Source organism: Exiguobacterium sp. EA-TM-5 (assembly GCF_053878415.1).
Map to the genome: position 1 here is coordinate 1,020,712 of NZ_CM132670.1, position 115,343 is coordinate 1,136,054.

Annotated in this window: 110 protein-coding genes and 1 other annotated feature (2 of these 111 only partly in view); of the genes, 81 read left to right on the forward strand and 29 right to left on the reverse strand. The window is 46.7% G+C overall.

The window, feature by feature from the left end:
* Nucleotides 1-333 carry the beginning of a hypothetical protein gene (locus ACV3PA_RS05285; protein WP_053454263.1) on the reverse strand. It extends 507 nt beyond the left edge of the window, so 333 of the gene's 840 nt are visible here — the first part of the coding sequence; it begins with the start codon at nucleotides 331-333; the stop codon falls past the left edge of the window.
* 121 nt (nucleotides 334-454) lie between these two features.
* Here ACV3PA_RS05285 and ACV3PA_RS05290 point away from each other — a divergent pair, with 121 nt between their 5' ends.
* The 9 genes from ACV3PA_RS05290 (at nucleotide 455) to rlmD (ending at nucleotide 11,251) form a co-directional block, all read left to right on the forward strand.
* Nucleotides 455-742 carry a HesB/YadR/YfhF family protein gene (locus ACV3PA_RS05290; RefSeq protein ID WP_053454262.1) on the forward strand — a complete coding sequence of 96 codons (288 nt, stop codon included), beginning with the start codon at nucleotides 455-457 and terminating at the stop codon, nucleotides 740-742.
* Nucleotides 743-872: 130 nt separating this feature from the next.
* On the forward strand, nucleotides 873-2,417 hold the full coding sequence (gene pruA, locus ACV3PA_RS05295) for an L-glutamate gamma-semialdehyde dehydrogenase (RefSeq protein WP_053454261.1): 1,545 nt from the start codon (nucleotides 873-875) through the stop codon (nucleotides 2,415-2,417).
* A gap of 79 nt (nucleotides 2,418-2,496) precedes the next feature.
* Nucleotides 2,497-4,008 (forward strand): sodium/proline symporter PutP, encoded by a 1,512-nt coding sequence (gene putP / locus ACV3PA_RS05300; RefSeq protein ID WP_456125788.1) that lies wholly within the window; start codon nucleotides 2,497-2,499, stop codon nucleotides 4,006-4,008.
* A 74-nt stretch (nucleotides 4,009-4,082) separates the two neighbouring features.
* On the forward strand, nucleotides 4,083-5,360 hold the full coding sequence (locus tag ACV3PA_RS05305; protein ID WP_456125953.1) for an Nramp family divalent metal transporter: 1,278 nt from the start codon (nucleotides 4,083-4,085) through the stop codon (nucleotides 5,358-5,360).
* A 200-nt stretch (nucleotides 5,361-5,560) separates the two neighbouring features.
* The gene (gene gatC / locus ACV3PA_RS05310) at nucleotides 5,561-5,851 is read left to right on the forward strand and encodes an Asp-tRNA(Asn)/Glu-tRNA(Gln) amidotransferase subunit GatC (protein WP_023469336.1); all 291 of its coding nucleotides are present in this window, start codon (nucleotides 5,561-5,563) and stop codon (nucleotides 5,849-5,851) included.
* 15 nt (nucleotides 5,852-5,866) lie between these two features.
* Complete coding sequence (gatA, locus tag ACV3PA_RS05315) at nucleotides 5,867-7,309, forward strand: Asp-tRNA(Asn)/Glu-tRNA(Gln) amidotransferase subunit GatA (protein ID WP_456125789.1); 1,443 nt, start codon at nucleotides 5,867-5,869, stop codon at nucleotides 7,307-7,309.
* A gap of 14 nt (nucleotides 7,310-7,323) precedes the next feature.
* The gene (gatB, locus tag ACV3PA_RS05320) at nucleotides 7,324-8,757 is read left to right on the forward strand and encodes an Asp-tRNA(Asn)/Glu-tRNA(Gln) amidotransferase subunit GatB (protein WP_456125790.1); all 1,434 of its coding nucleotides are present in this window, start codon (nucleotides 7,324-7,326) and stop codon (nucleotides 8,755-8,757) included.
* Between the two features lie 147 nt (nucleotides 8,758-8,904).
* Entirely contained in the window at nucleotides 8,905-9,867 is a 963-nt protein-coding gene (locus ACV3PA_RS05325; RefSeq protein ID WP_053454256.1) for a diacylglycerol kinase, read from the forward strand.
* 25 nt (nucleotides 9,868-9,892) lie between these two features.
* Nucleotides 9,893-11,251, forward strand: coding sequence for a 23S rRNA (uracil(1939)-C(5))-methyltransferase RlmD (gene rlmD, locus ACV3PA_RS05330; RefSeq protein WP_456125791.1), 1,359 nt, complete (start codon nucleotides 9,893-9,895; stop codon nucleotides 11,249-11,251).
* A gap of 110 nt (nucleotides 11,252-11,361) precedes the next feature.
* Here rlmD and ACV3PA_RS05335 read toward each other — a convergent pair whose 3' ends face one another.
* From ACV3PA_RS05335 to ACV3PA_RS05345, 3 genes are all read right to left on the reverse strand, one after another.
* Nucleotides 11,362-13,503 carry a bifunctional glycosyltransferase/CDP-glycerol:glycerophosphate glycerophosphotransferase gene (locus ACV3PA_RS05335; protein WP_456125792.1) on the reverse strand — a complete coding sequence of 714 codons (2,142 nt, stop codon included), beginning with the start codon at nucleotides 13,501-13,503 and terminating at the stop codon, nucleotides 11,362-11,364.
* A 102-nt stretch (nucleotides 13,504-13,605) separates the two neighbouring features.
* Nucleotides 13,606-14,763 (reverse strand): helix-turn-helix domain-containing protein, encoded by a 1,158-nt coding sequence (locus tag ACV3PA_RS05340; RefSeq protein ID WP_053454254.1) that lies wholly within the window; start codon nucleotides 14,761-14,763, stop codon nucleotides 13,606-13,608.
* 118 nt (nucleotides 14,764-14,881) lie between these two features.
* A complete protein-coding gene (locus tag ACV3PA_RS05345) occupies nucleotides 14,882-17,158 on the reverse strand; it encodes a methyl-accepting chemotaxis protein (RefSeq protein WP_053454253.1) in 2,277 nt (758 codons plus the stop codon).
* Between the two features lie 172 nt (nucleotides 17,159-17,330).
* On the opposite strand from ACV3PA_RS05345, the gene ACV3PA_RS05350 reads away from it, so the two are divergent.
* Together ACV3PA_RS05350 and ACV3PA_RS05355 are read left to right on the forward strand one after the other, a co-directional pair.
* Entirely contained in the window at nucleotides 17,331-17,753 is a 423-nt protein-coding gene (locus tag ACV3PA_RS05350; RefSeq protein ID WP_023469329.1) for a CBS domain-containing protein, read from the forward strand.
* A 136-nt stretch (nucleotides 17,754-17,889) separates the two neighbouring features.
* Nucleotides 17,890-20,673 (forward strand): putative bifunctional diguanylate cyclase/phosphodiesterase, encoded by a 2,784-nt coding sequence (locus tag ACV3PA_RS05355; RefSeq protein WP_053454252.1) that lies wholly within the window; start codon nucleotides 17,890-17,892, stop codon nucleotides 20,671-20,673.
* Nucleotides 20,674-20,783: 110 nt separating this feature from the next.
* Here the strand turns inward: ACV3PA_RS05355 and ACV3PA_RS05360 are convergent, their stop codons facing one another.
* The gene (locus ACV3PA_RS05360) at nucleotides 20,784-22,490 is read right to left on the reverse strand and encodes a M3 family oligoendopeptidase (RefSeq protein WP_456125793.1); all 1,707 of its coding nucleotides are present in this window, start codon (nucleotides 22,488-22,490) and stop codon (nucleotides 20,784-20,786) included.
* A gap of 175 nt (nucleotides 22,491-22,665) precedes the next feature.
* Between ACV3PA_RS05360 and ACV3PA_RS05365 the strand changes: the two genes are divergently transcribed.
* The 8 genes from ACV3PA_RS05365 (at nucleotide 22,666) to ACV3PA_RS05400 (ending at nucleotide 31,074) form a co-directional block, all read left to right on the forward strand.
* Nucleotides 22,666-23,169 (forward strand): PTS sugar transporter subunit IIA, encoded by a 504-nt coding sequence (locus ACV3PA_RS05365; RefSeq protein ID WP_035396161.1) that lies wholly within the window; start codon nucleotides 22,666-22,668, stop codon nucleotides 23,167-23,169.
* A gap of 159 nt (nucleotides 23,170-23,328) precedes the next feature.
* Entirely contained in the window at nucleotides 23,329-24,090 is a 762-nt protein-coding gene (locus ACV3PA_RS05370; RefSeq protein WP_456125794.1) for an ABC transporter ATP-binding protein, read from the forward strand.
* On the forward strand, nucleotides 24,077-25,990 hold the full coding sequence (locus ACV3PA_RS05375) for an ABC transporter permease (RefSeq protein ID WP_456125795.1): 1,914 nt from the start codon (nucleotides 24,077-24,079) through the stop codon (nucleotides 25,988-25,990). The genes ACV3PA_RS05370 and ACV3PA_RS05375 overlap by 14 nt, the downstream gene beginning before the upstream one ends.
* Nucleotides 25,991-26,084: 94 nt before the next feature.
* Nucleotides 26,085-26,771: a response regulator transcription factor gene (locus ACV3PA_RS05380; protein ID WP_456125796.1), complete on the forward strand. Its 687-nt coding sequence runs from the start codon at nucleotides 26,085-26,087 to the stop codon at nucleotides 26,769-26,771.
* Nucleotides 26,768-27,760 (forward strand): sensor histidine kinase, encoded by a 993-nt coding sequence (locus ACV3PA_RS05385; RefSeq protein ID WP_456125797.1) that lies wholly within the window; start codon nucleotides 26,768-26,770, stop codon nucleotides 27,758-27,760. Before ACV3PA_RS05380 ends, ACV3PA_RS05385 begins: the two co-directional genes overlap by 4 nt.
* A complete protein-coding gene (locus ACV3PA_RS05390) occupies nucleotides 27,753-28,517 on the forward strand; it encodes an ABC transporter ATP-binding protein (RefSeq protein WP_053454245.1) in 765 nt (254 codons plus the stop codon). The genes ACV3PA_RS05385 and ACV3PA_RS05390 overlap by 8 nt, the downstream gene beginning before the upstream one ends.
* Nucleotides 28,483-30,414 (forward strand): ABC transporter permease, encoded by a 1,932-nt coding sequence (locus ACV3PA_RS05395; RefSeq protein WP_456125798.1) that lies wholly within the window; start codon nucleotides 28,483-28,485, stop codon nucleotides 30,412-30,414. Before ACV3PA_RS05390 ends, ACV3PA_RS05395 begins: the two co-directional genes overlap by 35 nt.
* A 30-nt stretch (nucleotides 30,415-30,444) precedes the next feature.
* On the forward strand, nucleotides 30,445-31,074 hold the full coding sequence (locus ACV3PA_RS05400) for a helix-turn-helix domain-containing protein (protein WP_053454243.1): 630 nt from the start codon (nucleotides 30,445-30,447) through the stop codon (nucleotides 31,072-31,074).
* A gap of 45 nt (nucleotides 31,075-31,119) precedes the next feature.
* Here the strand turns inward: ACV3PA_RS05400 and ACV3PA_RS05405 are convergent, their stop codons facing one another.
* The 3 genes from ACV3PA_RS05405 to ACV3PA_RS05415 all read right to left on the reverse strand — a co-directional run bounded on the left by ACV3PA_RS05405 (nucleotide 31,120) and on the right by ACV3PA_RS05415 (nucleotide 33,706).
* Nucleotides 31,120-31,557: a hypothetical protein gene (locus tag ACV3PA_RS05405; RefSeq protein WP_053454242.1), complete on the reverse strand. Its 438-nt coding sequence runs from the start codon at nucleotides 31,555-31,557 to the stop codon at nucleotides 31,120-31,122.
* Between the two features lie 66 nt (nucleotides 31,558-31,623).
* Nucleotides 31,624-32,823, reverse strand: a complete 1,200-nt coding sequence (locus ACV3PA_RS05410; RefSeq protein WP_456125799.1) for an ABC transporter permease — start codon at nucleotides 32,821-32,823, stop codon at nucleotides 31,624-31,626.
* Nucleotides 32,813-33,706, reverse strand: a complete 894-nt coding sequence (locus tag ACV3PA_RS05415) for an ABC transporter ATP-binding protein (protein WP_053454240.1) — start codon at nucleotides 33,704-33,706, stop codon at nucleotides 32,813-32,815. Before ACV3PA_RS05415 ends, ACV3PA_RS05410 begins: the two co-directional genes overlap by 11 nt.
* A gap of 179 nt (nucleotides 33,707-33,885) precedes the next feature.
* Between ACV3PA_RS05415 and ACV3PA_RS05420 the strand changes: the two genes are divergently transcribed.
* Both ACV3PA_RS05420 and ACV3PA_RS05425 read left to right on the forward strand, forming a co-directional pair.
* Nucleotides 33,886-34,824, forward strand: coding sequence for a VOC family protein (locus ACV3PA_RS05420; protein ID WP_456125800.1), 939 nt, complete (start codon nucleotides 33,886-33,888; stop codon nucleotides 34,822-34,824).
* Complete coding sequence (locus ACV3PA_RS05425; protein ID WP_053454238.1) at nucleotides 34,821-35,417, forward strand: alpha/beta hydrolase; 597 nt, start codon at nucleotides 34,821-34,823, stop codon at nucleotides 35,415-35,417. Before ACV3PA_RS05420 ends, ACV3PA_RS05425 begins: the two co-directional genes overlap by 4 nt.
* 59 nt (nucleotides 35,418-35,476) lie before the next feature.
* On the opposite strand, the gene ACV3PA_RS05430 is transcribed toward ACV3PA_RS05425, so the two are convergent.
* Together ACV3PA_RS05430 and ACV3PA_RS05435 are read right to left on the reverse strand one after the other, a co-directional pair.
* Nucleotides 35,477-35,944, reverse strand: coding sequence for a hypothetical protein (locus tag ACV3PA_RS05430; protein ID WP_053454237.1), 468 nt, complete (start codon nucleotides 35,942-35,944; stop codon nucleotides 35,477-35,479).
* A gap of 341 nt (nucleotides 35,945-36,285) precedes the next feature.
* The gene (locus ACV3PA_RS05435) at nucleotides 36,286-37,026 is read right to left on the reverse strand and encodes an SGNH/GDSL hydrolase family protein (protein WP_053454236.1); all 741 of its coding nucleotides are present in this window, start codon (nucleotides 37,024-37,026) and stop codon (nucleotides 36,286-36,288) included.
* A 42-nt stretch (nucleotides 37,027-37,068) separates the two neighbouring features.
* Between ACV3PA_RS05435 and ACV3PA_RS05440 the strand changes: the two genes are divergently transcribed.
* From ACV3PA_RS05440 to pgmB, 3 genes are all read left to right on the forward strand, one after another.
* On the forward strand, nucleotides 37,069-38,130 hold the full coding sequence (locus ACV3PA_RS05440; protein WP_053454235.1) for an acyltransferase family protein: 1,062 nt from the start codon (nucleotides 37,069-37,071) through the stop codon (nucleotides 38,128-38,130).
* A gap of 57 nt (nucleotides 38,131-38,187) precedes the next feature.
* Nucleotides 38,188-38,520: an Asp23/Gls24 family envelope stress response protein gene (locus ACV3PA_RS05445; RefSeq protein ID WP_235504910.1), complete on the forward strand. Its 333-nt coding sequence runs from the start codon at nucleotides 38,188-38,190 to the stop codon at nucleotides 38,518-38,520.
* 183 nt (nucleotides 38,521-38,703) lie between these two features.
* Nucleotides 38,704-39,366, forward strand: coding sequence for a beta-phosphoglucomutase (gene pgmB, locus ACV3PA_RS05450; protein ID WP_053454233.1), 663 nt, complete (start codon nucleotides 38,704-38,706; stop codon nucleotides 39,364-39,366).
* A gap of 152 nt (nucleotides 39,367-39,518) precedes the next feature.
* Here pgmB and ACV3PA_RS05455 read toward each other — a convergent pair whose 3' ends face one another.
* Nucleotides 39,519-41,045: an N-acetylmuramoyl-L-alanine amidase family protein gene (locus ACV3PA_RS05455; protein WP_456125801.1), complete on the reverse strand. Its 1,527-nt coding sequence runs from the start codon at nucleotides 41,043-41,045 to the stop codon at nucleotides 39,519-39,521.
* Between the two features lie 301 nt (nucleotides 41,046-41,346).
* Between ACV3PA_RS05455 and ACV3PA_RS05460 the strand changes: the two genes are divergently transcribed.
* The 6 genes from ACV3PA_RS05460 to chrA all read left to right on the forward strand — a co-directional run bounded on the left by ACV3PA_RS05460 (nucleotide 41,347) and on the right by chrA (nucleotide 48,632).
* A complete protein-coding gene (locus ACV3PA_RS05460; RefSeq protein ID WP_023469307.1) occupies nucleotides 41,347-41,748 on the forward strand; it encodes a Rok-like winged helix domain-containing protein in 402 nt (133 codons plus the stop codon).
* Between the two features lie 212 nt (nucleotides 41,749-41,960).
* Nucleotides 41,961-44,336, forward strand: coding sequence for an accessory Sec system translocase SecA2 (secA2, locus tag ACV3PA_RS05465; RefSeq protein WP_456125802.1), 2,376 nt, complete (start codon nucleotides 41,961-41,963; stop codon nucleotides 44,334-44,336).
* A complete protein-coding gene (locus ACV3PA_RS05470; protein WP_456125803.1) occupies nucleotides 44,329-45,138 on the forward strand; it encodes an SLAP domain-containing protein in 810 nt (269 codons plus the stop codon). The genes secA2 and ACV3PA_RS05470 overlap by 8 nt, the downstream gene beginning before the upstream one ends.
* Before the next feature lie 85 nt (nucleotides 45,139-45,223).
* On the forward strand, nucleotides 45,224-46,267 hold the full coding sequence (locus ACV3PA_RS05475) for a glycosyltransferase family 4 protein (protein WP_053454229.1): 1,044 nt from the start codon (nucleotides 45,224-45,226) through the stop codon (nucleotides 46,265-46,267).
* 54 nt (nucleotides 46,268-46,321) lie between these two features.
* The gene (locus ACV3PA_RS05480; RefSeq protein WP_456125804.1) at nucleotides 46,322-47,428 is read left to right on the forward strand and encodes a DUF418 domain-containing protein; all 1,107 of its coding nucleotides are present in this window, start codon (nucleotides 46,322-46,324) and stop codon (nucleotides 47,426-47,428) included.
* Between the two features lie 52 nt (nucleotides 47,429-47,480).
* Complete coding sequence (gene chrA / locus ACV3PA_RS05485) at nucleotides 47,481-48,632, forward strand: chromate efflux transporter (protein ID WP_456125805.1); 1,152 nt, start codon at nucleotides 47,481-47,483, stop codon at nucleotides 48,630-48,632.
* Nucleotides 48,633-48,692: 60 nt separating this feature from the next.
* Here chrA and ACV3PA_RS05490 read toward each other — a convergent pair whose 3' ends face one another.
* The 3 genes from ACV3PA_RS05490 to ACV3PA_RS05500 all read right to left on the reverse strand — a co-directional run bounded on the left by ACV3PA_RS05490 (nucleotide 48,693) and on the right by ACV3PA_RS05500 (nucleotide 50,824).
* Nucleotides 48,693-49,109, reverse strand: a complete 417-nt coding sequence (locus ACV3PA_RS05490) for a GNAT family N-acetyltransferase (RefSeq protein WP_456125806.1) — start codon at nucleotides 49,107-49,109, stop codon at nucleotides 48,693-48,695.
* Entirely contained in the window at nucleotides 49,084-50,115 is a 1,032-nt protein-coding gene (locus ACV3PA_RS05495; RefSeq protein WP_053454225.1) for an LCP family protein, read from the reverse strand. Before ACV3PA_RS05495 ends, ACV3PA_RS05490 begins: the two co-directional genes overlap by 26 nt.
* Nucleotides 50,116-50,182: 67 nt before the next feature.
* Complete coding sequence (locus ACV3PA_RS05500; protein WP_456125807.1) at nucleotides 50,183-50,824, reverse strand: YigZ family protein; 642 nt, start codon at nucleotides 50,822-50,824, stop codon at nucleotides 50,183-50,185.
* Between the two features lie 97 nt (nucleotides 50,825-50,921).
* Here ACV3PA_RS05500 and ACV3PA_RS05505 point away from each other — a divergent pair, with 97 nt between their 5' ends.
* From ACV3PA_RS05505 to ACV3PA_RS05570, 14 genes are all read left to right on the forward strand, one after another.
* On the forward strand, nucleotides 50,922-52,094 hold the full coding sequence (locus ACV3PA_RS05505; protein ID WP_053454223.1) for a sensor histidine kinase: 1,173 nt from the start codon (nucleotides 50,922-50,924) through the stop codon (nucleotides 52,092-52,094).
* Entirely contained in the window at nucleotides 52,091-52,786 is a 696-nt protein-coding gene (locus ACV3PA_RS05510) for a response regulator (protein ID WP_053454222.1), read from the forward strand. Before ACV3PA_RS05505 ends, ACV3PA_RS05510 begins: the two co-directional genes overlap by 4 nt.
* A 131-nt stretch (nucleotides 52,787-52,917) precedes the next feature.
* Nucleotides 52,918-53,760, forward strand: coding sequence for a DegV family protein (locus ACV3PA_RS05515; RefSeq protein WP_053454221.1), 843 nt, complete (start codon nucleotides 52,918-52,920; stop codon nucleotides 53,758-53,760).
* A gap of 183 nt (nucleotides 53,761-53,943) precedes the next feature.
* Complete coding sequence (locus ACV3PA_RS05520; protein ID WP_456125808.1) at nucleotides 53,944-55,155, forward strand: helicase-related protein; 1,212 nt, start codon at nucleotides 53,944-53,946, stop codon at nucleotides 55,153-55,155.
* Between the two features lie 302 nt (nucleotides 55,156-55,457).
* Nucleotides 55,458-55,790, forward strand: a complete 333-nt coding sequence (locus tag ACV3PA_RS05525) for a ComF family protein (protein WP_456125809.1) — start codon at nucleotides 55,458-55,460, stop codon at nucleotides 55,788-55,790.
* Between the two features lie 81 nt (nucleotides 55,791-55,871).
* Nucleotides 55,872-56,213 (forward strand): hypothetical protein, encoded by a 342-nt coding sequence (locus ACV3PA_RS05530; protein WP_152910984.1) that lies wholly within the window; start codon nucleotides 55,872-55,874, stop codon nucleotides 56,211-56,213.
* Between the two features lie 36 nt (nucleotides 56,214-56,249).
* Complete coding sequence (gene flgM / locus ACV3PA_RS05535) at nucleotides 56,250-56,498, forward strand: flagellar biosynthesis anti-sigma factor FlgM (RefSeq protein WP_023469293.1); 249 nt, start codon at nucleotides 56,250-56,252, stop codon at nucleotides 56,496-56,498.
* A 121-nt stretch (nucleotides 56,499-56,619) separates the two neighbouring features.
* Nucleotides 56,620-57,027, forward strand: a complete 408-nt coding sequence (locus ACV3PA_RS05540; RefSeq protein ID WP_053454217.1) for a flagellar protein FlgN — start codon at nucleotides 56,620-56,622, stop codon at nucleotides 57,025-57,027.
* Between the two features lie 12 nt (nucleotides 57,028-57,039).
* Nucleotides 57,040-58,596 carry a flagellar hook-associated protein FlgK gene (flgK, locus tag ACV3PA_RS05545; protein WP_053454216.1) on the forward strand — a complete coding sequence of 519 codons (1,557 nt, stop codon included), beginning with the start codon at nucleotides 57,040-57,042 and terminating at the stop codon, nucleotides 58,594-58,596.
* Between the two features lie 18 nt (nucleotides 58,597-58,614).
* On the forward strand, nucleotides 58,615-59,592 hold the full coding sequence (flgL, locus tag ACV3PA_RS05550; protein WP_053454215.1) for a flagellar hook-associated protein FlgL: 978 nt from the start codon (nucleotides 58,615-58,617) through the stop codon (nucleotides 59,590-59,592).
* Nucleotides 59,593-59,605: 13 nt separating this feature from the next.
* Nucleotides 59,606-60,184: a DUF6470 family protein gene (locus tag ACV3PA_RS05555; RefSeq protein WP_456125810.1), complete on the forward strand. Its 579-nt coding sequence runs from the start codon at nucleotides 59,606-59,608 to the stop codon at nucleotides 60,182-60,184.
* A gap of 4 nt (nucleotides 60,185-60,188) precedes the next feature.
* Nucleotides 60,189-60,629 carry a flagellar assembly protein FliW gene (fliW, locus tag ACV3PA_RS05560; protein ID WP_053454213.1) on the forward strand — a complete coding sequence of 147 codons (441 nt, stop codon included), beginning with the start codon at nucleotides 60,189-60,191 and terminating at the stop codon, nucleotides 60,627-60,629.
* Complete coding sequence (gene csrA / locus ACV3PA_RS05565; RefSeq protein WP_023469287.1) at nucleotides 60,629-60,853, forward strand: carbon storage regulator CsrA; 225 nt, start codon at nucleotides 60,629-60,631, stop codon at nucleotides 60,851-60,853. The genes fliW and csrA overlap by 1 nt, the downstream gene beginning before the upstream one ends.
* Nucleotides 60,854-61,048: 195 nt before the next feature.
* Nucleotides 61,049-61,873, forward strand: a complete 825-nt coding sequence (locus tag ACV3PA_RS05570) for a squalene/phytoene synthase family protein (RefSeq protein WP_053454212.1) — start codon at nucleotides 61,049-61,051, stop codon at nucleotides 61,871-61,873.
* A 60-nt stretch (nucleotides 61,874-61,933) separates the two neighbouring features.
* On the opposite strand, the gene ACV3PA_RS05575 is transcribed toward ACV3PA_RS05570, so the two are convergent.
* From ACV3PA_RS05575 to ACV3PA_RS05595, 5 genes are all read right to left on the reverse strand, one after another.
* A complete protein-coding gene (locus tag ACV3PA_RS05575) occupies nucleotides 61,934-62,101 on the reverse strand; it encodes a hypothetical protein (RefSeq protein ID WP_160315950.1) in 168 nt (55 codons plus the stop codon).
* Between the two features lie 14 nt (nucleotides 62,102-62,115).
* On the reverse strand, nucleotides 62,116-63,012 hold the full coding sequence (locus ACV3PA_RS05580; protein ID WP_053454211.1) for an alpha/beta hydrolase: 897 nt from the start codon (nucleotides 63,010-63,012) through the stop codon (nucleotides 62,116-62,118).
* A gap of 23 nt (nucleotides 63,013-63,035) precedes the next feature.
* Nucleotides 63,036-63,917 (reverse strand): YitT family protein, encoded by an 882-nt coding sequence (locus ACV3PA_RS05585; protein ID WP_456125811.1) that lies wholly within the window; start codon nucleotides 63,915-63,917, stop codon nucleotides 63,036-63,038.
* An 87-nt stretch (nucleotides 63,918-64,004) separates the two neighbouring features.
* Entirely contained in the window at nucleotides 64,005-66,827 is a 2,823-nt protein-coding gene (locus ACV3PA_RS05590) for a sensor domain-containing protein (RefSeq protein ID WP_053454209.1), read from the reverse strand.
* Between the two features lie 199 nt (nucleotides 66,828-67,026).
* Nucleotides 67,027-68,181, reverse strand: coding sequence for a hypothetical protein (locus ACV3PA_RS05595; RefSeq protein WP_053454208.1), 1,155 nt, complete (start codon nucleotides 68,179-68,181; stop codon nucleotides 67,027-67,029).
* Between the two features lie 130 nt (nucleotides 68,182-68,311).
* On the opposite strand from ACV3PA_RS05595, the gene ACV3PA_RS05600 reads away from it, so the two are divergent.
* Complete coding sequence (locus ACV3PA_RS05600; RefSeq protein ID WP_053454207.1) at nucleotides 68,312-68,968, forward strand: response regulator transcription factor; 657 nt, start codon at nucleotides 68,312-68,314, stop codon at nucleotides 68,966-68,968.
* Nucleotides 68,965-70,230, forward strand: a complete 1,266-nt coding sequence (locus ACV3PA_RS05605) for a HAMP domain-containing sensor histidine kinase (RefSeq protein WP_053454206.1) — start codon at nucleotides 68,965-68,967, stop codon at nucleotides 70,228-70,230. The genes ACV3PA_RS05600 and ACV3PA_RS05605 overlap by 4 nt, the downstream gene beginning before the upstream one ends.
* Before the next feature lie 78 nt (nucleotides 70,231-70,308).
* Here the strand turns inward: ACV3PA_RS05605 and ACV3PA_RS05610 are convergent, their stop codons facing one another.
* A complete protein-coding gene (locus ACV3PA_RS05610) occupies nucleotides 70,309-70,812 on the reverse strand; it encodes a hypothetical protein (protein ID WP_023469278.1) in 504 nt (167 codons plus the stop codon).
* 136 nt (nucleotides 70,813-70,948) lie between these two features.
* Between ACV3PA_RS05610 and ACV3PA_RS05615 the strand changes: the two genes are divergently transcribed.
* The 11 genes from ACV3PA_RS05615 to ACV3PA_RS05665 all read left to right on the forward strand — a co-directional run bounded on the left by ACV3PA_RS05615 (nucleotide 70,949) and on the right by ACV3PA_RS05665 (nucleotide 81,221).
* Nucleotides 70,949-71,431 (forward strand): hypothetical protein, encoded by a 483-nt coding sequence (locus ACV3PA_RS05615; protein ID WP_053454205.1) that lies wholly within the window; start codon nucleotides 70,949-70,951, stop codon nucleotides 71,429-71,431.
* A 64-nt stretch (nucleotides 71,432-71,495) separates the two neighbouring features.
* Nucleotides 71,496-72,326 carry a GNAT family N-acetyltransferase gene (locus ACV3PA_RS05620; RefSeq protein ID WP_053454204.1) on the forward strand — a complete coding sequence of 277 codons (831 nt, stop codon included), beginning with the start codon at nucleotides 71,496-71,498 and terminating at the stop codon, nucleotides 72,324-72,326.
* Between the two features lie 277 nt (nucleotides 72,327-72,603).
* Nucleotides 72,604-72,996: a hypothetical protein gene (locus ACV3PA_RS05625; protein WP_456125812.1), complete on the forward strand. Its 393-nt coding sequence runs from the start codon at nucleotides 72,604-72,606 to the stop codon at nucleotides 72,994-72,996.
* Between the two features lie 62 nt (nucleotides 72,997-73,058).
* Nucleotides 73,059-73,296: a binding site (T-box leader), on the forward strand.
* A 94-nt stretch (nucleotides 73,297-73,390) separates the two neighbouring features.
* Complete coding sequence (locus tag ACV3PA_RS05630; RefSeq protein WP_456125813.1) at nucleotides 73,391-74,899, forward strand: peptide ABC transporter substrate-binding protein; 1,509 nt, start codon at nucleotides 73,391-73,393, stop codon at nucleotides 74,897-74,899.
* A 164-nt stretch (nucleotides 74,900-75,063) separates the two neighbouring features.
* Nucleotides 75,064-76,347: a methyl-accepting chemotaxis protein gene (locus ACV3PA_RS05635; protein WP_035396232.1), complete on the forward strand. Its 1,284-nt coding sequence runs from the start codon at nucleotides 75,064-75,066 to the stop codon at nucleotides 76,345-76,347.
* A 217-nt stretch (nucleotides 76,348-76,564) separates the two neighbouring features.
* Nucleotides 76,565-78,196, forward strand: coding sequence for a flagellin N-terminal helical domain-containing protein (locus tag ACV3PA_RS05640; protein ID WP_053454201.1), 1,632 nt, complete (start codon nucleotides 76,565-76,567; stop codon nucleotides 78,194-78,196).
* Between the two features lie 152 nt (nucleotides 78,197-78,348).
* Complete coding sequence (locus tag ACV3PA_RS05645; protein ID WP_035396237.1) at nucleotides 78,349-78,705, forward strand: flagellar protein FlaG; 357 nt, start codon at nucleotides 78,349-78,351, stop codon at nucleotides 78,703-78,705.
* Nucleotides 78,706-78,725: 20 nt separating this feature from the next.
* Complete coding sequence (gene fliD, locus ACV3PA_RS05650) at nucleotides 78,726-80,279, forward strand: flagellar filament capping protein FliD (RefSeq protein WP_053454200.1); 1,554 nt, start codon at nucleotides 78,726-78,728, stop codon at nucleotides 80,277-80,279.
* Nucleotides 80,280-80,298: 19 nt separating this feature from the next.
* A complete protein-coding gene (gene fliS / locus ACV3PA_RS05655; protein WP_053454199.1) occupies nucleotides 80,299-80,667 on the forward strand; it encodes a flagellar export chaperone FliS in 369 nt (122 codons plus the stop codon).
* The gene (locus ACV3PA_RS05660) at nucleotides 80,631-81,017 is read left to right on the forward strand and encodes a hypothetical protein (RefSeq protein WP_394679119.1); all 387 of its coding nucleotides are present in this window, start codon (nucleotides 80,631-80,633) and stop codon (nucleotides 81,015-81,017) included. Before fliS ends, ACV3PA_RS05660 begins: the two co-directional genes overlap by 37 nt.
* Before the next feature lie 27 nt (nucleotides 81,018-81,044).
* On the forward strand, nucleotides 81,045-81,221 hold the full coding sequence (locus ACV3PA_RS05665; RefSeq protein ID WP_200904903.1) for a hypothetical protein: 177 nt from the start codon (nucleotides 81,045-81,047) through the stop codon (nucleotides 81,219-81,221).
* A 38-nt stretch (nucleotides 81,222-81,259) separates the two neighbouring features.
* Here the strand turns inward: ACV3PA_RS05665 and ACV3PA_RS05670 are convergent, their stop codons facing one another.
* The 8 genes from ACV3PA_RS05670 to ACV3PA_RS05705 form a co-directional block, all read right to left on the reverse strand.
* Nucleotides 81,260-82,993, reverse strand: a complete 1,734-nt coding sequence (locus ACV3PA_RS05670) for a diguanylate cyclase (protein WP_456125814.1) — start codon at nucleotides 82,991-82,993, stop codon at nucleotides 81,260-81,262.
* 29 nt (nucleotides 82,994-83,022) lie between these two features.
* Nucleotides 83,023-83,691: a DUF2225 domain-containing protein gene (locus ACV3PA_RS05675; RefSeq protein ID WP_053454196.1), complete on the reverse strand. Its 669-nt coding sequence runs from the start codon at nucleotides 83,689-83,691 to the stop codon at nucleotides 83,023-83,025.
* Nucleotides 83,692-83,715: 24 nt separating this feature from the next.
* Nucleotides 83,716-84,156, reverse strand: a complete 441-nt coding sequence (locus ACV3PA_RS05680) for a YaaR family protein (RefSeq protein ID WP_053454195.1) — start codon at nucleotides 84,154-84,156, stop codon at nucleotides 83,716-83,718.
* 16 nt (nucleotides 84,157-84,172) lie between these two features.
* Nucleotides 84,173-85,060 carry a flagellin N-terminal helical domain-containing protein gene (locus tag ACV3PA_RS05685; protein ID WP_053454194.1) on the reverse strand — a complete coding sequence of 296 codons (888 nt, stop codon included), beginning with the start codon at nucleotides 85,058-85,060 and terminating at the stop codon, nucleotides 84,173-84,175.
* Nucleotides 85,057-85,449, reverse strand: a complete 393-nt coding sequence (locus ACV3PA_RS05690; protein ID WP_456125815.1) for a flagellar export chaperone FliS — start codon at nucleotides 85,447-85,449, stop codon at nucleotides 85,057-85,059. Before ACV3PA_RS05690 ends, ACV3PA_RS05685 begins: the two co-directional genes overlap by 4 nt.
* A complete protein-coding gene (locus tag ACV3PA_RS05695; protein WP_053454192.1) occupies nucleotides 85,446-85,736 on the reverse strand; it encodes an EscU/YscU/HrcU family type III secretion system export apparatus switch protein in 291 nt (96 codons plus the stop codon). The genes ACV3PA_RS05690 and ACV3PA_RS05695 overlap by 4 nt, the downstream gene beginning before the upstream one ends.
* Before the next feature lie 11 nt (nucleotides 85,737-85,747).
* Entirely contained in the window at nucleotides 85,748-87,589 is a 1,842-nt protein-coding gene (locus tag ACV3PA_RS05700; protein ID WP_456125816.1) for a hypothetical protein, read from the reverse strand.
* A 94-nt stretch (nucleotides 87,590-87,683) separates the two neighbouring features.
* Nucleotides 87,684-88,190 carry a competence protein ComK gene (locus tag ACV3PA_RS05705; RefSeq protein WP_023469249.1) on the reverse strand — a complete coding sequence of 169 codons (507 nt, stop codon included), beginning with the start codon at nucleotides 88,188-88,190 and terminating at the stop codon, nucleotides 87,684-87,686.
* Nucleotides 88,191-88,442: 252 nt separating this feature from the next.
* Between ACV3PA_RS05705 and ACV3PA_RS05710 the strand changes: the two genes are divergently transcribed.
* The 16 genes from ACV3PA_RS05710 (at nucleotide 88,443) to ACV3PA_RS05785 (ending at nucleotide 108,314) form a co-directional block, all read left to right on the forward strand.
* The gene (locus ACV3PA_RS05710) at nucleotides 88,443-88,643 is read left to right on the forward strand and encodes a cold shock domain-containing protein (RefSeq protein ID WP_053454190.1); all 201 of its coding nucleotides are present in this window, start codon (nucleotides 88,443-88,445) and stop codon (nucleotides 88,641-88,643) included.
* A gap of 278 nt (nucleotides 88,644-88,921) precedes the next feature.
* The gene (gene hpf / locus ACV3PA_RS05715; RefSeq protein ID WP_035410035.1) at nucleotides 88,922-89,485 is read left to right on the forward strand and encodes a ribosome hibernation-promoting factor, HPF/YfiA family; all 564 of its coding nucleotides are present in this window, start codon (nucleotides 88,922-88,924) and stop codon (nucleotides 89,483-89,485) included.
* Between the two features lie 217 nt (nucleotides 89,486-89,702).
* Nucleotides 89,703-92,222, forward strand: a complete 2,520-nt coding sequence (gene secA / locus ACV3PA_RS05720) for a preprotein translocase subunit SecA (protein WP_053454189.1) — start codon at nucleotides 89,703-89,705, stop codon at nucleotides 92,220-92,222.
* A 68-nt stretch (nucleotides 92,223-92,290) separates the two neighbouring features.
* Entirely contained in the window at nucleotides 92,291-93,391 is a 1,101-nt protein-coding gene (gene prfB / locus ACV3PA_RS05725; protein ID WP_023469245.1) for a peptide chain release factor 2, read from the forward strand.
* Nucleotides 93,392-93,449: 58 nt separating this feature from the next.
* Complete coding sequence (locus tag ACV3PA_RS05730; RefSeq protein WP_053454188.1) at nucleotides 93,450-94,217, forward strand: class I SAM-dependent methyltransferase; 768 nt, start codon at nucleotides 93,450-93,452, stop codon at nucleotides 94,215-94,217.
* Nucleotides 94,217-94,720, forward strand: coding sequence for a GNAT family N-acetyltransferase (locus ACV3PA_RS05735; protein WP_456125817.1), 504 nt, complete (start codon nucleotides 94,217-94,219; stop codon nucleotides 94,718-94,720). Before ACV3PA_RS05730 ends, ACV3PA_RS05735 begins: the two co-directional genes overlap by 1 nt.
* A 97-nt stretch (nucleotides 94,721-94,817) precedes the next feature.
* Entirely contained in the window at nucleotides 94,818-95,687 is an 870-nt protein-coding gene (locus tag ACV3PA_RS05740) for a YitT family protein (protein ID WP_053454186.1), read from the forward strand.
* A gap of 115 nt (nucleotides 95,688-95,802) precedes the next feature.
* Nucleotides 95,803-96,177, forward strand: coding sequence for a cytochrome c551 (cccB, locus tag ACV3PA_RS05745; RefSeq protein WP_200904902.1), 375 nt, complete (start codon nucleotides 95,803-95,805; stop codon nucleotides 96,175-96,177).
* 194 nt (nucleotides 96,178-96,371) lie between these two features.
* Complete coding sequence (gene ftsE, locus ACV3PA_RS05750; protein WP_023469240.1) at nucleotides 96,372-97,058, forward strand: cell division ATP-binding protein FtsE; 687 nt, start codon at nucleotides 96,372-96,374, stop codon at nucleotides 97,056-97,058.
* Entirely contained in the window at nucleotides 97,048-97,947 is a 900-nt protein-coding gene (ftsX, locus tag ACV3PA_RS05755) for a permease-like cell division protein FtsX (RefSeq protein WP_456125818.1), read from the forward strand. Before ftsE ends, ftsX begins: the two co-directional genes overlap by 11 nt.
* A gap of 40 nt (nucleotides 97,948-97,987) precedes the next feature.
* Nucleotides 97,988-99,370, forward strand: coding sequence for a murein hydrolase activator EnvC family protein (locus ACV3PA_RS05760; RefSeq protein WP_053454184.1), 1,383 nt, complete (start codon nucleotides 97,988-97,990; stop codon nucleotides 99,368-99,370).
* Between the two features lie 94 nt (nucleotides 99,371-99,464).
* Entirely contained in the window at nucleotides 99,465-100,889 is a 1,425-nt protein-coding gene (locus tag ACV3PA_RS05765; RefSeq protein ID WP_456125819.1) for a S41 family peptidase, read from the forward strand.
* 22 nt (nucleotides 100,890-100,911) lie between these two features.
* A complete protein-coding gene (locus ACV3PA_RS05770; RefSeq protein WP_053454182.1) occupies nucleotides 100,912-102,075 on the forward strand; it encodes a PDZ domain-containing protein in 1,164 nt (387 codons plus the stop codon).
* Between the two features lie 204 nt (nucleotides 102,076-102,279).
* Nucleotides 102,280-104,247, forward strand: coding sequence for an excinuclease ABC subunit UvrB (gene uvrB, locus ACV3PA_RS05775; protein ID WP_053454181.1), 1,968 nt, complete (start codon nucleotides 102,280-102,282; stop codon nucleotides 104,245-104,247).
* A 1-nt stretch (nucleotide 104,248) separates the two neighbouring features.
* Nucleotides 104,249-107,104, forward strand: a complete 2,856-nt coding sequence (gene uvrA / locus ACV3PA_RS05780) for an excinuclease ABC subunit UvrA (protein ID WP_053454180.1) — start codon at nucleotides 104,249-104,251, stop codon at nucleotides 107,102-107,104.
* A 100-nt stretch (nucleotides 107,105-107,204) separates the two neighbouring features.
* Nucleotides 107,205-108,314 (forward strand): DUF4097 family beta strand repeat-containing protein, encoded by a 1,110-nt coding sequence (locus ACV3PA_RS05785; protein ID WP_053454179.1) that lies wholly within the window; start codon nucleotides 107,205-107,207, stop codon nucleotides 108,312-108,314.
* A 236-nt stretch (nucleotides 108,315-108,550) separates the two neighbouring features.
* On the opposite strand, the gene ACV3PA_RS05790 is transcribed toward ACV3PA_RS05785, so the two are convergent.
* Nucleotides 108,551-108,937 carry a hypothetical protein gene (locus ACV3PA_RS05790; protein ID WP_053454178.1) on the reverse strand — a complete coding sequence of 129 codons (387 nt, stop codon included), beginning with the start codon at nucleotides 108,935-108,937 and terminating at the stop codon, nucleotides 108,551-108,553.
* 123 nt (nucleotides 108,938-109,060) lie between these two features.
* Here ACV3PA_RS05790 and hprK point away from each other — a divergent pair, with 123 nt between their 5' ends.
* The 8 genes from hprK to rapZ all read left to right on the forward strand — a co-directional run.
* A complete protein-coding gene (gene hprK, locus ACV3PA_RS05795) occupies nucleotides 109,061-109,996 on the forward strand; it encodes an HPr(Ser) kinase/phosphatase (protein ID WP_023469231.1) in 936 nt (311 codons plus the stop codon).
* Nucleotides 109,996-110,829 carry a prolipoprotein diacylglyceryl transferase gene (gene lgt, locus ACV3PA_RS05800; RefSeq protein WP_053454177.1) on the forward strand — a complete coding sequence of 278 codons (834 nt, stop codon included), beginning with the start codon at nucleotides 109,996-109,998 and terminating at the stop codon, nucleotides 110,827-110,829. The genes hprK and lgt overlap by 1 nt, the downstream gene beginning before the upstream one ends.
* 3 nt (nucleotides 110,830-110,832) lie before the next feature.
* Complete coding sequence (gene ppaX, locus ACV3PA_RS05805) at nucleotides 110,833-111,489, forward strand: pyrophosphatase PpaX (protein ID WP_053454176.1); 657 nt, start codon at nucleotides 110,833-110,835, stop codon at nucleotides 111,487-111,489.
* Nucleotides 111,473-111,955 carry an acyltransferase gene (locus ACV3PA_RS05810; RefSeq protein ID WP_053454175.1) on the forward strand — a complete coding sequence of 161 codons (483 nt, stop codon included), beginning with the start codon at nucleotides 111,473-111,475 and terminating at the stop codon, nucleotides 111,953-111,955. Before ppaX ends, ACV3PA_RS05810 begins: the two co-directional genes overlap by 17 nt.
* Before the next feature lie 31 nt (nucleotides 111,956-111,986).
* A complete protein-coding gene (gene kapB, locus ACV3PA_RS05815; RefSeq protein ID WP_053454174.1) occupies nucleotides 111,987-112,367 on the forward strand; it encodes a sporulation phosphorelay system protein KapB in 381 nt (126 codons plus the stop codon).
* A gap of 96 nt (nucleotides 112,368-112,463) precedes the next feature.
* Nucleotides 112,464-113,948, forward strand: coding sequence for a tetratricopeptide repeat protein (locus ACV3PA_RS05820; protein ID WP_053454173.1), 1,485 nt, complete (start codon nucleotides 112,464-112,466; stop codon nucleotides 113,946-113,948).
* Nucleotides 113,949-114,009: 61 nt separating this feature from the next.
* Complete coding sequence (trxB, locus tag ACV3PA_RS05825; protein ID WP_023469225.1) at nucleotides 114,010-114,972, forward strand: thioredoxin-disulfide reductase; 963 nt, start codon at nucleotides 114,010-114,012, stop codon at nucleotides 114,970-114,972.
* A 112-nt stretch (nucleotides 114,973-115,084) separates the two neighbouring features.
* Nucleotides 115,085-115,343, forward strand: partial view of an RNase adapter RapZ gene (rapZ, locus tag ACV3PA_RS05830; protein ID WP_053454172.1) — the 5' end (the start) only. 611 nt of this gene lie beyond the right edge of the window; the window shows 259 of its 870 coding nt (coding positions 1-259); its start codon is at nucleotides 115,085-115,087; the stop codon falls past the right edge of the window.

A 115,343-nucleotide genomic window follows, 5' to 3' on the forward strand; every position in this document is an offset into this window, starting at 1 on the left:
TTCGTGGATGATATAAGCGACGTCGCCCTTTTGGAACGACTTGATGACCTTACCGGGAACGACGTTCAAATTCTTCGCACCAACGGCGAGTGGTTCGAGTTGTTTTGCGTCACCTGTATATTCAATCGATGCGAGATTTTTTGCATCTGCTCGTCCTGATTGACCGAGCGTTTTTTCATATGTTTGATAGACATCGAGAACGGCTTGTTCTGCCTTCTGTTGTTTCGTTTCCGTCGTCTTCGGGGATTTGGTATCTGTAGAAGACGGGGAATCGTTTCCGCAACCGACGAGTACGAGACTGGTCGCAAGCAAGACTACGAGCGATCGTTTCATTCGAATTCCTCCTAGATGAGTGTTTCATGGTGATTCCATAGCTAATCTTGTCTCTACCATACAGGAAATTCGCTTTTTTGAGTAGGATATCGGTACACTAAACGAAAGGAGAGTGATAGAAATGAAAATTCATATTACAGATGAGGCATTGCAATACTTTAAAGATGAGATGGAAGCAAAATCGGGCGATACGATTCGCTTCTTCGCAAAATATGGTGGATCAACGGATTTAACACAAGGTTTCTCGGTTGGCGTTCATATGGAAGAGGTCGAACGAGTGGCAGTCGAAGAGGTCGTCGACGGCATTCATTTCGTCGTCTCGGATCAAGATGACTGGTTATTCCAAGGTCAGGACGTCAAAGTCTCGATCGAACATGAAGAGATCGTCTTTTCACAAGCGAAGGAATAATAGAGAAACAAGGGGTGACCGAATCGGTCGCTCCTTTATTTTTTTGACTAGAATAATTGTAAGCGGACTCATGCTTCTGTACAATGGAGAATGTAAGCGATTTAAAGTAGAGATTAAAGGGGGAATAGAGATGATTCCGTACAAACACGAACCATTCACGGACTTCTCACAAGAAGCAAACAAGAAAGCGTTCGAAGAGGCACTTGCACTCGTCACGCAAGAACTCGGCAAAGATTATCCGCTCGTCATCGGTGGAAAACATGTGACGACGGAAGATAAAATCGTCTCCGTCAATCCGGCTAACAAAGAAGAGATCGTCGGACGTGTCTCAAAAGCGACACAAGAACATGCAGAAGAAGCGATGCAAGCAGCAGTCACAGCCTTCGAAACATGGAAATTCGTCAATCCGTCTGTACGTGCGGACGTCCTATTCAAAGCAGCGAACATCATCCGTAAGCGGAAGCATGAGTTCTCTGCCTACCTCGTTAAAGAAGCAGGGAAGCCTTGGAACGAAGCGGATGCGGATACAGCAGAAGCAATCGATTTCCTCGAATACTACGCACGTCAGATGCTCGTCTTAAAAGACGGCAAAAAAGTCGAGAGTCGTCCAGGCGAATATAACCGTTATGACTACATTCCACTTGGTGTCGGTGTCATCATCTCACCATGGAACTTCCCACTCGCGATCATGGCTGGAACAGCAGTCGCAGCAATCGTGGCAGGGAACCCGATCCTCTTGAAACCAGCATCGACGACACCGGTCGTCGCGGCGAAATTCGTCGAAGTAATGGAGCAAGCAGGTCTTCCTGCAGGTGTCTTGAACTTCGTACCAGGTTCAGGAGCAGAAGTCGGTGACTACCTCGTCGACCATCCGAAAACACGCTTCATCAGCTTCACAGGATCACGTGATGTTGGTCTTCGCATCAACGAGCGGGCATCGAAATTGAACGAAGGTCAAATCTGGCTCAAACGCGTCATCGCGGAAATGGGCGGAAAAGACACGATGGTCATCGATGAGTCAGCTGATCTCGATTACGCAGCAGACATGATCACAAAAGCAGCGTTCGGATTCTCCGGTCAAAAATGTTCAGCTTGTTCACGTGTCGTCGCACTCGACTCTGTCTATGACGAGTTGCTCGAAAAAGTTGTCGCGAACACGAACAAACTCAGCATCGGTAACCCAACGGATGTCGCAAACAATGTCGGACCGGTCATCGACGCGGCAGCGTTCAAGAAAATCACATCGTACTTCGACGTTGCAAAAGAAGAAGGGCGCATCGTCGCAGGTGGTACAGCGGATGATTCAACAGGATTCTTCGTCTCACCGACAGTCGTCGCTGACGTTCAACCAAAAGATCGTTTGATGCAAGAAGAGATCTTCGGACCAGTCGTTGCCTTTACGAAAGCGAAAGATTTCAAAGAAGCAATCGACATCGCGAACAACACGGAATACGGCTTGACAGGTGCTGTCATCACACAAGACCGGACGAATCAAGAGTACGCACGTGCGAACTTCCACGTCGGTAACCTCTACTTCAACCGTGGTTGCACAGGCGCTATCGTTGGTTACCAACCATTCGGTGGATTCAACATGTCAGGTACGGATTCAAAAGCAGGCGGACCAGATTACTTGACTTTGCATCTTCAAGCAAAAACAACTTCAGAAATGTTCTGAAATGGTGTTTAATAGATGAAACGGGTGTGCGACCTGCATGCCCGTTTTTCTTATATCACGAAAAAAAGGGGGAGCAAGGATGAACGGAATGTGGTTCGCGATTTTGCTGTATCTCGGACTGATGGTCGCACTAGGCGTCATTGCGTATTATCGGACGAAGAACATGAATGACTACATGCTTGGGGGACGTACGATTGGTCCCGTCGTCACGGCACTCTCTGCAGGAGCAAGTGACATGAGTGGCTGGCTGTTGATGGGATTACCGGGTGCGATGTATGCAACTGGTCTGTCCAGTGGATGGATCGTCATTGGATTACTACTTGGCGCTTATGCCAACTGGTTACTCGTCGCGCCGCGTCTGCGTGCGTATACGGCACATGCAGGGGATGCGATCACGATTCCCAATTACTTTGAAAAACGATTCCATGATAAAAGTGGTGTTTTGCGTACAGTTTCAGCTGGAGTTATCTTAATATTCTTTATAATGTACGCATCAAGCGGTTTTGTCGCCGGTGGTCGTTTGTTCGAAGCCGTCTTTGGTCTTGAATATACGACGGGTCTTTGGATTTTAGCGGGTGTCGTCATTGCTTACGTCTTCCTTGGTGGTTTCCTTGCTGTCAGTTGGACGGACGTCGTCCAAGGGATGATCATGGTTATCGCGCTACTGATCGTACCAGCTGTCGCCCTTACTTTAAGTGGCGGGATCAACGAGACGCTCGAGACGATCCGGTCGACGGATGGATCGAAACTGGAACTCTTCAAAGGAACGACGACGATTGGTATCATCTCGCTTCTCGCCTGGGGACTTGGTTACTTTGGTCAACCGCATATCATCGTTCGTTTCATGGCGATTCGTAACTTGCATGAGATGAAGTCAGCACGTCGCGTCGGCATGATTTGGATGACATTCTCGATCGTCGGAGCAATGGTGACGGGTTTAATCGGATATGCCTATTTCACACAACAAAGTGCTGGATTAAAAAATCCAGAGAACGTCTTCATTCAATTATCACGTGATCTCTTCCCGGGATTCATTACAGGGCTACTGCTAGCAGCCTTACTCGCTGCAATCATGTCGACGATCTCGACGCAGCTCCTCGTCTCTTCGAGTGCGGCAACGAATGATTTCTATCACCGTTTCTTTAAACGGAGTGCCTCAGACCGCGAATTGATGGTCATGGGTCGCGTCATGGTTCTAGTCGTTGCGGTTCTCGCGATTCTCTTATCGTTCGGCGCGCAGAAGTCGATTTTAACGCTTGTCGGATACGCGTGGGCTGGTTTTGGTTCAGCGTTCGGACCGGTCGTTCTTTTCAGTTTGCTCTGGCGCCGGATGAACAAGACGGGAGCACTGGCTTCAATGATTACGGGATCCGTCGTCGTCATCGCTTGGATCCTTATCAATCAGAACGTCGCCGGATTACCATCGTACATTTCAGAAATGTACGAGATGATTCCAGCTTTCATCGCTTCGACGATTGCGCTCGTCATCGGTAGTCTCGTGACGAAGGAACCAAGTCAAGCCATCTATGACGAGTTCGATCAAGTTCAAGCACAGCTAAAAGGTGCGGAACCTGAGCGAAAAATCGTCTAAATGAAAAAAGGTGTTTCCTATATTATAGGAGGCACCTTTTTTATTTACTTACTACTTTGTTATTTACCATAAACATATTTGTTGCGCATGCGCAAAATAAGCGTATAATAAAAACAAAAAGTGAGGTGAAGGAGATGGCGACACAGCCACTTACACAAGATTTACCAAGAAAACGGACATATCTCGGGCCAGCGTTCGTCGCTGCCGTCGCCTATCTTGATCCGGGGAATTTCGCGACGAACATGACGGCGGGTGCCCAGTATGGCTACTTGTTGCTCTGGGTCATTGTTGCCTCGAACTTGATGGCAGTCGTCATTCAGTTCCTATCAGCCAAACTCGGGATCGTCAGTAATCTCAGTTTGGCAGAAGTCATTCGCGAGGAATTATCGCCAGTCAGTCGCTTCTTCTACTGGGTACAAGCCGAACTCGTCGCGATGGCGACGGATCTCGCGGAATTCGTCGGAGCAGCGCTCGGATTTCATTTACTGTTTGCGATCGATTTACGAATGGCAGCCCTTTTAACAGCTGTACTGTCCTTCGTCATCCTCGGGTTCGAGCAAAAGGGACTCCGGCATTTTGAAGCCGTCATCGCGGTGCTTGTCCTCATCATCGCAGCGGCTTTTGCGATTGAAGTATTTGAAGTTCATCCGGTCTTCCGTGATTTATCAGCGGGGCTAATCCCGGGATTCGAAGGCACATCGAGCATCGTCCTTGCTGCCGGAATGCTTGGGGCAACTGTCATGCCACACGCGATCTATCTTCATTCCGATTTAACAAAGCGACGGATGGGGCACGTTGCGAATAAAGCATCGATGTTACGCATCCAACGCTTCGATATCTGGGGTGCGATGTTGATTGCCGGAGCGGTCAACGGAGCGATGCTTGTCATCGCAGCAAGTGTCTTTTACGGCACGTCATACCAAGCCGGTTCGTTAGAAGAAATCTATGAAGGACTGCATGTCACGCTCGGTGGTATCGCGCCGTATCTGTTTGCGATTGCCTTACTCGTCTCGGGTCTCGCTTCTTCAAGTGTTGGTACGATGTCGGGGGACGCGATCATGCGTGGCTTCTTGCATCTTCAATTACCGTTGTTCGTCCGACGGACCGTGACGATGTTACCGGCAATTTTACTGCTCTTCTCGGGCTTTGATCCGACGCGCGCACTCGTCCTCAGTCAGGTCGCCTTATCGTTCGGGATTCCGTTCGCGCTGATTCCGTTGATTCGGGCAACAGCAAGTGAGCGATACATGGGAGAACACCGGAATAGTCGGTTCATGAACGCGTTGGCCTGGGTGATCGTCTCAATCGTCATTGTCTTCAATGTCTATCTGCTCATTGATGTATTAGTATGAATATTCAGTATTTTTGTTTCGTCTGATTTAAAGCGGGTATTTCATAACTAGAAGCTTTCCGCCCGGAAGCTTTGCTACCCCTATAAGGACGATGGTGCGGACCTCCCCCCGATGCACCATCGTCTTTTTTGTCTGGACGAAAAGTGCTATGATTAGAAATAGTGTAAAATATATTGCAAAAGTTCCGGAGGTGGAATGACATGGCAAAGATTAATGAGGAGCAAGTCCGCCACGTGGCGCATTTGGCACGCCTTGCCGTGACAGATGAAGAAGTAGCACAATTCACAGGACAACTCGAGAAAATTCTTGGGTTCGCTGAACAATTAAATGAACTCGATACGACGGGCGTCGAACCAACGACACACGTCCTCGATTTAAAGAACGTCCTACGTAAGGACGAAGTACGTCCATCGCTTCCGCGTACGGAAGTAGAACGACTCGCACCAGATTGGGAAGACGGACAAGTCCGCGTCCCAGCGGTGTTCGAATAAGGAGGAAATGACCCGATGTCACTTTTTGAACATGGTGTCAAAACACTACACACACTCATTCAGGATGGCGAAGTCAAAGTTTCTGAACTCGTCCAAGAATCTTTTGATCAAATCGACCGTGTCGATGGGAAAATCGGTGCGTTTCTCTCATTGAATGAAGAAGCGTTCGAACAAGCAAAACGTATGGATGACGTCGCGAAACACGAAGCAAATCCATTGTTTGGTCTTCCAATCGGCGTGAAGGATAACATCGTCACGAAAGGGATGACGACGACATGTGGTTCGAAATTCCTCGAGAACTTCGTACCGGCACATGATGCGACAGTCGTCGAGCGTCTGCATGAAGCAGGGGCAATCACGATCGGTAAATTGAACATGGATGAGTTCGCGATGGGTTCATCAAACGAGAACTCGGCGTATAAACCAGTCCGTAATCCATGGGATACAAACCACGTCCCAGGCGGTTCTTCGGGTGGTTCAGCGGCAGCTGTCGCAGCAGGCGAAGTCTTATTCAGCCTTGGTTCGGATACAGGTGGTTCAATTCGTCAACCGGCTGCTTATTGTGGTGTCGTCGGTTTAAAACCAACTTACGGTCTTGTCTCACGCTTCGGTCTCGTAGCGTTCGCGTCATCGCTTGACCAAATTGGTCCATTGACACGAACGGTCGAAGACAACGCCTATCTCTTGAGTGCGATCGCAGGACATTGTGAGATGGATTCGACGTCTGCGAACGTAGCAGCAACGGATTACACGCAAGCATTGACAGGCGATATCAAAGGTCTGAAGATCGCCGTTCCGAAAGAATACTTCGGTGAGGGTGTCAGTGAAGGCGTCAAAGCCAACATCCGTGAAGCGATCCAAAAACTCGAAGCACTCGGTGCGACGGTTGACGAAGTTTCACTCCCAAACTCGAAATACGCGCTTGCGACGTACTACTTACTTGCTTCATCGGAAGCATCATCGAACCTCGCACGCTTTGACGGCATTCGTTACGGTGTCCGTGCCGAAGCGGACGCACTTGAAGACGTCTTCAAGTATTCCCGTTCACAAGGATTCGGAGATGAAGTCAAACGTCGGATCATGCTCGGAACGTACGCGCTCAGCTCAGGTTATTACGATGCGTACTATAAAAAAGCACAACAAGCCCGGACGCTGATCAAAAAAGATTTCGACGATGTCCTCGCGAACTATGACGTCATCATCGGACCAACAGCGCCGACACCAGCATTCGAACTTGGTGCACAACTCGATGATCCCGTCACGATGTATGCGAATGACATCTTGACGATTCCAATCAACTTGGCAGGTGTCCCAGCAATCTCGGTTCCAGCTGGATTCGTCGACGGACTTCCGGTCGGCTTACAAATCATTGGAAAACATTTCGATGAGGCGACGATCTATCGCGCTGCGCATGCGTTTGAGCTTGCGACAGGTGGATTCGCGCTTCCGAAGTTATAAGGAGCGAATGTATCATGAACTTTGAAACGATCATCGGGATCGAGGTCCACGCCGAACTAAGCACGAACACGAAGATGTTCTGTGGTTGTGCGCGGGAATACGGCGCAGAGACGAACACGAAAACGTGTCCGATTTGTCTTGGACATCCGGGCGTCTTGCCGAAAATCAACGAAAAAGCCGTTGAACTCGCTGTTCGTGCAGCGATGGCACTGAACTGCCAAGTTGCCGATCAAACGAAATTCGACCGGAAGAACTACTTCTATCCGGATACGCCAAAAGCGTATCAAATCTCGCAGTTCGATCAACCGATCGGTTTTGACGGATTCATCGATGCGGAAGTCGATGGCGAAACGAAACGCTTCCGAATCGAACGTGTCCACCTTGAAGAAGATGCTGGTAAAATGAACCACACGGGTGCTAACCACTCGGTCGTCGACTTCAACCGGACAGGCGCACCGCTGATTGAGATCGTCAGTGAAGCGGACATGCGTTCACCAAAAGATGCTGTCGCCTATCTCGAACGCCTCAAGGAAGTCTTGCAATATGCAGGCGTCTCAGACGTGAAGATGGAAGAAGGGTCACTTCGTTGCGACTGTAACATCTCGGTGCGTCCATACGGACAAGAGAAATTCGGTACAAAAACAGAGCTCAAGAACTTGAACTCGTTCGGAAACGTCTTAAAAGGGCTTGAGTTCGAAGAAGATCGTCACCGTAAGTTGTTGCTTGCGGGTGGTGTGATGCGTCAAGAAACACTCCGTTTCGATGAGACGAAAAAACAAACCGTCCTCATGCGTGTCAAAGAAGGGGCATCGGACTACCGTTACTTCCCAGAGCCTGATCTCGTCAAGCTCGTGCTTGATCACGATTGGAAAGAAGCGATTCGTGCCGGTATTCCGGAACTTCCGGATGCACGTCGCGTTCGTTACCAAGAAGAACTTGGTCTTTCAGCATATGACGCGAAACAATTAACGGTCACACGTGAGATGGCAGAGTACTTCGAAGCGACACTTGCAGCAGGTGCAGAGCCGAAAGCAGCAGCGAACTGGACAGTCGGTGAGATCCAAGGTCACTTGAACAAATCGACGGAAACGTTCGAAACGGTCAAGATGACACCAGCTCGTCTGGCGGAGATGATCGATTTGATTGCAAGCGGAACGATTTCATCGAAAATCGCCAAACAAGTTTTCACAGCCGTCATCGAAGAGGGTGTTGAGCCGCGTTCGTATGTCGAAGCAAACGGTCTTGCGCAAATTTCGGATGAAGGATTGTTGCGTGGTCTCATCGTCGAGATGTTCGAAGCAAACCCAGCCGTCGTCGAGGAATTACTCGGTGGACGTGACCGGAAGAAAGGCTTCGTCATCGGTCAGATCATGAAAAAAACAAAAGGAATGGCAAACCCTGCCCTCCTTGATCAACTCTTCTACGAAGAGCTTGAAAAACTAAAATAAGTACCTGATCGAACAGCGCTCGTTCCTCCTTTACTTCTCTGAGGAATCGGGCGCTGTCTTTTTTGGCTTTGTAATGTCTCGAGAGTTCATGTAAAATAAAACAGTTATGTATCAAATGAACGGTTGAGTCAAAAAGGAGAAAATCTTATGAGACCTAGAGCGCGCGTGATTTATAACCCGACTTCCGGGAAAGAGATGGTTAAACGAAATTTACCGTATATCCTCGACCGACTCGAAGCAGCGGGTTATGAGACATCTGTCTACTCGACGAAAGCGGTCGGCGATGCGACGTATGAAGCAGCACGAGCATGCGAAGCGGAATTTGATTTAGTCGTCGCAGCAGGCGGTGATGGTACGTTAAACGAAGTGATCAGCGGTATGGCTGCCTACAACAAACGTCCGAAGCTTGGTGTATTACCTGTTGGAACGACGAATGACTTTGGTCGGGCGATGCGTATTCCGTTGACGATTGAGGGGGCAATGGATGTCATCTGCACCGGTCATACGATGCCGGTCGATATCGGTAAGATCGAAGGATCTACAGGCGTCCATTACTTCATCAACATCGCTGGTGGTGGCATCATGACAGAACTGTCGTACGAAGTGCCTTCGAAGCTGAAGACGGCACTTGGACAGCTCGCGTACTATGTCAAAGGGATGGAGAAACTTCCGCAAATCCGACCGACATATGTCGAACTTGAGCATGAAAAGGGTATATTCAAAGGAGAAGTCATGCTGTTCTTGACATCAAATACGAACTCCGTCGGCGGATTCGAGAAGTTGTCACCGAACGCGTCGCTCAATGACGGTCGGTTCGATCTCTTTATTCTGAAGAAATGTAACCTCGTCGAATTGATTCGTGTCATGCGCCTTGCCTTAAAAGGGGATCATTTCTCGGATCCTTGTATCGAGCATGTCACGACATCGTTCGTCCGTATGAAGAACACATCAGAGATGAGTTTGAACATCGATGGTGAGTTTGGCGGCATTTGCGAAGGCGAGATGACGAATCTTCGCTCTCATTTCGAAGTCATGACACCAAAGTTCCGGATCGAAGAGATGGAACAGATTAATACACAACTACAAGAAGCAGAAACGAACCTCGCGTGAAGCGAGGTTTTTAAGGAGGATATTCATGATTCCAGTACAAAAGAACGATGAACACGTCGTCGAGATCGTCGACCTGACACATGAAGGGTCAGGGGTCGCACGTATTGATGGCTATACGGTCTTCATCCCAGGTGCATTACCGACGGAGCAGGTTAAAATCAAAATCACGAAAACGACGAAGTCTTACGGGTTTGGTCGCATCATTCGTCAAAAGACGAAGAGTGTCGATCGTGTTGAGCCACCTTGCCCGGTCTACAACCAGTGTGGTGGTTGCCAATTACAACATTTATCATATGACGCAGAGCTCAAGTTCAAGCACAACCGTGTCCGTGATGCCTTTGCACGCCTAGCAGGTCTTGAGATTCCAGTCCATGAGACAATCGGAATGGAAAATCCGTGGGGTTACCGCAACAAAGCACAAGTACCGGTTGCATTCCAATCGAACAAATTGATGGCTGGTTTCTACCAAAAACGGAGTCATCGGATCATCGATATGGACTACTGCATGATTCAAAACAAAGAAAACGACGAAGCTGTTCAAGCGGTTCGTAAAGTCCTTGCTGATTTAAAAGTACCAGCATACGACGAGAAGAAAAAAGCAGGTGTCATCCGTCATATCATGGCACGTCACGGCTACCATACAAACGAGTTGATGGTCGTTCTCGTCACGAAGGTCAAACAACTTCGTGGTATCGATAAAATCGTCGAAGGGATCTTAAAGGCGTTACCAAACGTCACGTCGATCCAGCACAACATTAACCCAGATGATACGAACGTCATCCTTGGGAAAAAGAATGTCGTCTTGTACGGACCGTCTGTCATCCGCGATCAAATCGCTGGATTGACGTATGAGATCTCACCGCATTCGTTCTTCCAAGTCAACCCGGTACAAACGGAGAAACTCTACGCGAAAGCGCTCGAGTATGCCCAGTTAACGGGAGATGAGACTGTCGTTGATGCGTACTGTGGGATCGGTTCGATTTCATTGTCACTCGCAAAACAAGCGAAGCACGTCTACGGCATCGAAATCGTACCGCAAGCGATCGATGACGCACGCCGGAACGCACAAGCGAACGGGATCGAGAACGTGACGTTCGAGTACGGGGCAGCCGAGAAAGTCATGCCAGCACTCGTCAAAGCTGGTATTCAGCCGGACGTCATCGTCGTCGACCCACCCCGTAAAGGCTGTGACGAAGAATTCTTACGTGCAGCAGCAGATGTCGCACCGAAGCGGATCGTCTACGTCTCATGTAACGCGTCGACACAAGCACGCGACGCGAAGCTGTTGACAGAACTCGGTTATACACTCGTTGAAGTGACACCAGTCGATATGTTCCCGCATACGACACACGTCGAGAGCGTTGCTTTGTTCGTCCGTAACTAAATTGTTCATGCCTATTTCCACAAGGAAGGAGGCATTTTTTATTCTCGTTCTATGAGAAACCAAAAAATGAGAAATGACTTTATTGAGCCATTTCTCATTTTTACTAATCATCATTCAGTTTCTGTTGCTTCATCCTCATTAGTCGATCGTGCTGCATTCGGGAACAACTCAGCAAGAACACGTTCACTTGCTGTTCCATCATCCAGACTACAGAAACGCTCGAGGAAGCGGTCGTATTTCTCTTGATAAGCAACAGATTTCGTATCGATTTGTTCGATATAGTCGATGACTTGATCGGTTTCTTTCAAGAGTGGTCCTGGGACGACTTCTTCGAAGTCGAAGTAGAAACCACGTAACGTCGAAGCATATTTCTCCAAGTCATACGTAAAGAAGATCATTGGACGTTGTAAGTGTGCATAGTCAAAGAACACAGAAGAGTAGTCCGTAATCAAGATATCACTAATCAGATAGAGCTCAGCAATATCACCATATGAAGAGACATCGTAGGCGAATCCTTCATGACCACTGATGTCCATATTTTGAGCAATCAAGTAGTGCATCCGTAAAAGGACAACGTAGTCATCGCCAAGACGTGCTTGCATCTCATTTAAATTCAACTGCAAGTCGAATCGGTATTTTCCTCGGGCGATGAACTCATCATCTCGCCATGTCGGTGCATAAAGGACGATCTTTTTATCGGCCGGAATGTTTAATCGTGTTTTGATTTCACTGATTAGACCCTCTTGATTATCGGCATATAAGAGATCGTTTCGTGGGTAGCCAGTTTCAAGCATCGTATTTTGGAAACCGAATGCGCTTTTGAAGATTTCGCTTGAATACGCGTTTGGCGAAATCAGGTAGTTCCACTCTTGCGCTTGGTTATAGAAATTCTTTTTATATCGAATCGCATTCGTTCCAGCCATATGCACGTCTTCCATATCAAGACCGAGTCGTTTTAATGGCGTACCATGCCATGTTTGAAGATAGATGGTTTCTTCGCGTTTTTTCAAGCTGAGAGGCTGACGTGTGTTGAAAATCCAATACTTCGCGCGAGCCATGTATTGATAGTACGTAAAGCTGTTTCGGAGTACCCAGTTCGGGCATGCTTCCTTCACTTCATCAGAAGGTTCCTGAGCGAAAATCCAAACGAGTTCCAGTTCCGGATGTTTCTCTTTCAGCTGAAGGTACAGTGCTTTTGGATTATCCGAGTAACTTCGTCCTAAGAAACTTTCGAATAAGACGAGATTGTCTTTGATCGGCATTTTTTGGAATAGTCGATACAGCATAAGACCATTTTTAATTTTTTTACGGCGCGCCGCACGTAACGAACGTTTTGTTTTGACAGCAGTAATGTACAGTTTGAACATCGCGTAAGATCCGGTTGACCATGCTTGTAAATATTTACTCTTTGTAGGCATCCGCTTTAGGTCGTAAGCGACATGGTTGAAGACTTCTGCTTGTTGAGTATTAGATGAACTGCGTTCAAGTAATGTACGTCCACGTTTTGAAATGAATCGCTTATACCATGTATTTAAGAATTTTTGAACTTCTTCATCTTTTGTCTCTGCTGATAATATGCCATAAATCCGAGAGATATCTGAGAGTGTCGTAATGTCACGTAGTTGGAAGAGCGATTGACCATCTAGTGGTGTACTTCTTGAATTCCGTCCGTACACGATGTAGTTGACGGAAGTAATGTTTGTTAACTGCGAAATGACAGTATGTGCGATGAGCGTATCCGCAAACCATGTCGTTTCAAGGCTAGGCAGCATTTGAAGCAATTCTTTTTTGATCATCCATCCATGAATCGTCGTCAAGTGACGCGAATTAAACTTCGTGCGCGAGTAAAAGAAGTAGCGATCATCATCAATCGGCATCAACCATTTCTTTTTATTATAGACCGGAGATACCTTTCCGATAATCACTTCCCCGCGAGACTTTTCGTAAGCTTTGATATATGTGTAAAGTGCACGTGGAGCTAAAATATCATCACTATCTAAAAAGATGACATAGTCTCCTGAAGCAGCTTGAACACCATTGCGTCGAGCCGCATACACGCCTTGATGTGATTGTTCGATGATCGTACACGTTGGATACAGTGTACGAATGTCATCGACATAAGAACTTGGTCCATCAAAGACAACGACGATTTCTATAGGAATCGAAACGTGTTGGTCGAGAACGGATTGAATCGCAGCTTTCGCTTGAGATTCGGTTTGATAGACTGGAATGATCACGCTAATTGAATTCATGTTGACTCTCCTTTTGATGAAAGAATCGAAAAAAGATTCGATTCGGCAAAATTGTATTCTGTTGAATAGGATATCACAAATCTGAAAAAGGTAGCAGTGTTCCTAAAAATCTGTCTTTTGTCTGTAATGAGTCGGTGTCTCACCTGTGATTTGTTTAAAGGCTTGACTGAAATGACTTTGACTTGAAAAGTGCAGTCGATTTGAAATTGTTAATAGAGAGTCGTCAGATGAACGGAGCAACCTTTTTGCTTCTCGAATCCGTTCACGAATGACGTAACGAGCCAGCGGTAAACCCGTTTCATCTTTGAATAAAACGGATAAATAGTTGGAGGATACGTGAATCGCTTGACTGATGGACGAGACCGATAAAGGATCATATAGATGTTGCTGAATGTATCGAATGGCAGCTAAGACATGCGGCGAGTGACGTAAGGCCTGAATTTCTTTAACGGCTTCTGCAAAGGTGACCGTGATCCGAACATGTCGATTTCTCAGTTCCGCGATACTTGTCGCGGCTTCGATTGTTTCAATCATTCGATCGCTAAGCGAGAAAGCCTCGTCTGGTTCAAGTCCTCCTTGAATCGCAGCACGTGCGCTTAAAAGAACTGTTCCAAGAAGCAGATTCTTTTCTGCACGGAGTGGTTGATGGCGTGCTAGCGTACCGAATTCACCATAAGCAGGAAGAGAATACGTCGTAGCGAGTCGTTCACTTTGTCCTGACGAAATCCAATCGATGATTTGTTGTTCACGTTGCCAAGCTTTTCGATAAGCTGTCACACCTGTATGTGAAGGGGCATCAGACACTAGAGGAATTTCCTCCTCCTGTATATCTGAAACATGCTCAATATCGCGAGAAGGTAATCCTTCGCCGTGGAGAAGTCGATACAACAGATGAGCACAGTCAATTAAACGATTTTCAGTCGTTCGGGGAAGGACTTTATAAAATTGGTGATACGTCTCATCTTGGATATGAGCACGAAAAAGAGCAGACTGTAAGAGGACGGGACCAATTCGATACATTCCTTGAGCAGGAACATTTACGAAAAGATAGGCCGTTCCATCTTTTAACGTATGCAGCAAAGGACGGTTGTTCAAGGATGGCCACTCGTCTTCAATGAGTAGATTACCAGGATGCCTTGGCGCAGCAGGACGTAAATCGATTGACACATGCTCTTGATTTTTATATGAAATAAAAAAACCAGTCATTCCAAATAAATGTTCAGCAATTTGTATCAAATCTGAAGTTTTCAAGAGATTCATGAAGCGACTCCTTTCTAATTGATGCATCGATTGTATCTAGTGTATGTGCTCTGCAGTAGATAGTCGAGTGGGAATGAAAAAATCCGAAGTCTTTCTTCAAGACTTCGGATCGATATGCTTAATGATTTGTAGAAGAATGTGACGTCTCGGTTGTGTTTTCTTCCGCTTGAGTTTCTTCTGCTTCAGGTAGATCATCGTTTTCTAGTACGTGCTCCGTCAATTCGGTGCTTGCGACTTCGTCATAAGCAGACTCCTCTGTAGGGAACATTTCAGCATCTGTGGATGTGATCTCTTCTTGTTCTTCAATAGAGTCTTCTGTAGAAACCGCTTCATCTAACTGGAAATCCAACGTAAGTGAGTGAAGATTACCGGCGATATGAGCTAAATGAACTGCTGCCGTTGTAACAGATTCAAGGGTCGCGTTTGTTTCTTGAATACTAGCCGTACTCGTTTCAAGACCAGCTGCGTTCTCTTCCGTTAAAGCAAGAATCGTTCCCATTGCGTCTGAGACTTCTTCCGTTGCGAGCGTCAGTGCCTCGATGTCACCCGTCAATGCTTCTGTTCGACTGGATACATGGTGTACGGATCCTGCGATTCGCTCGAAGTCATCTCCTGTCGTTTTGACAGATTCAAGAGAGACTTTTAAGTCACTCATGACGTGATGCATCGCGCTCATTGCTGTATGCGTCTCTTGCTGGATATTATCTAAGAGTTGCTTGATTTGTTTAGCAGACGCGTCACTTTCTTCAGCGAGTTTTCGAACTTCGCTTGCGACGACAGCAAATCCACGACCTTGTTCACCAACACGTGCGGCTTCGATTGCTGCATTGAGAGCAAGTAAATTCGTCTGACTAGAGATCGCTTGTAACGTTCCAAGAATTTTACCGATCTCATCAGATCGTTTACCTAAGAAATCAGAAGTATTTTCGATTTCTTTTTCAAGTGAATCGGAATGATTCAATAAGTCAGAAATTGTTTGCTTCGTAACATTACTGCCCCGTGTGGCAGCAGAAGCAACCGAAGCGACTTCTGAGAGAGTCGTAGAAGCAACTTGTTGCATCGCGGTTGATCGTTCTTTTACACCGTATACAGCGTGTGAAGAACGCTCAGCCTGTTTCGTCTGTGTTTCACCGGCAGCTGCAATTTCTTCCATTGTCTGCCCAATATGGCGTGAAGCATTCTGAACATGAGTAGCGTTAGTAGATAATTCTTCTGAGGCATCACGAACCGTCGTAGCAGATGTAGTCATCGCTAGAATCGTTTGTCGCAAACGAGCACGCATCGCGTCAAAGTTCGTACTGAGATCCGTCAATTCATCTTTAATGAATCGTTTCGGACGATCTTGTGTTCGAAGATCCCCGGATGCGATTGCTAATGCTTCTCGGCGTAACATGGATAATGGTCGATTGATAGAACGTCCGATCAACCAAGCAATGAGTGTAGCAAGAGCAATAGCGATTACGAAATTCACTAAGGATTGACTCAACATCTCTTCTTTCGGCGCATACAAGGAAGCATAATCGAGTACAACTGCTAACTTAAATCCGGTTTTAGAAGAAGTTTGCCAAATGACGACTGATTTTTTTCCTTCCACATCCATGATTTTCGTTCCGGATTCTTGCTCAAGCATAGTGGTTGGAGACGAGAAATATGACTTCCCATTTTCTCGTAGTTGATTGATTTTTTTAAAGAAATAATTTCGATTGGGGTGAGTGACGATTTTTCCGTTTTGTGTATAGCTGAAAACGAACCCCTTTTGTCCAATTTCAATCCGTTTCATGTCTTCGGCAAGTCGATTGACGCTTTTATAGACGGATAACACACCTTTAATGTTCGCCTGACTATCCAGTGTCGCTTTAGAGAAACCAATGATCGATAGCTTTGTAGCGCTATCATAATGGGGCTCACTCATAACTGCGGTACTTGAATTTTCAAGTGCTTGTTTATACCAGGTTTCTTTTCGTGGATCGTATCCTGGTGTGACTTCTTGTTTCGGCCAGTTGAGATAGCCGCCTTTTGTATCAGCGTACTGAATGAATGAATTTTCGATTTTAGATGATCCATATTTCTCAAGAGTAGTATAGATATCTGTCGCTTTTTGAGAAGGAGCATCTGAGGCAGACGGTTGTTTTGTGGTATCTATGTAGTTCGGTAGGGTACCGTCTTCACGGTTAGAAGGGAGTCCGGCAAGAAGTGTCGTATCCTTTTTTGTATCATCAATGATACGGGAAAACGATTGTTCGAGTTGCTTTAAAGCAGTTTGGGACGTCGAGTCAACAAGTTGATCGACTGTTCGGCTCGTTTGGTTGTAAGAAAACCAAGTAGAGACACCAAGTGTAAGTGCGGGCAATAAAATAAGCCCGATGAACAGGCGACGGGTGATCGGGAGGCGCATATGAATTCTCCTATCTTAAATAGTCTTTAAAATCTGTCTATTCAGACTATCGGAAGGGTACCACTAAATATGAAGGAATTATGTAGAGATTTTCATCATTTGAGAAATGAATCCAGCGAAGCTTCGTGATAAAATGAAGAAGGTGTCACAGAGTGGCTAGGGAGGAACAGAAATGAACATTGCTTTTTTCTTACTACCAAAAGATGAGGTGAAATATCTAGATCCTGAGTCGACGGTCAGACAGGCATTAGAAAAGATGAAACATCATCGATTTACGTCCGTTCCACTCGTCGATAATAAAGGGAAATATGCAGGGACATTAACGGAAGGAGACGTCTTGTGGGCGCTTGAGGCTAATCTAGAGCATGCGGACTATGATCACGTCTTGCAAACACGGTTGACGGATATTAAACAACGCGTTCGTTATAAACCAGTCTCGATTACCGCGCAAATGGAAGAGATGATTGAAGTCATCACGGACCAAAACTTCGTTCCTGTCATCGATGATGGAAAGCACTTCATCGGAATCATTCGTCGTCGGGATATCATCGATTATTTCGCGAAAAAAGTAGCACGCGAAAATGTCAGTTACTAAAAAATATAAAACTAGTAAAGAAAGCACTTATTTTCACGAAATGTGAGAAGAAGTGCTTTTTATTGACTTAAATCGACTTCAACATACAGCAAAAAGAGACGATATAGAAGCATAATGACATTTTAGGGAGGACGATGTGTTGCGACGTTTATCACCAGTCTTCATCGAAGAAGCTTTTCGAAGACGATCCTACTATAAAACGTTCTCGTGGATGATTGCAGTCATCGGTCTACTTGCGATTATCGTTGCGTTACACCAATTGAACAAAACACTCGAAGAAGGAAAACGTTTCGAAGAGGCAGCAAAAGCGATTGACATCGTGATTCCAGCAAATCATGCGACTCAAGATTTAACTTCTTATTATCTGGCTTTCTTAGAAAAAAAGGTTGAGGAACCACAAGTAACAAAACAAGCAGAAACTTCCCTCTTCCATTTATATGAACAACTAAAGGAAGAACCGGTGACTGGACCAGCACGTAAAGAGTTGCTGGAAGAAATCACGAAATTAGAGCGTCAAGGATATGATTCCAATCATCGCTTTTTCACGGTCTCTACGAACTTTAAAAGTGAAGTGATTTTTAATCAACTTGTCTTAAGTAAAGAGACCGGTTCATATTATGATGTGTTCTCGCATCTTATCATGATGGAAGAGCAACTTGGAAAATCGGCACAGATTCTACGAGAAGCACGTCGGGACAACGAAATCAGTTCAATTGATCGCTTACGCATCCAACAAATGCGGATCGACTTGCCAATACGCCAACAATCGCTCATGAATGCCTTATATGGTGTAGTTTCGTTAAAAGACGACGCAGGGCGACAGGAAATTGCCAACATGAGAAGTCAGATGCGAAATTACACAGAAACGCTAGATGAATTGCTGAGTACATCAAATGATAAAAATTATGCAAAATTAGCTGAGCAGTCTAAACAGTATGAAACAAGTATGTATAAGATATACAATCAAAAATTAAAACAAGTACAACAAGAAATGGAGCAACGAGGATCGCAAATCATTCAAAATGCTTGGTTGCTATTTGCAACAATCATTCTTGTCATTACGGCATTATTAATACTTAATTGGTTATTATTACGTGCTTTTCGAAAAGATATTTCCTTACTACAAAACGAAGCGAATACGTTTGCTGAGGATCGGCGACAATCTGGGTACCATGTACATGAAAGAAACGATTTCAAGCCGGTTGTTCAAGCCTTTCGAACGATGACAGCCATCATCGCTGGGCTACTCGATCATAGTGATGCGAAAACAAAAGAGATCAAGCAGAAGAAAGCCGAAATCGAATCACTCTTTTCTCAAAATACAGATCCGATTCTTGCTTTATCATCGGATTATACGATTTTAAGTGGAAATGATCGTTTTCGACAGTTAACGCATGCAACATCGGATTGGACGATTGAAGAATTGGTACATCCGGCTGATTTGAATCGAATGCGGCGAGCGCTGCAGCAGGCAATCGAAGGAAACAGTCAGACGATCCGCTGTAAAATGTTATTTGATGAAGATATTTTAAATATGTTCGTCAACATCATTCACGTTCCGAACAAAGAAGATGAAACAGGTGTTGCCTTGTATCTGTCTTGTCATGATGAGACGGATCAGTTTCGACGAGAAGAACGCATTACACAACTCGCGCTTTTTGATATGTTGACAGGGTTACTGAATCGAAATGGTTTTGAACAAAAAATGACAGATGCACTAAAGGCACCACAACCAGGTGAGCTTGTTACCATCAGCATTCGCCAATTCCGCCGAATCAATGATATCTACGGTCATGGGGCAGGAGATCAGATTTTGAAGGATCTCGCGAATCGACTCAAACATCACTTCATCGGAACCGGACAAGCGGCACGGATTGGAGGAGATGAATTTGCTGTGTTAGTCGCGCAACAAGATATCGTTGATTACCAGCAATTGAAGCAAGTCATTGAACATGTTTATGAAATCAATGGAGAATTCGTGAATGTCAGCATCAGTATGAGTATGGTTCGTTATCCGGACGATGCGATAGCTGTCACCTCTTTATTATCCTCTGTCGATATCGCGATGCAACATGCGAAACAACAGACGGAAGGTGGACCAGTCTGGTTCGAACCGTGGATGAGTGCTGAATATCTAGAATCAGTCGTTCTCGAAGGGGAATTACGAGACGCAATTGAAAAAAATGAATTGCAACTGTTCTATCAGCCACAAATTAATCTTGCAACAGGAAAAGTAGACGGTTGTGAAGCACTCTTACGTTGGTTCCATCCAGAACGTGGGATGATTAGTCCGGCGATTTTCATTCCGATTGCCGAGCGATCGATGTTGATTGAAGAAATCGGTATGTGGGTCGTTGCCGAAACGGTTCGGCAAGTCGAGGAGTGGAAGGAAACGGAGCTTGAGGTACTTCGCGTCTCAGCGAACTTATCTGTAAAAGAGCTCGTCTCTGGCCGGATTGTCGATTACCTGACTGGTATTCGAGAAATTCATCCTGGGATTGAAGAACGGATGGAGCTCGAGATTACGGAATCGTTCGGTGTCTTTTCGGACACGCGTGTGTTTGATGCCTTACAAACACTACATCAAATGGGTTATCGCCTTGCTATTGATGATTTTGGTACAGGATATTCCTCCTTGTCCTATTTGAGTCGATTGCCAATTCAACGACTTAAAATTGATCGCTCGTTCATCAGTGGTCCAGATGCGTGTTCGAACGCACCGCTGATTGAGACGATCATCAAACTGGCACATACGTTAAAATATGATGTCGTCGCAGAAGGAATCGAGGAGATCGAACAAGCGGATCATTTACGCATGCTTGACTGTGAATATGCCCAAGGTTTTTATTATTCGAGACCAATTCCTGCAGACGAGTTTCGCATCTGGTACGGAAAGTATCATGAAGCGCTTCAGTCTTAATGAAAGAATCCCTGTAGCCAATTTACGCTACGGGGATTCTTTTTTCGTGAAAACAAAAAAACGCCACTGAAGTAAAGGGATGTCCTTACTTCAGTGACGTCATCGAGCGATTAGACACGGTCGAGTACGAGGTCGTCGGCTTGTTCAAGATACGCTTTAACCGGTGCAACCGCTGCTTCGACTGTTCCGGGTGCGAACGGAGATTTTAATCCAGCGCGTTCGACGAGTGCGAGGAAACTCTCTGATCCACCAGCACGACAAAGTTCGAGATATGACTTCCACGCCGCTTCCCGGTCTTGTTCCATCCAGGCATAGAACTGGAAAGCACAGACTTGAGCGAGCGTGTAATCGATGTAGTAGAACGGACTGCCGAAGACGTGTCCTTGCTGATGCCACCATGCGCCAGAATCGAGGTAATCGTTCGCTTCGTAATCACGATGTGGCAAGTATTTCTTCTCGATCGTCCGCCATGCCTGACGACGTTCCGCTGGTGTCAGTTCAGGTTGGTTATAGATGACATGTTGGAACTCATCAATCGCAACGCCGTATGGTAGGAATGTGACGCTACCCGCGAGGTGATTGAACTTGTATTTCGCTGTCTCTTCGCCGAAGAATTCCTCCATCCACGGATAAGCGAAGAACTCCATTGACATCGAGTGGATCTCACATGCCTCATACGTCGGGAAAGCACTCTCTGGAGCAGTCAGGTGACGGCTCTCGTAGACTTGGAACGCATGTCCGACTTCGTGCGTCAAGACATCGATGTCGCCCGCTGTACCGTTGAAGTTCGAGAAGATGAACGGGAGTTTTTCGTCTGCGATGTAAGTACAATACCCACCGCCGGCTTTACCAGGCTTCGCCGTTAAATCAAGTGCTTCCCGGTCGAGCATATAGTTAAAGAACTCGTTCGTCTCTGGTGACATCTCGGCGTACATCTTCTTGCCGCCTTCGATGATGAACGACTCTTCCCCTTTAGGTGTTGCGTTACCAGACTTGAAGGCAAATCCTTCATCGTAGTAATACAAGTGATCGACGCCAATGCGTCGTTGTTGCCGCTCTTTGAGCTCTGTTGCAAGGGGAACGATCGTTTCACGAATCTGTTCGCGGTATTGTTCGACCATCGATTGATTGTAATCGACGCGGAGCATTCGTGCGTATCCGAGCTCAACGAACGACGGGAAACCAAGTGTTTTCGCAATCTCTGTACGGATACGGACGAGTTTATCGTAGATCGTATCAATGGTTTCACCATGTTCGTTTAAGTAACCGTAGCGTGCTTCAGAAGCTGCTTTACGGACGTCGCGGTCTGGTGATTGAAGGTAGGGACCGAACTGCGATAAGTTCAACGTCTTACCATCAAACTCGATTTGAGCGGAAGACATCAGTTTCGTATATTCACTTGATAGACGGTTCTCTTCTTGAAGCTTCGGAATGATCTCTTCCGAGAACGTCTTCAAGCTTGCTTCAGCAATCAAGAATAACTGTTTGCCGTGCGTCTGTTCGAGTTCACTGCGGAGTGGATGTGTCGTTAATGCCTGATAATAACTTGAGACATATCCTTGATAAATTGCGCTCGCTTCATCGAAGAACCCTTGCTCCGTTTCATAGAACGTATCGCGTGTATCGATCGTATGACGGATCTCAACAAGCTGGCTTGCCGTTTCAAATTGGTTTCTGAGGGTATTAATCTCAGTGATGGCTGCGTTTGCTTCATCTACCTGTGTGGCTTCCGTTAATCGAGCGATTGCTTGATTCATGGACGTTTCAAGTAAGGCAAGATCAGGGCGGACATATGTAATTTCTGAAAATGGTAACATGTAAGCGCCTCCTTTTGATTTCTAACTATTATCACACAAAAATACTTGCAAAACCAGAGGGACAAACGTATGCTTTTTGTGAGAACGTGAGCGAGCTGTCTAACAGCTTACTCCTATAAAAAATCGAAACTTCCACTTGGAAGAATAACGATCGAGAAAGTAGAGGGATAGTATCATGGGATTCTTAAAAAAATTGTTTGGTGGTAACGACGCAGGAAACGCGAAAATCGCTTCTGCACTTACAGGTAAAATCGTCAACATCGAGAACGTACCCGATCAAGTTTTCTCTCAAAAAATGATGGGCGACGGTGTCGCGATCGAACCAACAGAAGGTAAAGTCGTCTCGCCAATCAACGCGACGGTCGAAACGATCTTCCCAACAAAACATGCAATCGGTTTAAAAGGTGAAGATGGTCTTGAACTGTTGATTCACGTTGGTCTTGACACAGTCAACCTCAAAGGCGAAGGCTTCACAGCTCACGTCCAGTCAGGTGATAAAGTCAAAGCAGGAGATGTCCTTGTCGAGTTCGATCTTGACTACATCCGTGCGAACGCACCATCGACGATCACACCGATCATCGTAACGAACCACGATCAATTCACACTTTCAGCTGTACCAGCTGAAGGAACTTCTGTTGTTGCAGGAGACACAGAGCTCTTCAAAGCAACACATAAATAAGATACGACTAGTCTCCATCCCTTTCGGATGGAGGCTTTTTTTTGTTGTCTCCTCCCTTGTCTTACCGTTTTGTAAGAGAAGTGAAAGTAAAGTCCATTTTGAGAAACGAGCACTCGTACTAGACTGAGTGTAACGAATCAAACACAGGAGGCATTACAAATGAAAGCAATCTTACAAGCAAATCAAATCTCAAAAACCTATCAAACGAAAACAGCGCGGCATGAAGCGTTACGTCCGACGACGCTCAGTGTCCATGAAGGAGAGTTCGTCAGCATCATGGGACCGTCTGGTGCTGGGAAATCGACGTTACTCAACTTACTATCGACGATCGATCAGCCGACAGACGGATCGATTTTAATCAATGGGGCAGACGTGACGGCGATGAAGGAAAAACAATTGGCACGTTTCCGCCGGGAACAACTTGGCTTCATCTTCCAGGACTTCAATTTACTCGATACGATGACGGTCCGAGAGAATATCGCATTACCCTTATCACTCGCGAACGTCGATAAAAAAATGATTCTCGAGCGAGTGGAGCGTGTCGCGCGTCAGCTAGGTATTAACGACTTACTCGATAAACGACCTGTCGAACTATCAGGCGGACAAAAACAACGGACGGCTGCTGCCCGAGCGATCATTCATGATCCGTCACTTATCTTAGCGGATGAACCGACCGGTGCGCTTGACTCGAAGTCTGCGACAGGATTACTTGAAGCGATGCAGGCGCTAAACAACGAAGGCGCAACGATCTTGATGGTAACGCACGATCCGATGACAGCGTCTTATGCGGAACGGATTCTATTCGTCAAAGACGGGGAGCTGTTCAAGGAAGTCCATCGTTTCGGTTCGCAGAAGGAATTCTTCGAACAAATCATGGAAGTCCAACGTGAACTCGGGGGTGCCGTCCGTGAGCTTGTCTAAACTAGCGTTTCAAAATCTAAAGAATATTCGTCAAAACGTAATGTATCTCGGTGCAGTCACGTTCGCGATTCTCATTTATTACACGTTCCTTGCCATTCGATCCAATGAAGCAATGCTTCAGGCGAACGAAATGTACGGAAAACTAGGAACGGTCTTTACGGGAGCAAGCGTCATCCTCGCACTCTTCTCTGCTATCTTCATCTGGTATTCGAGTGACTTTTTCTTACGTCGCCGGAAGAAAGAAATTGGACTGTATGCGTTGCTCGGTCTAGAACGAGGACAGATTGCGCGCTTAATCTTCCTTGAAACGATGGGGTACGGTCTGATTGGTCTGATTCTCGGAATCGCAATCGGGACGGTTGCTTCAAAATATTTCGTTCAGTTGCTGGCTTCTGTCATGGTGATGCAAGTTGACGCGACGTTTACGATCAGTTTTGCTTCCGTTGGTCAGACGATTGGCGTCTTCTTGTTGATTTTCCTAATCATCGCCTTACGTTCAGCACGGACGATTTATCGTTTTACATTGATTGAACTGTTTAAGGCAGAGCAACAAGCAGAATCACTCCCGAAAGTGCATCCGATTCTTGCGGTGCTATCCGTTGGATTGATCGGCGTCGGATACTATTTGACAGGGCAACCATTGATGGATCACTTCACGATCGTTGCACCGCTCTTGATGCTCTGTGTCATTCTCGGAACATTTGGGACGATGAGTTACTTCACGATTTTCTTATTACGTCTCTTAAGTAATCAAGCACGACATTTCAAAGGAACGAACTTAATTTTACATGGGCAACTCTTGTCACGGATCAAATCGAATGCCGTCATGCTGTCAACGATCACGGTCATTACCGCTGTGACATTGACGACAGTTGGCACGGCGACGTCGATCTATTACTTCATCGATCAGACTGTTGAGGAACAAATGCCATATAGTCTGTCGATTGCGAGTAAACAAGCAGAAGCGGAAAAACTGATTGCCAAGTCCGATCAAAAGATTGAAAGTCGGACGATGGTCAACGTCAAGAACGTCGATCAACAGATGGAACTTCCGAATCCGCTGATGTTTACACGCTATTATCAGACGTATGCCTATGAAGATCAGTCAGGACAATTTAGCTACGTCAATTACTCGGATTACGTGAAGCTCGCAAAAGCCAATGGGAAATCAGTCATCGCAGAGCCAAAACAAGGCGAAGCTATCGTCCTTGAGACATTCAAAGGAAATGACTTATTGAAGATGAAGGTCAAATCACCGATTGGTGTTGAAATTAAGGATGTTCATGAGTCCTTTCGCATCACCGCTACGACAGATTTACCGATCGCTCAACTTTATGAGAAACAGCGACTTGCCTTCGTCGTGAACGATGATGTCTTTGCGAAGATGCCGGAAAAAGGCTTTACGCTGACAAATTATCAGTTCTCAGACGAACGTCATGACGATGGACTGATGAAACAGTTGACGCAACTTTATGGAAAACAAGCGGATACGGAGATGGCAGCGTATTATCCTGTCTATACGATGACGACAGCGACGACTGGCTTACTCGCGTTCGCTGCCGGTTTCCTTGGTCTTGTCTTCTTGCTTGCAACCGGTTCGATCATCTACTTCAAGATGCTCGCAGAAGCCGAAGAATCGAAACAACGGTTTGCAATCATCCAGAAAATCGGTGTGGATGAGAAGGAACAGACCGGTATCATCCGTCGTCTCGTTGGATTCGTCTTCTCTTTACCGTACGTCCTCGGACTCGTTCATAGTGTAGTTGCGATGCAAGTCTTGCAGAAACTGTTGAACTACAATATCGTCCGTCCGACGTTGCTTGCGATCATCTGTTATACGATCGTCTATTTCATCTATTACATCGTGACTGTTCGTGCTTACCGCCGTATCGTCACGTAACCAACTAGATACTTCAAAGAACTGGAAACGGAATAATCGTTTCCAGTCCTTTTTGAGTTCGTTATGATAAGGGGAGAAGGAGTTGATATGAACGATGCATACGATTTTATTAGTCGAAGATGATATGAAAATTGCTACATTATTGAAGGAACTACTTGAACGTTACGATTTTAGAGTGGTCGTTGAAGATGGACGAGGGGACGTCGTGGCGACGTATGAGGAGGCGAATCCAGACGTCATTCTACTAGACGTCAACTTACCGAAGTTTGACGGCTTCTATTGGTGCCGACAATTGCGGATGAAGACACGAGCACCCATTCTGTTCATCTCGGCACGGGTCGGGGAGATGGATCAAGTTATGGCGCTCGAATATGGTGCCGATGACTATATTGTCAAACCGTTCCAAGGTGCAGTCGTCATTGCGAAAATTAAAAGTCAGATTCGCCGGGCATATGGTACCTTATCGAATGAGACGGACGAGCGGACAGTGACGAAAGCGGGCGTCACACTATACTTAGACCGTTATATCGTCGAGTACGGAGAACAATCGATCGAACTGTCGAAAAAAGAAGGATTGATTCTTGAGATGTTGTTGACGGCAAGTCCACGGATCGTCAGTCGGGGAGATTTACTCGAACGGATTTGGGATGATGAGGCATTCGTCGATGAGAATACATTGAACGTCAATATCACGCGCGTCCGCAAACGACTCGCTGAGATTGGTGTCGGGGGTCTCGAGACGGTGCGAGGTGTCGGCTACAAACTGGTTCTTGAGCAATGAAGCTCTTTTTACGGCACGCGATACCAGGCATCATCTTCTTTACCGGACAGATGTTGATTTTATATGCCGTCTTATGGCTCTATGATCTGTATCGTCCGGCAGCCTTCTTCTATATCGTGCTCTTGAACAGTATCGGTCTGTTGATTTATCTCAGCTATCGTTTCTTCAGCATGCTGCCGCTGCTGCGACGGATGCAACAGCCGGTTCAGTCGGTCGCAGAACCGATTCGCAGTGATAGCGAAGAACCGATTTCCGTTGCGGTTGAACAATTTTTAGAGCGACAACAGACACTGTTCCGGAACAGTTTGTTCGCTGAGCGCCGCAAGGAAAAGGAGCGGCATCGGTATGTGGATCAATGGATTCATCAGATGAAGACGCCCTTATCCGTCATCGAGCTGATCCTCGAACATCCTGGGGAGAACTATCAAGCGGATTTACGGCAAGAGGTCGATCGGTTGCGCAGTGGACTCGATCAGATGCTCTATTCGTCGCGTTTAGAAGCGATCGAGACGGACTTGAAGGCAGAGCAATTGTCATTAAAGCCGCTCATCACGAGCATCATCAATCAGGAAAAGCGATTGTTCGTTAAAAATCAGGTCTTTCCGAAACTCGACATCGCAGAGGATGTGTATGTCTATACGGATGCAAAGTGGTTTCGTTTCCTCGTCTTACAACTCTTGACGAACGCGATTAAGTATACGACGGGACACGGACGAGAAGTCGTCCTGACAGCAGAAGAGATAAAAGGACAAGTCGTTCTTTCGATTCGGGATGACGGCGTCGGTATCCCTAAACGAGACGTACCACGCGTTTTCAATGCGTTCTTTACTGGTGAGAACGGACGACGTTACGGCGAATCGACCGGGATGGGATTGTATTTCGTACAGCAAGTCTGCTTGAAGCTTGGGCACGAGATTGAACTTGAAAGTGAGGAAGGTGTCGGCACGACATGCCGGATTCGATTAGTAGGAGGTCGCACACATGATTGAGGTCAAACAATTGGGGAAGGTGTATCCCGGAAAGGTGACGGAGCAACCGCTGACGGATGTGAATTTTCGAGTCGAAGAAGGCGAGATGGTCGCGGTCATGGGTCCATCCGGTAGTGGCAAATCGACACTAATCAACTTGCTTGCGACACTTGATGAGCCAAGCTGGGGATCGATTCTGATTGATGGTGTCGATACGGCGACATTCAAGCGAAAAGAGATGACGCGTTTTCGACGCGAGACGCTTGGGATCATCTTTCAGGAATTTAATTTACTCGACTCCTTGACGCTTGGTGAGAATATGCTTGTTCCATTGATGTTGTCTGGGAAGAAAGCAAAACTTGCACGCGAAGAGATGGAGGAATTGGCACGGCGCTTACAAATTGATGATCTGCTCGATAAGCAGGTCGATGAAGTCAGTGGCGGACAACGACAACGGACGGCGATCGGTCGCGCCTTGATTCATACACCTCGTCTGATGCTCGCAGATGAACCGACGGGAGCGCTTGATTTCCAAGCGACGAAACATGTCATGGATGTGTTAGCTGAGCTAAACGCGACGGGGATGACGATGGTGATCGTGACGCATGATCCGCAAGTCGCCTCGTATTGTAATCATGTCCTATTCTTAAAAGACGGTAGTGTGCAAACCGAGTTATTCCGCGATGAGCCACGTCGTGTCTTTTTCCAACGCGTCATTGAATCACTATCGCTGTTAGGAGGGGATGAGCATCAATTATCTGCAATACGCCCTACGTAACATCCGACGCTACCAGCGATTGTACTATGGGTATGCTTTGACGATTATTATCGCGATGACGATCGTCACGAGTTATTGGAACTTGTTGACGAACGGATCGTTTCAAAACGTTGCGAAGATACTCAGTCAATTGAACCAAGTCATCGAGATGACGATATTATTCGTATTCATCGCGGAACTGATCATCTTATTCTTTAGTATCCTGTTCATCTACTCGACGACGTATACGATGCTTGAGCATCGCAAGAATGATCTCCGGACGATGCGGACACTCGGTAGTGGATTGTCACACTTCCTGAAATATTTTTTAATTGAGGTCTTGATCGTTGGTGGTCTAGCCATCACAGCGGGGATGGTACTTGGAAATGTCTTGACGAAGATGTTGTTATTATCTGTTGTCAAAATCATGTTCTTGCCGCCGATCGAGTTTGAACTATCGTTTTATGCGATTCTCGCCTTGATTGGTGGAGCCTTCCTTGTTTTACTGATTGCCACCGTTCTGGCCATCTACCGCTTTCGTCCAGATCGACCAGTCCGTTCGCGTTCGCTTTTTCGAAGAAGGATTTGGATTTTGACACAAGTCGCCGCTTTACTGCTTTTGATTTACGGATATGTCCTTGCGTTCGTTCGAACGTATGGATTTTATATGTTTTTCCCGCTCGTCATCTTCATCGGCTCTTTCTTTATCTGTCGATATATCTTGCCATGGTTAATTAAATTGTATCGCCCGTGCCGGTTGTCACTTCGAAAGCTAATTGTTTCGGAGATTGCGAATCAGTTACGGACGAATAGTACATTGATTGCCCTTGGAACGATTTTGACATCGTGTGCGTTAACAGCTGTCGGACTCGTTTTCTTATTTCAATTAATCGGACTCGACTTGTCGTCCCAAAATCAGTTTGGTCTTGTCTATTATGAAGAATCGGCGCAGCCGACGAAACGACTGAAGGACATCAAACAGACGATGACGGAATCTTTTCCGAATCGCTATCAGCAGGATATTGAAGTGAAGGCGGAAAAGACACGTATCTTTTTGCCAATCTCTGCTTACAATAAAATGATGCGTCAGCTACAACTACAGGAACGAACGGTCAAGGGACGACAGAGTTTCTTCGTTCCGGCACGTCCGGTACAACTCGAAGAGAAAACACCGACGATGAAAAAGGCAGAACAGGCAATGAAACAAGATGATTTTGAACTGCTACCGCCGGCTTCCCATGATTTAGTATTCGGCTACAACTATCAGATCGAGACAATATTCGTCGTCAGTGATGCCGCTTTTCAAACACTCAAACAACCTGTTCGTCAAATCGTCGTATTCGATACACCAGCCTATCACGATTATGGAACGAAAGATTGGAAACAATGGATGAAGATCGTCCGAAACATCCAATCAGCAGCAAAGCTGGATGAGAAGCAGCCAGTTCCGTATCAGCTGATCAATGAGACGGAAGATGAAATTGATGGCATTCGAATCGTACGCCTCGTCACGTTTGTTGTCATTCTCCTCACCATCTGGTTGTTCGTCATCAATGCGAGTTTTTTGCATGTGTGGATGCAAATGACAGCGGAACAAGAACAAAAACGAATGAAGACATTATTCGCACTAGGATTTGGTTCCAGTAACATCCGCCGCTACTTATTAATGAAGTATGGGGCTGTCTTGCTCATTCCGTATCTGATTTCCGTCTTTCATGCCTTTTTGCTATTCCAAGTCGTCGTGACACAAGCCGGACTAGAGATGGAACCTTTTCTTAATCTTGCCGTTTTTTGGATCAGTATCGTGACCTTCGGATACTTTTTGAGTGTCTTACCAATTTGGCTACGCTACCCGCGCCATCTCTTCCGGAAATCATCCGAAAGTTCGATGTATCCAACACCGAATTCAAGGGTATGATGATACCATAGGAACAAGGGAGGGAAACGTATGCTAGACCACTCACCATATCGGGGTTACGGTGACCGGATTCGTATTCTACGGGAGCGTTCCGGTATTTCGATCGAACAGCTGGCGGAACGACTCGGCGTCGCACCGTATTTCATTCGTCGGACGGAACTCAGCGAAGTCTATCCAACAAAACCATACATCGAGGCACTGGCTGATGCTCTGAACATCGATCCAAGTTATTTGGCTCGTCATATTTGGACAGGAGAATCGTTGAAATTCATCATGCAACAGAAAACGCCGCTCGAAGAGATGAAACTTGCTTATGAACAGACACTCGGACAGGACGGGACGTGGGTCGAAGAACAGCTGGAAGAGCGAATGCGTCTGTTTGATTTAATGTATGATGAAGACGTCAAACGAATTGAACAGACAATGAGTGCTACGGAACAGCGCATCTTTCACGAACTGGTCGAAGCTGTGATGGAGGCAGGAGAGTTACAACGGGATCAAGCAGAAGAGACGTATGAACTGTTTGAGGATAAACTGCCATCCATGATGCAACTCGACGAGTATCTTGACCGGATGACAGAAGGTGTATCGTTAGCTCGTTCAACGTATTACGCTGATTACAGTGATCGAAAAAGTCGGTCCCGCTATCACCGAAAATAAAAAGTCGCTGTCTTCTGATTGACGTTCAGAAGACAGCGACTTTTTTTAACGCGTATTATGTTGTGACATTTGACGTAAACGTGGATTTTTAATACGTGTCCGACCAATGATGAATCCGATGATCGCATTTGCAATGACAAGTACCCAACCGACATAGCCGAAATTGAGGGTCAAGCTACCAAGCATCGCTTGCCATTTGAAAATCATCATCATATCACCGCGCAAGACGAAGCGAGCGATGCAGACGAGCAGGACAGTCAGCCCAGCGATGAAGACACCAATCCAGCTACCGTATAAACGGGAAGACTGGCGGCGGACCGCAACGAAGGACCAGCAAAAGAGACTGGCGACGAATGTCATACCACCGTAAGCAAGGACGAGTTCCCATGTTGCACTCGCCTGCGGAAATTTCGTGAACATGACAAGAGACGAGACCATGGCAGCAGCTGTGAAAAGAATTGCTGCCCAAAAACGAGACCGCATAACGTAGTTCCTCCTCAGGACTTTTTCTCACCTAACGATAGCGGAAACGATTCGTCTTGTAAACTGTTACCGGCGACCGCTTAAGATTCGACGGAGTTGTTTGAGTGGGTTCGATCCATAGAATAAAACGCCACCCCGATAGAATTTCGTTCCGACGAACAGGGCAAGTGTGATACTGATTAGCATCAAGATGAGCGAAATCGAAACTTGCCATACTGGTACATCGGTTAACATGACACGTAGGAACATGACCATCGGTGTAAAGAACGGAACGAACGATAAGACGACGACGGCTTGGTTCGTTGGAGCATTCAGACTAAACATCGAGATCATGAAGGCAGCGACGATCAATAAGATGACCGGTAACGTGACTTGTTGTGCATCTTCGACGCGGCTGACGAGTGAACCGAGTGCTGCGAGTAACGTGGCATATAGGAAGTATCCGAGCAAGAAGAAGACGAACAGATAAATGATCGTCCGTGCACTTAAGGAATCGAGTGATAACTGATCAAATAAGCTACTACTTTGGGCACTGTAGTATCCGACGCCAACGAGAATCGATAACTGCACGAGACTGACCGTTGCGATCGAGAGAATCTTCGCGAGCATATGTTGGATTGGACTTGCTGCTGAAATCAACAACTCCATGACACGGGATGATTTTTCATTCGCGATTTCTGTGACGATCATACCGCCGTAGATGGCAATCGTGAAATACATCAAGAACAACAACACGTAGACAAGAGCAGAAGCAGCAAAGAGTTCATCCTCACTTTTTCCACCTGTCGACGTCAACTCTTGTTTGACAGGAACAGGTTTAGCGAGTGAAGCAAGGACGTTCGGATCGATTTCAGCGTCCGTGATGACGGCTTGATCACGGACTTGTTTGACGACCGTTGCGACCTGTGTTTGTAATTCAGATTCAGGACTAGCACTGACGAGTGTCACGTCATAGGAATCCTGAACGATTGCTACGGCATCAAATGTACCGCGATCGACTGCTTTTCGTGCTTCAGCGACCGTATAGTTCTTCGTCGTGATATCTGAAGTGACACCAGCCTTCTTCAAGGCAGGACGAAGGTCCATCGATAATTCACTGACGAGAGCAACTTTCGGATCGTCACCCGAAAACCAGTCGAGAATCCGCTCGATATTACCAAAGCCGACGAGAAACAGAACCATCAGGACTGTCGAAATCAAAAAGCTTTTAGCACGCAATTTTTGGAGTAAATTGAAGCGATATAAAGTCAGGAATTTACGGTTCATAGCGTTTTCCGACCTCCTCGATGAAGATATCCTGTAGCGATAGCTGATCCCAGACGAATCGATCGACGTGATGTCCTTGGCTGACGATGTGTTGGAGAAGTTGATCAGCTGTCTCTTTCGAAGAGACTTGGACGACGTGACCGTTGTTATCTGACTCGACTTGGAGGACACCTGGCAAGCTATCCCAGAGGAGTGGTGGAGCATCTGTCGTCAAGAGGACACGTGTTTTTCCGTAACTTGCTTTGATGTCAGGGAGATAGCCGGCAACGACGGGTTTTCCATGATCGAGAATCGCGACGTGTTCGCAGAGTTCTTCGACGTGGTCCATTCGGTGACTTGAGAAGACGATCGTCGTTCCATCGACGGTCAACTTTTTGACAGCACGTTTCAATTGTTCCGCGTTGACCGGATCGAGTCCGCTGAACGGTTCATCTAAAATCAAAAGTTCTGGCTTATGTAGGACGGCAGAAATCAACTGGATCTTTTGTTGATTGCCTTTCGAGAGTTGTTCGACGCGCATTTTTTCATACTGTGGAATTTGGAAGTATTCGAGCCATTCCGTTAATGCTAGTTTCGCATCTTTCCGTTTCATATCGCGGAGTTCTGCGAGGAATAGCAATTGTTCGTCGACACGGACTTTTGGATAGAGTCCCCGCTCTTCTGGAAGGTATCCGATTTTTGAAGTCGGGATGCGCTCTCCGTTCCAGGTGATCGACCCTTCGGTCGGTTGGAGTAGACCGAGTAGCATCCGGAAGGTTGTTGTCTTCCCAGCACCGTTCGCACCAAGCAAACCAAAGATTTGCCCGCGTGGCACCTCGATCGTCAGAGCATCTACGGCCGTAAAATCGCCGAAACGCTTCGTGATTTGTTTGATTTCTAACATGTGAACCTCCTTTAAAGACGTCTGTTGCACGACAAGTGTAACATTGTTACCTAGTATCCTACGCTCTAAATTGGGTAAAGGTTCCAGAAAAGAACGATGAAAGGCTTATTGGTTTACTTTTTGTACATTAGTTACTATTATTGTGTTAACAAGACGATCTTAAAGGAGGAACGCGTCAGATGAAAACACAAGGCATCCATCACATCTCTGCGATGGTCGGAGATCCACAAGAAAATCTCGATTTTTACGGAACGATTCTCGGGCTACGATTCGTCAAAAAAACAGTCAACTTCGATGATCCAGGAACGTACCACTTCTACTTCGGAAACGAGTCGGGAGCGCCAGGAACAATCATTACCTTCTTTCCGTTTGAAGGTATGCCGAAAGGACAAGTCGGTGCCGGGCAAGTCGGAACGACGGCTTATGCGATTCCAATCGGTGCAGCGGATTTCTGGAAAGCGCGACTCGTAGAAAAAAATGTCTCGTTTGAAGAAACGGTTCGGTTCGAAGAGCAACAAATTGCCTTTGAAGATCCACACGGTCTTCAGATTGAACTCGTCGAACGCGAGGCGGGACCAAATAGTCGTTATGAAATCGATGGCATCACGCGAGACGTCGCAATCAAAGGATTTGCGGGAGCGACGTTACTGTCACGAGATCCGGTGGATACAGCGAAGTTACTGACAGACACATTCGGACTGACGCTTAGCAAACGGACGGAAACCGTCGATCGTTACATCGCAGAGGGTGAGTTCGGAAATGTCGTCGACGTCGTCCACGATCATATTCCAGCTGGGCGTCCGGGGACCGGGACTGTTCACCACATCGCGTGGCGGGCGACCGATCAACGCGAGCAACTGGACTGGATGAAAGAGATTAACGCATTTGGTTTGATGACGACCGAAGTAAAGGATCGTAATTATTTCACTTCGATTTATTTCCATGATCGCGGACGAATTCTCCATGAGATCGCGACCGACAATCCAGGATTCGCGATCGATGAAAACTTCGAGACGCTCGGAGAAGACTTGAAGCTACCGGAACAATTCGAAGACCATCGCACAGCGATCACGAATCATGTAACACCTATTACTGTACCGAAGGGGAGACTCGTATGATTCATTTATATCAAGCACCAAAAACAGCAGACGCACCAATTTTTTTATTATTACACGGAACAGGAGGGACGGAACAAGATCTTGTTGGACTTGTCTCTTTGTTAAACCCAGAAGCAGGTTACTTGTCCGTTCGCGGGGAAGTCTCGGAAAACGGAATGCCACGTTTCTTCAAACGACTCGCTGAAGGTGTCTTCGATGAAGAAGACCTCGCTTTACGAACAGCACGATTGATTCAATTTTTACGCGAGCAAGCAACAGAACGTGATTTTGCCATCGATCGTCTGATCCCGGTCGGCTATTCGAACGGAGCAAATATTGCGGCGAATATGATGTTTGAAGAAGCGCTCTTTAAACAAGCAATTCTACTTCATCCGATGGTACCGCGTCGCGGAGTGGCGTTACCTAACTTATCGAACGTTCGTGTCTTCATCGGTGCTGGCAGCAATGATCCGATTTGTCCGGCTCAGGAAACGGAAGAGTTGTCAGCACTCTTGACGGAGGCCGGTGCATCAGTCGACGTCACGTGGTCGAATTATGGTCATCAACTCGTCATGCCAACGATTGAAGCAGCAACGGGTTGGTTAAAACACTAAAAAAGGGCTGTCCCATCTGCTTCTCTTATAGAAGGCGATGGGGCAGTCCTCTTTTCGTTTCAAGCAGGGTGATCACTTTTTGGGCGAGAATAGACAATCAGCACACCGCGCTCGACAAGTTGGAGGGCGAGCGTTTGTTTCACTTCTTCCGATGCTTTCGTCTGGGCAAGTTGTCGATAGAGCAGACGAAGTTCACGACGCATCGTCTTGCGAATCAACCACATGCTATCAATCGTCGTACACCAACCCGTAACGGTCTCGTGTCCGATGTAATACTGGGTCTGACGTTCAAGATAATGAATCCACCACTCGTCACGTGCCATTTTCAGTACGACACCTGTAAGCCCAAGTACAAGGATGGCGAGGGGAATGCTTTCATATAAAGGAAGACGTCCAAGAACGGTGCCAACATCCGTGACGAGAGCAAGCATTACCCATCCTATGCATCCTATGACAAGCCAATATCCAAAGTTAAGCGTACTTCGATGTCGTAATGTTACTTTCGGCGTAATCAATGAAGTGGCCATCAGAAACACCTCCTTGTTAAATAATCGAATTTTCTGACAATTTGTAGTTGTCCTTCTACTATAGTTAACTTTTCCCGAATCGTCTAGTCATTAGACACGGAAAATGTGTTTCTTTCTTGACGAAATTCGTGTACGCTAAATGTAGAAGTGAGCGGTTACATAAAAGGGGGATATCACGTCATGATGGATCAAGTTGTCTGGATTGCTGTCGGAATCGTTGCCGTTGCTGTTTTTTCAGCATCGAGCGTCGCAGCGTATATGGGTGTTAAAAACCAAGAAGATTAATCAAGAAAAAAAGTGGCTTACTCTAACGATGAGAGTGAGCCACTTTTTAATATGGATTATTTTGTCGCAGTCAGATTGGACTTCGTTGCATATGGCTTTAACGCATCGTTCCAGCGAAGATACCCACCACCGACAAGATGAAGACCATCATACGTCAGTCGATTTTGAAGATACCCTTGTTTGTTTGTCAAAACAGGTCTTAAATCGACGAACGGTACATCAATTGACTGAGCAAGATTTTGTAAATTTCGATTCAATGCTTCGACATCTCGGTTGATTCGGACGGAATCCGAATATTTCGGTGCCACAGGAACGGTTGACTGAATGACGACATCGATGTTATTTTTTCGAAGTGTCGTCACGATCGTCGTCATGTTCTCCGTAATCTGAGGAATTGGAGTGAAGTGACGGATATCATTGATGCCACCCATCAAGAAAACACGCTTTGGTTTCATCTCAATGATGAGGTCGAGACGTGTCAAAAATCCTTCGGTCGTATCACCTGGAATACCGAAGTTAACGATTGTAGGATCTTTCATCAAAATCCGCCAATCTGCAAAATTCGTCATCGAGTCACCTAACATGACAGCGTTTGCCGATTTTGGGTATTGATAAGTATGGAATAGACTATTCAAACGGACATAGTTCGGATTCTTATCGTATTGGAAGGTCGTGATTGGAGTCGTACTCGTTGCAGGTAAGACGCTTTCGAACATTTCGAGCGGTTTACGTCCCAGTAACAATGCAAGGAGAACGACGTTTACGACGACAGATAGAATCAGGAGTGTCTTTTTCATAAACATTCGTTCCTTTCGAGGGAGTATAAGGGGTAGTGTAACATGAATCGGAATCCGTGGTTTGATAATATTAAAGGTTTTCTTGTCATTTTCGTCGTCATTGGTCACATGCTGACGGATTTACGGTTTGATTATGATGGAAAATTACTCGAAACGGTCTATCTATTGATTTATTCGTTTCATATGCCATTATTCATTATTTTAAGCGGTTATTTCTTCCGCGAAAACAAGTATTTACGTGTCATCCAGCTCTTTGCGGTATATTGTGTCTGGCAAATCTTAATCGGATCTTGGGCGACGTTGGGAGAAGGAAATCCGATTTTCTCAGGAGAAAATATTGGAACACATTTATTACGTCCCTACTGGGCACTTTGGTATTTGTTCGTCATGGTCGTTTGGTATATCGTGACACCTTACGTCGTTCATTTACGCGGCTACGTCTGGTTCGGTCTCGCGTTTGCTCTGCTGTATGGTTTTGAGCTTGAGAATACAGGGTTCTTAGCACTTCGTAAGTTGATTATGTTCTATCCGTACTTCTTACTCGGTAACTATTTATCAGAACACGAATTCATCCGGATCTTTGAAATGCCGAAAAACTTTAAGCGACGTATGAACGTCCGCCTAATCGGCGGTATCACTTTCGCAGCCGTCATGGGCTTCTTATTATTTGAAGCGTGGCGCGATACACCGCAGGAAATCGTCGACTTCGCGAATGCGTTTAAGCATCGTTTCCCATATGTCGAACAATACGATAGTGATGCCTGGTTAGGTGTCATCAAACACAGCGTCATCTATTTCTTATCGATTGCGGCTTCTCTTGGGTTCATGATGTTGATTCCGATGCGCCGCTTACCGCTCATCACGCGCGCTGGAGAACTCAGCCTCTACGTCTATTTGCTCCACGTCTTCTTTGTCATGGCGTGGCGCCAGTATGTGACGGATGCGTTCGTACCGCAACCGTGGCTAGCGTTGCTAATCATGATCGGTGTTGCCTTGTTGATCGTCGGTATCATCATACACCCGCTCGTCGTCCGTGTCCTCCGTCCTTTGATTGAGATTGATATTCGTCCAATCGTTGAGAAGCGGGAAGACCTTTCAAAATAAGACGGAATGCTTTACACTTTAAGGTAGATGGATTACAAGACGAAGGGCGTGGAAGGAATGTCATATAATTTAAATAACGCAGACGGTGTTGTGAACGTCTCGCAACAAGTCATCGAGGTCATCGCAGGCGTAGCCGTTCAAGAAACGGAAGGGATCGCCTTCACAGCAGACGATTCAAAACTGCAAGAGAAACAGATGGTTAAACTCGTGAAGGTCGAAGATGTCGGCGGCGAGATTACAGTCAGTTTGTCTGTTCATATCAAGTACGGGATGTCGATCATCAAGACGGCGGGGAAAGTGCAGGAGCGGATTGCACAAGACATGGAGAACATGTTAGCGTTCCAGCCGAAAGCAATCAACGTCCGAGTGATTGGTCTCTTAAAAGGATAACAGTACGAAAAACACTTTGCTGAAATCGCAAGGTGTTTTTCTTTTTAAGTAAAACATTTGATAACGCTTGCAAAGAGATGAGAGAATTAGTAAAATTATTCGTGAGGCAAGTGCAATCGTTTGCACAACGTGTCATTCGATTTCTTGCCTTTCATGGACGATGTATGAAAGGATGGATGTCGGATGGCACCAACGATCGAAGCGGTCATTTTTGATTTAGACGGCGTAATCACGGATACAGCAGAGTATCACTACTTAGCGTGGAAACAATTAGGAGAGGATCTAAATATCCCGTTCGACCGGGAATTTAATGAGACATTAAAAGGTGTTAGCCGAATGGATTCACTCGAGCGTATCCTTGCGCTCGGTGGAAAACAGGATGCTTTTTCGGAGGATGAGAAGCTAGCGCTCGCTGCGAAGAAGAACGAACACTACGTCACATTGATCCAGCATATCTCTGAACAGGATCTTCTTCCTGGAATCACTGCATTCCTCGATGAAATCCGAAGCGCTGGGCTGAAAATCGGGATGGCGTCCGCTTCTAAAAATGCGCTGATGGTCGTCGAGGCATTAAAGGTTCGACATTATTTTGATGACATCGTAGATGCTGCAACCGTTGCACAATCGAAACCACACCCTGAAGTGTTTCTCCGTGCTGCGGAAGCACTCGACGTCGAGCCGAGTCGTTGCATCGGTGTAGAAGATGCGACAGCGGGCATCACTGCCATCCATGCTGCCGGTATGTATGCCGTCGGCGTAGGACCGGAATCGGCGCTCCATGAGGCAGACTATCGTGTCGATTCGACAGATTTGCTTTCCCTTGAGCAAATACTCGCTAGTCGCTAACTGAGATTGATTCATTCCCTGATGACTGAATCTCGATCAACCTCTCTTTTCTTTTCTTTTATGTGTAAGAAAAAGAAGTGATTTCCCTGAATCTCTTCTTTTTCAAAAAAATAACGCTCAGCCGCATCATACGGCTGAGCGTTATTTTTTGGTTAAAGGGAAGAAAGAATCGCGTTTGCTACTGCATCCGCATATCGTTGCTGATAAGAAGGAGAAACGAGTTTCGCCCGGTCATTGGCGTTAGATAGGAATCCAAGTTCCGTTAACGTAGCGGGTGCATTCGTACCACGAAGGACAGCAAGGTTACCGAATTTAATACCACGGTCACGTAATCCAATCGAGTTAACGAGATTGTTTTGAAGATTTCGTGATAAAGCAACAGATGCGTTGCCTCTGTAATAGAAGTTTTCAGCGCCATAAGCACTTGTTGAAGACGCAGCATTAATATGAATACTGACGAAGATGTTTGTCTTATGGGCATTTGAGATGACGCTACGATCCGTTAAAGAAGGGTAGTAATCATTCGTGTAACGTGTCAACTTCACGTCGACTGTTTTGGAAAGTCGTTCGGCTACGAGTTTAGCTACTGACATGACGATATCACGTTCATAAATACCGTATCGTGCGGCACCGACATCATGACCACCATGACCTGGGTCTAAGACGACGAGTGGACGAGAAGACATAGAAGGCTGGAAGAGCGAGAGATACGTCGCTTCGACATATCCATAACGTCCATCAGATGTTTTGACAGCGACGAATCCTTTTGTCTTATGTAAAGCATTCGTTACCGTGACAACTGAACCACGTGGCAGTGTACCGATAGAAGGACTGATTGAACTTGCACCAGACCGTAATGTCAAGGAATCATTAAAAGGAACGAGAACATACATCGTCGTACCTGAATAATCAGCTGCAGATCCGACAGGTGGTAAAGAAGCGGAAGAAGATGTCGTTTTCTTTAAGTAACTTCCTGAGACATATCCTTTTTTACTACCGTAAGACACTTGGTACCAGTTATCTTTTCGGTACGAAGAGGTAACGATCTTTCCTTTAGGAATCGTTAACAGTTTAGCTGAGGTAGCAGAATTCGATGTGCGTAAATTCAATGCATCCAACGTAATGTAGTTCGTTTTCGCAAATGTCGTACCGACAGAACTTGTTGAGACGGCCGCTTTCTTTTTCAAGTAAGAGCCAGCAACATAGCCTGTTTTAGATTTGTAAGAAACTTTGTACCAGCTTCCCTTTTTGTATGAAGAGGAAAGTGTTGTTCCTTTAGGAATCGTCAATAATTTAGTCGAAGTAGCAGAATCAGATTTGCGTAAGCTCAACGAATCCGATGTTGTATAGTTCGTTTTGGTAAATGATGTACCAACAGTACTAGCCTTGACGGCCGCTTTCTTTTTCAAGTAGCTTCCTGAGACGTAACCTGTTTTAGAACTGTAAGAGACTTTGTACCAGTTTCCTGTTTTATACGAAGAAACAACTGACTTCCCTTTAGGAATCGTCAACAATTTCTTAGAGGAAGTAGTAGCAGAGGAGCGAAGGTTCAATGCATCTGTTGTTTGATAAGTAGCTTTCGCGATAGAAGCAGCAGATGCCTCGGGTGTTGGGGCGGCTACCGTGAAAAGTACGGCCGAAGCAATACTTGCGATGATGACGGAAGTTTTAGTAGGCATAGTGTGCTCTCCTTTTAAATTTAGTATTGTAAAACAGGATATAAAAATGACAAAATGAAGAAAGATTTAAAATTATATATTAAAAACAATAATTTTATGTTCTAGGTTAGCTCCTTTCTGTTAAGATAAAAATGGAAATCAGCAACACATAAAAAATTGCCAATATTACAAAAAAATTAAAATAACATAGAAATCATATAACAAAAAGGTAAATAAATGGTAATATTATTTCAAAAAACATACAATTGAAACATAATTGAAATATTATTGTGTCATCAATACAAGAAAGAAGGTAAATATTATGGATCCGAACGAACATATTTACAGAGAGCTGATGGAAATCGAAGAAGAATATCGCCGTCTTCAACGAAGAGCAGAGTACTTAGTAGCTGAGTTAAGTCGAACGAATCAGGATCATGCACAGGAAGTTTCTGTTGCGCTAGAACGTCCACTTAAACAACGAAGAGTGAATCAGCGGTACCCACTAGAAGTTTACGTACACCAAATCAGTGATTTGATGCGCGAACGCGAATCAATGTCTGCACGAGATATTCAGATGGAACTCGAACTTCGTTATCGTCATCAAATCAGTAACATTTATCAACTCATGGCAAAAGTCGAACAGGCAAATCCGGCGATTCAAAAAGTGGGTCGTGGAATCTATACATATGATTCATCGGCAGAAGTTCCGATTTTTATGTAGTTTTTTCAAAAAACGTCGTTTCTTTTTTAAAGAAAGGCGTTTTTTTTGTTGAATGAATTCCAAAATAAAGATTTATTTTTAAAATAAGTAAATGATTTTCTTAAAAATGGGTTTTATCTCTTCTGTTCCATTTTTTAACTGATATAATGTATGCGTAGATGAAAAAATTGTCGGACCTGACGTCACGTGGACGTGGGGAGAGGAGAAAAACAGTGCTTCAACTCGTAAAAAATACATTCAACGAACAGTCTAAGCGACTGAAGAACTATATGAAAATCGTAAAAGAAATCAATACGTTAGAAAGTCGCTATCAAGCGATGACGGATGATGAATTAAAAAGTCAAACGATCCACCTGAAAGAACGCATCGAAGCTGGTGAGACGATTGATCAACTGAAGACGGAAGCATTTGCTCTTGTCCGAGAGGCAAGTGTTCGTACATTAGGGATGCGGCATTATGATGTTCAATTGATCGGCGGTCTTGCTTTACTAGACGGTCATATCGCGGAAATGGCGACGGGTGAAGGAAAAACGTTAGTTGCGTCACTGCCGAGTTTTACAAAAGCATTAAGCGGTAGAGGGGTTCACGTCATCACCGTCAACGACTACTTGGCTCGACGAGATGTGGATCAGATCGGAGAAATCCATCGTTTTCTTGGTCTGACAGTCGGACTAAACGTTCCCGATCTTTCGCCTGACGAAAAACGTGCTGCCTATGGCGCAGATATCACGTATGGAGTTGGTACAGAATTTGGGTTCGACTACTTGCGCGATCATCTCGTCAATCGGAAAGAAGACCGTGTGCAACGAAAACATCATTTTGCCATCATCGATGAAGTCGATAGTATTTTAATCGACGAAGCGAAAACACCACTCATCATGGCAGGAAAGGGTTCGGTGCATGAAGGGCTACAAACCGTCGCGAAGCTGATCGTATCAAAATTCCCTACAGACGCATACGAATTCGATGAAGAAATCAAAGCGGTCTCGCTGACGGATAAAGGGATTGCAATCATCGAAGAGAACTTTGCGATCGATAATCTCTTCGCAGCTGAGCATCAGGTGCTTTATCATTACATGGTTCAAGCATTGCGTGCCCATATCGTCATGAAACGAGACGTTGATTACATCGTAAAAGATGGAAAAATCGAGCTAGTTGATTTATTTACAGGACGTATCATGGAAGGACGAAGTTTGTCGGATGGGCTCCATCAAGCCATCGAAGCAAAAGAAGGCATCGCCATCACGGAAGAAAATAAAACGACGGCTCAAGTCACGATCCAACATTATTTCCGGATGTACGAACTCGTTTCGGGTATGACAGGTACTGCTCAAACTTCAAGACAAGAGCTTCTAAAAACTTACGGAATGGATGTCGTACAAGTCCCGACCAATCGTCCAAAACTCCGAGAAGATTCTTCTGACATCATTTATGCGACAAAAGAGGAAAAATATGAGGCTGTGGCACGTGCGACAAAAGAAGCTCATGCAAGACAGCAACCCGTATTGATCGGAACGACGTCCATTGAACAGTCATTTGCTGTAGCTGAAGCTTTAGATACGCATCAGTTATCGTATCAAATCCTGAATGCAAAGACGGTCGATCAAGAGACAGATATCATCCGGGATGCAGGTCGACATGGACGCATCACGATTGCGACGAACATGGCAGGTCGTGGAACAGATATTACATTGGATGAGATTGCGAAAGAAGCAGGTGGATTATTCGTCATCGGTACAGAACGTCATGAGTCCGTTCGGATCGATAACCAGCTAAGAGGACGTTCAGGACGTCAAGGAGATCCGGGTAAAAGTCAGTTCATCGTATCACTCGAAGATGACCTTGTTCGACGCTTTGCAAAGGATCGACTCGAGAAAGTCTTGAAAAAAGTAAAGACTAGTCAGCATGAACCCGTTACGTTAAAAGAAGCGCAAGCGTTATTGAGTTACGCTCAAGAAACATGCGAGGGGACGGGTTACTCGATTCGAGAGGAACTTGTTAAGCTAGATGACGTCCTTCATCAGCACCGCCTCGTCATTTATGCAATCCGTAACCAAGTGCTAGATGCAGAGGACATTCAAGATATGGTGTTACCGATGGTCGAGCGGACGGTCGAACGTATCGTAGATCGTTACCTTTCTGCAGAACTTGTACCTGAAGAATGGCCAAAGGAAGAGTTCCAATTTGCGATGAATGAATTATTACACGACGAAGTGCCGCTTCCGGAGGAGTTAGAACAACCGGAAGAGGTCAAAGCATATTATGTCAACATTGTCTCCGCTCGTCGTGAACAATTGATGGAAGAACTAAAGAATCCTGCGATAGACGAGTTGATCCGAGATCAGCTACTAGCGTCCATTGAAGAACACTGGACGGAACATTTGACGACGATGAATACGTTAAAAGAAGGCATTCATCTTCGGAGTTACGGTCAGGAACAGCCGGTTCGGATGTATGAAAAAGAAGGCTTTGAAATCTTCAACTACACGATTGCTGAAATCGAGTATCCTGTCGCCTATGTATTACAACGACTGTCTGAATATATCATGCTAGATGAAGAAATCGAGGAGATGGAGTTAGATGTTTAATCGGAGAAAACAAATCATTTTAGAAGCAGAGGCACCAGAAAACACAGGGTTGTACAAGCCGCGATTGATCTTTACGGAAGATATGTTGATCGAGAAGGAAGATGAATACCTTTTCCGTTATCATGCCAATCAATTGCCGGACTTGGAGTTAAATCAATTATCCGTCGAAGCACTTCAAGTCGACCTATCATCTTCGCCGATTTCTATCGTCGCCTTATTTCGGAACACATTAGAAAACAGTTTTCATATAGACGGTCTTCCTTTACTCGTGTTGGACGAAGCCAATCGTCTGATTGGCAGAAAAGTCCTGACGACGGAAGATATTCCGGAGTTCGTACCGATGAGTAGTATGCCATGTTGGCTAGATTTTTCCGAGGAAGAATTGTTCTTAACAGAAGAAGAAAGCTTTCCGGAAAACATTCGCCTCTTATTTAGTTTAGAAGAGACGCATGACCTCGAGGTTTCAACAGACTTCCTTGATACGGAAGCGCGACGTGTACGTCAGATGTTCTATTCCACCCCGACGTTGAAGAATGAGGAAGTCAATGTCATGAATGTCTGGAACGATAAAACAGAAAATAAGATGACAGGATTGTTTTTGATTCGCAATGGATACGACCAGACGATTCAACTCGGAACGCTACCGTTACAACTCACAAACGGAGAGCAAGTCTTGCAGACGTTACAGGTAGCGTTAACGTCTCCTATTGAAGCTAAAACGACACGTGCAATCAAAGTCGTCCTAGACGCGACGGAGTGGCAAGACCAAGAAGTTCTACAATTCCGAGTCGCACAAGCGTAAGTCAATGCTTTTTGTTTACAGAATGGGAACGAACGATTTTTGGAAGAAGAATGTGGTATAATTCGCGCAGGAGCGTGATGTTATTATGTTATGGACGGCGTCCATTGTCTGTTTCATCGCTGCATTGCTGATTACCCCCGTTGTCAAACGTTTTGCCATTGCAGTGGGCGCGGTGGATAGTCCGGATGCACGAAAAGTACATGTTCGAATCATGCCACGTTTAGGTGGACTTGCGATATACATCTCATTCATGATCGGATACTTTATCTTACAACCATCGAGTCCATATGCGACTCATATATTAGTCGGTAGTTTCGTGATCATCATGACCGGTATGTTGGATGATCGTTTTCAACTGAATGCTAGGCTGAAGTTAATGGGACAAATCGTAGCGGCAGTCATCGTTTTAAATGGTGGGATTCGAATCGAATTCATCAATTTGCCGTTTGATCAACAGCTGTATCTCGGCTGGTGGAGTGTTCCATTGACCTTCTTGTGGGTCATCGGTATCACGAATGCCGTCAATTTGATTGATGGTTTAGACGGACTAGCTGCTGGCGTATCGAGTATCGTCTTGTTGACGCTAATTAGTTTGGCTGTGATTCAAGGGAACGTCTACGTGACGATCGTTGCGATTCTCTTGCTGATGAGTACGCTCGGTTTCTTGTTTCATAATTTTTATCCGGCAAAGATTTTCATGGGAGACACGGGTTCGCTATATCTTGGATATATGTTGGCCGTACTTTCCCTGCTTGGATTCAAAAATGTAACTTTATTCTCACTTGCTGTACCGGTCATTTTGCTCGGGATCCCAATTTCAGATACGCTGTTCGCTATTTTGCGTCGTATGTTACAAGGGAGACCACCGTTCGCACCCGATAAAGAGCATTTGCATCATCGTCTACTTGATTTAGGATTTACGATGAGACAAGCCGTTTTAGTCATCTACGGACTTTGTGGTGTGTTCGGAATGACGGCGATCCTTTTTTCACAAACGAACTCTCTCGGTGCGTTCATTTCACTCGTCATTCTATTGATCGTACTTGATATTTTAGTCGAATCGTTAGGATTGCTAGGGGATAAATATCGACCGATTCTCAAACTATTAGAACGTCTTACAACTAAATGATTTAAAAAGATCGCTCATCTCAATGTGCGGTCTTTTTTTAAGGGAGATGAGAAAATGCAAGAAATCAATAAGAATGAACGCATTCAGTACTTGGATGTGTTGAGGGGATTTGCTTTGTGTGGCATTTTATTTGTCAACATGCCGAGTTTTCTTGGCGATCGACCGAATGCAATGATGGGGAATGTCGATCAAGCGATTCGTTTAGTGTTTGATCTGTTCATCCAGACGAAATTCTATACGCTGTTTAGTGTCTTGTTTGGAGCGGGTTTTTATCTGTTCATCCAGCGTTTGCAGCAAAAAGGATTACCAAAGACGATTTTTGCGCGACGGCTTGGGATTCTCCTTGTCATTGGACTAGTACACTTATGCATTTGGCAGGGTGACATTTTACATACGTACGCGTTCACTGGTTTTATCTTGTTATTATTCGTAAAAGCAAAACCGATTACGAAATTGTTGTTTGCGGTAGCATTTCAAATCTATGCTGTTCTGCTCTACTTACTTATTTTTTTGGGGGCTCGTCAATTCGGTGATGCGCCCGTCGTCGAGCTAGATAAGACACTCCAGTCTTTCGTAACGTCGCGCGATATTCTCGGATTTTTGTCTCATCACGTGACGGTTCAATTACCGGAAGCCCTTATGAATTCAGGTGTCATTTGGCCAGAGATTCTATCGTTGTTTTTGATTGGAGCTTATTTAATGGAACGCTTTAGTGCAGCACCCCCAACGAATCGTTTCCTATGGTGGACGCTTGGAATCAGTTTAGTGCTGACACTTCCATCGTTCGCAGGAATCATTCAAGCGCATGCTGACGTACCAGACGGATCGATCAATCTATTTTACGTCTGGCTTTCCGGACGCACACTTGCGATCACCTATGCGTGTGCCGTCGCGTTACTCGTTCGTGCTGGGCGTATGCAATGGTTTGCTGGACTCGGACGGATGGCATTGACGAATTATTTGATGCATACGCTCGTCTTTACTGTGTTCATCTTCTTCAGTGGACAACATGGAACGACGCCGTTATGGCAAGGACTGTTACTTGTATTCCTGCTTTTGATTACACAAGGGGTTACTTCGAACAGATATCTCCAGCATCATCCACAAGGTCCCATGGAGAAATTGTGGCGAAAAGGAACATATGGTAATAAAAAACGTTGAAGTTCACAGGAACTTAACATCTTTTTTGTAAAATGAAAGATGGAGGTGAAACATGCATCGTTTAATTGAAATCTTTCTTGTATCGTTTAAGCTCGGAATAACGTCGTTTGGCGGTCCGGTCGCCCACCTTGGGTACTTTTATGAAGAATATGTCAAACGAAAAAAATGGATTGATGAAAAAGCATATGCTGATTTAGTGGCGCTCTGTCAATTCCTTCCTGGTCCTGCTTCGAGTCAGGTCGGAATGGGGATTGGTCTGATCCGTGGTGGGGTATCAGGTGCGATTATTTCTTTCATTGGTTTCACGTTACCGTCGAGTATCGCCTTGATTCTATTCGCCATTCTTGCAACGCAGTTCGATGTCGCAGAAGCTGGATTCATTCATGGCTTGAAGCTCGTTGCGGTTGCGATCGTTGCTGACGCCGTTCTTGGTATGGGAATGAAGCTTGCAACGGGAGTCAAACGGATGACGTTGATGCTACTGGCGCTAGCAGGCGTCCTTTTGATTGCGCATCCACTAGCGCAAGTCGGTGTCTTATTACTAGCAGGTCTGCTTGCGTTCTTCTGGTTTAAAGAGGAGTCAGAGAAGGGGGGGGCCTTGTCGATTCGCGTCCCACGCTTAATTAGCGTCACAGCACTCGTCTTATTCTTTGTTTTACTCGCTGTCACCCCGTTTCTCGCTCAAGTGACGACTGGAACGATCCAGCTGACAAGTATCATGTACAGTGCCGGGGCCCTCGTCTTTGGTGGCGGACATGTCGTTTTACCGTTTCTTGAACAAATGCTCGTACCTGGACTCATGAACACGGATACGTTCCTTGCTGGATATGCCGCAGCACAAGCGGTACCGGGACCACTGTTTACATTCGCGACGTATCTCGGTACGATCATCTCCGGTATTTCCGGGGGAATTCTTGCGACACTCGCCATTTTCTTGCCCGGTTTCTTACTCGTCATCGGTGTTTTACCGTACTGGGATCGTATTCGAAAAAATCAGGCAGTCGGTCGGATCTTGATTGGCGTCAACGCTGCCGTCGTCGGTATCTTACTTGCTGCTCTGTATGATCCGATTTTTACTTCAAGTATTAAGAGTGGTCTTGATTTCTTGATTGCCTTCGGATTATTCTGTTTACTGCGTTTTTATAAACAGTCGCCGTTACGGATCGTGTTGATTGGAGCCGTTCTCGGATTCCTGTTCTTCTAAACTGCACAAAGGAGCAGCAGACATGGGTCTGCTGCTCCTTTGTTTTCGCTTAATGAAGCTTTAGATTCGAGTCAAAAAGACAAGTTCGACATCTTGGCGCCACTCGCGTTGGACTTCCGTAAAGTCAAAACGAGCGTAGAGCGTAAGGGCGGGAAGATTACGCGCACCAGTCATGACGTGCTTCACATGATCATGCTGGAGCAGATGTTGCAGTAAGGATTGTGCGATGCCTTGACGAAAGTATGCCGGATCAACAACGAGGCGAGTAATCGTCCTATCAGAATATGTGATTGCACCGACTACGTTATCATGCAAGAGATAAACGAACCCGTTCGGCTGCTCCGCTTCGATGTCATCAATTGTTTCCGATAAAGGTGGAAAGTTTGTCGTCTCAAGTAGACGCGCCTCGACTTGATAAGCGAGACGTTGAAGTTTTAACAAAGCCGGATGATCAGTTGATCGTAGTCGTCGTATCATCTGTTGCCTCTTCAGATGTCGTCATATCGGTGGCGTCATCAGCAGGTAGATTGAGTTGTTCTTTTAATGTCGTTTTAGCTTCGGCAAGTGAAAGGGGATCGATTTGATAGTAATAAACGCCATTGATTTTCGTATCAGAACCCGTTAAATCAATGCGATTAATGGATCCGAGTGATTTAACGAACGGTTGCAGTTGGAAGGCTTCCGTTAATGACATATTCGTTTTGAAGTTGTCTCCTGTAGCATCCATTAAATCATTGAGCTTCGTAATCGAACCAAAAGAAGTCGACTGTTCGATGATCGCTTGAACGATTTGTTGTTGTCGCTTCGTTCGACCGATGTCGCCTTCAGGATCCTCATAACGCATTCTAGCGTAAGCTAAGGCTTCTTCTCCGTTAAGTGTCTGTTGACCAGGCTCGAGTTTAATGCTGTTTCGTTTGTCTGAAGAGTCGAGCGTGTCGATCGGTAGTTTGACGTCGACATCAATACCGCCGAGCGCATCGACGATAGCAACGACACCATTAAAGTTGATGGAGGCGTAGTAGTCTACAGGAATATCAAATAACGTTTCGACTGTCTCGATCGTCGAATCGATTCCTCCATAAGCGTACGAATGGTTAATTTTATCTTCATATCCGACAGAAGGGATTTGGACGAGAGAATCTCGGGGAATGCTAACCATGTCTACGGTCTGATCTGTTTTATTGAACGTTGCGATAATCATCGTATCAGCGCGGGAAGACGTGTCTCCTGGACGTTCATCCGTTCCGACAAGCAAGACGGAGAAATGGTCCTTCGTCAAGTCGATTGCAGCTTCCCGTTTTTCTGACTTGTCTCCGCGTGCTAAGTCGACCTTTGTCTCATTAGCCGTTTGAAGGGTCTTATTGGCGACGTAAGCGAATGCTGCACCGCCGGTTACTAAAATGATCAAAAATAAAAAAACAAGACGCTTGAACCAAGAACGCTTCTTTTTTTTCTTTGACCGTGATCGTATCGGTTCATCCATTTCAAGTACTCCTTACTTAACAGAATTATTAAAAAATTTTCGGAATCTTTACAATCAGTATAGCAGGTCAGGAAAGAATGTCACGTTCGAGGTAGCGAAAAGCACCTTCTTGGAACTGGGCTTGCGCATTCGTCAGGTCTGTCATCCATTCAATAAAGGCAGGGACGTCTGCCGTTTTAACCAAGACATCGACTTGGACTTGATCCAGATAATGAATCTGATCAATGGGATGAATGCTTGAGCGAAGTTCATTCTCGATTTTCCCAAGCCATGTATAGTCAATGTGCACTTTTACCAATTGATGTTGAATGCGTTCAACGATACCGATTGCATTCAATGCTTCCGAGACGCTTGAGCCATAGGCACGAATTAATCCACCGCCACCGAGCTTAATACCGCCAAAGTAACGCGTGACGACAACAACGGTATCACGTAAATCTCTTTTTTTTAGTACTTCAAGCATCGGGACTCCTGCCGTTCCGCTAGGTTCACCATCATCACTTGCTTTTTGGATTTGATTTTGTTCCCCGATGACATACGCAGAACAGTTATGATTGGCATCGTGATGCTTCTTTTTAATCTGCGTAATGAAGTCCTGCGCCTCTGTTTCTGAAGAGATGCGAGAAATATATGTAATGAATCGAGACTTTTGAATAATGATTTCGTGGAAACCGTTTTCTTTTACTGTATAATAATGAGATAATGTCATACTATTAATGTCCTCCTCGTTGACTAGTTCTTTCTAGCATAACGACGTTCAGAGAGAGAGACAACCATTTGAGTGGTAAGGACCGGAGGGAGTCACGATGACGCATGAAATGAAGGAGCGACTGTCGTTGAATGATATCGTACAAAACATCATTGGTGTCGTAGAGGAAAGTCGCGAAGAAATCGTTCGGATCACGGAGGATTCGAGAGAGCAATATGCTGAAATCCAGCAAGAATTGCGCGACTTGAAAGTTCGTGTCCATGATTATATAAAAGAAGCCGAGCGACTAGAACGTCATATTAAGGATGCCAAGACACGACTAGTCATCGTCAGCAAAAATTTCGAAAGCTATTCGGAACAAGATGTTCGAAAAGCCTATGAAACGGCGAATTCACTACAACTTGAGTCGTTCATCAATCAACGGGATGAGATGAATTGTCGGAAGCGACGTGATGAATTGGAACGTCGTCTCGTTCAGTTAGACGAAACGATTGAACGAGCAGATATGTTGATTGGACGTGTCTCCGTCGTCTTGAATTTTTTGACGGACGATATGCAAGTCATGAACGAAAAGTACGAAAAAGCGATGCAAAAACAGGAAATGGGCTTAAAAGTCTTTCAATCTGCTGAAAACGAGAGGCGACGGTTATCTCGCGAGATGCATGATGGTCCTGCACAGACATTAGCGCACGTATTAATTCGGGCAGATTTGATCGAGAAGATTCATCAACACAATGGAGCAGAAGCAGCCTTTGAGGAAATTCATCGTCTTCGTGTCTTAATTCGAGATGGCTTAGCGGATATTCGTCGGATCATTTATGATCTTCGTCCGATGACGTTGGACGATCTTGGTTTCGTACCGACGCTTGAGCGGTATTTACGACATATGCAAGAAATTTCGAATATTGAGATTCAATTTAAATATCTAGGCGGTGGCGAACGAATCGATTCCACCTATGAGGTCGCGGTCTTCCGAATCGTTCAAGAAGCTGTTCAAAATGCAGTGAAGCATTCCAATGCAAAGGACATTCGTATTATCATAGAACAATATCAACATTCCATTCGCATTCACGTAAAGGATAATGGAGTCGGTTTTGATTTTGACTCAATCGTCGATTCACATGACGAGTCATTTGGATTGATCGGAATGCGTGAACGTATTGAATTGATCGATGGAGAATTCGAGGTCGAAACGTACCCTGGGGGCGGGACGGTCATCAAGGTAAAGATTCCGATCGAGGAATCCGAAGCGAGAGGGGAAACACTGTGAACAACGAGCAAGTGAAAGTAGTCATCATTGACGATCATCAGTTATTCCGTGAGGGAGTAAAGCGAATCCTTGATTTCGAGGAGGAGTTCGTAGTCGTAGCGGAAGGAGAGAGTGGCGTAGATGTCATTCCTCTCGTCGAAGCACACCAACCAGACATCGTATTGATGGATATTAACATGCCACAAGTCAACGGTGTCGACGCAACGAAACGTTTAATGGAAGTACACCCGGAAGTTCGGGTCATCATCTTATCGATCCACGATGATGAGACGTATGTCATGCACGCTTTAGGAGCTGGAGCTGTCGGGTATTTATTGAAAGAGATGGCGACGGATGAACTCGTCAACGCGATTCGTTCCGTCTATCGTGAAGGTGGATATGTACATCCGAAAGTAACACCTAATCTACTTCAAGAATACAGACGTCTCATGAAGATGAAACAAACGATGTCATCTCAGCCCGTTGAACGCCGGGTAGCTGAAGCACCACTGCATGTATTGACACGGCGAGAATGTGAAGTTCTGCAGCTACTAGCAGATGGATTCTCAAATCGGGCGATTAGCGATACGTTATATATCAGTGAAAAAACAGTCAAAAACCACGTATCTTCGATTCTTCGAAAGATGAATGTACCGGACCGAACCGGTGCAGTCGTCGAAGCGATTCGCCGCGGGTGGGTCGTCGTCGTATGAACGGAAAAGGAAGACAGGAGCAGGGCTCCCGTCTTCCTTTTTTTATCCACTCAGAAGTGCTACACTTATAAACGATTGTGATATATGGAGACTTATGTCACGACGGAACTATAAAAGCGAGGAAATCACGGATGAGTCAGATTGTGATCGTAACGGATAGCACTGCCTATCTGCCAACAACGTATTGTGAAGAACATCAAGTACATGTCGCACCGCTTAGTGTCATCTTTGAAGGAGATGCTTATCGGGAAGGGTTTGATATTTCGGTTGCTGATTTTTATGAACGGATTCGGACGGGTAGCCTTCCGACAACTTCACAGCCGAATATTGGAGATCTCGTTGCGACGTTCGAACAACTGCCAGAAGGAACAGATATCATTGGCATCACCCTCTCAAGCGGGATCAGTGGGACATATCAAGCGTTGCACACGATCAATATGATGATTGATCATGTGAACGTCCATCCTATCGACTCACGTATTTCCTGTATGCCGCAAGCGTTTCTCGTCCAAGAAGCGGTTCGTTTGCGAGATGCAGGAGCCACGGCGGAAACGATCGTCCATCATTTAGAAGAGTTAAAGGAGCGCATTCGTGCGTATTTTGTCGTGGATGATCTCGAACACCTCCAACGCGGAGGACGTCTCAGTGTCGCTCAAGCATTCGTGGGTTCGTTCTTAAAGATTAAACCCGTTCTCCATTTCGTTGATGGAAAAATCGTTCCGTTCGAAAAAATTCGGACGTTCAAGCGAGCCGTCAACCGAATCGAAGAGATGATGCAAGAAGATATCGACGGAGACGGAACTGGGTATACGATCGGCGTCATTCATGCAGAAGACTCTACGAAAGCAGAACAAGAAATTGCGTCCTTACAGACGAAATTTCCAAATGCTAAAATCGAGATGAGTGTATTTGGTCCTGTCATTGGTACACACCTTGGACCGGGCGCGATTGGTATCACATGGTACAAAAAATAAGATGAAAACACATTGACGGAGTCTATCGTTAATGTGTTTTTTCTTGTCTAGATACATAGGATAGCAAAACTTTTTTTTGAGAAATCGCGTATTCCATACATACATCTTTTATACAGCATACATTGCTGATTTTCCCATCTGTCAGTCAAGATGAAGCAAATGGGAAACGAAGGAAGTGAAGCAATGGATATACGCGGGAGATGGATTTCAGCAAAACAGATTGAAATCCGATTGTCGACGCATCAACTCATTCCAGCTGTGACGTTAACGTGTCAGCGATGTGGAGCTTTTCCTGTTAAAGGACCTTGCACGTGCGGAAAGCGTTGCTATTATTGTCGACGGTGTATCGCATATGGGAAGTTGCGTACGTGTGATCAGCTCATCACCGATACACGACCACTTGATCCTGTACGTCCAGCACAGCATCAACCGATTCGATTGACACCTGCTCAAACGACTGTTGCGGAAGCAATCGAGCAGACAATCATCCGGGGTGGGAGACTACTCGTTCATGCAGTTTGCGGAGCAGGAAAAACACCGATGTTTTTTCCTAGCATCGAAAAAGCATTAGCGAGCGGGAAACGTGTCCTCGTCACGGCACCACGTGCGGATGTCGTCCGTGAATTAACACATCATATCAAGCAGGCATTTCCAACTGCTCACGTCGTATCTTTATATGGTGGATCAGCGGATCGTCTTCTCTTAAGTGAAATCACAGTCAGTACAACGCATCAACTGATTCATTACCGATCCTGTTTTGATGTCGTCATTTTGGATGAAGTCGATGCCTTTCCTTTCCATCTGAACTGGACGCTACATCGCTACGTCAAACGAGCGATGACGCCAAAAGCAGCACTGATTTTATTAAGTGCGACGCCATCGATATGGCATCATCTCTATCCGACAGTACGACTGATGCGGCGTTATCATGGACATCCCTTACCGGTTCCCCGCCTGAAGTCACCGTTTACGACACAGACGATTCTGGATTGGCTACGTCAGCATGAACAGCAACCGCGTCTCGTATTCGTTCCACGCATCTCAGCACTCGAAGCATGGCAAGAACGATTAAAGAAAGCTGGCATTCATGTGACGACCGTCCACGCGGAAGACCCGGAACGAATTGAGAAAATCCAATCGTTTCGTACGACTAACGGTATTTTGCTAACGACGACGATTTTAGAGCGAGGCGTGACGATCTCTAATGTACAAGTGGCGGTTCTTGATGCCGATCAAGGATTTAGTACGAAAGCCTTGATTCAAATTAGTGGGCGTGTAGGGCGTGATGCGGCTAATCCAAATGGAGACATCTCATTTTTCGCCAATGATCGGTCGGATGCCCTATTTTATGCCGTCCATCAGATCCAAAAAGCGAATCGATGGACTAGCACATGAAGTGTTTGTTCTGTCAGCATGACTTTATACCTAGCTGGGAACTGAGCAATATGTGGACTAGCCAAAGCGTTTGTACTCCCTGTAAAATGAAATTTGTAAAAAGTGGTGGATGCGCAGATTGTGGCAAACCAGATGTAGACCTCTGTCAAGACTGTCAACGGTGGAAAAATCTTGGCTTAGCACTTCATACGCGTACGATGTATCTCTACAATGAAGAAGCTAAAACATTCATGCATCATTATAAATTTTTAGGAGATACTGTCCTAATTCAGATGTTTACCAATGAGTTGAAGAAGGTAAAAATGAGGAGAGGATGGATCGTTCCAATTCCGCTTAGCCGTGACCGCCTGTCTGAACGAAAGTTTAACCAAGCAGAAGAGATCGCTAAACAAATGAATGGGAAGGTCACCTTAGCTTTAAAGCGCGACGAAGGAACACCACAGAGTAAGAAATCAAGAGAAGAACGTCTTAAACGATCGAATCCATTTCATGTCACGAAAGAAGTTGCAGGAAAAAATATCTTGCTGGTCGACGATGTCTATACAACAGGAGTGACACTCCGGCAAGCTATGGTGCGTCTCAAGGAAGCAGGCGCAAGTGAAATTTCTGCAGTAACTTTATTTCGGAGTATTTAATATTTCGTCATTCCTGCCGATACTCTGAATGAGGTGAAGGAAATGGATGTAGTAAACTGCAAATCTTGTGGGAAAATTTTCATGAAACAATCTTCTGATCTCTGTCCGACGTGTATGCGTCAGGATCATCTGAATTTCGAAAAGGTACGCGAATTCTTGCGAGAGCGGCGAAAAGTCCGAACTTCACCGAATGATGTCGAGGTACAAACAGGAGTCAAACGCGAGACCGTCTTTCGTTATATCAAGGAAGGGCGCTTGTTGATTTCTGAGATTTCTCAAATGGAAATCACGTGTGAGAGTTGCGGAAAAACCTCTCATGAAGGGACGATTTGTGCTGACTGTCGTGAAAAATTGCGACGTGACCTCGCCCAAGCGATGCAAGATTCTGTGGACCCTTCGAAACCGAGAACGTATCGAACTTAAATCAAGAATCTCGTAATCTAGAAAGCAGGTGTTCACATGCGAATTGATTCGACTAAATGGGTGAACATGCCCAAGACGTATGAAAGAAATCAACCCGTAGAAGGAACCGAAACAAAACGAATGAATCGAACAGACGAAGTGACGATTTCAAAAGAAGCACGCGTGCGCTTCGAAGGAACGACTTCATCGCGGGCAGATAAAATTGCCTCCCTTAAACAAGCCATTCAGGATGGAACCTATAAACCGGATGCGAACAAAATCGCGGAACGTTTCTTGAACTTGTAATAAGGTGAATGAAACTGACATTAGAAGCGACTCGGGGCACGGATGCGCGGGTCGCTTTTTATATGAAACGATAGCAAGGTAGTAAAGTAGTGGGACTCATGATAAAAGGAGCAAACACGATATGGAAATCATCCGACAGTTGACGGAGGCGCATGAAGCATTATTAGCGCTCGCCTTTTCAAAAAAAGAGGCATTGATTCAAAACGACATGAGTCGCCTTTCGAAAATCGTCAAGGAAGAACCCGTTTTGCTGAAACGCATCGCGACATTAGAGCAAGAGCGCATCGAATACATGGGAACAGTGACCATGACGGAGTGGATCGCGTCACACCCTGAAGATGTTGAAACACTTCGTGCTCTCTTATCGACGATGGGGCAACTGCGAAAAGCGAATGCGCTGAACGCAGAGTTATTAGAACAATCGTTACATTACATCGAATGGCATTTGCAATTGCTCGTACCGGAAGCGGATGACTTTACATATGGTCAATCGACGTTTGACCGGACACACTTCAATCGAAATGCATAAGGAGGAAATCGAATGGGTTCAACATTCATGGGGCTTGAAACGGGACGCCGTGCGCTGACGACGAGTCAATGGGCGTTACAAGCGACAGGAAATAACGTATCAAATGCCGGAACGGCAGGATTTTCAAGACAGCGTCTCGTCCAAGCGACGACGGAACAACTTTCGGTCTCCCTAGGCGGCGGAAAAAACGTTCAATTCGGAACTGGTGTCCGCGGAGAATTGGTCGAGCGATTACGTGATGTGATGGTCGATAAACAATATCGTGACGAATCAACGAAGTATGCATACTATTCAACGAAAGCAGCAGCATTCGGTCGAATGGAAGATATCATCAATGAACCGTCTGAAACGGGTCTTGCGAAAACACTCGATAGTTTTTGGGCATCGTTACAGGGATTGTCGAAAAATCCGCAAGACTCAGGTGCGCGAAGCGTCGTTCGTCAGCAAGCGGATACCGTATCGAAGACGTTCAACTATCTAGCGACTTCGCTAACGAAGGTGCAAGGAGACTTAAAAAATGAACTGGATGTCTCAACGAAAAAAGTAAATGATCTTCTGCAGAAAATCTATAACGTCAATACACAAATTCATGAAATCGAACCGATTGGTGTCTTACCAAACGACTTGTACGATGAACGCGATCGTTACTTCGATGAATTATCGACATATGTGGATTTTGAAAAGGAATCAATCGATGCATCGGACATCGTCTCAGGTAACATGGGGAATGCGGCGAAGATTGCGGAAGGTCGTGTGAACGTAAAGTTGATCATGCCTGGCGGAGTCACTTCTGAGGTCGTCAATATGAAGACGGATACAAAAGCACGTTCGATCGAATTCACAACGGATCCTACGACAAAAGCGATTACTGGGTATCAAACAGATACTACTCCTGTTTTATTTACACCTACGAAAGGTTTTTCAAACGGGAAACTCTGGGCCTTATTACAAATGCATGGTTACCAAAACAGTGGTGAAACAACATTGACAGGTGAATATCCTAAGATGCTCGATAATCTGGATAAGATGGCTAAGCAATTTGCTGAAAGCTTTAACACACAACATAGTTCACACGCTATCGTCACAGAAGATCCAGTAACAAAAGCGACGGTCACGACAAAAGGAACAGATAAGTTTTTTATTGCCTCGAGCGGTACTGAGATTACAGCGAAAAATATAGCTGTTGGAAGTGAGATTTGGTCTAGTCTCTCGAATATCATCGTCTCAAAAGATGGCAATATCGGGGATGGGTCTGGTGCACAGGCGCTTGCCGACATTAAAACAAAAACACTTTCTGGTCTTGGGGCAACAATCGGTTCGTTTTATCAATCGATCATCGGTGACATGGGGGTAGCGACAAGCCAAACGATTGACCTCGGAAAAAATGCCAGCGTTTTAATGGATAACGCCGATCAACGCCGAATGTCAGTCTCAGCGGTCTCACTCGATGAAGAGATGACGATGATGATTCAATACCAGCATGCATACAATGCAGCAGCACGAAACATCACAACGGTCGATGAAATGCTCGATAAAATCATTAACGGTATGGGATTAGTCGGTCGCTGATAAGGAAGGAATGAGGACATGCGGGTCACACAAACGATGCTGACAAAGACGAATATTGGTCATTTGTCTTCGAGTTATCAAAAATTGAGTACGTTACAAGAACAACTGATCAGCGGTAAAAAAATTCAAAAGCCGTCTCAAGATCCTGTCGTTGCAATGCAGGGGATCCGGTACCGGACAGAAGTCCGTGAAGTCGATCAGTTCAAAAAAAATGTCGATGAAGCGACAGGCTGGATGGATCTAACCGATTCTGCTTTAGATGAAGTGACGTCTGCCATGCGCCGGATCAACGAATTAACGACACAAGCAGCGAATGATACGTATGATGGCACACAGCGGAAAGCCATCCAAAGCGAAGTCGGACAGTTGATCGAACATATCGGAACACTGGCGAATACAAAGTATAACGAAAAGCAAATATTCAATGGTACAAAGACCGATCAACCGTTCATCGACATGGAAAAACTGAAAGCATTTTTAAAGGATAATGTAGATACCGCGACGGTTGACTCAATCTTCACGACATCCGTTGGACCAGGAAACGGTAAAATCGAATATGAAGTATCTTCAGGAATCAAAGTACAAGTTAACGTCACACCTACAGATGGTGGCGACGGTGGTGTGTTTGGGAAAGATACGTTCACGACACTAAAGAAGTTATTTAATGCACTCGGTGGTACAAAAGAAGATGGAACTGCTGGCAGTAGCACGAATAACGGAACCGAATTATCCGGCATGTTGAAAGACTTAACGGCGATGTTGAACAAAACGGTCGAAGTGCGCTCGGATTTAGGGGCACGCGTGAATCGACTGGAACTGAACGCGTCTCGCTTAGAAGATCAAGAAATCATCGCAAAAACGGTTATGTCTGATAATGAAGATATCGAAACAGAACAGGTCATCATGGAATTAAAATCACATGAAACGTTACATCGTGCCGCACTCAGTGCAGGGGCACGAATCATCCAACCATCGTTACTTGATTTTCTTCGATAAGGGGTGAACAGGGATGAATCTTCCTCACCTAGAGATGCGACAGACCTCTGCTAAAATCGGTATGCAGACGACACCACTTGAAATGCGACAAACGCAACGTTCGGCTGATCTCTCGATTGAACAACCGCAAGGCGAACTAGCGATTGAAACCGTAGCGGCTCGTCTCGAAATTGATTCTTCGCAGGCTTGGATTGAAATGGGACGAATCCCGGCATTTGAATCAGTCAGACGGTATGCGGATCTCGGTCAACAAATGGTACGTGAAGGGACGGGACGCGTCGCGAGTGAAGGAGATCAATTGATGCGGATCGAGCAAAAAGGTGAGGTCATCGCGCGGATTGCGAAGATGAACGATACGCCTCCAGCAGAAGTGACGACGCTGGGCTTCATTCCTCGGAGCTTGGACCGGGTCAAAATTAATTTTACGCCGGCTGAAGTGAATGTTCGCTACACTGCTCGTAAGCCGGTCATCGATGTCACAACGCATCGTCCGGAACTAGAGGTCACGGAAGGGAAAACAGACATTTTTCTTCGGGAACGAAATCAGCTAGATATGTGGCCAGTGGGCGGCATATACGACGAGAAAGGATAATATTATGCAAATCGAAACAGATTTTTTTGGCACGATTACGATCGAGCCAAGTGAGATCATTACTTTCGCTTCTGAATTACCGGGGTTTCCGGATGCCAAACAATTCGTGTTGTTACCGTTTGGAGAAGGGGTACCGTTCTGGTCCTTCCAATCGATCGATCAGCCGGAGTGTGCGTTCATCGTCACGAATCCGTTTTGGATCGATCCGGATTATGTCTTTGAATTAACGGATTCTGCAAAAGAACAGTTGAGTATCGAAGAAACAGTACAAGTCGCCGTATACACGACGGTAACCTTACGTGAGCCATTTGAGGAATCGACGACGAATTTACGTGCACCATTCGTCATGGAGACGAAGCAGCGGCTCGCGAAACAAATCATTTTAGAAGATACATATCCGAATCGTCAAAAGATTGGAAGTCTGACAGAAGTAGGTGGACGCTGATGCTCGTACTAAAACGAAAGAACGGCGAAGCGATTCAAATCGGGGACGATATCGAACTGACGATTCTTGCAATCGAAGGCGATCAGGTTAAACTCGGGATTCGAGCTCCACGACAAGTCGATATCCATCGCAAAGAAGTCTACTTAGCGATTCAAGAAGAGAACACGGAAGCCTCACGTAGTACGGGATTGATTGGACAACTCTTGAAACAACAGGAAAAGTAAGGTCAAGTGAATGCCAGTGTATACTCTTGTGATTCATGCATTCTCTGGGAAAAAGAATACAGAAAGACTCCCTGCGTGTATCATACAAGTGCAGGGAGTCTTTCTTATCATGAAATAAATGCTGAAACGCGTTGAATCGTGTATAGTAAATGGAGAGAAAAGAAACCTTTTGAATCGAAGAGGGAGTTGTCAGGAATGAATGAGACGAAGCAGCTGAAAAAAGACGCGAACCGTGTATTAAAAGCGACGAGTCGCACCTTCTATATCCCGATTAGTCGACTATCGCAAGACTTACAGGAAGCGGTCGGTGCTGCTTATCTATGCATGCGTGCTATCGATGAAATCGAAGATCATGAGGAACTGGCGACGGACATCAAGACGATGTTACTACGCGAGACGGCATTGATGATGCGTGGGACGTTTTCCGGTACGGCCTATCTTGAGTTGATTGCTCCGTACACGTCACATTTACCAGAAGTCACGCTTCGTTTACCAGAATGGATTGCCTATTGTCCAGCACCGATTCGTGCGAAAGTCCTCGATTCGACGGCTGAGATGGCAGAAGGCATGGCCGTTTGGGCAGAGCGGGACTGGACAGTCAAAACAGAAGCCGATCTCGACGAATATACGTATTATGTCGCCGGACTTGTCGGTGTGATGCTGTCGGACATTTGGTACTGGAAAGCAGGTATTGTCACGGATAAGCAACAAGCGATTGGATTCGGTCGAGGACTGCAGGCCGTGAACATTCTCCGTAACCAACAAGAAGATGCAGAGCGGGGTGTCGGTTACTTCCCACCTGGCTGGACGACCGATACGATGTTCGCTTACGCACGAGAGAATCTTGCGGAAGCCGATGCCTATCTCGCTTCGATCCCGAAAGAGACGACAATCTACGAGTTTTGTCATATTCCACTTGCGCTTGCTCACGGTACGCTCGATGCACTTGCAAGAGGTAAGGAAAAACTGAGTCGTCCGGAAGTCTTGAAAATCGTCGGTGCTGCCGTATTAAAACGATAAGCTTACATTAAAAAAGTAGCCGTCCGTTTCCCTAAGGGAAGCGGACGGCTGCTTTGTGTCTCAGCGTAAGACGTACAATGTTAATCCAATCAGTGCAGAACCGATCCAAATGAGGAGGATCGCTCGTCCATAAGGGAACCGATAACCGGCACGTCGCGAAACGAATAAACCGATCCCCATGACCGCCAGTGCGATGAAGAACGTCAAGAACAAGGAGAGTTGTTGCATCCGATTTCCTCCTGTCAGTGTAGATCAGATAAGTATGCGAGTACCTTCTCTTCATAGGCTTTTCGATCATGGGCATACGATTGAACATGACCACCGTTCTCTGTCACATAAAGTTCCGATCGTGGGGCTGCCTTTTGAATCTTCATACTTTCTGTCACCGGAATCGCATCGTCATCCTTCCCGTGGATCAAAAGGATTGGATACTCAATCCGCCGGACGGATTCCACCGGTTTGACGCGTTCTGGATTTAATCCTGTTAGTGGGGGCGTGATTTCTAGAATGATCGGTGTAAATGGGAAGTTTGGTAAACCGCTCCAAACTGGTAGATTGGTAGCAAGATAGTTTTCGAGATCGCTAAATGGACTATCGGCAATGACACCGACGACATCAGCATTTGGAGCGGTGACGAGCGAAGTCGCAGCTCCCATTGAGATGCCGTAAAGTACAACTGGCTTCGACGAGCGTGATTTCGCATAACGAACAGCTGTTAGTAAATCATCTTGTTCCTTTGCTCCGACTGTGACGCGTTTGCCGTCAGATTTACCAGAACCCCGGAAATCAAACGTCAGCACATTGTAGCCAGCATCATGAAATTTTTTAAAGAGCGGTAGGACTGGAACATCTTCTTGCTCCCGATTTTTACCGTATCCATGGGCAAAGACAATCGTCAGCTTCGCATCCTCGCTCGGCATCCACCAGCCGGATAGGCGGGTCCGGTCTTTATAGGACCGGAATGTCACGTCCTCATATTCTAGATTTTCTGCCTTCTTTGGATTCGTCGTCAGTGCCTCTCGTTCAGGTTGCGTCAATGATGAGCCGACGTAACCTGAAATACCAACGATGATGACGACGACAAAGGTGATGATGATGACGATAGTCGCGATGATTTTTTTACGATGTTTTTTCCACACCCGCGTTCCTTCCTTTCGTTCGGTTAATGGATATCTTTTTTCTTGAAGCGACCGCCATGGACATCATGGATGTTGCCAATTGCAATAAAGGCTTGTTCATCAAAATCACGAACGATGTCCTTCAACTTCGATTCTTCCAAACGACTAATGACACAGAAAATGACTTTCTTCCCGTCACCCGTAAAGGCACCTTCTCCGTTTAAATACGTCATACTCCGACCGAGTCGGTCCATGATTGCAAGACCAATCTCTTCATAGTTCTCAGAGATGATCCAGACGCTTTTCGATTGATCGAGACCATCGATAACGACGTCAATCGTCTTGAAAGCGACGAAATATGTAATCAAGGAATACATCGCCCGGTCCCATCCAAAGACGAAACCAGCGGCACCTAGGATGAAGACGTTGAAGAACATCACGATCTCACCGACCGAAAATGGTGTCGAACGGCTAAAGGAGACCGCAAGAATCTCTGTTCCGTCGAGTGAACCACTCGACCGGATGACGATCCCGACGCCGATCCCGAGAATCAGTCCGCCGAAGACGGTCGCGAGCAAGTCGACGCTCGTTAACGGTCCGATATGCTCAAGTAGTTTTGTAGCAATCGCCATGATGAAGATTGCGTATAAAGTCGACAAGGCAAATGTCTTCCCGATCTGTTTATAGCCGAAGAAGATGAACGGGATGTTCAAGAAGAACAGCCACAGCGCAAGAGTCGTATCTGTGACTTTCGAACCAATGATCGAAATCCCGACGATTCCACCATCGATGATATTATTGGGGACTAAGAATCCTTTCAGTCCAATTGCAAAGATGATGGCACCGATCGTTAGCATGAGGAGACGCCGAAAGAGTTGACCTTTCGTCGAACGACGATGATGTTTCATCGGTAGTGGAGACTGCATGCCATTCCTCCCATCTAGAGTAAATTACTTTAAGATTACTATAACAAAAAAAGCACGAAGACGTCTGTGAACGTCTTCGTGAACGAGTCAAGAGGTATAACGTAACGATTGGAAAAAGCGCATGATCTGTTCTGCTTCTGTTGCATTTGCATATTCTCCGACATATTGTCCATCAAGTTGGTCGATGATCGTAACGGTACAGGTGACGAGTTGAAGCCCTTCGTTCAAGCGAATCTCACACGTTGCTGCATGTGAAGGAAGGGGTGTCTCAGTCGAGAAATACAACGCCCTTGTACTTGTCTGATGCGCCTCTAAGTCAGAAAAAGCGAGGGTGAAGGATTCCGTATGATGCGTCAACATCCGAATCTTTCCAGGAACAGAAAAGCGTGGAACGGTGTCACTCGCTAGCGCACAGGCTTCGATGGGATAGAGAATTTCTCGAATTAAAAATCCTTCCATCACATCACTCGGAACAGGTCGACTGAAAAGATAGCCTTGGATGCGTGGGCATTCGAGCATCCGGAACGTATCGAGCTGCTGAATCGTTTCGATTCCTTCTGCAACGACATGCAGATTAAATTCGTTTGCCATGTATAAGATACTTTTGACGATGGCTTGTGCTTTTAGGTCATCGTAAATGTGCGTCGCGAATTGTCGATCAATCTTGATGACGTCAATTGGATAGCGTTGCAAATAGACCATCGAGGAGTAGCCTTTTCCGAAATCATCTAAGGCGATTCGAACACCGAGGGCACTGACTGATTCAAGCGTCCGACTCGTCATCGGATCATCCATGATGAGGGCGGCTTCTGTGATTTCTAGTTCAAGTAGGATTGGGTCGAGCGCATACCGTGATAAGGTCTGTTCGATTTGATGGTCGAAGCCTGGTATCAACAGCCGTTTTGGTGAGACATTGATCGAAATCGGTACAAGTGAGGCACCTGTCTTAGACCACTCTTTCATTGTCCGGCAGGCTGTCTCGAGGACCCAATCCCCAATGTCGATATGCAGCGCACTTTCTTCAGAAAGCGGGATGAAATCGTTCGGCGGGATCCGTCCCCATTCCGGATGCTGCCAGCGGATCAATGCTTCCATCCCAACAATCTTACCCGTCCAGCTATCGACCTTTGGTTGGTACTCGAGGAATAACTGATCGCGTTCGATCGCATAATGCAAGTCCTGCTCCAAACGATAGCGTCGGTAATAGTCAATGTCGAGATTCGAAGCGTAGTGATGAAATGCACTGTGATCGTCGCGTCTCGAGCGTCTTAGTGCTGTATAAGAATGCTTTAATAACTCAACGGCGTCCGTGCTGTCTTGAGGATAGCGACTGATACCGATTGACACCCGGGCGAACAAGGCATAGGGCTCAATTGAAATCGGTTGTGTCGAGATCGTAAGTAGTCTTTCCGCACACGGCGTGACGTCTTGTTCATAGTCGGTCGAGACGAGCAGTGCATATTCATCCCCACCGAGGTGACCAAGAAAGACCTCGTCCGGCTTGACATCATTTAAGCGGGCTGCTGTTGCTTGAAGCCATTGATCGCCGGAGCCGTGACCGAACGCATTATTGATTTCCGTAATACGGTTGAACGAAACTGATAGAACGAAAAAAGGAATATCGAGCGCTTGCCATGATTCAATCGTCTCGATCAGTGCTTGGCGATTTGGAAGACCAGTCACGACGTCTCGAAGAGCAAGTTGCCGTAACTGTTCTTCGTATGCTTTTTGTAACGTGATGTCATGCAAAACACTATTGGAATAGGCAATCGATCCGTCCGACTGGAAGACTGGGATTTGTTGATCTTCGACCCATTTAATCCGTCCATCGGGAAAACGGAGACGGTACTGTAGTGTGCCCGCATGCCCTTGTAACAAGCGTTGCGTGAACTTTCGCATCGCATCGTGATCACGAGGATCAATTCGAGACAATAACCACGTATCATTTAAAATCAAATTTTTGGGTAATTCTTCGTAGATGTGTAAAAAACCTTGCGAATGAAATAAGATTCTTCCGGTCGTCAAGTCAATTTGTGAGATTGCTGCATTCACAGCCTCATAAATTTCACGGGCTTGAGCGCGCTCCATCTTCAATTGTTGACGAGCCGCATCGATTTCTGACAAGTCATACAACACGATGGACGCCTGATGCGCATGACCTGCGCGACGTGAAGCTTTCAGACGAAGTAATTGGTAAGAACCATCTGACGTCAATAAAGATAGTTCTTGTTCAAACTGATCTTGCTTCCCTGCTGCCATCCGTTCGAATTCGAAACGGAGTGGATCAAAATCCCATGGATGGATCCGCTCGAGTAATCGTTTTTGCTCGATTGATGACTGGTCTTCCCTTAAACCGAGAAACTTGAAAAGTGAGGGCGAAGACTCGATTTGATGAGATCGTAAGTCATAATAAAATAGAACTAATTCGGGCACCTGTTCTGTCAATTCCAATTGAGAGCGAATCGTTGAGACGTCTTCTTCGAGTTGTTTTTCACGTGTCAAGTCGCGTGCGACGCCGTAGACACCGATGATATGTCCATCTTGTTCAATCGGCATATTCGTAATTTTTAACGTAACGAGGTGTTGGTCGGCATGCAGTCCCCTCGCCGTATAATGGACGGTTTCCCCTTGTAACGCGCGCTGGAAAAACTGCGAGACCGCCTCCATCTGATCCGGAGGATTAAAAACGGAAAAGTGCTCGTATAAGGTGTGTTCTGAGTATCCTAGGATTTCTGGTAGATGTTCATTGAAATAGATGATCGTACCAGCTGCATCAAATACAAAAATCGCATCGGTTTGATGATGGAAAAAGGCTTCTGATTGTTCAAGACGTGTCACTTCTAGTCCACCGATGTGAATGGGTGTCTTAGCAGAACGTCGGATCGTTTTCATGGCCTCAAAAAACGCCATCTCTTCACCTCCATACATAGTAACGCTTCAGTGTTACTATCGGATGAAGGACGGCTTCGTTGCAACGATTCTTCAAACAATAGACTATTATTTCAAAAAAACGAATGAAAAGTTAGAAAATGGTGCAATTTTATTTCAAAATTAAGAGATCAATCACAACAAAAAACGAAGCTCTGCTGCGAGAGCTTCGTTTTATATGTTAAATCGCTAAATCGACCGAAGTGTCACTGACGTTCGGGTCCGTATCGGCTCCTTGATCCGGTGCGCCTGGTCCCATGCCACTGTCCGGACCATGTCCGTGTCCTGGACCGTGACCATCACGTGCTGGACCTTTCTTGAGGTCAGCATAGCTTGAGACAGCATCCGCTCGAGACTGAATGTGTTCCTTGATTTGTTTCGCTTGTTTTTCAGTCAGCTTACCATCTTTGACTTGTTGATCGACGGCAGCATTTTGAGCGTTGAGAACGGCTTTCTCGAAATCCGCGTAAGCAATCTTGTTCGCTTCCGCAAATTCAGGTAAGGATTGCTCTGCAGCTTCGAATTTCGCCTCATCGAGTCCAAGTGCTTTTAAAATCGCTGACGTCGAGTCACCGAAGACACCGCCTGGTCCATGGTCACCGCGCTTGCCGTGTTCGCCGCGATCCGGAAGATCGTCGTAGCTCTTCGCATCCTTGTATTCCTCTGTCAGACGGGACTTGATTTCCGTTGCTTGTTTTTTCGTCATCTTCCCATCTTTGACGAGTTGATTGAGTTCGCTTGTCTGTGCCGCGAGTAACGCTTTTTTGTAATCGGCGAACTTGATTGATTGTGCTTTCGCGTAGGCAGCAAGTGATTGATTAGCGGCGTCGAATTTTGACTGGCTCAGTCCGAGTGCCTTCAAAACGTCTGCGATCAACGATTCATTAAAGAAACCGGGTCCGCCGTGGCGACCCATCGGCATCTTCTCTTTTAGTTCAGCGTAGCTCTTGACGCCACTGAATCGTTCCGTCTGACGCTTCAGCATGTCAGCAGCTTGTGTTTTCGTTAAGTCACCGGATTTGACGAGACTTGCGAGCTGTTCCTTCGCTGCCGCGAGTTCAGCCTTCTTGTAATCGGCGAACGAGATCCCCTTTGCTTTCGCGAGATCAGCGATCGATTGTCCTTTCTCCCGGGCAGCGTCAGCCTCGGCTTGTGTCAGGTTTAATTTTTTCAAGAGTAACGTCATGTCTTGTTTTTTCATACCTTCGAAGTGGTGCCCGTGTTTCGCTTGTTTTGTCGTGCTCGAGTCATCGTTCGTCGCAGCGTATGCGGATGCTCCTCCAACTGTTAATGCGCTAATTGTCAATGCAGTGATCCATTGTTTTTTGAATGTCATGGGATGATCACTCCTTTCACCTTTTATGGTAGAGGGTCACGAAAGAGAAGTTGTGAGGAAGTTGCAAAGAAACTGCGAAGAAAGGCAAATGCGGATAAAAAGACGTTACACTACTAGTGGAGGGATGACAATGAACGTACTATTAATTGAAGATGAACAAAAGTTAGCACAGGTGACAGCACGCTTCCTGCGTCACCATGCGTATGAGGTAACGATTGCCGGTTCGTTAGCAGAGGCGAAACAGTGCCTGACGACAGCATTTGACGCCGTCTTGATCGACGTCCGTTTACCGGACGGAGACGGTTGGTCGCTCGTGCCAGGCATCAAATCACAAGTTCAGCCACCGGTCGTCTTCATGATGACGTCGCGCGGGGAGGCAGATGATCGTGTCTTCGGACTCGAACTTGGTGCTGATGATTACCTCGTCAAACCGGTCGTCCTGAAGGAGTTGACGATCCGGCTCGAGCGGGCATTAAAAGTTCGTCCGGTCGCTCGCTATGCGTTCGGTGACTTGACGATTGATGAAAAGGGACGCCAAGTGAAAACCGGTGAACGCGTGGTCAGTCTCGCGAAGATGGAATTCGAACTGTTGCTTTACTTTATTGAACATCTCGGTGAGGCACTCAGTCGGGATCAAATTCTTGACGATGTCTGGGGCTATGCATTCGGTGGCGATACACGGACCGTCGATACGCACGTCAAGCAACTGCGCGACAAGTTACCCGTCATTAAACAACAATTGAAGACAGTGCACCGGGTCGGCTATCGATTGGAGGCGATTGAATGAAACGACGTTCTTTGATGCGAAAGTTCTTATACGCTGTCGTCGGTCCGTTGCTGGTCATGGGTGTTCTCAGTTTCGTCTTGACGGCGTTTCTCGTCAATCGGTTTGCGGAAGGCGAACGGTATGACCAACTGGCGCGGGAAGCGAACATCATCAAACAGTCCCTTGAGGCAGACACTCCGATTCCACGTGATATCCAAGGATTTTTGACGACGGACGGATTGACGCAACGCATTGGCGCGCGCGGACCCGCTGGACGGTTACCACTTCTCGATGATTTAAAGAAAGAAGATGTCATCGAAGTTCAAGACGAACGGTTACTGACGTATCAGCTGACCGTTGACGGAACCCGCATCACGACGGTTCGCCAAGCACCGCTTGCGAGTAGTGCCCTCGACGGTGTCTATATCGCAATCGGACTTGCCTTACTCGTGACGTTACTGCTGGCATCCTTGCTTGCTTACTATATGGGACGGCACTTGACGCGACCGATCGTCACACTTCGGTCCGTCGCTCAAAAGATTGGTGCCGGCGAAATGGATGTCGTCCTGCCAGCGCGACCGAAAGATGAAGTCGGCGAATTAATTGACGCGGTTGATGAGATGCAGACACAACTGAAACAGAAGGATCATCTACAAAAGACGTTCATTGCCGGGATCACACACGACTTGCGGACACCACTCGCAATCATCCGAAACGAGACCGAGGCGCTTGCAGCAGGTGTTATTCCTGTCGCCGAACTGCCCGACGTGACGACGAGCATCATCGAGGAGACGGATCGACTTGGTCATCTGATTGATGAGACGTTACTTTATTCAAAGCTTGCCGGTGGACGGATGCCGCTTGAAAAGAAGGAGGTAGCACTTGATGAACTCGTATCGATGACGGTCGAACGCCTGCGCGGAACATTCACGCAAGCAGGACTGACGCTTGCGACGGATCTTCATTCGATGAGGCAGTCCCTTGATCCACGAATGTTCGAACGTGTTTTGATTAACTTCCTGATGAACGCGCGGTTTGCTTCACCAGTCGGTGGAACGGTCACCGTTCGTTTAACGGATGACGAATTGACGGTCGAAGATGAGGGAGTAGGAGTTCGCATTGAGGACCGGGCAACGATTTGGGACGTCTACGTCAAACAAGAAGGCAGTGCCGGACACGGACTTGGTCTTGCGATTAGTCGAATGATTCTTGATAGTCATCAATTCGAGTACGGTGTCCGTGACCGGAGTGGTGGCGGGGCAGTTTTCTACGTTCAGTTTTGATTGGACTATATTAGACACGTAAAAAGAGAGGTCAGTTCTCGGAGTTAATCCGGAACTGACCTCTGTTGACTTCAACGATTATTCGCCTTCGTTCGCATGAACGAGACTTGGTTTGACGAGAGTATAGAATTCATCGCTCATTCCGACGCGACTCCCCATCTGGCAAGCGAGTTCGAGTGTTTCCTTATAGAAGTTCGCGACGAGATCGTGATTCTTGATGTGCTCGTCTTGCATCGCCTTTTTGACCCCGAGGACGACTTTGTCGATTTGCTCATCGGCATCATTACGTACTGGGACGACGTTTTCTGGAAGATCGACTTCCTTATCGTGTCCGTTGAAGCGGAACGAGGCACCGAATCCGAGGTGCTCGAGGAAGAAGTGAGGTAACAGTTTACTCGCGAAGAACTGATGCCATTCCGTCTCTTTCATCGCTTCCATGTCACGTTTGAATGACGTCGTTGCTAGCGCATAGCGATCGTGTGTATCCTTCATGAACTTCTCGAGTATCGGAACCTGCATTGCAAACGCATTTTTGAGCAAGTTATCGAGCTGTTCTTGCGTTAATTGTTCTTGTTCAGTCATCGCTTTAACCCCATTTCGTTTCGTTATCCTTATCGTAAGAAATTTAGACAATTCCGTCAAATCTTTTTCGAGAATAGAGTTTACCTATTTCACAAAAGGGAATCCATTACTATCAATCATTTTAGGGGGAGTCAGCATGAAACGAATCGCAATGACAGGAGTCTTACTCGGAGCATGTCTGACTCCGGTGACGGGCTTTGCCGCAAGTAACGTGACGTATAGTAAAGGAGTCGTCGAAAATAAGACGTTCGGCTACACAGTCAAGACGACAGACGCGTTGAAAAAGGCAATTCAGCAAGACAAGGTCGAACTTGTCAAGAACAAGACCGTCAAGTCAAAATACGGTGTCGTGACACGCAGTGGGACGTTCGCGTTGTACTATAAAGTCAAGGGAGCCGATCAACTACTCGTCAACTTGAACTACGAGCCGAAGAAGCTCTCAAAAAAACAATTCGACCGTGAAATCGGATATGGTACATATCTCGGGACGAAAGGTAGTAAAACGTACTATTACGTCTTACCAACGGAAGCCGTTAAAGGCGCTGCTGGCAAGAAAGCGATCGAGAACTTGATCGTTAAGGACGTCCCGCAGATGATGAAGACATTCAAACTGCAATGAGCACTAGCTTTTGCTAGTGCTTCTTTTATTCGTTCGGTATAGTTAAAAATGAGGTGAGTGAATTATGGAATGGAACGTCACAGACGTCAAACAGACAACAGATGTATTACAACTCGAAAAATGTGTCAACGATCATGATGGCATTGAATTAAAAGTCGCAGCCGATTGGGTTGGCGAGAACGATTTCGCCATCTATGATGGTGAGAAATTGATTGGATATTTGCAAGCATTCGCGTATTTACCGACGGAATGGGAATTGAACGTCTTCGTTGATCCGGATTACCGGAAACAAGGTATCTTCACGGCACTCGTCGAAGCAGCACGCACGCGGGCGACGGAAGCAGGCGTCGAAGCATTCACGTTCGTCATTGATGACGCCAGTGAATCAGGTCAAGCTGTTCTTGGACGGTTAGGGGCTGAGTACCGGATGACGGAGTACAACATGATTTTGAAGAAGGCGCAATTGTTCCTAAAAGCGGACCCTGATTTCGAACTACGGGAAGCGACAGCGGACGACCGTCCGTTCATCGTCGAGACACTTGGTAAATCGTTCGGGAATACGGACGAAGAAGCAGAGTCAATCTATCAAGCAATCGAATCCGACGACCGGATCACGTTCATCGGTGTCGCGAGCGGTAAATCGGTCGGCGTCATCCGTGCTTACCTTGCTTCCGATACACAAGCGAGCATCCATGCGTTCGCCGTTCGTCCGGAAGCCCAAGGCAACGGCTACGGGAAAAAGATGTTGAAGTTGATGGTTCAAGCGTTGTTCCGAACTGGTCGAACACAGCTTGAACTCGACGTCGAAACGGATAACGACCGTGCACTTGATCTTTACAAAGAAGCGGGATTCGTCGTGCATCGTGGTTATCAGTTCCACGTGTTGGCGGTCTAATTGAAATAAGCATCACGACTTTTCCACTCGCTTTCCTCAGGCGAGACACAAGCCGCGACTCTGTCGTCTTTGACGCAGAGCCGGGTCTTGTTCGTCTCTGACAGCGCAGACGCGCTTTTTACTATAGGAGTCGAGTGGACGTGTAATGCCTATCGAAGAACGGTCTCCGGATCGTTCTTTTTTATAGGTATTATTACAGAAACTAAACAAAAACGTTGGAACCTTTTCTGCAATCCGTCGTATACTAGACATATGGAAAAAAAGAGGAGGCGACGTCATGGAGAGTCGACAGGATTCATTGCGGACGTTGAAGTGGGTATCAGGTGGAATGGAAGCGGTGCTTGGGATTCCGCTTTTAGGTGGTTCAATCGTCATTTTCTCAGGTTACAATGCCCTGTGGTTAATGCTCGCGTTTCACATCGTCGTCGTCGTATTGACGGCACGTGCCGGGAACGTCTCAAAAGGGAACATCGTCGGGATCGTCGCCTCAACGGTCGGGGTCATTCCGGTCGTTGGGATGTTCTTACACATGGCAGCAGCGATTACGATTTTGATCGATGCGGCACTCGGTAACCGAATTGTCACACGGACTCATGTCAAACACGTCGAACCGATTCGACCGCGTCCGGTTCGTCGGGAACAAGAAAAACAAGAAGACCATCCGTTCTAAGTTTTTTTCGTTGACAGCGAAAAACAAGCCGTGTAAAGTAAACAACAAGTTAAGCCATATCAATTACATCGACGACGCGGAGTAAGTATCGTCAACACTGCCGACCAAGCGAGTCAGGAATGGTGAGAGCCTGACACGGTAAGCTGAACGAGAATGGACCGCTGAGAGCCTGTTGAACCTTCGAGTAGACAGGACGGTTGCCCCCGTTACCGGGCTAGCTGGTTGTTGGACCAGCGACAAGTGGAGACGATTTTTCGTCTCAATCAGAGGTGGCACCGCGCGGATACAGGCGTCCTCTATGCATTAGCTATTAGCTATGCGTAGAGGGCGTCTTTTTTGTACGTCACATGCCGAATCATCCAACGCTCATCATATTTCTCAGGAGGCACTACACATGAAAAAAACATTGATCGCAGCGGCGAGCACGGCAGTTTTACTCGCAGGATGTGCAACGACAGAACCAGCAGAGGATAAAAAAGCAGATAAGAAGATTTTGCATACGATGGAAAGTTACGATCTTCTGTCGGTTGACCCGGCAGATGCCATCACGTCAAACATCTTCAACCAAATTTATGAAGGGCTCTATCGCTTCGACGCGAACAACGAACTTGTTCCGGCAGCGGCGAAATCACATAGCGTGTCAGAGGACGGAAAAGTCTATACGTTTAAGCTGGACCCAAATGCCAAATGGTCGGATGGGAAGCCCGTCACAGCGGAGAACTTCCGTTATGCGTTCGAACGTGTCGTCGAAACGAATTCACCGTTCGCGTACTTGCTTGAGCCAGTTGAAAAAACGACAGCCGTCGATGACGAGACACTCCGGATTGAACTGAAACGTCCGACACCGTACTTTCTCAGCATGACGACGTTCGGCACCTATATGCCGGTTCGTGAAGATATCGTCAAAGCAGAAGGCGACCAGTTCGGGACGGACCCGAAAACGAACGTCTACAACGGACCGTTCACGTTCAAGAAGTATCAAGCGGAGCAAGGTTATACGCTTGCGAAGAATGCTGAGTACGCAGACCGGAAGAACGTCAAGATCGACGAAGTTGACGTCAAGATCATCAAGGATCCGATGCTTGCGATCAACTTGTTCGAGTCAGGCGAGCTCGATGTCGCACCACTCAACTCAGAAAATGTCGTCACGTACAAAGACAAAAAAGAGTACAACACGTTCAGCGATTCGCGGATGTTCTTCATTCGGATGAATGAAAAGACGGATGCGTTGAAAGACAAGCAGACACGTCAAGCAATCGATGCAGCGTACGATAAAAAGGCATTAACGGAAACATTACTCGGAAACGGATCACTGCCTGCGGACTACATCGTGCCGCAAGAACTCGATCCGAAGTATGACAACGCGCGTCAAATCAAATCGTCGTATGATGTAGCAGCTGCGAACAAGGTGCTTGCCAAACAAAATCTTGAATTGACGATGTTGATTGAAGACGATGATGTCTCAAAAAAAATCGGTGAGTATATTCAAGGGGCGTTGAAGAAACAGAACGTCGACGTTAAACTGTTGTCACTGCCGAAGAAAGAACGTCTCGCCCGTGAAGGACGAGGGGATTACGATCTGTCACTCGCGAGTTGGGCACCGGACTATCAGGACGCGACGACTTACTTGAACTTGTTTACGACCGGTAACCCGTTCAACATGATGGACTACTCGAACAAGCAGTATGACCGTCTCTTGAAGCAGGCTGAAAGTGAACTTGATCAGGATAAGCGTCTTGCATTACTCAGTAAGGCGGAAAGCGTATTGCTCGACGATCAAGCGATCTCACCGGTCTACCAGCGAAAGAATGCTTTCTTACAAAATACAGAAGTGAAGAATCTCGCGCGACACAATGTCGGAACGGATATTTCCTATAAATACGTCGAAATCAATCGTAACTGATACTCGTATCCTCTTTTCCTGATAACACAAGGGAAAGAGGATTTTTTGTATGGGAGAGATTTGGTAATTTTATTCTGAAATCAGGTCAATCGACTAAAATCGCTTTCATTATCAACCGATAGATAGAACGGTGAAAAGAAGAACCAAGAAGGGAAGTCGCAGTTATGAAAAGATTTCGAAGAAACTTGAAGTTACGATTGTTCTTTTGGGTATTGGTGATCTCGGCCGTCACAAGTGGTATCTCAGCACAACTCGTCTTATATCTACACCGTGGGCTCGACGTCGCGGATACGAATGCGATCTGGGTTGGAGCGGGTATCGGTCTTCTCCTCTCATTGATTGGAACGACGTTGACACAACTCATTCTCCGTCAACCAATCAAAGCGATTGAAAAGGCGACCGAGACAGCACGCGAAGTCGCAAACGGCAACTTCGATGTTGATTTTGAAGAAGCAAAACGTGGAGATGAAGTCGATCAGCTCATGCATGAGCTCGAAGTAATGGTCTTACATATCCGCAAACAAGCAACACAAATGGGGAGCTCAAGCGATAAATTGACGGCGTCAGCGCAAGAAATCGCAGCAGCTGTCCAAGAAGGAAACGCGTCTGGTGAAAGCATTCGTTCAGCAATGGCGGAGTTATCTGCAAAAATGAACGAAAACGTTGATCAAGCCTATCTATCAATGGACGCACTCGGTGCGGTCAAGCGGACGATGGATGAAGTCGCAGCAGAAATGAACGAAGCGTTGAAATCAGCGACAGTCATGCAGACGGAAGCGCAGAACGGGAAGACACTCGCGACGGATTCGGTTGAAGCGATGCATATGATTTCGAAGAAGATGGAGCAGTCAGCGACACTCAACGGTCGATTGACGGACATGACAGGTGAAATCTCACGCATCACGGATGTCATCAGTGACATTTCTGCTCAGACGAATCTACTCAGCTTGAATGCTTCGATTGAAGCGGCACGTGCGGGTGAAGCAGGGCGTGGCTTTGCTGTCGTTGCAGCGGAAGTTAAAAAACTCGCGGAGCAAACTGCGACGTCAGCAAAAGAAATCACGGATCTGATTTCAGGCGTCAAACGTCTCGTTAATGATACGGCGAACGCGATGACGGATGTCCAAAACGAAGTCGCGACAGGCGTCGGGCTCGTCGAACAAGCTGGTTCGTCATTTGAAGAGATTCATCATTCGACGGAGCATGTCTATTCACGCGTGAAATCGGTCGACCAACTCGTTGTCAAATCGGACCAAGAGATTGATCAAGTCGGTCTGACGACAGCGAATATCCTTGCGATGGTCGAGGAAGCATCGAAACACGCAGAGCAAGTCTTGCAGGCATCAAGTCATCAAGCGGCTTCACTCGGTGAAGTCAACGGCGCGATGGAAGAATTGGTTGCAGTAGCGGAGCAATTACAGGAAGAGACAGGCGCGACGCGTCTTTGAATGATGAGGAATCGTGTATCCTGAAACGGGATGCACGATTTTTTTTTTGGATTTTTTTGAAAAAAGCATTAAACATTTCGGAGGGACGACGATATATAGGGTGGAAGCAGTCATCGACTAATTCTACCGTGTCACCCTTGGGCCGGCCAGGGGGCACATCTCGGAGAAGACGGATCTTCGAAGAGACAAAAAACTTATCCTATGGAGGGAAATTACAATGATTATCAATCACAACATTACAGCTCTCAATACGCACAGTAAGCTATCTTCAGCTTCTGCTGCGCAAAGCAAATCAATGGAAAAATTAGCTTCAGGTCTTCGTATCAACCGTGCAGGTGACGATGCAGCTGGTCTTGCAATCTCTGAAAAAATGCGTGCTCAGGTTCGTGGACTTGATCAAGCATCACGTAACGCACAAGACGGAATTTCATTGATTCAAACGGCTGAGGGTGCATTGAATGAAACACACGATATTCTTCAACGTGTTCGTGAACTCGCGGATCAATCAGCAAACGGTACAATTACGAACGATGATCGTAAAGCGATTCAAGATGAAGTCAAGCAATTAAAAGAAGAAGTAGATCGCATTGGTAACACGACTGAATTCAATACACAAAAATTATTGAATGGTGCTTTGAAATCAGCTGGTGCTACTGTTGGCAGTGATAGCACAATCGGATCAAATGTGTTAAATCAAACAGCCGCTAAGTTAACTGGTGCTACTAACTTCTCTGCTGTAGATGCATCAGGTGTATCTTTAGCAGCAAAAGATAAAATCAAAGTTGATAATGTTGAAATTGAAGTTGACTGGGATAAAGGCCTTACTGATGCTGAAAAAACATTATTCAAAGGTGATTACTCAACAACAGCAATGACAGATTCTCAAAAATCGGATATTAAAGATGCGATTGGTCGCGTTTTAAATGATGCTATTTCAGCACACAATGCTGCAAATGGAACAAGTGTAGCTCCTGTTAAAGTATACGAAGCAGGTGGAAAATTAGTTTTAGAAAGTGGTTCAAACGGACAAACTTCTAAATTGGATACTACAAATGCAACTGTACTTGATACATTTGCTGACGCAGCAACTACAACTGCAGCTGGACAAGACCAATTAGCAAAAGCAGTAACAGCTGAAAAGCTTTCATTTGAAGTTGGTGGTGTTAAATTACAAACTGCAGCATTAACAGCGGCAGCTGCTAACAGTGATGCAACAACTGTAGCAACAGATATTCAAACAAAAATGCGTGCAGCAATCGACACATACAATACAGGTGCTGGATTATCAAAAGGACAAGAAGGATTCATTGACAAAGATGCAGTATTTGTAGAAGCAAAAGGTGGTCACTTCACGGTTTCTTCTTCAAACGGACCTGTATCATTTAATGAGTCTGAAGGATCTTCACTTGTTAAAGATCTTGGATTGACTCAAGCTCAAACAGAAGCATCAGGAAATGGTGGAATGACATTCCAAATCGGTGCTAACAAAGGTCAAACAATTACATTCGGAGTAAACGACATGCGTTCATCAGCTCTTGGTATTGCTAACGTAGACGTTTCTTCACAATCAGGAGCTTCACAATCACTTACTGCTCTTGATAAAGCAATCAAAACGGTTTCTTCTGAACGCGGAAAACTTGGTGCTGTTCAAAACCGTCTTGAGCACACAATCAATAACTTGAAAACATCTTCTGAAAACATTACAGCGGCTGAATCACGTATTCGTGACGTTGATATGGCGAAAGAAATGATGAACCAAACAAAGAACTCGATTCTTGCACAGGCTGCTCAAGCAATGTTAGCTCAAGCTAACCAACAGCCACAAGGTGTTCTTCAATTACTCCGTTAATCGGATTTATAGATTACTTAAAGTCATGGGCTCGTTCCATGGCTTTTTTTTATTGGTTTAATTGAATGATAGGTTTTATAAATTAAATAGTATTAAGAATTAAGCTAATAGACCGATACATTACATAGAGAATAAATAAGGAGTGACAGACAATGAATTCCATCAATACGGAAATCCGGCTTCACCTGCCTTCGAACGTTTTACCATATGAAGCGACGAAAAATGTCTTCGTCGAAGCAAACCAAGCAGAGTTGGAGGAAGATGGCGTCATTGTCTTGCCGACTCCTCAACACGTCCAAAAACTTGAAGTAGCGATTGAGCAAGCGAATGTGAAGCTGGAATTGCAACGGACAGGATTGAAGTTCGTCAAACATGAAAAATTAAACGAGTATTATATTCAGGTCGTGGATACGAACGATAATGTCGTACAAGAGATTCCAAGTAAAAAGGAACTTGATTTCTTTGCAGCATTTCTTGAATTCAACCAATTGATTGATAAACGGATTTAATAAGAGAAGGGACTGATTCGATGGCAGGAATCCGACTCAGCGGACTAGCGAGCGGCATCGACACCGAAACAATGATTAAACAATTAATGCAGGCGGAGCGTGCTCCCGTCGATCGCTTATCGCAAAAGAAACAGACGATGACGTGGCAACGCGATGCGTATCGTGAAATGAATCGAGCGTTGCTTGATTTACGTTCTGCTGCGAGTGATATGTTGTTTTCTAAAAACTACTCAGCTAAGACAGTGTCTAGTTCTTCGTCTGCTATCCTAGTGACAGCAAGTACAAGTGCGACAGAAGGTAGTTTGACGATTGATAAGGTAAAACAATTAGCAACAGCATCGGCAGTCACATTAAAGACTGATAACGGAAAATCAAGTGACACTGCATTAAAAGATACAGCCTGGTTTGATTCATCAAGTGGAAAAGTTAAAGTACAGATTAATACATTTGACGCGGCAGGAACATCTGTCTCGGAAACGCTAGAACTGGATGCTACGCAAAAAATTTCTGATTTGACAGCTGCAATCAATGCAAAGACTAGTTTAGGAATGAATGCTGTTTATAATGAACTGACAGGTAAACTAGTCCTAACCAAAACAAGTAGTGGTGACTTGGGTTCAGGAGACGACATCGTCATTCGTGACGCCACAATTAGTACTGATGTTGCGAAAACTTCGACTGCCGGAGTAGAAGGTAAAAATGCAATTTACGTTATTGGTGGACAAGAACTCGAACAAAAGTCAAATACCTTTACGCAAAACGGATTAACAATTACTTTGAACAGTGCGACAGACACTTCAACGACAATCAATACTAAACTTGACACACAGGCGAACTTTGATTCGATTAAGAAGTTCGTCGATAAGTATAATGACATGATCGATAAGATGAACAAGAAAGTTCGAGAAGAGAAGTATCGAGATTTTCAACCGTTGACTGATGCCCAGCGAAAAGAACTAAGCGAAGACGAAGTCAAGAAGTGGGAAGAAAAAGCGATGAGTGGTGTCTTGAAAAATGATCCTTACTTGCGTGATGGCATGAATGACTTCCGCAGTACGTTGTCAGCGAAGATTGATACCGGCTACACGATTCCTTCTGCTTCAGGTCCTGTCGTGCTAAGTTCACTGTCACAAATCGGGATTACGTCGACGAGTGATTTCCGTGATGGTGGGAAAATCAAACTTGACGAAACAAAATTAAAAGAGATGCTCGAAAAACATCCGGATGGTGTCTATCGTCTCTTTACGGCAGATGCACCCGCTAAAATCAAGCAAGCTGATGGAACGGAAATCGATAACCCGAATGGATTAAGTGGTTTCGTTCGCCAAATTCAAACTTTTACGACGAATTTGCGTGATAAAATTTCGAACGTCGCTGGGCGTGATGGATCTGTCGCGACAACGTACCGACTTGGTAAGTCGCTTGCAGATATCGATAAAAGCATGCTGTCTTGGGAAGACAAGCTCAAACGTAAAGAAGATAGCTACTATCGTCGATTCGCAGCGATGGAACAAGCCATGAACCAAGCGAACAGTCAGTCGGCTACACTTGCAGGCTATCTCGGTCAAGGATAATAATGAAGGAGGCAACGTAATGAATCCTTATGCTACGTATCAGACAAATTCAGTCACAACAGCATTACCACAAGATTTGACGCTCATGCTGTATGAAGGATTGATCAAATTTGCGATGCTCGCGAAACGATCGATTGAACAAGGATTGATCGAACAAAAGAATACAAACATCCAAAAAGCACAAGCGATCATCAGTGAACTGCAACTGACACTCAATCAGTCGATTGCATTATCAAAAGACTTGAATGCATTGTATGATTATATGCAAATGCGGTTGATGGATGCGAACATCAAGAATGATGTCGTCGCGATCGAGGAAGTGATAGGCTTTGCGGAAGAGTTCCGTGAGACGTGGAAAGAAGCGATGAAGCTCGCGAAGCAACGATGAGTCCGCTTGATCCGCTTCGCCTCAAGACGAAACGGTTGATGGAATTACTTGATCAGACGCCGAGCGAAGAGACGTATGATGATTGGATTGAAAAAATTCAGCATCTGCTGAATGAACGGGAAGCGTTCATTGCCGCACATTCCAATTTACTAGCCGGTGCAAATCAAGCGATCATTCAGGAGTTGGTGGCAGACAGCCGACAAATTGACTTGAAATTATCAGCGGAAACGGCTAAATTAGGGGTACAAATTAGTCAGTTGCGTCAAACGCAGTCGAGCCGGAAGTCATATGTCGATCCGTACGAGGATGTCGACAATAGCTTTTCCCCGTATTTTGATTCGCGTCAGTAATGTTTTTGCGTGAGGGAGGAATCTTTCGTGAAGAAACAAGAGCAGAGTAAACGCCGTGTCCCACAAACCTATTTTCAATCGGACGGTTCGTACGATCAGTTCATTGAACCGGATGTCGAGACGGAGTCTTGGGAAGCGCTCGAGCGTCCGATCTCGGAACAACCGGATGCGTATGAGGAAGAAAAGTATCGCCGTGAATCATGACACGATAAAAAGAACGGAATCCGTGGATTCCGTTCTTTTTATTTGAAGCGATAAGCATTTTTGTCTTCCTGCTTGACGGTATACATCGCTTCGTCCGCACGAATCAACAGGAGACTCGTCGTCGTTCCGTCTTCCGGGTAACGTGCAATCCCGATCGAAGGTGTGACGTGCATCGTCTGCGCTTGATAAAGGAATACCTCATTCAGCCGCTTGAGAATACTTTCTGCGTAATGGATCGTGCCCGCTCGATTTCGGTGTAAGAAGACGATGAATTCGTCACCTCCAAGTCGTGCAGCCATCTCTGCTTCCTGCAGGTCGGCTTCTAGACGTCGTGCCGTCTCTTGTAGAACGAAGTCCCCCGCGTCATGACCGAACTGATCATTGATGTCTTTAAAGCCATCTAAGTCGATGAACAGTAATGATCCTTCTTGCCAATGTGGTAGTTCATTTGATAGAACTTCCTCGAAGTAACGACGATTCGGTAATCCAGTGAGCGCGTCCTGGTATCCGAGCGAGCGCAACATCCGTTCTTCTGTCAAAGCATGCGTCCGGTCCGCTAAGATGATGTAGAAGTCATGCTCGCGCGGAATCGAGATGACCGTCACTTCAAAAGCACGTCCATCGTCGAGTTGCATCAATTGATGTTCAATCGGTGTTCCTTGCCAACTGATCGGGACGATCTGTTCCATTAGATGATCCGGAAGCTGTCCGGCAGGGAAATACTGTTCCGCAATTGGATTCATCGCTTTTTCATGACCGTTGGCGTCCATCCGAACGATTGGATACGGATGATTCAAAAATAGCCGACGGTACTCTTCCTTTCGCAGTTCGAGGCGCTCCGTTTTTTCGCTGACGCGTTGCAATAACTCATTTTCCGAGAGGCCCAACTCACGCAAGAGTCGTGTGTTTTGACGCTCGGAGAAAAATTGGCGTACGAAAAAGAGCGAGAAGAGACCGATGAGACTGCTCCAGTAGATGGTAGATGGGATCGGTACGTACGAGATGCCACCGACGACAATTAATAGACTGAGGTAGGGAAGGTACGAGATCGTCCATCGTTCAGAGGCTTCTGGTGAGTGCGATTTGCGATAATACCGTAAGAGACCGTATAAGCTGACCGGGTACAGCGGAAAGAACCAACTGGCGATGTCGAGCTGATTCCGGATGAAAAACGTATAGTACCCGAAAATCGCAAAGATGAACAATAGCATCGATCGAATCAGTAAGCGATGTGATTTATTGTGTAAGCCAGTCGTATAAAGTAAGAAGAAAAAGAACAGTTGTGCCATGAAGCTAAGTGCAAAACCGCTCATCCCGACGAGTTCGATTGGAGAACGGGCGAAATCTGGGATATAGCGTAAGACGATCGTATAGCCGAAGACGAACGTCATACCAAAGAGTAAAATCCCGTCGACGTAAAGAAGCGGTAAGCGACGGACCGTCGTCCAATTGATCTGTTTCGCGAATGTCCGCGCTGTCAGGATAAAAAAGCCGGTAATCGTCAGGTTGACGACGGTATCGAGCTCCGGTGGATGCCAGGCAACTGGTAAGAAGCTAAAGGCAAAGTTCAAGATGATACCGATCGTGAACCACTCGATTGCTCGCCGGATGATCGGTAACGTGCCGGAAGTACGAGCGACCCATGAGCAATAGAGAAGTCCGGCAATCGTACTGAAGACAGCAAAAATCGGACCAGCATGAAACCAGCTTGATCCGAGAATGGCAATGTACGTAACGATGACATACCACTGGACGCGAGACATCTGTCGCATGCATGATCCTCCTTTTTTATGTAGTTTGGTTAGACGTTATGTGTTTCGCGATACAATTCCCAATGTTCCCGTGCTTCTTTTTTCGTCCGGTCCGACACGGTCTTACTTTGGAAGATGAGACCATACCATTGTTTCGCATCATCCGTCCGTTTTAAGACAGCATACAAGTCACTGATCCGCAGTAAGAGGACATCGTGGGGGATACCGGTACGAACAGCGTCGGTATAATTGAGATATAAGGCTTCGTACTTCGTAACCGACCGTTCCATCCACTGCAATTCTTGTGCTTCGTCTCCGAGCATCCGGTACATCCAGGCAATCCGGACGCCGAGCATGGCGAGGATTGCTTCTTTTTGTCCGGTCACTTGCGCCGTATAGAGCGCTAATTTATATAGCTGTAAGGATTGTTCAATCGTTCGCTCCGTCGCTGCGAACGGTAATACCGGGAGCGTCGGCAAGATTTGCTCTTCGAGCGTCTGACGCACGTCCGTCCGCAACTTTTCAAACGACTCATGAAAGACGAAGCGGCAGTGCGAACACTGAATCGGTTCATACAGGTAGGGGTTCGATCCTTGGTAATGGACGAAGCCATCGAAATCCGTGCGCTCAACCCGGATATGACGGGACAGGACACGCTTCGTCTCTGTTTCTTTTAAACAATAGGTACACTTACATTTTTTAAAATACAACTCAGGCATGGATAATCTCCTCGTGATGTCGGATTAGACAAAGACGTTAACGAGCATGCCTTTGATTTCACCGACTTGATCTAAAATATCAAGTCGTCTTGATTCTCCGGATAAGACGGTGTCCGTCAATTGCAATAGCTTCGTATCGACCTGTTCGACGACCTTATAGATTTTCGTTCGTCCGCGGCGATTGAAGCCACGTTTCTCTTCTAGTTGTTGTGACTGATCCAGTGCATCCTTCAGGAAGTCCTTGATCTTCTCCTTGTAGCTCTCTAGGTTTTCGATCGTATGACTCTCAGCGAGGAGTTGACCGTGTTCTTCGACGAGCAGTAACTTTTGCTGGAGACGTTCATAGCCTTTGTGTTCTCGTTTATCCTGCATTAAGGCAGAGAAGGTCGTCGATGCCTCGACTTCCCGAGGACCGGACCGAGCTGCCTGAAGTCGTTGGGTTTCTTGAATGCGGCGAATGTCCATAAATGACACTTCCTTCTTAGTTGAGTAGTTGCAAGACGCCTTGCGGTAATGCGTTCGCTTGCGCAATCATGGCCATACCGGATTGGTTGAGGATGTTATATTTCGCATACTCCATCATTTCCCGTGCCATATCGGTATCGCGAATCCGTGACTCGGACGCCGTCAAGTTCTCGCGGCTGATACTGAGAACGGAATTCGTTGCTTCAAAACGGTTCTGGATCGCACCAAGCTTCGCGCGTTGATTTGACACACTATCAATGGCCTTTGTATAAAGAGAAACAGCAGTGTCTGCGTTGTTACTTGTCATGATGCTCAAAGCATATTCGTTCGTGCCACTCGTGTCCGTCATGGCGACACTACCTGTCGCTGGTGCTGTCGTAGTACTAATACCAAGTGCTAATGAACGCATATCCTCTACATTAATTGAAATCCCCTCGTTAGCACCAGTATTTGTTTGAATGAATAGAGTACTTTTCCCTTCACCGAAGTCACCCGTCAGGATGTCTTTACCGTTGAACTGGGTCGTCTTTGCGATCCGTGTCACTTCATTCGTCAATTGGTCAATTTCGGATTGGATCGAAGAACGGTCTTCAGGAGCAAGTGTTCCGTTACCTGCTTGGACGGCGAGTTCGCGCATCCGTTGTAAGAGACTATGCGTTTCATTCATGCCGCCTTCTAACGTCTGCACCATCGAGATGCCGTCCAGAACGTTTTGTTCCGCTTTATCGAGTGCCTGCAAGCGATTCCGCATCTTCTCAGAGATGGCGAGACCGGCAGCATCGTCCGCAGCGCGGTTGATTTTTTGACCACTTGATAGTTTATCCATCGTTGTCTTAACGTTTAATTGATTCGCCGTCAGGTTGCGATACGCCTTTAGAGCCTGGACGTTGTTTGAGATTCTCATTCGTATGCCATCCTTTCATATCCTGCATGGTGGGCTGCCCGGGCGAGCGGGCGCTTATCTGTACTTGCTGCTTGCCACGTAATTAGCAGTTCTTCAGCAAGGAAAAGTGCTTCCGTGAGCACGTGATGTTCTGTGTAGGCACGCAGAGTCTGTTGACCGAGATAGAAGTACAACGCTTCAAGTTGAGACGTGATGATCCCGCCGTCGTCATGGAGTCCTTCCGAGAGCTTTGTCAGTAGCGCGTAGGCTTTTTGTAGACGTTCATTTATGTGATCAAACGCTTTTGCTTCAATCGCCGTGATTGCCTGTTCGTACTGAAAGACAAGTCCTTGCAACATTTTTTCCGTCAATTGTTGTGGAGTCATCTGATACAGTTCTTGTTCTGTCATGTCTGTCGTCCTTTCGCGTGGTCCAGTTCTTCGATCAATAAGAGGAGTTCTGCCATGACGTCATAGAGTTGCGGTGGAATTGCGGTCCCAAGATCAAGATCGAGTAGGTGACCGAGTAACGAGGTATCATGTTCGACAGCAATCCCATTGGCTCGAGCTTCCTGTAAGATCCGGTCTGCCGCTTGTCCTGTCGCGCGGGCGACGACGACGGGTGCTTGTCCAGATGCTTCATCGTAACGCAGAACGGCGGCAGATTTTCGGTGCTTCAAATCAATTTTCTGGTACATAGCGTCCTCCTTTAAATCCGGTAATCATACCCGTTTGGCGTCTCATCTTTTTGCGTGGCGACGTCTTGGCGTTCTTCTTTCGTGAACGGTCGGAACTGAATCCGGACATCCTGATAACCGGTCGCTTCTAAGGCATCTGTCGTCCGTTCGAGGAAAGGAGCGGCAAGTCGCTCAAGAATCGGAAGATCATTTTCGATCGTGATTTGCATCTTTCGGTTAACGGTTTCGACACGCACTCCGATATCCCCGAGACGTTTCGTATTCAACTGGACGTACAACGTATTGTTTTCCCAGTCGATCACTTCATCCGGGCGTTTATTTTGAAGATGAACATGAAGACCGGCCGTCGCTTCGACGATTTGGACTGGAAGTGATAACAGGATCTGATTCAACTGTTGTTGATTGTCAGGTTTATTGACCTGTTGTTGCGTTGTCAAGAATGATTGAAGCTTCGAAGCTTCCGGGTTGAGAGTTGGAGTAGCGAGCTTTAACTCGGCACTTTGTAGCTGCAACGCTTTTTGAACCGTTTCTTGTAAGACTCGCGGACTGTTTTGCTTTGGCTCATACGGTACGAGCTTTGCCGGTGCGTCGCTTGGCGTTCGTGTGCTTGGCGCGTTCCATTCCGGTAAATAGGTCGGGCGTACGTTCGCTGGCGCGTAGCGGAAGGCTTCAAAGCCCGTCCGGACTTCTTGTAGCAGTGCCTTCGCTTCTGTTCCCCGACCGAGTGACGCGAGTTCAGCGCCGAGTTCGAGTTTTGACAAGAAATGAATCAATTGTTTTTCATCCCGCATCGTCGTATGCAACATCGCGTCCGTTTGCTGGAACATTTGCTTCAAGCGGTGTGCCGTACTTTCGATGACAGCGACCATTTGCACCGGGCGGGACTCGACGAGTGGTTCGATTTGCCGAAGTTGCGATACGATCGTTCGCTGTTGGCTCTTGAAATCGTTCGTTACTTCCGCTAATCGAGGAGTCACTTCCCGGACGAGCGTCAGAGCCGACCGTATCGGAGTGGCTGGCTCGACCGGACTTGCGGCACGCGCCGTCAGACCGATCAATTGTTCACGGACACTCGTCTTCGGCTCAAGTGGAGCTTGCGGGAAGTAAGGTGTCAGGTGTTTACGGATCGTTTCGACGTCCCCTTGATCAAGCGCTGTGATCAGTGCCGGACGTTCTTTTAGTGGCAAGTGTTCAATGTACTGGCGCATATGCAGTGGGGTTGCGGTCTCGATATCGCGTTGCGTCGGTAAGGTGACGCGTGCGACGTCAAGTGCAACAGCTTTTTCGAACGTTGGTTGGTCGCGTAAGGCGTCGTGTTCCGGAAGGACGTCGACGAAGTCTTCTGTTGTCGCTAACAGACTATCGATCAAGAGTTCCGCTTCCGGTGGGAGCGTGTGGTCAGGACGAGAGACGAGTTCAAGGACAAGATCCTTGTAACTACCTTGTAGAGCCGTGACCAGTTGAGCGACGACTTCTGGCGTTTGAGGCAACTGACCGCTTGCAAGGAGTTTTGCGACAGCAGGTTTTAGTTCTGCTGGAACGCCTTCGAGTAAAGCGGGATCGACGTTTGACGGAATCGAGACGGCGGACGGTGTTTCAGCGTCGGGCTCCGAGACGGTTGGGAGCTGCTCGATCAGATAACCTTCTGCTGTTTGACCTTTTACTTTAAACTGGAAATCACCTGTCGGAACATCTCCAGTGAATGTCATCTCGATTTTATCCCGTCCGACTTGAACGAGCGCCGTATGCGGTCCTGTTTGTTCCAAGACGGTTCCTTTATATGTCTTCGTCTCCGAAAGTACGGTTTGTCCGGCAGGTACCGTCGAACGAGCTGGATTCAACTGGATATTCATCAAACGTCCTCCTTTTTTCAAAATACATCATCTTATTATATATCGGCAGAAACGAAAAAGGGTTGAGCGAAAATATCGCCCAACCTTCGTTTTTTCAAGATTTGATTGCATTAAAGCGTTCCTCTAATGTCATCGCGTTCAATTGTTGATAGCGAGCCATAAGCTCACCTGTTGCTTTCATTTGGTTGCGGACGATGTAAGGAGAGGCGTTCACGGGAAGGATCATGCCATTGCGGGTCTTCAGCTTAGTCTGTCCATCCTCTTCGAGGACATCAATCATATGACTCCAAGCGTACCATTCGCAATCATCACGTTTCGGTGATTTGGTAGGGAAAAAGACGAGGCCGAGTGACGGTTCGATGACAATCGGGACTTTTCCTTTCACGGATGCGACACGTTTTGCGGTGACGATCCGTTCCTCAATAGAACTATTGTACTGCCTGCACGATAATTGCAACAGTTGATACGGTCGAAGTGGTGTCATGATGGTAGAACCATCTTCTAGAACGATGATGGACTGCTTCATCATGTCGTAACAAGGTAAGATTGCTACGGTCCGCTTCGTGATTCGATACTTTTCATCATTATGGAATGGTCGCATGTCGACTACATCCTCCTCAAATGGGACAATGGATAAAACAGGTAATTACTAACGATATAATACAATATTACAAATGTAATGACAATGTAATTTTTTGAAATATAGAACAATGTCTTGGTGGAAATTGATATTTTAGTGGTAATGGTTTCTAAATAATCAGAATTTTTAATTGTCAATAATTCCTTCTTTTGATAGACTAATTCGTGAGAGCTTGCTCTCGTACTCTGGTTTGCGAAGGGAACGTGAATTCGAATGGAACAAGGTAAAGTCAAATGGTTTAACGCTGAAAAGGGTTATGGTTTCATTGAAACGTCTGATGCGAAAGACGTATTCGTACACTTCTCAGCAATTCAAGCTGATGGTTACAAATCACTTGAAGAAGGCGAAGAAGTGGAGTTTGAAATCGTAGAAGGCGATCGTGGTCCACAAGCTGCGAACGTATCTAAACTCTAAACGAAGCAGCCACCACCGTTTTTAGGCGTCTTGCCTAAAAGCGGTTTTTTGTTTTGAGTCTAATCAAAACGGGTATATACGTTAACATCAACATGCTTCAATATTATCGTACGCTAAGAACCGAAGTGAACGTTCATGAGAATGTCATCGTTTTCATGGTCTTCCTTCACTTATCGTGCTATAATAAAAACGAACCAAAGAATTTCGAATATTCAGAAGGAAACGACTGGATCATCTCGAATTCATAGGTTCAACCGGTTACTTAAGGAGGAGTTTACATGATCTACAACATTCGCGGTGAAAACTTGGACGTCACAGATGCTCTCAAGGATTACGTCGAGAAAAAGCTTGAAAAGTTAACTCGTTATTTTACAACTCCTACGGAAGCGCAAACGGCTTATGTCAATCTCAAAGTCAACAATGAGAAACAAAAAGTCGAAGTGACGATTCCAATGCCAAACCTCTTGCTTCGTGCTGAGGATGTCAATGGCGATATGTATGCAGCAATCGACCTCGTCGTCGATAAGCTCGAACGTCAGATCCGGAAACACAAAACAAAGTTGAACCGGAGAGGGCGCGCTAAAGAAGGCGGCATCGGAGAGTACTTTAAAACGCTCGAAGGACCGGAGGCGGAAGCGCCTGTCTATGAAGAGGATGAGGCTGAACTCGAACTCGTTCGGACGAAGCGTTTCACACTCAAACCAATGGACACGGAAGAAGCAATTCTTCAGATGGACATGCTCGGGCACGCGTTCTTCGTCTTCTCAGACGCAGAAACGGGCAACACGAACGTCGTCTACCGTCGTAAGGATGGTCGTTACGGTTTGATTGAACCAGAATAATGAATGCAACAGGGACTCGCTCTTACGGGCGGGTCCCTTTTTGATATGATGAAAAACTATTTCGAAACAAGATACGTTTACTCTATAAGGAGTGACCAGGAGGAAGCGTTTGGTCCGCTTGTTGAAATTTGACGTCGTATTCGGTACACTGAATAAAGGAAAAATCTCGGAATTCTGTTCGTTCAAAGAATCGTTCGAAGTAAGGGGACTGTAAGGCATGGCTAATTTTCTTAAAGAATTATTTGCACCAACGAAACGTGTCCTGAAGAAAGCCGAAAAAGCAGCAGATGCTGTGGAAGCATTCGAGACACAAATCGGTGCGTTATCGGATCAAGAACTCGAAGGAAAAGTCGTTGAATTCCGTGAGCGTCTCGCTAACGGAGAAGACTTAGATGATATTTTACCGGAAGCTTTCGCTGTCTGTCGCGAAGTGTCGACACGTGTTCTCGGCATGCGCCACTACCGCGTTCAGTTGATCGGTGGATATGTCCTGCACAACGGTGACATCGCCGAAATGAAGACCGGGGAAGGTAAGACACTCGTCGCGACTCTCCCTGTATATTTGAATGCCCTCGCTGGCAACGGCGTTCACGTCGTTACCGTCAACGAATATCTCGCAAAACGTGACCGTGACATTATGGAGCCTCTTTACGCGGCACTTGGTCTATCGGTCGGCTTGAACCTCTCAAGCATGTCGCGTCAAGAAAAACAAGCAGCCTACAGCTGTGACATCACGTACGGAACAAACAACGAGTTCGGTTTTGACTACTTGCGTGACAACATGGTCCTTTATAAAGAAGACCGTGTTCAACGGCCGCTTAGTTACGCCGTCGTCGATGAAGTCGACTCGATCCTCGTCGATGAAGCACGGACTCCGCTCATCATCTCAGGGTCGGCTGAAAAATCGACAGCACTCTATTCGCAAGCGGATACGTTCGCGAAAATCATGAAGGCAGATGAAGACTACACGGTCGACATCAAAACGAAGAGTGTCTTGTTGACAGAGCAAGGGATCGACCGTGCTGAGAAATACTTCGGTATCGATAACTTGTTTGGTCTCGATCACGTCTCACTTAACCATCACTTGAGTCTTGCACTTCGGGCGAACGCCGTCATGCACCGCGACGTCGACTATATGGTCCGCGAAGACGAAGTCATGATCATCGACCAGTTCACAGGTCGTGTCATGGAAGGTCGTCGTTACTCAGAAGGCTTACACCAAGCGATCGAAGCGAAGGAAGGCGTCGAGATTCAACGCGAATCGATGACCCTTGCGACGATCACGTATCAAAACTTCTTCCGGATGTACACGAAGCTTGCTGGGATGACCGGTACAGCGAAGACGGAGGAAGAAGAGTTCCGTAATATCTACAACATGCACGTCGTACCGGTTCCGACGAACAAACCGGTCGTCCGAAATGATATGCCAGACTTGATCTTCAAGACGATGAACGGGAAGTTCGCTGCCGTTGCGGACGAAATCGAACGTGCCCACCGCGAAGGACAACCCGTTCTCGTTGGTACGGTTGCCGTTGAGACGTCTGAGTTACTCAGTAACATCCTTAAGAAACGTGGCATCCGTCACGAAGTCTTGAACGCGAAGAACCATGCGCGTGAAGCAGAAATCATCGAGAACGCCGGTCAAGCGAACTCGGTTACGATCGCAACGAACATGGCCGGTCGTGGTACCGACATCAAGCTTGGTGAAGGTGTCTTAGATAAAGGTGGTCTCTTCATTCTCGGGACAGAGCGTCACGAATCACGCCGGATCGATAACCAGCTCCGTGGTCGTGCTGGTCGTCAAGGAGACCCAGGGGCATCACAATTCTATCTATCACTGGAAGATGAATTGATGCGTCGTTTTGGTTCAGACTCCTTGCAGTCAATGATGGACCGTCTCGGGATGGATGATTCGCAACCGATCGAGAGCCGGATGGTGTCTCGTGCTGTTGAATCTGCTCAAAAACGGGTCGAAGGAAATAACTTTGATGCACGGAAACAAGTTCTCGGATACGATAACGTCATGGCAGACCAACGGAAAGTCATGTATGCTGACCGGGCAGCGATTCTTGATGCCGGTTCAGTGTCAGATATCGTCCGTCCGATGATCGAATCAACGATCGAAGCGGGCGTCCATCAATATACGCCGGTCGAGTTCGTACCGGAAGAGTGGAGCATCGGTGCGCTTGCAGAGTGGGCAAACCAAACGCTTGCGATCGAAGAGAAGATCACGGAAAGCGACCTCTTCGGAAAAGAACGCGAAGAAATCATCGAGTTGCTCAAAGAGCGTACATTCGCACACTACGAGCACAAACGGTCAGAAGTGCCGGCCGAAGCATTCGATGAGTTCGAAAAAGTCATCGTCCTTCGTGCTGTTGACCAACACTGGATGAACCACATCGATCAGATGGATCAACTCCGTGAAGGGATTCACCTCCGGGCGTACGGTCAAAACGATCCGCTCCGTGAATACCAATCGGAAGGTTCGATGATGTTTGATGCGATGAACGCTGCGATCGCAGAAGAAGTGACGCAATTTGTCCTTCGTGCGGATCTCGATCCGAACCTCAAACGCGAAAAAGTCGTCCAAGACGAAGTCGCGGTTTCCGGTAAGGAAGACAAAGCAGTCAAGAAAAAACCAGTCCGGAAAAATCCAAACGACCAAATCGGACGAAACGATCCGTGCTGGTGTGGATCCGGTAAGAAATATAAGAACTGTCACGGCCGTCAGGCATAAGTGATGAATCGACTGAAAGAGAGGCAGGAGATTCCTGCCTCTTTTCACGGAAAGAGAAGGTGGAACACATGGAATTAGCAGAAATTCGCAACACCGCCGAGTGGATGGAAAAGAAACTCGACGAATATAAGGCATCACTTGACCTCGAATCGAAGATTGCTCGGATCGAAGAACTTGAAAACGAGATGACGTACCCAGACTTCTGGAACAACCAGGAATCAGCACAAAAAGTCATCGATGAGTCGAACGGCTTAAAAGCGATGGTCGACAAATACAAGGAACTTGAAGCAGGTCACGAGAACGTCGCTTTGACGTACGAATTGATCAAGGAAGAGCCGGATGCGGATCTTCAAGAAGAGCTCGAGTCAGAACTCGGCGACCTCAAGAAGAAGTTCGAAGACTTCGAACTTCAAATCCTCTTAAACGGAGAATATGACGCGAACAACGCGATCCTCGAGTTACACCCAGGTGCGGGTGGGACCGAGTCGCAAGACTGGGCATCGATGTTGCTCCGGATGTACCAACGTTTCTGCGACAAGCAGGGCTGGAAAGTCGAAACGATGGATTATCAACCAGGTGATGAAGCCGGTGTCAAATCGGTCACGCTTCGTATTCAAGGGCACAATGCCTATGGATACTTAAAAGCCGAAAAAGGGATCCATCGTTTAGTCCGGATCTCACCGTTTGACTCATCAGGTCGTCGTCATACATCGTTCGTCTCGTGTGACGTCATGCCAGAATTCAACGATGACATCGATATCGAAGTCCGTACGGAAGACTTACGGATCGATACGTACCGTGCCTCTGGTGCGGGTGGTCAGCACATCAATACGACGGACTCGGCTGTCCGGATCACACACGTTCCAACAGGTGTCGTCGTCTCATGTCAACAAGAACGTTCGCAGATCAAAAACCGTGAAGCGGCGATGAAGATGTTGAAAGCGAAACTCTATCAACGTGAAATCGAAGAGCAACAAAAGAAACTCGACGAAATCCGTGGTGAAAAGTCGGATATCGCGTGGGGTAGCCAAATCCGTTCGTACGTCTTCCACCCATACAGCATGGTCAAGGATCACCGGACGAACTATGAAGTCGGGAACACACAAGGGGCAATGGATGGCGACATCATGGGCTTCATCGATGCGTACCTCCGTCTCATGAATATGTAAGATAACTAACCAGTCGGACGATGTTCGACTGGTTTTTTGACCGTCAGGGGGAGAAGAGATGAAGGAGCAAAGTCGAATCAACAAACAAGCTTGGGAGTACCGAGCATATGAGTTTTGGGAGAAACGTGACGGAACACCGGCAGAATATGCTGCCATCATCAAAGTAAATCCCGCAGCAATGCTGAAGAAACACCGGCATTATTTCGAAGACGTCGCGGGGAAGACGATTGCGAACATCTGCGGTTCAAATGGACGAAAAGCCGTTCCGTTGGCGTTACTCGGGGCAGACGTCACGGTGTTCGATATCTCAGAGGAGAATGCTACGTACGCACTTGAACTAGCGGACCACGCTGAGACGAAAATCGAGTACATTGTCGGGGATGTTTATGAAATCGACCTTGAGCGATACAGCGATACGTTTGATATCCTCTACTTAGAAGGCGGCATCTTACATTACTTTGCTGATCTAGAGCGTTTCTTACAGATTCTCTTTACGATGTTAAAGTCCGGTGGTCAGCTGATCCTCAGTGATTTTCATCCGGTCGGACGCTGGATTAATGCGGATCTGACGTATCGACCGCGTTACTTCGATCAAGCTGTGCAAGCTGATGACTTGGCGTACAAACGGCACTTTACGGATCATGAACAAGGTGATTTTCCAGATGTGTCTGTCCGCTATTTTACACTAAGTGAAATTCTAAACGGCGTCATCAAGACGCGATTCACATTGCAACAGTTCGACGAGCATCGCGGCTGGAACGGTGAGAACATTCCGAAAGAGTTCACGATACTTGCAACCAAACCATTCGAAGGGAGAAATGTCTGATGATCATCCGGAAAGAAGGCTTCAAGGATGCAGCGGGAATCCGGCTCGTCCATGAAGCGGCGTTCGAGCAACCGAACGAAGCGAATCTCGTCGATGCCTTACGTGAGGACGAAGCCGCTCGACCGGTCTTTGGTCGGGTCGCGGTGACCGATAAAGGAGAAATCGTCGGTCATGTTCTATTGAGCCGAATCCATATCGATGACATCCCGTCGCTTGCCTTAGCACCAGTTGGCGTGTTGCCGGTCTGGCAACGAAAAGGGATTGGTTCCGAGTTAATCCGGCAAGTGATTGAAGATGCGCGGGACGCCGGTGAAGCACACATCGTCGTCCTCGGGCATGACAGCTATTATCCGCAGTTCGGTTTTGAACGGGCGGTCGACTACGGCATTGAGCCATCGTTCCCTGTCCCGCCGGAAGTATTCCTAGTTCTTGCGCTCGAACGGAACGCTTTGCGTGGTGTCAGCGGAATCGTCCGCTACAGTCCACCCTTTAGTGCGGTATAAAGGGAACACTGTGAGTTGTTCCGCCTATCTAGTCGTTGTCTGACTTTTCCGCTAAAATGAAACACGAGAATCAATCGATAAGGGGAAATGGAATGTCATGACATCGACACGTCAGGAAGTCGTGCGCGATTATGCGTATTTGTTAATCGGGTCCTTGTTCGTCGCAAGTGCCTTTAGTTTATTTTTAGCACCAAATCAACTCGCCTCAGGAGGCGTCAGTGGGTTATCGATCGTCTTAAACGATCTGTTTGGCATCTCACCCGGGTTATTCCAGCTCGTCGCAAACGTTGTTTTGCTGGCAATCGGCTGGATGATCCTCGGGATGGGCTTTGGTGTCAAATCACTCGTCGGTTCGATCTTCTTACCGGTCGTCATCCTCGTGTATGAACGGTTCGACGTTCCGGCTGCGACGACGAATCCGATGCTTGCTGCGATTTTCGGCGGTGCCGGTGTCGGAATCGGACTGGGTCTGATCTTCCGTGGTCGCGCTTCGACCGGTGGGATGGATTTGATCGCGCAAATCCTGCATCGTTTCACGAAGTTGCCGCTCCATCTGTGTATTGCTTTGCTTGACGGAACGATCGTCATCAGTGCGGCGACGATTTTCTCGCTTGAGATCGGCTTGTATGCTCTTGTTGCTTTATTTATCACGATCAAGATGATTGACGTCGTCCAGCTCGGGATCACAAACGACAAGCTTGCCTATATCATCTCCGATCAACGGGAAGCGTTAGTGAAGGAGATCTTTGAGACGCTCGATCGTGGCGCGACCGAGATCGAAGCAGCAGGCGCATTCACGCGGACGCGCAAACCAATGCTAATGGTTGTCGTTCGTCAAGGGGAAATCACGACGCTCAAAGAGATCGTCAAACACATCGATCCGTCGGCGTTCCTCGTCGTCAGTGAAGCCCATGAGGTCCTTGGACTCGGCTTTACAGACGATAAACGCTATCGCAATGTGCCGTAATTGTTCTTAAAACGTGAAGTTTTTGTGAAATTAGGCTTAACTCCTCTAGATAACGGTTATACTTTAACTAGGTCAGAAGTGTTTATGTAGATACTTATAAGAGGGGGAAATCCGGATGAAGCTGAAAAACTTATTACTAGCATTAGGTCTAGGGACGACGCTCGCGCTCGCAGCATGTGGCGGTAGTGACGATTCAAGTTCAGACGACTCGTCGTCAGGGACAAAAGAAGAATCTACGATGAAAGATGATTCGTCGAAGACAGAATCAGCAGTCGACGCGGAAAAAATCTTTGCGAACAACTGTGCTTCGTGTCACGGGAACAACCTTGAAGGGAACGTCGGTCCGAACCTAACGAAGGTCGGCTCGAAATATTCTTCAGAAGAAATTCAGAAAATCATCAAAAACGGGAAAGGGCAAATGCCTGCTGGAATCCTGAAAGATGATAAAGAAATCGTGGCTGTTGCCGACTGGCTCGCCGCTAAAAAATGATTATGGGATATGATGGGGTACGAGATGACAGACACGACATGTGTTCGTCATCCGTGCCTCTTTTTTATGGTATAATCGCCTGAAATGACATTTGATTGTAATGTGCGTTCAATTTTGTCCCTGTTATAATGGTGTTCGGTAGGTTTTTAGACCTATCGATTCAGCATCAGTAAACCAGTAAGGATGTGAAGTACGTGATCAAGATGCAACGAATCAGTAAGATTTATCCGAACGGCGTCACGGCACTGCGTGAGGTCGATTTGACGATTGATCAAGGCGAATTCGTCTATATCGTCGGTCCGTCGGGTGCGGGTAAGTCAACATTCATGAAAATGATGTACCGCGAAGAGAAACCAACGAGCGGTTCATTTTTATTTAAAGGAATTGAAGTCGGGAAACTGAAGAACCGTCAGATTCCAGAACTCCGTCGCCAAATCGGCGTCATCTTCCAAGATTTTAAATTATTGCCGTCATTGACGGTTTATGAAAATGTCGCCTTCGCACTAGAAGTCGTAGGAGAAGACAAATCACAAATCCGCCAAAAAGTGCTTGAGGTACTCGATCTCGTGAAGCTTAAGCATAAGGAACGGAACTATCCGGATGAACTATCTGGGGGCGAACAACAACGGATCTCGATCGCGAGAGCCATCGTCAACCGCCCGTCACTCGTCATCGCGGATGAGCCGACTGGGAACTTAGATCCGGATACAGCATGGGAGATCATGGAAGTGTTCGAAGAAATTTATCGCCGTGGGACAACGGTCGTAATGGCGACACACAACCGGGATATCGTTAACAAGATGCGTCATCGTGTCTTAGCGATTGATGGTGGAAAAATCGTCCGAGACGAAGAGAAAGGAATGTACGGCTATGAAGTTTAATGGATTCCGTCATTTACGGGAAGGGGCAAAAGGTCTCGTCCGGAACGGCTGGATGACATTCGCTTCTGTCAGTGCCGTTACCGTTACACTACTTCTCGTAGGAATATTCGCAATGCTTATGTTCAACGTCAATAAGATTTCTGATAACGTCGAAAAAGACGTCGAAATCCAAGTGTTCGTCGAACGGGAAGCCGATCAGGCAAAAATTGATTCAGTCGGCGATTCACTGAAGCAATTACCGGGAGTCGCCTCTGTTCGTTATAGTTCGAAAGAAGAAGAACTGGACCGCTTCAAGGAGCAACTTGGCGAAGGTTCACAAGCGTACCGGTCCGTTGAAAAAGATAACCCGCTTCACGACCGATACATCGTCAAAGCTACCTCACCAAAAGAGACAGAAACACTTGCAAATTCCATCAATAAAATGGAAAATATATATAGTGTCGAATATGGTAAGGACTATGTTAAAAAGATGTTTAACTTCCTTGAAGGAGTTCGGATCGGTGGAATTATCCTGATTGTCGGCTTGACGTTCATGGCGATGTTCCTCATTTCGAATACGATTAAAGTCACGATCTTCTCCCGTCGCCGGGAAATCGAGATCATGCGTCTCGTTGGAGCGAAAAACGGATTTATTCGTGCACCGTTCTTCGTTGAAGGGTTGTTGATGGGTATATTAGGTGCCATCATCCCGATTGTCGTTGTCTACTTTGGTTACGAAGCCTCGTATAATGCGATTCAGCCTCAGCTGTTAACGATTAACGAAGGAATCTTCTCACTGATTCCGCCAGGTCAATTATCACTAGAGGTCGTCTCAATCTTACTCGGTCTCGGTGCATTCATCGGTGTCTGGGGATCGACAACATCACTTGGTCGTTTCTTGAAGATTTAATTGATTCACTCAAAAATAAAATAGAGGAGAGATGCTTCTCATGAAAGTCCGATTCTATTCTGTCGTCCTGAGCCTAGCTTTGATTGGAACTAGCGTGTCCGTTCATGCCACGTCGAAAGAAGATTTGTTGAAGGAACAACAGGAGGTCGAAAGCCGTCTAAAAGAGACGGAAAGATCGCAGAATCAGACATCAGAGAAGTTGATCTTGACGAAACAGCAGCGCAAGGAAGCCCGTGCGCAACTGGATGAAGTCAACAGCCGTTTGGATGATTTAGCGCGTAAGATAGCCGATCAACAAGCGGCTGTTGCTGCATCTAAGGAACAATTGCGTCTAACGGAAGAAGCAATCTCCGAGACGCTGAAAGAACTGCATCAGCAAGAAGATCTACTTGGCAGTCGCTTACGTGCCGTCCAGCAAAAAGGGGACGTCACCTATATCGAAGTCTTGCTCGACGCAAAGGATTTCGGTGATTTGATTTCGCGCTTTAGCACGGTCAGTGAGATCATCAAACAAGATGATGATGTTCTACAAGCTTATAAAACGAACGTCACTCAGCTGAATGAACAAAGGTCGGATCAAGCCCTGTTGCTCGAGAGTCTAAAACGAGAGCAACGGAAACTACTTGTCCTTCAGACGCAAATCATTGCGGAATCAGATTTGAAGCGGAAGCTGGTCGTGCAGTTGAATACGAAAGTAAAAGCGTTGCAACAAGAGCAGTTCTCAAAAGCCGAAGAGTCAGAAATCCTCGCTGATCAGCGACAATTGATTCAAAATGAATTGGCTGCTTTAAAAGAAGCAGAACGAAAAGCAAAAGAAAAGGCAAAGCGCCGGGCAATCGAGGCAGCACGTCAAGCAGAAGCGAAGCGAGTAGCGGAAGCTAAGCGACAAGCAGAAGCCGCACGTGCTGCTGAAGCGAAACAACAGGAGACGGAAGTTCCAAAAGCAGAACCATCCGTTCCGAAAGTCGAAACACCCGATAAAACTAATACACCGACAGACGTCGAGTCGAGCCGTCCGTTTCATTTACCAGTGCAAGGATATGTTTCATCACCGTTCGGTCCACGGAACAATCCATTGACCGGAAAACCTGAAATCCATAAAGGGATTGACCTCGTCAATGCGAAAGGGACAGCGATTCATGCCGCAGCCGGTGGCATCGTCCTCCGTGCCGGTAGTGCGACAGGGTATGGCAACGTCGTCATGGTGACACACTTGATTGACGGCAAGGTCTACACGACCGTTTACGCGCATCTGGAGTCAATCGATGTAAAAACGGGTCAAACGGTCATGCCGGGTCAAACCGTCGGGACGCTTGGCTCCACCGGTTGGTCGACAGGTCCTCACCTGCACTTCGAATTGCATAAAGGAGAGTGGGCTGCCGGTCAACCGAATGCAGTCGACCCAGCACCGTACATCTTTTAACATCCCATAGAATACCGAAAAGATAGGGTAACCTATCTTTTTTTGCTATACTGAAAAAAATAATGCGTTTTTTAACGGAAGTGGGGAATCAAGCGTGAAAAAATCTACAACAGCAGTCATCGCGGTCAGTACCTTCGGGCTTGGTTTAGGGGCAGGTGCTGTCGGGATGTTGGCGGCAGGCGGAACGGATTCCGTCTCGACATCATCGTCTTCTTCGAATGCAACGGGGGATTGGAAAAAAATCGATCAGGTGCGTCAAATGATCGAACAGAACTATCTAGAGGACGTGACGGATAAAGAACTGCTGGATGGTGCGTTATCCGGGATGGCGGAAGTGCTCGACGACCCGTACTCGGTCTACATGGATGAGTCAGAGACGGCATCGTTCAATACGAATCTGTCGTCTTCGTTTGAAGGGATTGGGGCAACGCTTGAACAAAAAGGTGAGTCGATCGTCATCGTCTCACCAATCAAAGGCTCACCCGCTGAAAAAGCGGGCATCAAACCGGGCGACGTCATCTTAGAAATTGATGGTAAGTCGACAAAAGGTCAAAAGACGGATCAAGCGGTCAAAAAAATTCGTGGTGAAAAAGGGACGAACGTCGTCCTGACGATTCAGCGCAGTGGTCAAGACGCGATGGATATCACGATCAAACGGGATACGATTCCGATTGAGACGGTCTATACGTCGACGGAAGACGTCAACGGGAAGAAGATCGGTGTCTTGCAAGTGACACAGTTCTCGGAACCGACAGCAGAAGAGTTTGAGAAGGGTCTTGCGAAACTCGAGAGTCAGAATATTGATGGACTCGTCATCGACGTCCGAGGGAACCCAGGTGGTCTACTAACGGCTGTCTCGAAAATGATTGCACCGTTCATCCCGACGGATGTTCCGATTTATCAAGTAGAGAACAATAAGGGAGAGCGTCAGCAGGAATTCGGGAAGGCAGACGAGAAGAAACCTTATAACATCGTCGTGCTCGAAGACGGCGGATCGGCATCGGCGTCTGAGATTTTAGCAGCTGGTCTGAAAGAAGGTGCTGGGGCTGAGGTCGTCGGTACAAAATCGTTTGGTAAAGGAATTGTCCAAAGTGCCTATGACCTGAAGGACGGTAGCGACTTGAAGTTGACGACGAACAAATGGCTAACACCGGACGGCAACTGGATCCACAAAAAAGGGGTCAAGCCGACGATTGAAGTCAAGCAACCGGCTTACTTTAACGTCACGAAGATTTTGACTGACAAAAAGTCACTCGCAGTCGGTGATTATGGAAAATCGGTCGAAAACGCTCACCTGGTCCTTGAAGCAATCGGTTACGAGCCAAAAGGACAGGACGGCTATTTCGGTGACACGATGAAGAAAGCCGTTGAAGCCTTGCAAAAGGATGCGAAGCTTGATGTCACAGGAAAAATCGATCAGCAGACGGCGGGTGAGATGGAGACACGTCTCCTGAAGAAACTCGAGGATGACAAGAATGACGTTCAGCGGAAAAAAGCACTCGAGGTCGCTGCTCAATAATAAGGAATGGAAAGAGGTCTGAATGCGCGTGGAATTACTCGATGAAATTGGTTGGACCGCGATTAGTCTCATCGCCAGTCCGACCTTGTGGTTAGCACTCCTTGTCAGTTGGGTCATCGGCATCCGGCGTGTCAAACGGGAGCGTGGTCTGTTCCGCTCCCGGACACACGGAAAACGAAGCGATGTTCTCGAAACACTTTTACCGGGGCTACTCGTTGGTCTTATCTTATCCGTCGTCAGCGGATGGCTTGGATTAACGGTGACACCACAATACGCTCTGATGTTACTTGGACTTTCAAGCGTGCTATTGTTAATCGGCATCGTTCGCTTAAACGTACCGCTTTGGCCAATCGTCTTACTTGGACTTGCCGGCTGGTTCGTGATGGATTCGCGTCTCGATTCAGTTCGCGCAGTCGATCCGAAGATGATTTTATTACTTGCGACGGTAACACTCATCGCTGAAGTTGTCCTCGTCTGGTGGCGTGGGCAACGCCGCCTGTCCCCGTCACTCGTCGTCTCGAAGCGTGGTCGCTTCATCGGTGGCTTGTCAGCAAATAAGCTTTGGCTCTTGCCACTGCTCGTCTTCGTTCCGGGCGACGTACTCGAGACATGGTGGCCACGTTACAGTTTCCCGGGACTCGTTCCAATCATTGTGTGGTTACCGATTGGCTTCAGCTTCCTCTTTACCGGTAAGTTACCGAAGGAGTTGATGCGTCCACTCGTCCAAGGACGTTTGATCACGAGTCTCGTTGCAATCTTGTTGACGGTTCTTGCATACGTCACCGGACAAGCTGAATGGCTGTACGGCATCATTTTGTTGCTCGTCCTGCATATTCTGTTGCATCAACGGGTCAAACGTTTGAACCGGGCACAAACACCGCTCTTCCTTAATGGAACGCGTGGTGCGGTGATTCTCGGGACACTTCCCGATAAACCGGCTGCCGAGATGGGCTTGATTCCGGGGGAAGCGATTTATAAAGTCAACGGTGAAAAGGTCGACTCGGAAGCGTCGTTCTATGAAGCCATTCAAAAACACAAACCGTATCTGCGTCTTGAAGTCATGAACCATAACGGGGACATCCGTTTTGCGCAACGTGCCTTCTATGAACAAGATCATCATGAACTCGGTATCCTGTTCGTGAACGAGCCGGCCCATGGTCGGACGAAGGTTCGGTCCTTACATTAAAGAGTACATCCCTGTCACGGAACATCCGTGATAGGGATTTTTTTGTAAACGAAAAATCGATGTGCAACACTCGAAGCAAAAAGAAACTTTTGCATTTTCGAAAAAAAGGGTAACTTCCTAAAAGGAGCACTTCATAATCGAATGTTTGTTCGTAAAGTGGTACAATAAAAATAGATTTTTTACGTGATGAGGGGGAAGCAAACGATGGATTTTGAACTCGTTTCACCATTTGAGCCAGGCGGTGATCAGCCGACGGCAATCGAAAAATTGGTGACTGGGCTAAAACAAGGCGAACGACATCAGACGTTGCTTGGGGCGACCGGTACAGGGAAGACGTTCACAGTGTCGAACGTCATCAAGGAAATCAAGAAACCGACGCTTGTCCTTGCCCACAACAAAACACTAGCGGGACAACTCTACTCGGAGTTCAAGGAATTTTTCCCGAACAACGCGGTCGAGTACTTTGTTAGTTTTTATGATTATTACCAACCGGAAGCATATGTCCCGTCGACCGATACGTTCATCGAGAAGGATTCCTCAATCAATGATGAAATTGACAAGTTGCGTCACTCGGCGACGTCCGCCTTGTTCGAACGGGAGGACGTCTTGATCGTTGCCTCTGTCTCGTGTATCTATGGTCTCGGTAACCCGGAAGAATACAACAACCACGTCTTGTCACTTCGTGTCGGTAATGAGATGGGGCGTAATGAGATGCTCCGTCGCTTGATCGACATTCAATATGAGCGAAACGATATCGACTTCCAGCGCGGACGGTTCCGCGTCCGAGGAGACGTCGTTGAGATCTTCCCGGCGTCGCGTGATGAGCAGTGTGTACGAATCGAATTCTTCGGTGACGAGATTGAGCGGATTCGTGATATGGATCCGTTAACAGGTGAAATCATCGCGGACCGTGAGCATATTTCAATCTTCCCGGCGTCCCACTTCGTGACGGGGGATACCCGTTTGCAGAAGGCAATCGCGAACATCGAGAAGGAACTTGAAGTGCAGCTTGCGAAGTTACGTGAAGACAATCAATTACTTGAAGCACAACGGCTCGAGCAACGGACGAACTATGACCTCGAGATGATGCGTGAGATGGGCTATTGCTCAGGAATCGAGAACTACTCGCGTCATTTGAACTTGATGCCGGAAGGGGCAACACCGTATACGTTGATCGATTACTTCCCGAAAGACTTCTTACTCGTTGCTGACGAGTCACACGTGACACTGCCGCAAATTCGCGGGATGTACAATGGCGACCAAGCGCGGAAACAAGTCCTTGTCGATCACGGTTTCCGTCTGCCTTCAGCAAAAGACAACCGTCCGCTACGGTTCGAGGAGTTCGAAGAAAAAGTCAGTCAGGCAATCTATATCTCGGCGACACCGGGACCGTATGAACTCGAACATTCAAAAGAGATGGTTGAGCAAATCATCCGTCCGACGGGTCTTGTTGATCCGACGATTGAGATTCATCCGATTACCGGACAAATCGATTATTTGATGGACAACATCCGCGATCGCGTGGCGAAGAACGAGCGTGTCCTCGTTACGACATTGACGAAGAAAATGTCGGAAGACTTGACCGATTATTTGAAGGAACACGGGGTCAAGGTCAACTACATGCACTCGGAGATCAAGACACTCGAACGAATTGAAATCATTCGTGACTTACGACTCGGGAAGTACGACGTCCTCGTCGGGATCAACTTACTTCGAGAAGGACTTGATATTCCGGAAGTTTCGCTCGTAACGATTCTTGATGCCGATAAAGAAGGTTTCCTCCGGTCAGACCGTTCACTAATCCAGACGATTGGTCGGGCAGCACGAAACTCAGAAGGTCATGTCATCTTGTTTGCTGATAAAGTCACTGATTCAATGCAACGAGCAATCGATGAGACAGAACGTCGTCGCGCGATTCAGATGGCATTTAACGAAGAGCATGGCATTACGCCGCAGACGATCAAAAAAGATGTCCGTGGTGTCATTAGTACGACGATCGAGAGCGACGATACCGTCGAAAAACTCGAGAAGTTTAACAAACTCAAAAAACCGGAGCGCGAAACGTTACTCGAACAGCTCGACCAAGAGATGCGTCAAGCGGCGAAGGACATGCAGTTCGAACGAGCTGCCGAGCTCCGCGACCTCATATTAGAATTGAAAGCAGGTGCCTAAGTTGGGAGAAAAGAAGAATCAGATTATCATCAAAGGCGCTCGCGTCAATAATCTACAAAACATCGATGTCGAAATTCCCCGTGACCAACTCGTCGTCTTGACGGGTCTGTCCGGGTCAGGGAAATCGTCGCTTGCCTTTGATACGATTTACGCTGAAGGACAGCGTCGTTATGTCGAAAGTTTATCGGCTTATGCCCGTCAGTTCCTCGGACAGATGGATAAGCCAGATGTCGACACGATTGAAGGATTAAGTCCAGCGATCTCGATCGACCAGAAAACGACGAGTAAAAACCCACGATCAACGGTCGGAACCGTGACGGAAATCTATGATTATCTTCGACTATTGTACGCACGGATCGGGAAACCGATCTGTCCGAATCACGGAATCGAGATTTCGAGTCAGACAATCAGTCAGATGGTCGACCAAGTAATGGAACAACCAGAACGGACGCGTCTGCAAATCCTCGCGCCGATCGTCTCCGGACGAAAAGGAACGCACGTTAAAGTCCTCGACGATCTTAAGAAAGAAGGTTTCGTCCGTGTCCGCGTCAACGGAGAGACACTTGATCTCGCGGAAGAAATCACGCTTGAGAAAAATAAGAAACATTCGATTGAAGTCGTCGTCGACCGTGTCGTTGTTCGACCAGACGTCGAAGCCCGCCTCGCCGATTCGCTTGAAACAGCGCTTCGTCTCGCTGACGGTCGTGTCATCGTCGATACGATGGATGGAAACGAACTCTTATTCAGTGAACACCATGCTTGTCCGATTTGTGGCTTCTCGATTGGTGAACTCGAGCCACGGATGTTCTCGTTCAACTCGCCGTTTGGTGCTTGTACGTCATGTGATGGACTGGGGACGAAACTTGAGGTCGATGTCGATCTCGTTGTGCCGCATCCAGATAAGTCATTGAACGAAGGGGCAATCGTGGCGTGGGAACCGACAAGTTCGCAGTATTATCCACAATTGCTTAAAGCGGTCTGCGACCACTTTAAGATTGATATGGATACACCGTTCGAACAGTTGTCAGAAGAGCATCGCGAAACACTCTTGAATGGAAACACCAAAGAAGAAATCCATTTCCGTTATGAAAATGATTTCGGAATGGTCCGGAATACGGATCTCTACTTCGAAGGTGTCCTCAATAATTTACAACGTCGTTTCAAGGAGACGTCATCTGATTACATCCGTGAACAGATGGAAGGCTATATGGCGAAGAAGGCATGTCCGACATGTAAAGGACATCGTTTAAAACGGGAATCACTTGCCGTCAAAGTATCCGATCACCACATCGGTGAAGTGACAAAGATGTCCGTTAAACAAGCGGTCATGTTCTTTGACGAACTACCAGAGAAATTAAGTGAGAAAGACAAGACGATTTCAAAAATGATCGTCCGTGAGATTCACGAACGCGCGTCGTTCCTCGAGAACGTCGGTCTCGATTACCTGACGATCTCTCGTGCAGCTGGTACGTTGTCTGGTGGGGAAGCGCAACGGATTCGTCTTGCAACACAAATTGGTTCGCGTTTGACGGGTGTCCTTTACGTCCTCGATGAACCATCGATTGGTTTACATCAACGCGATAATGATCGCTTGATCAATACGCTAAAAGCGATGCGTGACCTCGGGAACACATTGATCGTCGTCGAGCATGATGAAGATACGATGATGGCAGCTGACTATTTGATTGATATCGGACCAGGTGCTGGCGATCACGGTGGTTTCGTCACGGCAGCCGGGAAACCAGAAGAACTGATGAAGGATGCGAACTCGCTGACCGGTCAATACTTGTCTGGGAAGAAGTTCATCCCTGTCCCATCGACACGCAAAGAGTCAGACGGTCGGATGCTCCACATCCACAAAGCGTCGGAAAACAACCTGAAGAACGTTGATGTCGACATTCCGCTTGGTTTATTCGTTGCCGTTACGGGTGTGTCGGGATCCGGGAAATCAACATTGATCAATGAGATTCTCTATAAGACGATCGCCCACGAGATGAACCGGGCGAAGGAAAAGCCGGGTGCCCATAAAGGCATCACCGGTCTCGACCAAATCGACAAGGTCATCGATATCGATCAATCGCCAATTGGTCGGACACCACGTTCGAACCCAGCAACGTATACTGGTGTCTTTGATGATATTCGTGACGTCTTTGCTTCAACGAACGAAGCAAAACTTCGTGGGTACAAAAAAGGACGCTTCAGTTTCAACATCAAGGGTGGACGCTGTGAAGCGTGTCGTGGCGATGGAATCATTAAGATCGAGATGCACTTCTTACCGGATGTCTATGTTCCGTGTGAAGTCTGTCACGGGAAACGTTATAACCGCGAAACACTTGAAGTGAAATATAAAGGCAAAACGATTGCCGATGTCCTTGAAATGACAGTCGAAGATGCACTCGCTTTCTTCGAGAACATTCCGAAAATCACGCGGAAACTACAGACGATTGCTGACGTTGGACTCACGTATATGCGTCTCGGTCAACCCGCGACGGAATTGTCCGGTGGGGAAGCACAGCGCGTCAAGCTGGCGTCTGAGTTGCATAAGCGTTCGACCGGGAAGACAATTTATATTCTCGATGAGCCAACGACAGGGCTGCACGTCCACGATATTGCGCGTCTTCTGAAAGTCTTGCAACGTCTCGTCGACAATGGAGATACGGTACTCGTTATCGAACACAATTTAGACGTCATTAAGACGGCCGACTACTTGATTGATCTTGGACCAGAAGGGGGCGACGGCGGCGGAACGATCGTAGCTGCCGGTACACCGGAACAGATCGCTGAAGTTAAAGCATCGTATACGGGACATTATCTCGCTCCGGTCCTTGAACGGGATGCGGCACGAATTGAATCGTGAAACTTTTGTGGATGAGGATTCGTAGGAAGGAACTAAGGGAACTTAAACGAAAGTATCATGTAACACACGTTTGAGGTTCAAGAATAGGAGGGAACGGTTCATGAAGCAAGATATGCGTCAATTGATATTGGAGCAAGTCAAAGAAGGAAAGTTAACGATTGATGAGGCACTTGATAAACTTGAGCGACTCGAATCAATCGACGAACGTGCTACTTCTGCAAGTGAACATAAGTACGTCGATGAACCAGAACAGTATGATCGGGTCGACCAGTATTCCGTCGATTCGCTGACGACGAAAGTCATGTCAGCATTCGATAATCTCGTCAGCCGGATCAAGGACAGTGATCTTTCACTCAATCAGGCGTCAGGTCCGAACGTTACCTACGTCAAACAATTCCCATTCAGCGGAGAGACGGTCCACGTCGATCTGTTCAATGCGAACTTGGTCGTTGAACCGAGTGATCTTGAAGAATGCGAGTTGACGGTGACGGGGCGTCCGCTCCGCCGCCAACAGGTGACGGAAGAACAAGCGCTTGAGCAACTTCAGGCAGCCGTCCAACATGCGGTTTCAGCAAACACACTATCCATCCGTCTAAAGGATAAGAGTGTCCGTGCGACGGTCCATCTGAAAGTTCCACGCCGCCATTACGAATCATTCGTCTTACAGACGTTGAACGGTGAGATTTCGTTATCGTCACTCGATACGACGTCCGCTCAACTGATGACAGCGAACGGTCGAGTCAATGTCCGTGACCTCTTCAGTGAAGATGTCAAAGTATCAACAGCAAACGGCTCAATCGAAATCGAAGAGTCAGAGTTGAAGGTCTTGAAGGCGAAGACAGCCAACGGTCAGATCATCACGACGGGTGTCTTCGAACGCTCGGAACTGAAAACAGCGAACGGAAACGTTCGTTGCGAACTGAAGACGGCGCAAAACGCGAAAGTCAAAGCTTCATCGCTTGCCGGAAGCATCGCCTTGATGTTGCCGCATGGCGCTGAAGTCTACGGAGAACTTGAGACGAACTTCGGTGGTCTCAACTGTAACCTCGACGACATGGAATTGATCCGGGATCAAAAAGAGATCGTCAACCGGAAGCTTCATTTCGTATCAGGTCGCGGTCGTTCACCAAAAATCGAGGTCGAAGCCGATACGAAGACAGGTACGATTTCTGTCACGCACGGCGTTCACCTCAGTCCACAAGCGTTATAAGCATACCGGCGTAACTTCTTGAAAAAGAGGTTGCGCTTTTCTTATGACGTTGTATCCGCTTTGCGTACTTTTTCTTAGGCGAGACTGTCGCGGCTTCATCGTTCTGTCTGGGTCTCGTTTGTCTCTGACAGCGCGGATAACTGCGCTTTCTCCTGTAGGAGGCACGCAAGCGGAGCGACGTCGTCTACACACATAAAACCCCCATCCTCCTTGAAGAAGATGGGGGTTTTCGTGAATCAATAATTGTAATCCTGATCCATCATCGGTTCATCGAAGTTCATGTTTTCGATGTTATTCATGTCATACCCGAATGAGAGTAAGGCGATGACGCCGATGACGGCAAGCACGATCGAGACGAGGATCAGACCGAGGCCGAGCCAGCTCTTTCCCCGTGAACGATTCCAATAGAAGATGATTGCAAGGACGTAGGAGATGAATGACCCACTGATGAAGACCCCGATAATCGAAATGATGAAGAATAAAAGGGCTGTTTGATCCTGATTCCGGGAGTAGGCTTTCCACATATCAATCAGCGAAATCACGAGATAGACGAAACCAGCAATTGCGAGAATCCCAAATAAAATAAGTATTAAAACGAACCAAATGCCGCCAGCTGACATCATGGCAAAACCTCCTTCAAAATATTAACTCTTTATTCCATTCCCAAGAAATCAAGCTTCTAATCCAATTCCATAAATCGAATAAAAATATGGTACAATACTTCAAGTGAAAGGGGCTGATGAAGCGTGCAACCAAAAGTGCGAACAGCTGAAATCGTAAAACAATTCAATCTCCACATCGTCACGGGAGAAGAGGGCTTACATCGCCCGATTCTGACGGCCGATTTGTGCCGACCTGGCCTTGTGCTTGCCGGTTATTATGCCTATTATCCGGCAGAACGTCTTCAAATTCTCGGTAAAACGGAATTGACGTTCTTCAATAATTTAACGTATGAGGAACAACGCGAACGAGCGAACGTCCTCTGTACGGATGAAACACCTGGTATTTTGATCACACGAGGATTTGACGTACCGGAAGCAATCATCCAAGCCGCAGACGAGACGAACGTACCACTGTTGACAACAAAAGGGCATACGACATCGGTCGAGTCACAGATCACGAACTTCCTCGAAGCAGAACTCGCGCCAACGACGGCAATGCATGGTGTCCTCGTTGATATCTATGGTGTTGGTGTCTTCATTAAAGGTGCAAGTGGTGTTGGTAAATCGGAAACGGCACTCGAACTCGTCAAACGCGGTCATCGCCTAGTAGCGGATGACTCGGTCGAGATTCGTCAAACCGGTGACGGGATTCTAGTCGGAACCGCACCGAAATTGATTCAACATCTGCTTGAGATTCGTGGAATTGGGATCATCGATGTGATGACGTTGTTTGGTGCAGGTGCTGTTCGCTCGCACAAGAAAATCAGCCTCGTCTGTAACCTCGAGATTTGGGATCAGTCGAAAGTTTATGACCGCGTTGGTCTCGATCAAGAGACACTCCAAATCATCGATACGGAAATTCCGTTCCTGACGATTCCGGTTCGCCCCGGACGAAACCTTGCTGTCATCATCGAAGTCGCAGCGATGAACTATCGTCTGAAAAACATGGGCATCAACACAGCAGAAGAATTCGCGGGACGTCTCGCGCAAGCAATTGAAGATGGGAATGGTGGTCTTTGATGGGAACTTTAGCCTCTGTACAACCAACGTTTGACCGCGTGGCGATTGAGATTGGTCCAGTACCGATTTACTGGTATGGCATCGTCATCGCACTCGGTGCAGTCGTTGGACTGTTGATCGCGATCTTCGAATCGAAGCGAATTGGCTTCAACGAAGAGTATGCGGTCGATGTCGTCATCTGGTCGATTCCGATCAGTATCATCTGTGCACGTATTTACTACGTCGCGTTCGAGTGGGACTACTACAGTCAGCATCTCGATCAGATCATCAATATCCGTCAAGGCGGGATCGCGATTCACGGTGCGATCATCGGTGCGATCTTGACGGTCATCATTTATACACGTAAGAAAAAGATTTCGTTCTGGCAAATTGCTGATATCTTGGCACCGTCACTCTTATTCGGACAAGCCGTTGGACGCTGGGGCAACTTCTTCAACCAAGAGGCGCACGGTGGTGAGACGACGTGGTCGTACTTACAAGATACGTTGCACTTGCCAAACTGGATCGTTAATCAGATGTATATTGATGGAACGTACTACTTACCAACGTTCCTTTATGAAAGCATTTGGAACATTATCGGTGTCATCCTGTTGATCGTTTGGCGGATGAAGTTCAATCCACGTCGTGGATATGTCTTCCTTGGTTATCTTGTCTGGTATTCGATTGGACGCTACTACATTGAAGGACTCCGGACGGATAGTCTGATGATGGCTGATGGACTCCGGACAGCACAAATCGTCTCGATTTGTCTGATCATCTTTGGTGTGATCATGTTCGTCGTTCGTCGCAACGCCGTTCGTTACTTGGATGGTTCAAAAAAGGAGGCGAAGTAATCGATGATTCGCACACTTCTGTTTGACTTAGATGGTACGTTGATCGATACGAATCCATTGATTTTAAAAAGTTTCGAACATACGCTCAGTTACTATTACCCAGACCGGACGTTCACGGAAGCGGAATTGCTTCCGTTCATCGGTCCGACACTTGAAAAATCATTCTCAGCCATGAACGCGGAACAATGGAAAGAGATGGTCGCTTTTTACCGCAGTTATAACATCGCCATGCATGATGCGCTCGTACTTGAGTATCCAGGCGTTCTTGACGGGTTACGACGTCTGCATGAAGCAGGCTACAAGATGGCAGTCGTGACGTCGAAAAGCCGTCGCGTCGCTTTACGCGGCATCGAGTTATTCGGTTTGACGTCACTGTTTGACGCGGTCATCGCAGCGGACGACGTAACAGAAGAAAAACCAGCGGTCGAACCCTTCGAAAAAGCGATGCAGTTGCTTGGGACAACACCAGACGAGACGATCATGGTTGGAGACAACGATACGGACATTCTCGGTGGTAAGAACGCGGGACTGAAGACAGTCGCAGTCGGCTGGGCAATCAAAGGGCGCACGTACTTAGAGGCACTCGAGCCAGACGTCATCATCGACTCGATGGATCATCTCGCTGCGTGGCTGGAGGAACAAAATGGCACGGCGAACTGATCGCTTTCAGGTCGGAACGACGAATCCACTCTGGCACATGTACCGGACCGTCTCGTTCTTTAAAGTGATGTGGTGCTTTACGATCGTTACGATTGGTCGGTTTACACCATCGCTCCGTTTCAAGAATGCACTCTACCGGACTTGCCTTCGGATGAAGATCGGGGAGAAGACGGCACTTGCCTTGATGGTGATGCCAGATACAATGTTCCCGGAGCGGATCACGATTGGTGACAATACGATCATCGGCTTCAATACGACGATTCTCTGTCATGAATATTTGACGACGGAGTATCGCTTAGGCGATGTCGTCATTGGAAGCAACGTCTTGATCGGTGCGAACGTGACGATTCTACCGGGCGTAACGATTGGAGATGGTGCCGTTGTCGGTGCCGGATCTGTCGTTCACCGGGATATCGCACCGAACGAACGCGTCTCGAGTCAGCCGCTTCGTCGGCACGAAATGTGACAAAACTGTGAGAAGGAAGAAGGAAAAAAAGATGACGCATATCCGCTTTACGTATAAGACAGGAAAGTATTTCGGAAGATTATTCGCCGAACGTCCACAAGGTCTCGTCGTTGAGGTGTTGGCTGTTGAAAAGCATCCTGTTCAAGGCGATCTTCATCAACCGAACCAAGTTGATGTCCCACTCTTTCATATCCGAACTGCCTTGCATAAGCACGAAAAGATCACAGTTTCGCCCGCAGTCGTTTATGCGTATGATGGAGAGATTCCGGAATATGCGGCGAGTTTACGACAGGCATATGACAAGGACGTGGCACGTCTTGAAGGACTGAATCCAGAGACGGATGCTTTTGTACGAAAATGCTTAGAGAATTACAAAGAACTGGAATCGATTTATGCGAAACGCTGGGGATGAACTCCGGCGTTTTTTTCTGTTGCATGCCTTCTAGAGATAGGGTATTCTTGTGTCTGCAACTACGAAACCAGTTTACTATTTATGGGGGCTTGAATCATGATGGAATTAACCAAATACAAAGCAGACCCCTTTGCGATAACAGCGCGCCAAGCGGAACTTTTTTATTTCCGCGGACGGAAGGCGCACCGGGAAGGGCGACTGGACGAAGCCGTCTATCACTTAGATGAGGCGACGGCACTTCAGCCAGCGGATATCCGCTATTTGCTCCGTTATGCCCGTGTCTTATTCGAGACAGGAGAAATCAATCATGCGAATGATGTCTTGAAACAGATTCGTGCACTCGACGCATCAAATACGGAAGCACTCTTTTATTTAGCGAATAACTACGCACACGTCTCACTTTATGAAGAGGCGCGACACCATGCGATGGAATATTTAGAACAGGCACCAAACGGCAAACACGCAGAGGCATCGGCCGCACTCGTGGAATTGATTGATCTCGAACAAGAGATGGAAGATGACGAAGAAGATGAATTGATTCGTCTGCACGGTCAGGCACAGCGCCAGATCGATAAAGGGATGCTGTTCGCTGCACAGGAAACGTTGACGGGACTGATTGCTCAGTACCCGACGTTCTGGCCTGCCTACAACAACCTCGCGATCGTTGAGTTCTATTTAGGAGAGAACGATCAAGCATTCGCTTCTCTCGAACGGGTCCTTGAAGGAAACCCGGGCAATTTGCATGCCCTCTGTAACACGCTCGTCTTGTTACACGAGATGGGACAAGACGAAGAGGCACACAGCCTCTCTCGTCAGCTCGAACACGTCCGTTCCGTGCACCTGGAGACACGGTATAAGGTCGCCTCAACTTTAGCGATCATCGGTCGTTACGATATCGCCTATGAAGAGTTGAAGTTACTCGAACGTCGCGGTTACCGAGGAGATCCACTCTTTGGGCACTGGTTATCGATCTCTGCTTATAAAACAGGACACGTCGAAGAAGCAACAGCTTTCTTGAAGTCAGACGAAGCACAAGCGTTAAAGGAAGAAACGGATACGTATGACATCCGCCACAACCTACAGTTTCGTTCAGCACTCATTCAAGCGTTGAAGACAGAAGATGATGTCTCACGCATCTTCACGGCACTTCTTCTTGGCAAACTGAACGATGCCGAAGCACGGCTTGCGTTGTCGATGATGCCAGAAGTGACAGACCGTGAAGACGTCCTCTTGTTGACGGAACAGATCATCGTCGAGATGGAAGGTCGGACTGATGTCGTGGATGAACGCATTCACCGGGCATTACAGACGATTCGCCTTGCGGAACGATTTGTTTCAGACGAAGAACGGATGAGTCTTGAAGGTGATTTTTACGAACGCTTCGCGCAACTCGTTTTAAGTGGTGAGTCGTTCGATTCGATCGAAGCTTCGGCTGCATCACTGCTTTATCTGTTCCATGATTTACGAGACGGGATGTTGATTGAAGAATGTGCATCGCTCGTCGATTGTTCATTTGATCACGTCGCGTCGATGATCCGGACACATGAACGGATGCTGGCACCGCTGCAAGCAAAGTGTTAGACGTTTAGGGGATTCTCACCTATACTCAAACTACAACGATTACGATAAATGGGGTGGAATCATGGCGGAAACAGAACAAAAAATTTATGACGTCATCATCATCGGGGCAGGTCCTGCTGGGATGACAGCTGCACTTTACGCATCACGTGCGAACCTTTCGACATTGATGATCGAACGTGGGATTCCGGGCGGTCAGATGGCGAACACAGAAGATATCGAGAACTACCCAGGATACGATAGCATCCTCGGACCAGATCTCTCACAAAAAATGTTCGACCACTCGAAAGCATTCGGCGCAGAATATGCGTACGGAGACGTTCGGAGTATCGAAGATGGTAAAGCATACAAAACAATTCATGCACACAATAAAGATTACTACGCACGGGCAATCATCATTGCGTCAGGTGCACAATATAAAAAGATCGGCGTACCGGGCGAAGAAGAGCTCGGCGGTCGTGGTGTCTCGTACTGTGCCGTTTGTGATGGTGCGTTCTTTAAAGAAAAAGAACTCTTCGTCATCGGTGGAGGCGACTCAGCGGTTGAAGAAGGCGTCTACTTGACGCGATTCGCGAAAAAAGTCACGATTGTTCACCGTCGTGATGAGCTCCGTGCTCAAAAGATTCTTCAAAAACGTGCGTTCGACAACCCGAAAATCGACTTCATCTGGAACCATACGGTCAAACAGATTAACGAACAAGACGGAAAAGTCGGCGGTATTGAGCTAATCAATACAAAAACAGCTGACGTAACAACACATCCAATCGATGGTGTCTTCATCTACATCGGGATGAACCCGATCACAGGCTACGTCCAAGATCTCGGTATCTTGAACGACCAAGGTTATGTCGTGACGAATGAAGCGATGGAAACGAACATCAAAGGGATCTTTGCTGCTGGTGACGTTCGTGAAAAAACACTTCGTCAAGTCGTTACAGCGACAAACGACGGTTCGATTGCTGCACAAAATGCACAACACTTCATCGAAGCGTTGCTTGAAGAATTACAAGAATCCTCACACGCGTAATAACGAACCAGTTTCATTGAAGGTATCTTCAGTGAGGCTGGCTCTTTTTTTATGATATACTGAAAATGAAGAGAAAAAATACACACGGAACTGTTGTCTGGAGGGCGAAAAGATGGAACAGAATCAACCACAACTTGTCATCATCACAGGTATGAGTGGGGCTGGAAAGACAGTCGCAATGAACAGCTTTGAGGATTTAGGCTATTTCTGTGTCGACAATCTACCACCAACGTTATTGCCACAACTCATCGAAGTCATCGGACAAGTGCGTCCTAAAATCGCCGTTGCCATCGATACACGTGCGCGTGATTTCATCGACAGTTTTTTTGTCGTTTATGAGGATCTGAAAAAGACGAATTTACAGACTCGGA

What these genes read in the sequence shown, in the direction of transcription:
- ACV3PA_RS05290 (WP_053454262.1), top strand. Translation starts at nt 455, where the DNA reads ATGAAAATTCATATTACAGATGAGGCATTGCAATACTTTAAAGATGAG.
- pruA (WP_053454261.1), top strand. Translation starts at nt 873, where the DNA reads ATGATTCCGTACAAACACGAACCATTCACGGACTTCTCACAAGAAGCA.
- putP (WP_456125788.1), top strand. Translation starts at nt 2,497, where the DNA reads ATGAACGGAATGTGGTTCGCGATTTTGCTGTATCTCGGACTGATGGTC.
- gatC (WP_023469336.1), top strand. Translation starts at nt 5,561, where the DNA reads ATGGCAAAGATTAATGAGGAGCAAGTCCGCCACGTGGCGCATTTGGCA.
- gatA (WP_456125789.1), top strand. Translation starts at nt 5,867, where the DNA reads ATGTCACTTTTTGAACATGGTGTCAAAACACTACACACACTCATTCAG.
- gatB (WP_456125790.1), top strand. Translation starts at nt 7,324, where the DNA reads ATGAACTTTGAAACGATCATCGGGATCGAGGTCCACGCCGAACTAAGC.
- ACV3PA_RS05325 (WP_053454256.1), top strand. Translation starts at nt 8,905, where the DNA reads ATGAGACCTAGAGCGCGCGTGATTTATAACCCGACTTCCGGGAAAGAG.
- rlmD (WP_456125791.1), top strand. Translation starts at nt 9,893, where the DNA reads ATGATTCCAGTACAAAAGAACGATGAACACGTCGTCGAGATCGTCGAC.
- ACV3PA_RS05335 (WP_456125792.1), bottom strand. Translation starts at nt 13,503, where the DNA reads ATGAATTCAATTAGCGTGATCATTCCAGTCTATCAAACCGAATCTCAA.
- ACV3PA_RS05340 (WP_053454254.1), bottom strand. Translation starts at nt 14,763, where the DNA reads ATGAATCTCTTGAAAACTTCAGATTTGATACAAATTGCTGAACATTTA.
- ACV3PA_RS05345 (WP_053454253.1), bottom strand. Translation starts at nt 17,158, where the DNA reads ATGCGCCTCCCGATCACCCGTCGCCTGTTCATCGGGCTTATTTTATTG.
- ACV3PA_RS05350 (WP_023469329.1), top strand. Translation starts at nt 17,331, where the DNA reads ATGAACATTGCTTTTTTCTTACTACCAAAAGATGAGGTGAAATATCTA.
- ACV3PA_RS05360 (WP_456125793.1), bottom strand. Translation starts at nt 22,490, where the DNA reads ATGTTACCATTTTCAGAAATTACATATGTCCGCCCTGATCTTGCCTTA.
- ACV3PA_RS05365 (WP_035396161.1), top strand. Translation starts at nt 22,666, where the DNA reads ATGGGATTCTTAAAAAAATTGTTTGGTGGTAACGACGCAGGAAACGCG.
- ACV3PA_RS05370 (WP_456125794.1), top strand. Translation starts at nt 23,329, where the DNA reads ATGAAAGCAATCTTACAAGCAAATCAAATCTCAAAAACCTATCAAACG.
- ACV3PA_RS05380 (WP_456125796.1), top strand. Translation starts at nt 26,085, where the DNA reads ATGCATACGATTTTATTAGTCGAAGATGATATGAAAATTGCTACATTA.
- ACV3PA_RS05385 (WP_456125797.1), top strand. Translation starts at nt 26,768, where the DNA reads ATGAAGCTCTTTTTACGGCACGCGATACCAGGCATCATCTTCTTTACC.
- ACV3PA_RS05390 (WP_053454245.1), top strand. Translation starts at nt 27,753, where the DNA reads ATGATTGAGGTCAAACAATTGGGGAAGGTGTATCCCGGAAAGGTGACG.
- ACV3PA_RS05395 (WP_456125798.1), top strand. Translation starts at nt 28,483, where the DNA reads ATGAGCATCAATTATCTGCAATACGCCCTACGTAACATCCGACGCTAC.
- ACV3PA_RS05400 (WP_053454243.1), top strand. Translation starts at nt 30,445, where the DNA reads ATGCTAGACCACTCACCATATCGGGGTTACGGTGACCGGATTCGTATT.
- ACV3PA_RS05405 (WP_053454242.1), bottom strand. Translation starts at nt 31,557, where the DNA reads ATGCGGTCTCGTTTTTGGGCAGCAATTCTTTTCACAGCTGCTGCCATG.
- ACV3PA_RS05410 (WP_456125799.1), bottom strand. Translation starts at nt 32,823, where the DNA reads ATGAACCGTAAATTCCTGACTTTATATCGCTTCAATTTACTCCAAAAA.
- ACV3PA_RS05415 (WP_053454240.1), bottom strand. Translation starts at nt 33,706, where the DNA reads ATGTTAGAAATCAAACAAATCACGAAGCGTTTCGGCGATTTTACGGCC.
- ACV3PA_RS05420 (WP_456125800.1), top strand. Translation starts at nt 33,886, where the DNA reads ATGAAAACACAAGGCATCCATCACATCTCTGCGATGGTCGGAGATCCA.
- ACV3PA_RS05425 (WP_053454238.1), top strand. Translation starts at nt 34,821, where the DNA reads ATGATTCATTTATATCAAGCACCAAAAACAGCAGACGCACCAATTTTT.
- ACV3PA_RS05430 (WP_053454237.1), bottom strand. Translation starts at nt 35,944, where the DNA reads ATGGCCACTTCATTGATTACGCCGAAAGTAACATTACGACATCGAAGT.
- ACV3PA_RS05435 (WP_053454236.1), bottom strand. Translation starts at nt 37,026, where the DNA reads ATGAAAAAGACACTCCTGATTCTATCTGTCGTCGTAAACGTCGTTCTC.
- ACV3PA_RS05440 (WP_053454235.1), top strand. Translation starts at nt 37,069, where the DNA reads ATGAATCGGAATCCGTGGTTTGATAATATTAAAGGTTTTCTTGTCATT.
- ACV3PA_RS05445 (WP_235504910.1), top strand. Translation starts at nt 38,188, where the DNA reads ATGTCATATAATTTAAATAACGCAGACGGTGTTGTGAACGTCTCGCAA.
- pgmB (WP_053454233.1), top strand. Translation starts at nt 38,704, where the DNA reads ATGGCACCAACGATCGAAGCGGTCATTTTTGATTTAGACGGCGTAATC.
- ACV3PA_RS05455 (WP_456125801.1), bottom strand. Translation starts at nt 41,045, where the DNA reads ATGCCTACTAAAACTTCCGTCATCATCGCAAGTATTGCTTCGGCCGTA.
- ACV3PA_RS05460 (WP_023469307.1), top strand. Translation starts at nt 41,347, where the DNA reads ATGGATCCGAACGAACATATTTACAGAGAGCTGATGGAAATCGAAGAA.
- ACV3PA_RS05470 (WP_456125803.1), top strand. Translation starts at nt 44,329, where the DNA reads ATGTTTAATCGGAGAAAACAAATCATTTTAGAAGCAGAGGCACCAGAA.
- ACV3PA_RS05475 (WP_053454229.1), top strand. Translation starts at nt 45,224, where the DNA reads ATGTTATGGACGGCGTCCATTGTCTGTTTCATCGCTGCATTGCTGATT.
- ACV3PA_RS05480 (WP_456125804.1), top strand. Translation starts at nt 46,322, where the DNA reads ATGCAAGAAATCAATAAGAATGAACGCATTCAGTACTTGGATGTGTTG.
- chrA (WP_456125805.1), top strand. Translation starts at nt 47,481, where the DNA reads ATGCATCGTTTAATTGAAATCTTTCTTGTATCGTTTAAGCTCGGAATA.
- ACV3PA_RS05490 (WP_456125806.1), bottom strand. Translation starts at nt 49,109, where the DNA reads ATGATACGACGACTACGATCAACTGATCATCCGGCTTTGTTAAAACTT.
- ACV3PA_RS05495 (WP_053454225.1), bottom strand. Translation starts at nt 50,115, where the DNA reads ATGGATGAACCGATACGATCACGGTCAAAGAAAAAAAAGAAGCGTTCT.
- ACV3PA_RS05500 (WP_456125807.1), bottom strand. Translation starts at nt 50,824, where the DNA reads ATGACATTATCTCATTATTATACAGTAAAAGAAAACGGTTTCCACGAA.
- ACV3PA_RS05505 (WP_053454223.1), top strand. Translation starts at nt 50,922, where the DNA reads ATGACGCATGAAATGAAGGAGCGACTGTCGTTGAATGATATCGTACAA.
- ACV3PA_RS05515 (WP_053454221.1), top strand. Translation starts at nt 52,918, where the DNA reads ATGAGTCAGATTGTGATCGTAACGGATAGCACTGCCTATCTGCCAACA.
- ACV3PA_RS05520 (WP_456125808.1), top strand. Translation starts at nt 53,944, where the DNA reads ATGGATATACGCGGGAGATGGATTTCAGCAAAACAGATTGAAATCCGA.
- ACV3PA_RS05525 (WP_456125809.1), top strand. Translation starts at nt 55,458, where the DNA reads ATGAGGAGAGGATGGATCGTTCCAATTCCGCTTAGCCGTGACCGCCTG.
- ACV3PA_RS05530 (WP_152910984.1), top strand. Translation starts at nt 55,872, where the DNA reads ATGAAACAATCTTCTGATCTCTGTCCGACGTGTATGCGTCAGGATCAT.
- flgM (WP_023469293.1), top strand. Translation starts at nt 56,250, where the DNA reads ATGCGAATTGATTCGACTAAATGGGTGAACATGCCCAAGACGTATGAA.
- ACV3PA_RS05540 (WP_053454217.1), top strand. Translation starts at nt 56,620, where the DNA reads ATGGAAATCATCCGACAGTTGACGGAGGCGCATGAAGCATTATTAGCG.
- flgK (WP_053454216.1), top strand. Translation starts at nt 57,040, where the DNA reads ATGGGTTCAACATTCATGGGGCTTGAAACGGGACGCCGTGCGCTGACG.
- flgL (WP_053454215.1), top strand. Translation starts at nt 58,615, where the DNA reads ATGCGGGTCACACAAACGATGCTGACAAAGACGAATATTGGTCATTTG.
- ACV3PA_RS05555 (WP_456125810.1), top strand. Translation starts at nt 59,606, where the DNA reads ATGAATCTTCCTCACCTAGAGATGCGACAGACCTCTGCTAAAATCGGT.
- fliW (WP_053454213.1), top strand. Translation starts at nt 60,189, where the DNA reads ATGCAAATCGAAACAGATTTTTTTGGCACGATTACGATCGAGCCAAGT.
- csrA (WP_023469287.1), top strand. Translation starts at nt 60,629, where the DNA reads ATGCTCGTACTAAAACGAAAGAACGGCGAAGCGATTCAAATCGGGGAC.
- ACV3PA_RS05570 (WP_053454212.1), top strand. Translation starts at nt 61,049, where the DNA reads ATGAATGAGACGAAGCAGCTGAAAAAAGACGCGAACCGTGTATTAAAA.
- ACV3PA_RS05575 (WP_160315950.1), bottom strand. Translation starts at nt 62,101, where the DNA reads ATGCAACAACTCTCCTTGTTCTTGACGTTCTTCATCGCACTGGCGGTC.
- ACV3PA_RS05585 (WP_456125811.1), bottom strand. Translation starts at nt 63,917, where the DNA reads ATGCAGTCTCCACTACCGATGAAACATCATCGTCGTTCGACGAAAGGT.
- ACV3PA_RS05590 (WP_053454209.1), bottom strand. Translation starts at nt 66,827, where the DNA reads ATGGCGTTTTTTGAGGCCATGAAAACGATCCGACGTTCTGCTAAGACA.
- ACV3PA_RS05595 (WP_053454208.1), bottom strand. Translation starts at nt 68,181, where the DNA reads ATGACATTCAAAAAACAATGGATCACTGCATTGACAATTAGCGCATTA.
- ACV3PA_RS05600 (WP_053454207.1), top strand. Translation starts at nt 68,312, where the DNA reads ATGAACGTACTATTAATTGAAGATGAACAAAAGTTAGCACAGGTGACA.
- ACV3PA_RS05605 (WP_053454206.1), top strand. Translation starts at nt 68,965, where the DNA reads ATGAAACGACGTTCTTTGATGCGAAAGTTCTTATACGCTGTCGTCGGT.
- ACV3PA_RS05610 (WP_023469278.1), bottom strand. Translation starts at nt 70,812, where the DNA reads ATGACTGAACAAGAACAATTAACGCAAGAACAGCTCGATAACTTGCTC.
- ACV3PA_RS05615 (WP_053454205.1), top strand. Translation starts at nt 70,949, where the DNA reads ATGAAACGAATCGCAATGACAGGAGTCTTACTCGGAGCATGTCTGACT.
- ACV3PA_RS05620 (WP_053454204.1), top strand. Translation starts at nt 71,496, where the DNA reads ATGGAATGGAACGTCACAGACGTCAAACAGACAACAGATGTATTACAA.
- ACV3PA_RS05625 (WP_456125812.1), top strand. Translation starts at nt 72,604, where the DNA reads ATGGAGAGTCGACAGGATTCATTGCGGACGTTGAAGTGGGTATCAGGT.
- ACV3PA_RS05630 (WP_456125813.1), top strand. Translation starts at nt 73,391, where the DNA reads ATGAAAAAAACATTGATCGCAGCGGCGAGCACGGCAGTTTTACTCGCA.
- ACV3PA_RS05635 (WP_035396232.1), top strand. Translation starts at nt 75,064, where the DNA reads ATGAAAAGATTTCGAAGAAACTTGAAGTTACGATTGTTCTTTTGGGTA.
- ACV3PA_RS05640 (WP_053454201.1), top strand. Translation starts at nt 76,565, where the DNA reads ATGATTATCAATCACAACATTACAGCTCTCAATACGCACAGTAAGCTA.
- ACV3PA_RS05645 (WP_035396237.1), top strand. Translation starts at nt 78,349, where the DNA reads ATGAATTCCATCAATACGGAAATCCGGCTTCACCTGCCTTCGAACGTT.
- fliD (WP_053454200.1), top strand. Translation starts at nt 78,726, where the DNA reads ATGGCAGGAATCCGACTCAGCGGACTAGCGAGCGGCATCGACACCGAA.
- fliS (WP_053454199.1), top strand. Translation starts at nt 80,299, where the DNA reads ATGAATCCTTATGCTACGTATCAGACAAATTCAGTCACAACAGCATTA.
- ACV3PA_RS05670 (WP_456125814.1), bottom strand. Translation starts at nt 82,993, where the DNA reads ATGCGACAGATGTCTCGCGTCCAGTGGTATGTCATCGTTACGTACATT.
- ACV3PA_RS05675 (WP_053454196.1), bottom strand. Translation starts at nt 83,691, where the DNA reads ATGCCTGAGTTGTATTTTAAAAAATGTAAGTGTACCTATTGTTTAAAA.
- ACV3PA_RS05680 (WP_053454195.1), bottom strand. Translation starts at nt 84,156, where the DNA reads ATGGACATTCGCCGCATTCAAGAAACCCAACGACTTCAGGCAGCTCGG.
- ACV3PA_RS05685 (WP_053454194.1), bottom strand. Translation starts at nt 85,060, where the DNA reads ATGAGAATCTCAAACAACGTCCAGGCTCTAAAGGCGTATCGCAACCTG.
- ACV3PA_RS05690 (WP_456125815.1), bottom strand. Translation starts at nt 85,449, where the DNA reads ATGACAGAACAAGAACTGTATCAGATGACTCCACAACAATTGACGGAA.
- ACV3PA_RS05695 (WP_053454192.1), bottom strand. Translation starts at nt 85,736, where the DNA reads ATGTACCAGAAAATTGATTTGAAGCACCGAAAATCTGCCGCCGTTCTG.
- ACV3PA_RS05700 (WP_456125816.1), bottom strand. Translation starts at nt 87,589, where the DNA reads ATGAATATCCAGTTGAATCCAGCTCGTTCGACGGTACCTGCCGGACAA.
- ACV3PA_RS05705 (WP_023469249.1), bottom strand. Translation starts at nt 88,190, where the DNA reads ATGCGACCATTCCATAATGATGAAAAGTATCGAATCACGAAGCGGACC.
- ACV3PA_RS05710 (WP_053454190.1), top strand. Translation starts at nt 88,443, where the DNA reads ATGGAACAAGGTAAAGTCAAATGGTTTAACGCTGAAAAGGGTTATGGT.
- hpf (WP_035410035.1), top strand. Translation starts at nt 88,922, where the DNA reads ATGATCTACAACATTCGCGGTGAAAACTTGGACGTCACAGATGCTCTC.
- secA (WP_053454189.1), top strand. Translation starts at nt 89,703, where the DNA reads ATGGCTAATTTTCTTAAAGAATTATTTGCACCAACGAAACGTGTCCTG.
- prfB (WP_023469245.1), top strand. Translation starts at nt 92,291, where the DNA reads ATGGAATTAGCAGAAATTCGCAACACCGCCGAGTGGATGGAAAAGAAA.
- ACV3PA_RS05730 (WP_053454188.1), top strand. Translation starts at nt 93,450, where the DNA reads ATGAAGGAGCAAAGTCGAATCAACAAACAAGCTTGGGAGTACCGAGCA.
- ACV3PA_RS05735 (WP_456125817.1), top strand. Translation starts at nt 94,217, where the DNA reads ATGATCATCCGGAAAGAAGGCTTCAAGGATGCAGCGGGAATCCGGCTC.
- ACV3PA_RS05740 (WP_053454186.1), top strand. Translation starts at nt 94,818, where the DNA reads ATGACATCGACACGTCAGGAAGTCGTGCGCGATTATGCGTATTTGTTA.
- cccB (WP_200904902.1), top strand. Translation starts at nt 95,803, where the DNA reads ATGAAGCTGAAAAACTTATTACTAGCATTAGGTCTAGGGACGACGCTC.
- ftsX (WP_456125818.1), top strand. Translation starts at nt 97,048, where the DNA reads ATGAAGTTTAATGGATTCCGTCATTTACGGGAAGGGGCAAAAGGTCTC.
- ACV3PA_RS05760 (WP_053454184.1), top strand. Translation starts at nt 97,988, where the DNA reads ATGAAAGTCCGATTCTATTCTGTCGTCCTGAGCCTAGCTTTGATTGGA.
- ACV3PA_RS05770 (WP_053454182.1), top strand. Translation starts at nt 100,912, where the DNA reads ATGCGCGTGGAATTACTCGATGAAATTGGTTGGACCGCGATTAGTCTC.
- uvrB (WP_053454181.1), top strand. Translation starts at nt 102,280, where the DNA reads ATGGATTTTGAACTCGTTTCACCATTTGAGCCAGGCGGTGATCAGCCG.
- ACV3PA_RS05785 (WP_053454179.1), top strand. Translation starts at nt 107,205, where the DNA reads ATGAAGCAAGATATGCGTCAATTGATATTGGAGCAAGTCAAAGAAGGA.
- ACV3PA_RS05790 (WP_053454178.1), bottom strand. Translation starts at nt 108,937, where the DNA reads ATGATGTCAGCTGGCGGCATTTGGTTCGTTTTAATACTTATTTTATTT.
- lgt (WP_053454177.1), top strand. Translation starts at nt 109,996, where the DNA reads ATGGGAACTTTAGCCTCTGTACAACCAACGTTTGACCGCGTGGCGATT.
- ppaX (WP_053454176.1), top strand. Translation starts at nt 110,833, where the DNA reads ATGATTCGCACACTTCTGTTTGACTTAGATGGTACGTTGATCGATACG.
- ACV3PA_RS05810 (WP_053454175.1), top strand. Translation starts at nt 111,473, where the DNA reads ATGGCACGGCGAACTGATCGCTTTCAGGTCGGAACGACGAATCCACTC.
- kapB (WP_053454174.1), top strand. Translation starts at nt 111,987, where the DNA reads ATGACGCATATCCGCTTTACGTATAAGACAGGAAAGTATTTCGGAAGA.
- ACV3PA_RS05820 (WP_053454173.1), top strand. Translation starts at nt 112,464, where the DNA reads ATGATGGAATTAACCAAATACAAAGCAGACCCCTTTGCGATAACAGCG.
- trxB (WP_023469225.1), top strand. Translation starts at nt 114,010, where the DNA reads ATGGCGGAAACAGAACAAAAAATTTATGACGTCATCATCATCGGGGCA.